Origin of the sequence: Pseudomonas sp. RL_105y_Pfl2_101 (assembly GCF_963970585.1) — a bacterium.
GTDB lineage: Bacteria > Pseudomonadota > Gammaproteobacteria > Pseudomonadales > Pseudomonadaceae > Aquipseudomonas.
The window spans coordinates 229,247-314,042 of record NZ_CAXAPG010000004.1 but is presented as its reverse complement, the minus strand read 5'-3'; the positions used below and the strand labels follow the sequence as shown (position 1 = coordinate 314,042).

Here is an 84,796-nt window from a genome sequence, read left to right as displayed (position 1 = left end):
GGAAGGCAATCGCTGGGTGGCCGATCCGCGCCATGGTCGCGGCTTGCGGGTCAATCCCAAGTTTCTGGCGGCGGTCAATCAACTGAGCGACCTGGCCGACGTGCTCTACACCGACGGCAACCTGGGCCTGAGTTTTGAGCTGAGCGGCAAAGGGGTGCGCGATGTGGTGCAGACCACCTTCATCCTCAACGGTGAAAAACACGAGTATTTCAACCAGAAGGAGCGCTGGCAGCGCTTCGGCTGGCCGGGGCGTAGCGACTACCCCGGCGTGAGCCTGACTTGGACCAGCGTTCACACCGGCGAGCGGCTGTTCGGCGATTACGCCGGCACCTGGGGGCTGATTCGCTTGCTCGAGCAAGCCACGTTCACGGCGCTGGACGATGGCGACAGCCGCTACCGCATGGTGCTCAAGGCCCCCGATGGGCTGGGTTTGACCTGGCACTTGCGCACCGAGCTGGACGCCGGGCCGATGGCGTTGCTCAGGCTACGAGGGTTTACGTTGCCGGGGCAGGTATTTCTCACCGAGGGTGGAGCAGCGGCGGGCTATGCGCGCAACGAGCGATTCGAATGAGCCTGCAGAGTTTGATCGCCCGTTGCCTGGGCGAGCGCGACCCACTGTCGATTGCCCGTGAACAAATGCCCCGTTGGCAACCCTGGCTACAGCCCATCAGCGATGCGTCTCCCGTGGGCGACGACCCTGGTTACGACGATGACTTCCAGCACATGCGCGAAGAAGTCGACAAGTTGTCCGGTGCCGATGCCGAACGGGTGATCCAACTGGCTGAAAAGCTACTGACCAAGGCCTGTAAGGATCTGCGCGTGGCCACTTATTACCTGTGGGCGCGTTTGCACAGGGACGGTGAGGCGGGGCTGGCCGATGGCCTGAGCCTGCTGGCGGCCTTGGTGGAGCGGTTCGCCGAGACGGTGCTGCCCGTACGGCCCAACAGTCGCAAGTTGGCGTTGCAGTGGCTGGCCGGTAGCAAGGTGCTGGATACCTTATCGCTGTATCCGGAGGTGGTGAAGGCCGAAGCCGAGCGCACCGTCGCGGCGTTGGTCTGGCTGGAGCAGGGCCTCGATTCATGGTCTCAAGATCAACGCCCGTGCCTGGGGCCTTTGTACGCCGCGCTCTCTGCCCGGCTGGCGCAGTCTGGAGGCATGGAGGCATTGGTCCCGCAGAACACGGCCAGCCAGGAATCGAATGGGACGTCGTCGGCCACAGTGATCAGGTCCGGTCGGGATCTGTTGGACACTGGCCGGGCCTTGGCCGGTTATTTACGCGATCAGCCTCAAGGGTGGTTGGCAGCCCATCGACTGATGAAGAGCCTGCGCTGGGACACGATACATCAAGCGCCACCCCAGGCTGCCGATGGCAACACCCGTTTGGCGCCGCCGCGCGCAGATCATCGGGCACAACTCAAGCGTTTGTATCTGCAACAAGGCTGGAGTGAGTTGCTCGATCAGGTGGAACGGATCTATGCCGAAGGCGTGAATCATTTCTGGTTGGACTTGCAGTGGTACGTGTACCAGGCGCTGAGCAAACAACCCGCGCCTCAGGATCGCTGGGCCGATATCACCCAGCGTGACCTGGGCATGCTCCTCGATCGGTTGCCGGGGCTGGAACTGTTGTGCTGGAGCGACGGGACGCCCTTGGCCGATGAGACCACCCGTGAATGGATCGCCCAGCACGTCATCGGCAATCGTCCTCAACAATGGTTGCCTGCTCCATCGCCCGCACCGAGCACCGTCGATGCCGACATTTTATCGCTGGAAGGCGAAGCCCTGGCGCAGGCCGACAGGGAAGGGGTAGAGCAAGCGTTGGCCTGGCTGGCGACGCGCCCGGACATACAGACCGGACGCCAACGCTGGCTGCTGCGCCTGTTGATGGCTCGGATGACCGAGCAGTTTGGCAAAACTGACTTGGCGATTCATCTGCTGGGGGAGCTGGATGCCACCGCGCAGCACCACGACCTGCACGCGTGGGAGCCCGAGTTGTATTTCGAGGTCAAGGCCCGGCTGCTCAAGTTGCTGCGCTTGAAAGCCCAGCGCAATGACGCCGATAAACCCGCCCTCGCTCGACGGATGGAGGGGTTGCTGGCGGCGCTGGTGGCCATTGATCCGGTACGTGCCGCAGTGCTTTGCGGTTGACACCTATTGATCAGGATTCTTTATGGACATGGACAATCTGACACTGCGCTATTTCGATGCCGAAATGCGTTACCTGCGTGAGGCCGGCAAGGAGTTCGCCGAGGCGTTTCCGGATCGGGCGGCGCAACTCAACCTGGATAAACCGGGAGCCCGGGACCCTTATGTCGAACGCCTGTTCGAGGGCTTTGCCTTCCTGATGGGGCGTCTGCGAGAAAAGCTCGACGATGATCTGCCGGAACTGACCGAAGGCTTGGTCAGCCTGCTGTGGCCACATTACTTGCGGACCATTCCGTCGTTGTCGATCGTCGAGTTGGTGCCCGATCTTGCGCAAATCAAGCGCAGCGAACGGATCGCCCAGGGGTTCGAGATATTGTCGCAACCCATAGGGCCGCAGCGTACCTGTTGCCGCTACACCACTACGCAAGACTTGACGCTGCAGCCGCTGGCGTTGACATCCGTGGAGCGGGACTATGAACCCGATGGTCGCTCGTTGCTGCGCCTGCGCTTTGCCCGTGCCGCGTCCATCGATTGGGCGCAGATCGACCTGAGCCGCTTGCCGCTGTACTTGAACGCCGATGCGCCGCTGGCCAGCGCGCTGCACCAAGCCCTGACCTTGAACCGGCAGGCGATGTATGTGCGCTTGGCCGGGCAGTCGGACCGCAAGCCAGTGGATGGGTATTTCGCGGCCAAGGGGTTTGCCGACGAGGATCGGCTGTGGCCCAAGGGCGACAGCGCCTTCAGCGGTTATCAGTTGCTGCTGGAGTACTTCACGTTCCGGGAAAAATTCATGTTCGTCACACTCTGTGGATTGGACCAGTTGTGCATTGACTCGGGCGTGCCCTGGTTTGAACTTGAAGTGGTGCTGCGTGAATCCTGGCCTCACACCTATGACCTGAGTGCCGAACATATCCGCCTGCACGCCGTGCCGGTGATCAATCTTTTCGTGCTGGAATCCGACCCGCTGGCGCTGGACATCTTGCAAACCGATTACCTGCTGCGACCCATGCGCTTGCAAGACGGCCATATGGAAATCTATTCGGTGGACCAGGTCACTGCATCGAAGGGCGTCGAGCGCCTGGATTACGTGCCTTTCACCAGCTTTCGCCACAAGGGCGGCATGTTGCGGGATGAGGCGCCAGAGCGCTATTTCCATACCCGCTTGAAACGGGCTGCCAACGGCTTGCATGACACTTGGCTGATCCTGGGGGGCGAGGGTTTCGACCAGGACCGCCTGGGCGTAAGTGAGTGCCTGTCATTACGTCTGACCGGCACTCACGGCCAGCTGCCACGCAAGGCATTGCAGAGCACTTTGCTCGATACGGCGGTGCAGTCCACCCAACTCGGTCTACGGGTGCGCAACCTCTGTGCACCGACGTTGCCGTGCTACCCGCCGAACCGTGACCGTTTTCACTGGCGCATCCTCAGCCACTTGGGCTCCAACTTCTTGCCGATGCTCGAAAGTGCCGAGGTATTGCGCGGAACGCTGGCGTTGTATGACTGGACGGGCAGCGAGTTGAATCGGCGTCGCCTGGCGGCGATCGTCGAGGTGAGCCATCACTTGGTCCAACGTTTCGAAAAAGGCTTCCTGCTGCGTGGCGTGGATATCGAAATCACCCTGGATGCCAATGGCTTTTCGGGGGAGGGCGACATCAATCTGTTCGGGGAGATGCTCAATCGCTTTTTTGCGCTCTACGCGGATATCCATTTGTTCACTCAGCTCACACTGATTCTTCAACCCACTGGAGCATGCCTGCGATGGAGCGAGAACCACAGTCAGCGTATTCCCGGTTAAACGCTGGCGGTTTGCTGGAAGCCCTTGAGGGGCGAGCGGCCGAGGCCAGCGTGTATCGATTTTGTCAGTTACTGGAACAGGCTTTACCCAGTTATCCGCTCTTGGGCAGCACTTCGCGCCCGACGGACGACCCGGTGCGCTTTCGACCCGACGCCGGCATGAGCTTTCCCGCCGGCGAACTGAAAGCGATCGAACTCGATAAGGAGAAACCACAGCGACCGGCGACGGTACGCACCCGCCTGCTGGGGTTGTACGGTGTCGACTCGCCCATGCCAACGGCTTTCCTGGATGACATTGCCCAGCGCCGGGAAGGGCATGAGGCGCTGGAAGCCTTCCTTGATATTTTCAATCATCGGATTTTTACCCAGTTCTACCGGATCTGGCGCAAGTATTCCTATCCGGCCACTTTCGAAACCGGTGGCAGCGATTCGACTTCGCAATGTCTGTTGGGGCTGATCGGACTGGGTATTCCCGGAACCGCCCGGCGCATAACGACGCCCATATCGCGTTTTCTTGCATTGCTCGGCGTCATGCGTCTGCCCACCCGCAACGCCGAGGGCATCGACGCGCTGGTCAAGTTGCTGGCGCCCAATACCCAAGCGCGGATTACCCCGCACTGGACACAGAGAATTGACTTGGCGCAACCGGCCAGTCTTTGCCCGAGTCGCCCGGTGAGTTTGTCCGAGGGGACGCCGCTAGGCGCTGTCGGTCAGGACGTTAACAGCCACCTGCACCTGACTCTGTTCACCAAACAGGAGCAGGAGGCCAATGATTGGTTGCCCGGCGGCGCACTGCACAGCGACTTGATTGTGCTGCTGGGGGTTTACCTGGGGTGGCGTTGCAACGTGATGCTGCAATTGACGCTTGCGGTGCGCAGCCTGCCGGCTCCGATATTGGGTCATGCCCCCATACGACTGGGCATGACCGGTGTCCTGGGCTTGGGTTCAGACGCCTGGCAGGCGGCAGAGCACGACACCCTCACGATCAATCTGGGCCGCTATCAAGGCCTTTCTACCAACCCACGGATCAGGGAAACACAGCATGTCACGTACCGTTTTTAACCTGTTGATACTGACGATGATCGCCGTACCGCTTGGCGGGTGTGGAGTGGCCCAGACCGTCAAGGAGGGCACCACGTCCACCGCCGAGGCGATTTTTTATAAACCGGTGAGAACCCTGTATCTGGATTTCAATGCTCGCACGACACTGAACACCGATGCGGCGGACATGAGCGCATTGTCGCTGCCGACCCTGGTGCGGGTGTACCAATTGCGCGATAGCAAAGCATTGGAGCGGGCAACCTACGACGGTCTGTTGAACGGTGACGATAGCCTGCTCGACAGCGCGTTGCTGGATAAACGAGCCGTGGTGGTGAAACCAGGGGCCGGGGCGCAGTTGACCGTGCCTATGGACAAGCAGGCCCGGGTTGTCGCTTTGGTGGCTCTGTTTCGCAGCCCTGATACCCGGTTGGACACTTGGCGCCTGATGCTGACACGCGATGACTTGGACCCGGACCGAGCACGAGTGATCGAGATGGGCGATAACCATCTGACCTTACGCCCCTTGCCAAAGGAATGAGCCATGACTGAACTCAACCCTTCGCTCTATGAAGTGCTGCTGCAAAATTTCGACGGTGAACTGGATTTGCATCGCGTCAGCGAGCAGGACCAACACACACTGTCGGTCCTGGACAATCTGCAACGCATCCTTAACTGCCGGGCGGGAACACTCAGTCATCTGCCAGATTACGGGTTGCCGGATATGGGGACGATCCTGCAAGGGTTGCCGGCGACCGCCCATACCTTGGTCGCAGCGATGACCGACACCTTGCTCAAATACGAACCACGGTTGATGGCACTTGCCATTGAGTTGTTGCCGCAGGCGCTGCCGGGGCATTTGGACTGTGCCCTGGACGTGCAATTAGAAGGGGGGCAACGGGTCACGTTCGGGACCACCCTGGGGCCGGAGGGCAAAGTCCTGGTCCGTCACCTCAAGCGACAGCACTGCCTGTCGAAGCCGGGAATGGACAATGGAAAGGAAGCGCGATGAGCGCGTTGTTTGAAATGCATGTTCGCATCGGCGCAGATCCGCGCGGCTACGCTGAATTCGCCGCGTTGCGCGACGAGTTGGCCAAGCTGGGCCATCCTGCCTGTCCCGATGTGGATTGGCAAAAAGTCGAGCAGTTGTGTCTTGTGCTATTGCAATTGAACGGAGTGGAACTGCAAACCGTGAGTTTCTATGCGTTGGCTCGTAGTCAGCGTCACGGTTTGGATGGCATGGTCCAAGGGGTGAGATTGCTCAAGACCCTCAGCGGCCAATGGTCGAGTTTATGGCCGTCGTCGGTGTCAGTGCGCTTGGATATCCTCGGGTGGTTGTTTGCCCAACTTCACACGCTGCTGCGTAGCCTGGCATTGACAGCTTGCAACCTGCGCACATTGCTGGAGTTGGATCATGCACTGACATGCCTGAATGAACGCTTGGTCAGCCACACATCCATGCCGTTGATGACACTCCAGGCTTTGCAGCAGCAGGTCAAAAGTCTGATCCAGCGCTTGGAACGGATCGATTTTGGCGCCGAAACGGCGTTGCTGCCCATCAGACTATCGGAGCCGGCATTTGCGATGCCGATCAGGATCCTGCCGCCGCCGAACATGAAAACCGGCAAGAGGCGATTGATGCTGTGCCTTTACTCGGCGGCGCTTGTGCTTGCCCTGGCGGCTGGGTTTGCCTGGCGCGCTGGGTTATTGGAGGCGGAGAAAAAAGTGGTCTTGCCCGATCCCGTGCGCCTGGACAGCCTGTCACTGTTCGACGCCGGCAGTTCGGCGCTCAAGCCTGGCTCGACCGACGTGTTGGTCAAGGCGCTGATCGATATCAAGGCTCAACCAGGCTGGTTGATCATTGTCGCCGGACACACCGATGCAACTGGTTCGGTCGAACAGAACCTCCAACTGTCACATTCCCGCGCCTCAGCCGTGCGCGACTGGATGCAGCGCGTGGGAAGCATCCCCGTCGATTGTTTCGCTGTACAGAGCTTCGCCGACAGCCAGCCGATTGCCGACAACGATACCGAGGCTGGGCGAATGGCCAATCGGCGTGTCGATATTCGTCTGGTGCCGCAGGTGGGGGCTTGTGAGCGTACCCCCGCGGGTGTTGAGGACGCGCGTGCTTTGTGAGTTGAGTCAAGCCACTTCAGTTATGGGATTGGTCCGTTGGCCTGGGCCTGCTCGGCAATCAATTGCACCAGTATCCCCGCGGGTTCGGTGAGGCTTTGTCGAGGTCGATGGACGAGCCCGACATCACGGTGGAAGGTGTGCTCTGCGAGGTCGAGGGCGCGTATACCCTCAGGCCATTGGCGATGGCTCGCGGTTTGCGGTACCAGGGCCACACCGACGCCGTTTCCAACCAGCTTGATGATGGCCTCCAGTTCATCCAGCTCGCTGACTTCATGCAAGGCGAAGTGCATCTTGCGCAGGAAACGGTCCACCTGCCGGCCACCGAACGACGCCCGGTCATAACGAATGAAGGGTTGGCTGCCAAGCAGTTCGGCCCAGTCTTCTCCGGGGAGCGTGCTCGGAACGATCAGCCGATACGGCTCCAGCGCCAGGGTCATCCAGCGCAGATCGCTTTGCAGCGAGAAAGGCGGGCGGATGATGGCGGCCATGTCGATTTCGCCGGCATCCACCTGGTTGATCAACTCCATCGACACGCCAGGCAGCACCCGCGTGCGGCACTGCGGACATTGTTGGTGAAACCTGGCGAGCGCGTCTGGCAGGAAGGAGCGCTGCACCGAAGCGATAGCGCCAATGTTCACCAGCACGCTGGGGGCAAGCCCGGCAGGGCTCGCGCCAAGATTGTCGTAAAGGCGCAACAACTCTTGCGCTTGCAAGAGTATTTGATGGCCCATCCGATTGAGGTGGGCCGTGCGTCCCTTGCGGTCGAAAATCTCGAAGCCAAGCTCGGCCTCCAGACGCTGGATCTGTGCGCTGACCGCCGCCTGGGTGAGGCCGATTTTATGGCCTGCGGCAGCGAAAGTACCTTCCCGTGCTACGGCGATAAGAGTCTTGAGTTCTTTTATCATTCACAAATATTAATTGTGTTACTGAGAGAAATATATTGTTTTTCTTGTTTGGAACCGAGCCTTACGATGGCCCGGTCCTTATAAAAAGCAACAGGAGCCGTGATGAGCCTTTCCCCATTCCACCTCGCAATCCCTGTTTATGACCTTCCAGGCGCCCGGGCCTTTTATGGCGAAGTGTTTGGGTTGCAAGAGGGGCGTTCCAGTGCCCACTGGGTCGATTTCAACTTCTATGGCCACCAGTTGGTTATCCATGAACAGCCAAAGACCGCTTCCCAAGAGAGCGTGCACGGCAACCTGGTCGATGGGCACGACGTGCCGGTGCCTCACTTCGGCATCATTCTGGGTTGGCAGGAGTGGGAAGCGCTGGCCGAGCGGCTGAAATCCTTTGGCACCGAGTTCGTGATCGAGCCTTACGTACGTTTCAAGGGGCAGGTGGGGGAGCAGGCCACGATGTTTCTGTTCGATCCTTGCGGTAATGCGCTGGAGTTCAAGGCGTTCAAGGAGAAGAGCCAGATTTTTGCCAAATAGAAGGAAGGGGCGTGCCGACAGCTTGATAGTGGCTGGCTTGTGACGCTATTGCTTAATGGTCACAAGTTGTCAACGATCTTCAGGATGCGTAAGCTGCCTCCATGAACCAGCCCTCAATACCTTCGCCCAGCACCCGCGGCCCCGCCGATCACGACATTCGAAACCAGATTGTCGCGGCGGCCAACGAGCATTTCAGTCAATACGGTTATGGCAAGACCACGGTGTCCGACCTGGCCAAGGCCATCGGGTTCTCCAAGGCCTACATCTACAAGTTCTTCGACTCCAAGCAGGCGATTGGCGAGGCCATCTGTAGCCAGTGCCTGGCAGAAATCGTCGCGGCGGTGGAGCAGGCCATTAGTGAAGACGGGCTTTCAGCGACGGAGCGTTTTCGCCGCCTGGTCAAGGCCCTGATCACCACAGGCGTTAACCTGTTTTTCAATGACCGCAAGCTCTATGACATTGCGGCGTTTTCCGCGTCGGAGCAATGGCCCAGTTCGCAAGTCTATAACGCACGGATCAAGAGCTTCGTGTTGCAAATCGTGCGCGAGGGACGGGAACTGGGCGAGTTCGAACGCAAGACGCCACTGGACGAAACCGTAGATGCGATCCATCTGGCGCTGCGGCCTTTCGTCAATCCGTTGCTGCTGCAGTACAGCCTGGATTACGTCGAGGTTGCCCCCACGCTCACCTGCAACCTGATCTTGCGCAGCCTCATGCCTTAAGCTGTGGCTGAAGATTGCACCCAGGCCATTGCAGGCGCTTTACCCATCCGATTTGCCTCCCGCTCCAGCGGCGGATAGTCGCCTTTATTTATCCAGTTTGTGACTATTGACACAAATGGTCACATGAATAAATATGGCGTATCTGCTCTTAGCCTGGGGCGTCGGTATGACGAGCTTTGCCAAACTGCTGCAGCAATTCGATCCAGACGCCCCCTTTGTTTCTCCGCCCAACTGGCAGCAAGGTCGTACCATCTTTGGCGGGCTTTCGGCAGCGTTGTCGGTGCAGGCGGTCTTGCGGGAACGTCCGGCGGACTTCCCTCCGTTCAAGTCCGCCCAGGATTGCTCCGGCTTGCGCCTATAACTTCGAGATGCGTCCTGCGGGTGGTTCGCTGCCGGTGTCCGGTGCCGAAAGTCCCGAATTATTGATGTGGGTACGCCATCTGGATGCCCAGGGCGTGGATCCGGCCGTTGCCCTGATTGCACTGGCTGACAGTTTGCCGCCGGCCGCCATGACCTGTTTCACCGAACCCGCCGCTATCAGCTCCGCGTCCTGGATGATTGACCTACCGCAGCCGGCCGCTGCCGGCGAATGGTTTCTTGTCAGCTCTTTCAGCCAGCAGGCGCTGGAAGGGTACTCGCTACAGGACATGGAAATATGGGACGAAAGCGGCCGCCGCGTGCTTTGGGCGCGCCAGACAGTGGCGATTTTTACCTAATACAAACAACCCAGGCTGCAACCCCCCATAGTTCCAATTCAAGAGTCCCAATAATGAAAAAAATAATACTCAAGGCCCCCGTAGGCCTCGTCGTTGCGTTCGCCACTTCTCATGTGCTTGCAAGCGGTTTTGCCCTCAATGAACAGAGCATCAGCGGGATGGGATCGGGGTTTGCCGGTCGCTCGTCCTCGGCCGAGGACGCGAGCACCGTCTTCGGTAACCCCGCGGGCATGTCTCGCCTCAAATCAGAGCAGGTCAGCCTGGGGGCGGCGACGCTCTTCGCGAAGAATGACATCAGCCAGACTCGCAGTACCTTTGGCGGCCAGGAAGACGGCGACGTCGTGCCCACGACCACTGTGCCCATGGGTTACTACGTCAAGCCCATCGATGAACATTGGGCGTTCGGCGTGGGTTTCTATGTGCCGTTCGGCCTGATTACCGATTACGGCAGCGACTTTGCCGGGCGCTACTACGGCAACAAAAGCGAAGTCACGACGCTCACGTTCCAGCCCACCATCAGCTATGCCTTCAATGACAGGGTTTCGATCGGATTCGGCCCGACGGTCAACCGTATCAGTGGCGAGATAACCGGCACAGTGCCCAACCCACTGAGCCCGGGTCGCAATGATGGAAAACTCAAAAGCAACGGCGACGATACGGCCCTTGGTTTCAATGCTGGTGTTCTGGTGCAGGCGACAGATCGGACCCGTGTGGGGTTGACCTACCATTCCAAGGTCAGCTACCACCTGGATGCCAAGACCAAGGTCAGCAACGGCATCTTCAGTGTGATAGGGCTTAGCGGGCGCAGCTATGATGCTTCACTGGATGTGGACACCCCGGAGTCCGTGGACATCTCGCTGACTCACCAGCTCGCCAATGACTGGACCTTGTACGCGGGCAGCACCTGGACACGCTGGAGTCGCTTCAAGGAACTGACCATTGAGAACACGGGCTTGCCACCTTTATTGAGCGGCGCGCTGCGCACCATCACCGAAGAGCAGAATTGGCACGATACGTGGGCACACGCCATTGGCACGTCGTATCAGTTGAACAACCAGTGGGTGCTGCGCGCAGGCTTCTCGGTCGACCAGTCGCCCGCCAACAACACCAACCGTGGGCCACGCATTCCTACCGGCGACCGAAAAATCGTCAGCTTCGGCGCTGGTTGGACGCCAGTGGATAACGTCACGATCGACGTCGCTTATTCCTATCTGTGGGAGGAGAGCGTACGGGTCAACGAAACCTCGCCGACCAGAGGTGCCTACAGCTCCAAGTACAGGAACAGCGCGAGCGGCCTGGGTACCTCCGTTAGCTATCGCTTCTGATCGATCACCGCTCTAAAGGTCGGGGGGCGCGCGTGCATTGTCCCCCGACCTTCAGAATGCCGTTTCCCAGGGTAAAAGCAGCCCTGCTCAAACGCCCATGATGCGTGCCATGAGGCCTTGATGAAACCAGCGTGGCGTGGCCCAGGTCAGGACAGTGATTGCCTTGTTGCCAAGCCCCGGAACGACACTCATGCGTCCGGCTTGCAGTGCTCGGATTCCTGCGCGCACCACAGGCTGGGGTTGCATCATCACCATTTTCAAAGCCGGTGTGAGCTTTTGTCTGGCGCTCTCTGCAAACCCGGTGTCCGACATGCCCGGGCAAAGGGCTGTCACGGCAATGCCTTCGTTTTTGAGTTCGCGATGAAGGGCTTCGGAGAAGCGAAGTACGTAGGCTTTTGCGGCAGAGTAAACGGCTAAGTTCTTTACGCCCTGGAAGGACAGCAGGCTTGCGACCATAAGGATCTGTCCACGTTGGCGGATTCGCATGTCAGTTGCGAAGAGATGGGTCAGGGCCGTCACACTGGCAATATCCAGGGCGATCATCGCCAGCGATTGGTCCAGGGACTGAGTCAGGAAAGGTCCCTGCAAGCCATGGCCGGCATTGTTGATGAGCACATCGATCAGGATATTGCGCTCGCTCAGTCGCGCGTGCAGATCGATGATCGCGGGGATTGAGGACAGGTCGACTTGCTCGACGAGCACATCAATGTGGAAGCGCTCGCGCAACTGCGCCGACAGCGCCTCGAGTCTATCCAGCCTGCGCGCTACCAGGACGAGCGATTTTCCCTGTGCAGCGTATTGCCGGGCAAACTCTTCGCCAAATCCGCTTGAGGCGCCAGTGATGAGCACCCAGGAGCGTTCGTTCGGTTTCATGTCGTTGTTCTCTGGTTGTGAGCTGAAGGAGAGGGGGCGCAAGTGTTGGGTTATCTGGTCAGCTCAGCGAATTGCCACTGTCTGGGCCTCAGGAGGCTGCCAGCCACCACCGAGCGCCCTGAATGCCGCCACCGCCGCCCGTGCCGATTCCGTGCGCGCTTGCGCCCGTGCATCGCAGACCTGCAGCAGCGTCGCGTCGGCATTCAGAACATCGATCAGGCTGGCCGTGCCTTTCTGATAGGCAATGAATGACGATTGGCGGGCCTGCGTCAGCGAGGTTTCGCCCTGGGTGAGGGTGCTCGCCTGGGATTCTCGATTCACCAGCGCGGAGAAGGCATTCTCGACGTCCTCGGTGGCCCGCAATACGGACTGACGGTAGGTCGCCAGCGCTTCGGCTTCCTGCCCCTTGGCCTGATCGATTTGCGCATTGATGCGGCCAAAGTCGAAGAGTCTCCAGCGCAGGCCCAGTGCGCCGGCCGCCTGGCTGGCATCGCCAGTGAAGAGGTTGCCGCCGGAAACCGCTGTGGCACTGCCCAGTAACGCACTGAGGGAAAATTTCGGGTAGTACTCAGCGACGGCCTCGCCGATACGCGCATTGGAGGCGGCAAGACGGCGCTCGGCCACGATCAGGTCTGGTCGGCGGTGCAGCAGATCGGCGGGGGTTCCCATAGTCGTTATCTGTGGCGCCAGAGGGATGCTTCGTCCGTTTGCCAGTTGCGTGCGATGGGTACCGGGCGGCGTGCCAAGCATGACATCCAGCGCATTCATGGCGGCATCCAGGCCGGTCTGCAGCACGGGCACCGTCGCCTGGACCTGCGACAGGGTGCCTTCGACCTGGTGAACCTGATAGCTGGCCGCAACGCCCTTGCTGTAGAGCAGTTGGGCTTTCTCCAACAGATCCTGCTGTGTCTTGACTTGTTGATTGGCGATGTCCAGCCGTGCCTGCAACCCGCGGGCGGTGATGTAGAGATCGGCGGTCTGCGCGGCGACGACCAGTCGTGTGGCCGCGACGCCAGCCTCAGACGCCTGGTATTGGGCCAATGCGGCCTCGCGTCCACGGCGCAGGCTGGCGAAGAGGTCGATTTCCCAGCTGGCCCCCACGTTAAGTTCGTAGGCGTTGCCGTACCGATCGTATCCAGGCGTCGAGTTCAGCACTTGGCCAAGGGGTGTTTCCACGGATTGGTATGAGCGCGCGGCCTGCCCGCTGATGTTTCCAGAGGGCAATAACGCGGCATTTGCAGCCCCCAGGCCTGCCCGTGCCTGGGTGACGCGGGCCGAAGCCTGGGCCAGGTCCAGGTTCTGCTCAAGTGCCTGGGCAATCAGGTCGCTGAGCACTGGATCAGCAAAGCCTTCCCACCACGCGACGAGGCTGGCCGATGTCGCTGCGGACCTCTGCTCGACAGACGCCTGGCCCAGGTAACGATGCGCCAGCGCAGCGTCCGGACGCTGGTAGTCCGGACCGACCGTGCAACCTGTCATCAAGCTGAAGCTCACCAGCAAAGCAGCGGGGTGGAGGGGCGACATTGAGATTCCTGGAGCCGTGGATGGGTTGTGACTATATTATGTTGTGGTCACAATCTGTCAATGAGCACTCATAGGATTTAGTCGCGTTGTTACCTATAAATCGGCAAGTATTGCTGTGATGAGTGCTCCGTGATGAGTTGTGACGATTGACAGTAATGGTCACTAGATTGAGAATGAGGCTCCTGTCCTACCTGCCCAAAAGGGAACCTATGCTCCGGCTTCGACCTGTCACCTTTGTCGTTTGCTTGTTGCCTCTCGTCCTGACGGCGTGTGGCGACTCATCCACCGCTAAAGATCCACGCACGCTTGCGCCCTTGGTGCGGGTCTCTGAAGTCCAGGGTTCGTCTGATCTCTCGCGATCTTTTACCGGCGTCGTGGCGGCTCGGGTCCAGAGTGATCTGGGCTTTCGGGTAGCGGGCAAGGTGCTTGAGCGCCTGGTCGATAGCGGACAGGTCGTCAAACGGGGGCAGCCGTTGATGCGCCTCGACCCCATCGACCTGGGGCTGCAGGCGCGAGCCCAACAGGAGGCGGTCGCTGCCGCTCGGGCCCGGGCCAAGCAGACCGCCGATGACGAGGCACGCTATCGCGACCTGGTCGCCGCAGGCGCTATTTCCGCATCGGGCTATGACCAGATAAAAGCTGCTGCCGATACTGCCAAGGCACAACTCAGTGCTGCGCAAGCGCAGGCTGACGTCGCCCAGAACGCGTCTGGTTATGCCGTGCTGCTCGCCGATGCTGACGGTGTTGTGATGGAAACGCTGGCCGAGCCCGGGCAAGTCGTCAGCCCCGGGCAAACCGTGGTTCGACTGGCGCGGGCAGGGCAGCGCGAAGCCGTTGTGCAATTGCCCGAGACTCTTCGACCTGCCGCAGGCGCTACCGCGCAGGCGACGCGTTATGGCGTCACCACCGGAGCGGTCACCGCGAAGCTGAGGCTGCTTTCGGATTCGGCTGACCGCGTGACGCGTACCTTCGAGGCGCGGTATGTGCTGGAGGGTGCGCTGGCCAATGCGCCGCTGGGTTCAACCGTCACGCTTCGCATCGCCGAAGACAGCGTGCAACGCCAGGCACTGCAAGTGCCGATCGCTGCCGTTTTTGACCCGGGCAACGGCACCGGCGTGTGGGTCATAAAGGGGGAACCGGCGAAAGTCACTTGGCGACCTGTGCAAATTCTGAGTTTGAGTGATGACACTGCGCGAGTCGCCGGCAATCTCAATGTGGGCGAGCGTATTGTCGGGCTCGGCGCCCACCTGCTGCGTGAGGGTGAGCAAGTGCGACTGGCTCAACCGGGTGATGTGAAGGTTGTCGGGAGCCGTCAATGAGCCTCAATTTATCGGCACTCGCCGTTCGCGAGCGCTCCATTACCGTGTTCCTGATCTTCCTGATTGCCGTCGCGGGCACCTTGGCGTTCTTCCAGTTGGGGCGTGCCGAGGATCCACCGTTCACGGTCAAGCAGTTGACCGTCATCACCGCATGGCCGGGCGCGACCGCCCAGGAGATGCAGGACCAGGTCGCCGAGCCGCTTGAAAAACGCCTGCAAGAGCTGAAATGGTACGACCGCACGGACACCTACACCCGTCCCGGCCTGGCGTTCACCATGGTGTCGCTGGTCGATCGCACGCCACCTGCGCAAGTGCAGGAGGCGTTCTATCAGGCGCGCAAAAAACTCCAGGACGAAGCACTCAAGTTGCCGGCGGGCGTGATTGGGCCGATGGTCAATGATGAATTTTCCGATGTGACGTTCGCGCTGTTCGCCCTGAAAGCCAAAGGCGAGCCGCAGCGCCTGCTGGTGCGTGATGCTGAGTCGTTGCGCCAGCGCCTGTTGCACGTGGCGGGCGTGAAGAAGGTCAACATCATCGGTGAGCAGCCCGAGCGGATCTTTGTGTCGTTCTCCCATGATCGACTGGCCACCTTGGGCGTCTCGCCCCAGGATATCTTCGCCGCGCTGAACAATCAGAACGTACTCACGCCCGCTGGCTCGATCGAAACCAACGGACCACAGGTCGTCCTGCGGGTGGACGGCGCCTTCGATAAATTGGCGAACATTCGTGACACGCCCCTTGTGATTCAAGGCCGCACGCTCAAGCTCTCGGACGTCGCGACAGTCGAGCGAGGATATGAAGACCCGGCCACTTTCCTGGTGCGCAACAATGGCGAAGAGGCCTTGTTGCTGGGGGTCATAATGCGTGAGGGCTGGAACGGCCTGGACCTGGGCAAGGCGCTGGACGCGGAGACCGCCAAGATCAATGAAGGCATGCCACTGGGCATGACGCTGACCAAGGTCACCGATCAAGCCGTGAACATTGACTCGGCCGTCGGTGAGTTCATGGTCAAATTTTTTGTCGCGCTGTTGGTTGTAATGCTCGTTTGCTTTCTCAGCATGGGCTGGCGTGTAGGCGTTGTGGTCGCAGCCGCCGTACCGTTGACACTGGCGATAGTGTTTGTGGTGATGGCGGCCACCGGAAAGAACTTCGACCGGATCACCCTGGGTTCGTTGATCCTGGCACTCGGGCTGCTGGTGGACGACGCGATTATCGCGATCGAAATGATGGTGGTGAAAATGGAGGAGGGCTACGACCGGATCAGAGCCTGCGCCTATGCCTGGAGCCACACCGCCGCACCGATGTTGTCCGGTACGCTGGTAACGGCGATTGGCTTCATGCCCAACGGTTTCGCGCAGTCGACCGCCGGCGAATACACCAGCAACATGTTCTGGATCGTCGGCATTGCCCTGATCGCTTCTTGGGTGGTGGCGGTGGCGTTCACCCCTTACCTGGGGGTGAAGCTATTGCCGGACATCAAGCAGGTCGAGGGCGGTCACGCGGCAATCTACAACACCCGTCATTACAATCGCTTTCGCCAGGTCCTGACCCGCGTCATCGCGCGCAAGTGGTGGGTAGCCGGCACCGTGATCGCGACATTTGTCGTGGCGATTCTCGGCATGAGCCTGGTCAAGAAACAGTTCTTTCCGACGTCAGACCGTCCCGAGGTGATGGTCGAGGTGCAGATGCCCTATGGAACCTCCATCGAGCAGACCAGCGCCGCCACTGCCAAGGTCGAGGCCTGGTTGCAGAAACAGGATGAGTCAAAAATCGTCACGACCTATATCGGCCAAGGCGCGCCACGCTTCTACCTGGCGATGGCGCCGGAACTGCCCGATCCTTCGTTCGCCAAGATCGTGGTGTTGACGCAGAGCCAGGAAGCGCGCGAGACCCTCAAGTTCCGTCTCCGCGAGGCGGCTGCCGAGGGGCTCGCGCCAGAGGCGCGTATCCGTGTAACGCAACTGGTGTTCGGTCCGTATTCGCCATTTCCAGTTGCCTACCGGGTGATGGGGCCTGAGCCGTCGAAATTGCGTGAAATCGCAGACCAGGTCCAGAGTGTCATGCAGGCAAGCCCGCTGATGCGGACCGTCAATACCGACTGGGGGGCGCTGACGCCGACGTTGCATTTCAGTCTGGACCAGGATCGTTTGCAGGCGGTGGGGCTGACGTCAAATGCCATTGCCCAGCAGTTGCAATTCCTGCTCTCGGGGGTACCGATCACGGCGGTTCGCGAGGACATCCGCTCAGTGCAGGTGGTCGGTCGTGCTGCCGGTGATATCCGGCTCGATCCGGCCAGGATCGAGGGCTTTACCCTGGTGGGTGCGGCAGGCCAGCGCATTCCGCTGTCCCAGGTCGCAGAGATTGATGTGCGCATGGAGGAGCCGATCCTGCGGCGACGTGATCGCACGCCAACCATCACCGTGCGCGGTGACATTGCCGAAGACTTGCAGCCGCCAGACGTATCGAGCGCGATCGTCAAGCAACTGCAGCCGATCATCGCCAGCCTCCCTGACGGCTACCGGATCGAGCAGGCCGGGGCCATCGAGGAATCGGGCAAGGCCGGCAAGGCGATCGTGCCGCTGGTGCCGATCATGGTGGCCCTGACGCTGTTGATCATCATCGTGCAGGTGCGTTCGATCTCGGCCATGATCATGGTGTTCCTCACCGCACCGCTGGGCCTGATTGGCGTGGTGCCGACCCTGCTGATCTTCCAGCAGCCGTTTGGGATCAACGCCTTGGTCGGCCTGATCGCACTCTCGGGCATCCTGATGCGCAATACGCTGATCCTGATCGGGCAGATCCATCACAACAAACAGGAAGGACTGGACCCGTTCCATGCGGTCATCGAAGCCACGGTACAACGGGCCCGTCCGGTACTGCTGACGGCGCTGGCGGCCATCCTGGCGTTCATCCCCCTGACACACTCCGTTTTCTGGGGGACGCTGGCCTACACACTGATCGGGGGCACGTTCGTTGGCACCATCATGACGCTGGTGTTCCTGCCAGCGATGTATTCCATCTGGTTCAGGATCCGTCCTGACCATTCAACGCATGCTCAAACCGCTCCGCAGGTTTAAACAAACGCACTTGTGCTTTTTAGTGAAATTGACTGAGATATGAAGAGGTTCCAATGATGACTTCCCAAGGTCAAAAACGCATCGTCGTCACCGGCGTGGGCATTGTCGGCCCGTTGGGCTGTGGCGTCGAAGAAGTCTGGCAGCGCCTGCTGGCCGGGCGCTCTGGCATTCGTATCCTGTCTGACGACATTACCGAGGGAACCGGCGTGGCCGTGGGCGGCCAGGTGCCTACGTTGGAAGAGGACGCCATCGCCGGTTACGACCCGGAGCGCATCATTGCGGCCAAGGATCGCAAGAAGATGGATCGCTTCATCGAGTTCGCGCTGGTGGCGGCCGAAGAAGCATTGCAACAGGCAGGTTGGCAACCGACCGATGCCAACGGCCAGGAACGGACGGCGACTCTCATCGCCTCGGGCGTGGGTGGCTTTGGCGCCATTGCCGGTGCCGTACGCACCACCGATGAGCGTGGCCCGCGCCGATTGTCGCCGTTCACGGCACCTGCTTTTCTCGCCAACATGGCCGCGGGGCACGTTTCCATTCGGCACGGTTTCAAAGGACCTCTGGGCGCGCCGGTAACCGCCTGTGCGGCCGGAGTTCAGGCCATTGGCGACGCGTCCAGGCTCATCCGAAGCGGCGAAGCGGATATCGCGATATGCGGCGGTACGGAAGCGGCGATCGACCGCGTGACCCTGGGTTGCTTTGCTGCCGCCCGCGCACTGTCCACCGGTTTTGCCGAGCGCCCGCAAGAGGCCTCACGGCCCTTTGATCGTGATCGCGACGGCTTTGTCATGGCCGAGGGCGCCGGGTTGCTGGTGATCGAGTCACTGGAGCACGCCCTCGCTCGTGGCGCCAAGCCCCTGGCGGAGCTGGCGGGTTATGGCACCAGCGCCGATGCCTATCACCTGACGGCGGGCCCGGAAGACGGCAGCGGCGCCCGACGTGCGATGGAACAGGCACTGCGCCAGGCCGCTGTCAGCCCCTCGGACGTGCAACATATCAATGCCCACGCGACGTCCACCCAGGTTGGTGACAACGGTGAGCTGACCGCGATTGGTTCGGTGTTCGGGCGCGATTCCAATGTGGCGATCACCTCCACCAAATCGGCCACCGGCCATCTTCTGGGGGCGGCTGGCGGTATCGAGGCTATTTTTACGGTGTTGGCGCTGCGTGACCAGGTCGTACCGCCCACGTTGAACCTGGTTCATCCTGACGAGGCCGCAGCGGGGCTCGATCTGGTCGGCTTGAACGCCAGGAAGATGCCGATTACCCATGCGCTTTCCAATGGATTTGGGTTCGGAGGGGTCAATGCCAGCGTGTTGTTTCGTCGTTGGGTACCGTAGGCTTGAACAGTTGATCTTCGATTTCGAGCATGGTTTTCATGAGTGGATTTTCGGCAGGGTATATATCCGTTGCCGCGGTAACGAATAGCTTAAGCACCTGTCGATAATACTTGCATCACGCTCATATTGTGCCCCGAGGCATTGGCACCTTGCGCCAATGCCTCGTCAAGTCAGCGTCACAGCATACGGCGCAAAACATCGCTTCGAGGGTCCCGGTCAAAGAACCGGTGCTTGAGGGCGCCGGCAATATGCACCAGGATCAGACCGAGCAGGGTGTAGGCGAGCACCTTATGCAGCCATTGGAAGACAACGAACCAGTCGTCATTTTTCCCAAGGAGTTCCGGAAGGTTTATCCCGAAAAAGAACACCCCGTCACTCATCGTGTAGGTGCTCGACATCGAATAGCCCATCAACGGCACGATCACCAGAAGTGCATACAAGGTGCGGTGCGCAAGCCTTGAGGAAACTCGCTCATACCGCGCCAGCGTCTGCGGCGGTTGCGGCAGCCTGGGGGTGCGCACGCGCAGGGTGATCTGAATCAGGGCCAGCAGAAACGCCAGTACCCCGAAGGATTTGTGCCACGGGTAATAGAGTTCATATTTGCTCGCCACTTCATCATCGAGCCCAGTCATGTGCCAGCCTGCCCAGAGGAGGCCGGCGATGAGCACGGCGCGCACCCAGTGCAACATCCGCAGGGACGTCGGATACCGATCAATTATTGTTTGATTTACCGGATTCATCGCGGTCTCTCCATCGATCATCAAGGCATCGCAAATGCACGTTTTAACGACCACCCTCCACGACACAGGGGCTTGGAGGGTGGTCCGGCCAGTGCGGTTTTTTGTTCTCAGCTAGGTAGTAGTACGGTGATGACTTTCTCCTCGGTATAGGCCAGTGCGCCGCTAAATCCGCCTTCACGGCCAACGCCGCTGGCCTTGACGCCGCCCCAGGGCAGGTTGGCGTCCAGCGGACTCCAGCAGTTGATGCCCACGGCACCGGCCTTGACCGCCGCCGCCACGCGGTGCGCCCGCACCAGGTCGCTGGTCCAGACCGTGGCCGCCAGGCCGTAGGTGGAATCGTTGGCCAGTGCGACCGCCTCATCTTCGCTGTCGAACGTGATCACCGTGCCGACGGGGCCGAAGATCTCGTCCTGGGCGATCGCCATGTCATTGCGGGCATTGGCGAAGATCGTCGGCTGGACGAACCAGCCCCGCTCAGGGTTCGACACACCGCCGGCCAACAGGGTGGCACCTTGGTCGATGCCCAATTGGATGTAGCGGTTGACGCGATCCAATTGCGCTTTCTTGGCCACCGGTCCCATCTGTACGTCGGGTTGGCGAGGATCGCCGACCTTGACGGCTCGCGCGGCGTCGGCAAGTGCCGCGGCGAAGCGATCTGCGATGTTGCGTTGGACCAGGATGCGCGAGCCCGCCGCGCAGACCTGCCCCTGGTTGGCGAACAGGCCCAGTGAGCAGCCGAACAACGCGTCCTCGAACGAAGCGTCGTCGAAGACAATCTGCGGGCTCTTGCCGCCCAGCTCCAAGGCCACGTGCTTGAAAAGTACGCCGGCGGTGCGCTGGATTTCGCGTCCGGCCTCGGGGCTGCCGGTGAAGCTGATCTTGGCGACGTGCGGGTGCTCGCACAGGGCGCGTCCCACCTCGTTGCCGTAGCCGGTGACCACGTTGATCACCCCGTCGGGGAAGCCCGCTTCCAGAGCCAGCGCCGCCAGGTGCAGGGCCGACTGCGGCGTTTCTTCCGAAGGCTTGATGACCACCGTACAGCCGGCGGCCAGCAAAGCCGCGAGCTTCCAGACTGTGATCATCAGTGGCGAGTTCCAGGGAACGATGGCGCCGACCACGCCCACCGGCTCCCGGACCGTGTACGAGAGGGCCTTGGTGCCGAAGTAGCCGCCGGTAGGAATGGTGCGACCTTCCAGTTGGTTGGCCCAGCCGGCAGCGGCGCGCAGGTTGGCGATGGCGTTGGGTACGTCCAGCCGACGCGGCTCGACCGGTGAGCGACCAATGGCATTAGCGTCCAGATCAGCCAGCACGTCGGTGTCGCGCTCCACCAGGTCCGAAAGCTTCGACAACAGCCGGCCACGCTGGGCGCCGTCGAGCTGGCTCCAGGCGCCACGCTCAAGTTGGGTGAGTGCCGCTGCTACGGCGCGGTCCACGTCCTCGGCCGTGCCGCGCGCGGAGCTGCCGTAGATCTGTTCTGTCACGGGGTCGACCAGTGTGATGCGACGGCCGTCGGAGGCCTCGAAGGACGCGCCTTCGATGAAGTGTTTCAGGTGTTGAGTCATTTTGCAGTCCCTGAGTGATATGGAGTCGTCGGGGGATACACACCTCATCCCTTGAGGGAGGCCAGGGCGTCGCCAAAGATGTCCAGGGCCTTGAAGAACAGCGCGCGCGAAATCGTCAGCGAGGGCATGACCCGCATCACGTTGCTGTAGCGACCGCAGGGAATCATCAGCACCCCGTGGTTCAACAGGTAGCCCATGAGTTGGCCGATCTTGTCCGGTGCCAGTGGCGCCTTGGTGACCGGGTCTTCGACCAGCTCGATCCCGATCATCAGGCCGCGACCGCGGACTTCACCGACCAATGGGCTGTCGAAGCCACGGATACGTTCCTGCGCTTGGAGCCCCAGCGTATGAGCGCGGTTGAGCAGATCGAGCTCCGGGTCCTGAAGGATGCTGATGTTGGTCAGCGCCACCGCCGCGGACAACGAGTTGGCGGCGAAGGTGTTGGGCATTGATCCGTCAGGAATCGCGGCTGCCAGGTCCGAACGCATGATCAGGCCCGCCATCGGCAAGTCGCTGCCGATGCCCTTGCCGAAGGTGAGCATGTCGGGCTTCACGCCCGAATGCTCGACCGCCCACATCTTGCCGGTACGTCCCGCGCCGGACTGCACTTCATCGACGATCAGCAGCGCGCCGCTACGATCACAGGCTTTGCGCAACAGTTGCAGAAACTCCGGCGAGGGGGGCACGTAACCGCCTTCGCCCTGCACGGGTTCCACGATCACGGCGGCCACGTCATCGGCGGCGGTGTAGGGGGTGTTCAGCAGGTAATCCACGTAGTCGCCGGCAATCTGCTCGGCGCTTTTGTGTGTGGTGTCGAAGGGGAAACGGTAGGCATACGGGTAGGGCGCATGAATGACCCCGCCCATCTGGGCGCCGTAGCCCTTGCGGTAGGCCGTGCCTGTGGTGAGCGCCCCGGAGGCGTTCCACACGCCGTGGTAGCCGCCGTGGAAGGCGATGATCTGATGCCGCCCGGTGACGCGCTTGGCGAACTTGATGGCCGCCTCCAGCGCATCGCTGCCGCTTTGCGTGAAGAAGGTGATGCAGTCGCCGCGCAAGCCGTCGGGTGCGATTTCGCAGAGCTTGGCGGCCAGTTCGGTGCGACGGGTGCTGTTGACTTCCAACGCATGCATCAGCACCTCGGATTGCTCGCGAATGGCCTGCACCACCTTCGGATGGCAGCGGCCTACGCTGCTGACGCCCACGCCAGCGGACAGGTCGATATAGGTGTTGCCATCGGCGTCTTTGAAGGTCGCGCCGAAGGCCCGGTCCATGGCCACGGGCATGCGTGCGCCGCCGCGAGCCATCGACTCGGTACGCGCCGACAATGCCAGGGCCTCGGTGGTCTTGGGGCCAGGAATGGCGGTGGTAATCCGCGGGGCATCGGCGAAATGGAGGGATTCTAGTTTGGCTTCACTCATGACGGTCTCTCAGGATGTCGGTTTCAGTGTCCCGATCATCCTCGCGGGCCGTTCCTGGCCGGTAGCCCGAATCGGCACATTGGGCGGGCCGCCTAGAGCGTGAGCACCCACGGACTGACATGACTCAAAGAGAATTTGCAGAATTCTCTTAATGTGAGAATATCGCGCAACAAGGCATTCTAAAAACAAGAATATTCGCCGAGGCTTTCGTCATCATGAAAAATCAGAACATCAGCCATTTTCGTGACATCCATGTCCACGCCGCCACCGTCCAGGAGTGGAGCCAGGACTACAACCAGTTAACCGCTGGTACGGCCGAGAGTTCGCTCATACAGTTGACGACGGGGCGTTGCCACGTATTCCGCGAGCAGATCAACCAACGCGTGGTGCAACATGGCGTCGCCCCCCGAGGCAAGATGTGCTTTGCCGTGCCCATCACCGTCCCGGGTTCGATCCGGATGCAGGGTCGGGAGGTGGACGAGAGCAGCCTGTTCTTTCTTCATGGTGGCGAGGAGTTCATGTTCCACATGCCGATGGGCATGGAGCTGCTGGCCATTACCTTCGAACGTGAATTGTTCGAACAGGCGTTGGCACAAACCGCGTCGGCCAAGGAAATCAGCCAGTTACTCCGCCAACCCGTAATCAGACTCCCCACGCAACGCTACGCTGACGCTCGACGTCGGATGCTGGTGGCATTCTCCCAGGCGCTCTCGAACGAAGAACTCGACAATGCGCAAGATCAGGAGCTGGAACAGGCCATGCTCGACGAGCTGCTGCAACTCATGACCGATCCGGCCTGCGACAAGCAGCAGCGTTCGCCAAGCTCCACACGCAGCTTCATTGTCGAGAAGTGCCATCGCCTGGCGACCGCGGAGCTGAACAACGTGCCCAGCGTGGACGAGTTGTGCCAGCGACTCCAGGTGAGTCGACGTGCCGTGCAGAACAGCTTCCGCTCGGTTGCCGAGACAACCCCACTCAATTACTTGCGCTCCGTGCGGCTTAACGGTGTACGCCGGACCTTGATGTCCACCCAGGCGTCGCATCTCTCGATCGGCGATGTCGCTGCCCAATGGGGTTTCTATCACCTCAGCCATTTTGCAGCGGAGTATCAGCAACTGTTCGCCGAGCTGCCTTCCCATACTGCCCGTGCGGCCATCAACGACCGCGCCTCTGCCTGAATACTGGCGGACGGATAACGGTCATCTGTTTTTTTTGAGAAGCGGTCTCTGGTTACCGATTTGGGATAGTGGGGTGTTCAGGGAGAGGCATAGGATCGAATCCAGCGTGCGACAAGAACAATAACGCTACTCGGTGACGGTGAGCGGTTGACTGCATCGATCCTACAGCGCCTGCCTCATACAATAAGGTCAAGAAAACATGAGTGTACTTCTCCCGGTCAACAGCTCCACGGAGCTCAAGCGTGGGGCCCTGGGTGTCGGCTTCATCATCTTCTTCGTGGTTTCGGCGGCCAGCCCCTTGAGTGTCATCGCCGGCGGCTTTCCCATTGGCATCATGCTGGGCAACGGTGCCGGCACACCGGCGTTGCTGATCCTGGCCTTGCTGGTGTTATTGGCGTTCTCGGTCGGCTACACGACCATGTCCCGGCACGTCACCAACGCGGGCGGTTTCTATGCGTTCACCTCGCGCGGCCTGGGTAGCCTGGCCGGTGGGGCGGCGGGGGTGCTGGCGATGTTTGCCTACAACATCCTCCAGGTCGGCCTGTATGGCATGTTCGGTGGGGTGGTCAGCGGCACGATGCAAAGCGTGTTCGGCCTGGTATTGCCCTGGTGGTCGTACTCACTGATGGCGATGGCCAGCGTTGCGATTCTCGGCTATCGCAAGATCGATCTGTCGGCCCGGGTGTTGTCGGTCATTGTGATCGCCGAATACCTGGCAATCCTGCTCCTGGATTTCGCCATTCTCAGCACCGGCGGCGACAGTGGCATCAATCTCGACGCGTTTGAGGGCCGCCACGTGTTCAGCGGCACGCCGTCGATTGGCTTGCTGTTCTGTTTCGCCGCGTTCATCGGCTTCGAGGCCACCACGATTTACGGCGAAGAGGCCAAGAACCCGCAACGTACGATCCCGATTGCCACCTACTGTTCGGTCTTGCTGATCGGTGGGTTCTACGCGCTGTCGGTCTGGTCGATGGTGATTGGCGTAGGGGCGGACAAAATCGTCTCCACGCTTCAAGCCTTGCAGGACCCGACGACCTTTATCTATGGCATGTCCGATCACTTTGTCGGCCCGCACCTGACCCAGGTCATCCGCGTGCTGTTTATGGTCAGCATCTACGCCGGGCTGTTGGCCTTCCACAATGCCGCGGCCCGTTATTTCTTCGCCATCGGGCGTGACGGCTTGCTGCCCAGCCGGTTGGGGACCACCCATCGCGTCCATCAGAGCCCGCACATGGGCTCGGCGTTGCAGAGCTTGATCTCCGCCGTGGTCGTGCTGATTTTCGCCGCGATGGATGCCGATCCGATCCTGCAGCTGTTCGCCTGGTTGTCCAACCTGGCGACGCTTTGTGTGATTTTGCTGATGGCGCTCACGTCCGCGGCGGTATGGGCCTTTGCCCAGCGCCACCCCGAGCTCAAGCTGGGGATCTGGCGTGGGCGGATTTTTCCGGGTTTTTCTTGTCTTGCGCTATTGGTGGTCCTGTTTATCGCGGTGGTGCATTTCGATGTGCTAACGGGCGCGAGCAAGGCTCTGTCATACGGGCTCTGCGCCATCATTCCCGCAGCCCTGCTGGCTGGCGTGTTCCTCGCGGCGCGACTGCGCAAGGTAGCGCCGCAACGGTATCAGGTGTTGGGCAGTCACAAGCTATAGGAACTTGCGCAGTATCGATGGCGCTTGAAAAGGATAAGGCTAAGCTCTTTGAGTTCCCGCGTTACAGTGCCTCGGCGGCCGGTGTGCCAGGCCGGACCTAATACCAGAGGAGTCTTGCGATGACGCTTCCACGAGCGTTGGCATTCGACGTGTTCGGCACCGTGGTTGATTGGCATTCAGGCATCGCACGTGAGGCGAGTCCATTGGTGTCGACCTACTTGCCCGCTGTCAGCCCCACAGAATTTGCAATGCAATGGCGCCGGTTGTATGCGCCAGCGCTGCGCGAGTGCATCAAGGGGCATGGAGGCTTCGTGGTCCTGGACACATTGCACTACGAGACACTGCTCCAGTTGTTGACGACTTACGGCCTGGAAGTCGAGCAGGTTGCCCCCGAGGTATTGCACGCGCTTGCTCATGCCTGGCGCCGCCTGGACCCTTGGCCTGACGTGGCCGAGGGGCTGGCCCTGTTGCGTCGACGCTTTGCGGTGGTGACCTTGTCCAATGCCAATGTGGCCTTGATGATTGCCATGAACCGCTACAACGGCTTGCAGTGGGACGCGCTGCTGGGGGCGGAATTGGCGCAAACCTATAAACCGGATCCTGCCGCGTACCTGTCCACGGCAAGGGCATTGGACCTGAAGCCCGATGAACTCTGCCTGGTGGCTTGCCACCACCGCGATCTTGCGGCGGCCAGGGATTGCGGCCTGTTGACCGCCTATATCGACCGGCCCATGGAATACGGTGGAGCACCGGCTCCCGATGCCGCCGACGCTCAGGATTGGGATTGGCAGGCCGACGATTTCATCGACCTTGATGACAAGCTCCAGGTGATGGCTGGCTGACGAAGGTCCTTGATATATATCAACGCCAAGGTTGCCCTGACAGAGGATGGTGAATCTGCAGCGCAGGTGTCCGTTGCAGCGCTACGACGGCGGCCCGCCGCAACGTACTAGCCATCAGTCGTGGCCAGGATCGTCGATAACATCATTGCCTCAGGAGGTTCCCCATGATTCAGAGCCCCTCATTGCAAACCACGTTGCCGAACCGCACGGAGGCCGGTCGGCGCTTGGTCGAGCCCTTGCTCAAATACGCCAACAGAACTGACGTCATCATCCTCGCCTTGCCCCGTGGCGGCGTCCCGGTGGCTTATGAAGTCGCGACGGCGCTGGACGTCCGCCTGGACCTGATGCTGGTGCGCAAGCTCGGCATCCCGTCGCACCCGGAGTTTGCCATGGGCGCCATTGCCAGCGGTGGCATACAAATCCTCAATGACGACGCGTTGCGGGTGCACCCGATCGACCGTGCCAGTTTCGAGGCCGTGGTTGCGCGGGAAACGCAGGAATTGTCCCGGCGCGAACAGGTCTATCGGGGAAATCGCCCGCCGTCGCAACTCAAGGACCAGGTCGTGATCCTGGTCGACGACGGCCTGGCAACCGGTTCCTCCATGATGGCAGCGGTCCATGCGGTACGCGTGCAGTCCCCGGCGCGCATCGTTGTCGCGGTGCCGGTTGGTCCGCTGGAAACGGTCGAGGCGTTGCGCAGCGAAGTGAATGAAGTGATTTGCCCGCTCGTTCCCGAGTGGATGATGTCGATCGGTTATTGGTATTTGAATTTTTCCCAGACGTCGGACGAAGAAGTTGTCGATCTCATGCACCAGGCCTGGCAGCGGGAAGCGGCGGGCGGTGGCAGGGCGGAGCGTCTTGATGCGTGAAGCTCAATCTCGATCCATCAACGTGGCGGGCATGGCGTTATCGGCCGGCTTCCTTATTTATTGTGATGAAAAACGGCGAAGGCGCTGACAGGCTCTCGTGCGGTAACCAACGTGTTTTCAATGGCCGTGGGGTCGGCGTAACCAAGGCTCATGCCACACGCCAGCATCTGATCGGCGGGGATGTTCAATATTTCTGAGATGACATTGTGGTCTTTCAGGAATGCGGCCTGCGGGCAAGTGTGCAAACCTCGCCCGCGTGCTGCCAGCATGACGCTTTGCAAAAACATGCCATCGTCCATCCAACACCTTGTCCACGGTGAACAGCAAGCCCACAAGTGCGTCGAAGAAACGGTCATTGCGCCCGTGCTGTTGGTGCATACGTTGCTTTTCCCCCTTGGCGATGCCAAGCAGCCCATAGAGGTCCCAACCCACCTTGCGCCTGCGCTCGATATAAGGCGTGACCCATTCGTTCGGGTAGTAGAAGTAGGCATCCTGCATGTCGCTGCTGAGCTGTGGGTCATTGTCTATAGCGCCGATAGCCATAGACAGACGCTCCCTGGCATCACCGGTTACAACGTGCACTCGCCAGGGTTGAAGCGTGGAGCGCGGATGGGCTCATCCCGGCCGATTCGCGGGTACATCTGCGCGGTGGCCAGCGAAGTTTTAAGCCGCAACCCATGGAAAATTGCTTGGCTCTGTCTGATGGCCATGGTTTATGGCGAAACCTAGATGTGGGTTGCGTGTATTCCTCAGCACTCGGACCACCTGCTGGTTGCCGTTGGGCGCGGAGGGGAGTGCTGAGGTAATAGAGGCGGGGTAGGGGCTGCGGGGTGTTGGCGGAAGACGTTCAACGGTCTGCTAGGATTCAGCCAGCTGATCGGGAGAAAGACCGATCCTTTTGGCTCGTATTGAATGACTACTCAGGGAAAAGATATGTCGGTTTACTCCGTTACCATCCCTTGTTTCGCGCAAATGCTGCGAGCGTTATCGTCTCTTTTATCTAAGGGCGAGGCCTCTGCTCTAGAGCGCGGTTACGACCCGCAAATTCTGCTTGGATCTCGACTAGCACCGGACATGCATGATCTAGCCCGACAAATTCAGTACGCTTGCACGCAAGCGCAGGAGGCGGTTCAGCGACTTACACAACAGCCGGTGCGATCACTCACTCCTCCCGAAAACTTGGCGGCAGCGAAGGTACAAATCGAACGTACTTTGGCAGTTCTTGATTCGTCGGACCGGGCTCAAATAGAGGAAGGGGCTGAGCGAAAAATCACTATAGAGTTACCTAATGGCATAGTCTTCGATATGACCGGCAGTGAATACGCTGTGAACTGGGCTGCTCCACAGTTCTACTTTCACCTGGTCACGGCATACAACATCTTGCGTCATAATGGTGTACCTCTCGGGAAAGCCGATTATGTACAGCACATGTTTGCCTACCTGCGACCGTAGCTTCTGCGCTTGAAGTTTGGCGAATGGCCCAGGCCCGCAACAGGCGACGGCCTGGGTTTGCAACATCAAGTTGTCTTCGTGCGCTGGGGGGGCTGCCGGAATTCCGGCCGATGCGCGGCTGCTGCAACGAGAACATCAACGGTTTGATCCGTCAGTCGCCCACGTAAGCGCTTCGACTTCAAATACCCAATCGAAGTGATGGCCAAGGTGATGCAGGAAGCCATGGCTATGCGGCATGATGCTCCCGCGTCAATTCAATAACCGTGTTGCACTCAGCTCCTGCAACCGCCCCTTTAAAGATTCATCGTCTGATGATTAATCGTTCCCAATGGAATTTGAATGCAAACTTCACAAAACTCACCGTTTGCTTCCCGCCCCGTGGCGATTTTGGGTTCTGGGCATGCGCTACCTGAGCGGATTGTCACCAGTGCCGAGCTTGACGCTGAGCTGGGGCTGATCGCGGGCAGCGTGGCGCGCATCAGCGGCGTCGTTCAACGACATGTTGCCAGTACCACCGAAACCGCTGCCAGCCTTGGTGCCGTTGCGGCGCGCCGCGCCCTGCGCGCCGCCGCTCTCACGCTGGAACAGATCGATTTGATTGTTTGCGCCAGCGGTACGATGGACCAGGGGTTGCCCTGCAATGCCGCCTTGCTACACCGTGAATTAGGATTGGGTCAGTCCGGCATTCCAGCCATGGATATAAACGCGAGCTGCCTGGGTTTCATCGCCGCCTTCGACACGCTATCGTGGCCGCTGATTGCCGGGCGCTACCAGCGCATCCTATTGGTCTGTTCGGATATCGCTTCGTGCGGGCTGGACTGGCAGCATGTGGAGGTTTGCGGGATTTTTGGCGACGGTGCTGCAGCCGTGGTGCTGGGCGTCAGCGATGGTGGGTCAAAGATCATGGCCTCCTGCCTCAGGACATTTTCCGAAGGCGCGCATTTATGCCAGATTCCTGCTGGAGGCTCACGCTTTCATCCTCGCCGGATCGATGTCCCATTCGAGCCGCTGACCAGCTTTTCAATGCACGGTAAAAGCGTGTTCCGGCTTGCGGCCAAGCACCTGCCCGCACTGGTAGATGAATTGCTGGGCCAGGCTGGGTTGACTCAAGCGCAGATCGACTGGGTTATCCCTCACCAGGCCAGCCAACAAGCGATGCAACATGCGGCCAAGCGACTGGGTTTCGGCCCGAAAAATATTATCGATATCTTTGCTCTGCACGGCAATCAGGTCGCCGCTTCGTTGCCCACTGCACTGGACATCGCCATCCGCGACCAGCGTATTCAGCGCGGGCAACGGCTGATGGTGATTGGCTCCGGCGCGGGCTTGTCGCTTGGCGGTGTGATCCTGGAGTACTGATGAAGATTTTAGTTACTGGCGGCACCGGATTCATTGGCCGACACATTGTCTGGAAACTGGCCGCCGAAGGCTGCGAGGTGCAGTTCAGCGGCCGCAACGCCGTGGCGGCAGCCGCAGTTATTCGTCACAGCCCGGCGCCCGTGCGCTGGCTTCCTTTAGAGCACGGAACACCTGCGGCCACCACTTCGCTGATCGACGCCTCGCGAGGTTGTGCCGCTATTGTCCATTGCGCGGCGCTATCCTCACCATGGGGTACGCCGCAGGCGTTTGCCCGTGCCAACCTGGACTCCACCGACGAAGTGCTCCAGGCTTGTCGCGTCAACACGGTGAATCGCTTGGTACACTTGTCGACCCCCAGCCTGTATTTCGCCTTCCGTGACCGCCTCCGCATCCGCGAAGACGAACCACTGCCAGCCCCCGTCAACGAGTACGCCCGCAGCAAGGCGTTGGCCGAAACTCGGGTGCACGCCGCCGGGCTCGCCGAAGCAGTGATCCTGCGCCCCCGAGCGGTGTTTGGTCCGTGGGATGGGACGCTGATGCCACGCCTACTGCGTGTCATGCGGCGTGGACCGATCCCGTTGATGCGCGGCGGCCGGTCGCAGCTGGACCTCACCTGCATCGACAATCTGGTGCACGCGGTGAAGTTGAGCCTGACGCGACCGCTGCCGCGAGCCGTTTGCACCTACAACGTCAGTAACGGCACGCCGGTGGCCTTCGAAGAGTTGCTGTGCTGCGTCGCCGAGCAATTTCGCTTGAACCTGCGCACCCGGCGGTTGCCGTGGCGGCTAGTGGATGCGGTTGCGCGAGTGATGGAACTCAACGCCCATCTGCGCAGCGATGGCGAGCCGCTGCTTACACGCTATGGCGTGGGTGTGCTCGCATTCAGCCAGACCCTGGACCTCAGCGCCATTCGTACGGAGTTGGGATATTGCCCTGTGATCACTCAGGACGAAGGCATTCGCCAGCACGCGCAGTGGTGGCTCGCCCAACAAGGCGCACAAGCATGAGCCGTACGGTCAGCCTCAACGTATTGCGGGCCGGTTGGTGCCGGCACTTGGAATGCATGGCCGATCGTGGCGGGCGGTGGGCACCGGTACGTTTTCCGGCGCTGTGCGGGCTGATTCGCCATCCCGATGCAGGGTGGATCCTGTACGACACGGGCTACGCCGAACACTTTTTCAAGGCAACACAAACGCTACCCGAACGCCTCTATCGCAGCGCGGTGCCGGTGCAACTGCCGGCGCAGGAGCAACTGCTCGCCCAATTGAAAACCTTCGGTATCGGCGCACATGACATCAGCACCGTGATCATTTCGCACTTTCACGGCGATCACATCGCTGGACTTCGCGACTTCCCCCAGGCTACGTTCATCGCCCTTGACGCCGGTCGCCAACATATCGAGCGCCTGCGCGGCCATCGATGGCGCGCCACATTCGGCGGTCATCTACCGGCGCTGTTGCCTGAAGATTTCAGCGCCCGCCTTACTCTTGCCGACCACTGCAAAAGTGCGGCGCTACCAGGGTGGATGGCGCCTTTCAGTCAAGGCTTCGACTTGCTCGGCGACGGCAGTTTGATCGCAGTGCCGCTGTCAGGGCACAGTGAAGGCCAACTCGGCCTGTTTATCCCAGATGCGCAGGGGCATCCGGTGTTTCTGGTGGCGGACGCTTGCTGGTCAGTGCCCGCCTGCCGCGCGGGGCGTCTGCCTGCCGCGCCCGCGCTTTGGTTTGCCAGCCACGACGCCAAACACTATCGCCAGACCTATAGCGACTTGGGCACGTTGATCCGTCGTGAGCCCGAGGTGATGGTGTTGCCATCTCATTGCTCCCAGGCCTGGAAGGCGTACACCGATGAGCAGTGACGGATTGATCGGTACATTGCGCAGAGCGTTGAGTTTTATCCATAGCCGCCATCGGCTGCAGTTCACCCGGCGAGACCAACTGGAAGCGTGGCAGGCCAGGCAGTTGAGGCACTTCCTGCAGCACGTTTTACCCAAGAGCCGGCGCTTTAAAGACCTGACCGTTACCGAACTAGCTGACCTGCCGTTGATGGACAAAGCCACCTTGATGGGCGACTTCGGCGGGTTCAACACCCGTGGCCTGAGCTTGGAGCAGGTGTTGCCGATCGCGCGTCAGGCGGAAGATTCTCGCGACTTCAACCCGACGCTGGGCGACATCACCGTAGGGTTGTCGAGCGGAACCTCGGGTAATCAAGGCGTCTTTCTGGTCAGTGCGCTGGAGCGCCAGTGCTGGGCCGGCATTCTGCTGGCACGAACGCTGCCTCGCCACCTGCTGCCACGCTTGCTGTGCCCTTGGCGCGCGCCGTTGCGGGTCGCATTTTTCCTGCGCGCCAACAGCCGCCTCTATACCACCTTGGCCAGTCGCCGGGTCGACTTCCGATTTCACGACCTGACTCTTGGGCTGGAAGCGTCGCTTGAGCATCTCAACACACAGAATCCCGATGTGCTGGTAGCGCCGGCCACCGTCCTGCGTGGCCTCGCCGAAGCCGCGCTGGCCGGGCGTCTGACAGTTCGCCCCACGCATATTCTGTCGGTGGCCGAAGTGCTTGAAAGCACCGACGCTGATGTAGTCCAAGCGGCGTTTGGCGTCGCACCACAGCAGATTTATCAGGCCAGCGAAGGCTTCCTTGGCTACACCTGTGAGCAAGGTACTTTGCACCTGAACGAAAGCCATCTGCATATCGAGGTGGATTGGCTGGACGCCGAGCGCACCAGGTTTCAACCGATCATCACCGACTTTTCCCGGCGCACACAGATGATCGTACGCTACCGTCTCAACGACATTTTGCGGGTTGCCGAGACGCCTTGCGCCTGTGGGCGAGCCGAACGGGCCATAGCCGCCGTCGAAGGCCGTGCTGATGAAATTCTTTGGCTGCCCGACCTGGCCGGACTTCAGCTGCTGGCGCTATATCCCGACGTGCTGAGGCGCACGTTACTGATGCTCGGCGCCACGTTGCAGGAATATGAAATCTGTCAGATAGGTTTGCACTGGCAGATAAACCTACTAACCGCCGACAACCATGCGGACCTGTGCCTAGCCGTTAGTGCCAGTATCCACGCACTGTGTGCCCAGCAGGGCCTGCAATCACCGATGCTGACTTTCGGTCATTGGCAAGCGCCGCCCATTCACGTTAAACGTCGACGCCTAAAACTCCTACAACTGCCCGAGGGTTTGCCATGCAGGTATTGATTCTCGGCGCCCGCGCGCCGGCCTGTCTGGAGTGGGCCCGAGCATTTGATGAGTCCGGATGGCGCGTCAGCGTAGGCGATTCGCTGAGCTATCCGCTCAGTCGTTTCAGTCGTTCGGTGCAGCACTTTGTGCGCTTGCCGGAACCACGGCAGGACCCAGAGGCCTGGATCGAAGCGCTTGCGACAGTGATCGAGACACAGCGCATCGACCTACTGCTACCGACCTGCGAGGAAGTGTTTTACTTGGCGCATGGCCTCGAACGACTCGCTCCTTTGTGCCGGATAATGACCGCCGACTTTGAGCTTCTGCACCGCTTGCATCACAAAGGCTATTTCGCGGCAATGACCCAGAACTGGGCATTGAACGCGCCCGAAACCCATTTGCTGATGGATCATCAGGCATTGCTCCCCTTTGAGAACGACGCCGCACAGTGGGTGCTAAAACCTGCGTACTCGCGCTTCGCCTCACAAGCCTTGATTCGCCCGTCCACAAAACTGTTGCGCAAGGTCCAGCCCACCCATGCCGCACCGTGGGTAGCGCAAAGGTTTATCGAGGGACGGGAGTTTTGCAGTTTCAGTGTGCTGATCGACGGCATCCTGCGCGCCCACAGCTGCTATCACCCTCGCTATCGGGCGGGCCGTGGCTCGGGGATCTACTTCCAGCCGAGCGCTCCGGAGCCCGTGCGCCAGTTCGTTGAGCAATTTGGCAGCGAAACAGGCTACACCGGCCAAGTGGGTTTCGACTTTATTGAGGACCGCGACGGACGTTTCCATGTGCTGGAGTGCAACCCTCGAACCACCAGCGGCATACACCTGTTCGACACCCAGCGGCAGTTCCTGGTGAGCTGCTTGAGCGATCCACCCGAGCGCGTGCTGGAAGCTACAGCAGAACCACGAATGATTGCACTGGCGATGCTGCTACTAGCGGCACCGCAGCGCGTCTTGAGCATGCCATTCTGGCGTGATTACGCTGCGGCACGGGAGGTGATCGTCCAGAAAGGTGACGCCTGGCCGTTGACCGCGCAGGTCTTGAGCCTCGCAGAAATCATCTCCAGGGCCGCGTCCCGACGCTGCGGCTTGCTGGCTGCGTCCACTGCGGACATCGAGTGGAACGGCGAACCGTTGGGAGAGCAAGCAGGATGAAAATGTTGTTTGAGGAACAGTTGCTCAGTGAGCCTCCCAACCTGGATGATAGCTTCGCCAAGCAGTACGTTCGGGCCTTCGTTAGCGGGGGATCAATCGGTAATGTGCGTGCCCGTATGGCGCTGCTCGACACGGGTACGCAGCAGTTTCCGGTTAGCATCACCGACGGCAATGAGCCGGACGACAATTGCTACGTGGTATCTCCCAAAACTACCTACAGCGGTTATGCTCGCGAAGAACTAAAGCGCCTTGGTCGGCCATGGTTGACTTGGCCACTGACGCTCCTGACTCGAATTGTTGATCGGTTGCTCAGCGCAGCCAAAGTCGACAAACTGGTCCAGGTGAACAACTGGCTGCTGTCTACCAATCTTTACCCGGCGCAATGGAGCGTTGCCGAACTGCCGGCGATCACGGCGTTGTTGCGGCGAACATTCCCCGACCATGGGATTGGTTTCCGATCCCTTAATGACTTCAGTAATCGAGAACTACGCGGGTGCTTGGAGGCCCTTGGTTACCTGAGTATCCCGAGCCGGCAAGTTTATGTATTTGATGGTCGCGCCGGGATAAGGGCGCCATTGCTCAAACACCACAACACCCGTCTGGACAGCACACTATTGAGGCGAAGCCCGTATGAAGTGGTTCCGGGCGCAGCGCTGAGCGACGACGATTATCAGCGCATTGAACACCTTTACAACCTTCTTTATCTGAACAAGTACTGCCGCTTGAACCCGCACTACAGCGCAAAATGGATTCAACGTGGTCAACGTGAAGGTTGGCTCGAACTGCGTGTCTTGCGTGGGCCTGACGGGCGTATTGACGGTGCGCTGGGCTGGTTTGCCAATGAGGCAGTCATTAGCGCTCCGATTGTTGGCTACGATACTGCGCTCCCTCAAGGCGTTGGGTTGTATCGTCAACTGACGCATCTGTGTCTTCTAGAAGCCGTCGAGCGCCGCCAAGTGCTTAATTTCAGCTCCGGCGCCGCAGAGTTCAAGCGGTTGCGCGGCGGCCAGCCGCACATTGAATACAGTCTGGTCTACGTCGCTCATCTGTCCTGGGGGCGTCGACTGGTATGGGGCGTGCTCGCCAGTCTATTGCACGGCATCGGTGTGCCTATGATGAGAAAGCTAAAACTGTGAATCCTAAGACCCAGTGGTGGCCGGTGGCACTCAGTCACGAACTGCGAAATGCCCCATTGGCATGCCAGGTGTATGACATGCCGCTGGTACTGTTCCGCGCCGAGAAAGGACGTCCCGCCGCATTGCCGGATCGCTGCCCGCATCGCTTCGCGCAATTGAGCTTAGGTAAAGTCCGTGATGGGAGTATCGAATGCCCTTACCATGGTTGGCGCTTCGCAGCTGATGGACGTTGCACTCGAGTACCCGGCGTGGATCTGACGAGGTGCAGCAAACCGCTGCTCGACAGTCTGCCTATTTGCGAAGCCCATGGCTTGGTGTGGGTCAGTCTCGGTGTCGAGGAACCGTCGCAGCCGCCCGTTGCTCCCGCAGTAAACCAGCAACTCGACACGTTCTGGATCACCGATCAGATACGGTGTTCACAGCAGGATGCTGCAGAGAATTTCCTTGACGGGTTTCATACTCACTTTGTTCATGCAGGGTGGATCCGACGTGACAAAAAACGACAAAGGATCAGTGTTCGGGTCCGTCCACTTACCGACGGCATTGAGGCGATATACAGCGAGGAAGGAAAGCAGTCTGGGTTGATCTCGCAATTGTTCGAACGTAAGCGTGGTAGCAGTATGGGGCGCTTCCGTTTGCCAGGCCTATTGGAAGTCGAGTACCGCGATCACCGCGATGGCCTCAATCTGCTAGTCAGTGTTTGGCTGACGCCTTGTGGTGATCAGGTACGCTTGTTTGCTCGGATTGCGACGGCACACGGCTGGCTTCCTGCTGCGCTTAAGCGCAGTGTATTGCGTCGGTTCTTTCGAGTGATTCTACGTCAGGACCGTCACATTCTGGAGCAAGTTAGTGCCAACATTCGACGCTTCGAGGCGTCTCCAGTCAGGCCGTTGGATAGTCCGCAGGACCTGCTTGGACCGGACATTCGTGTGTTGCTCAAACAGGGTAGGGCGCAAAGTTTTGAAGAGCGCCATTTCGATTTCTGGCTCTAAGGAAGGTCTGAAGTACCCACCGATCCTTGTTTCCCTCGCAGCTGGAGGTACAAGCCTTTCGGGGGCGCGTTTGCCGTCCTTGTCCTTTGACACGCGTTCACTGACACGTCGTTTATCTGGGCGAGGGCGGCAGGTAACTGCCGTCTCTACCGCGACCCATAAAAAAGGGTTCTTCACGGAATCCCGGGAAACACAGAAACAAGAACGCCGATTTGATTGATGATTGTTGGCGGTGATGCACAATTGCCCTCCCTGCTGGGGCAAGACTGCCCCAACATGGATAGGTAGATGCCCAGCACAGATGGCGGTAGCCTTGAAGGTTGCTTGGGTCAGCGTTTTTTCGGCAGATGGGTCAATTCTTCATCAGCGCCGACACTTACGACTCAAACCCGGTGTCTTGCCCGTAATGCGCTTGAATGCACGACTGAAAGCGGCCTGGGATGTATAGCCCAAACGCTGCGCTACCTCTTCAATCGGTAGCCTTTCGAGGGTCAGCCACTGGCTCGCAAGCCGCATTCGCAGTTCGGTGACATAGCGCAGTGGGGCCATGCCAATCGTCACCTGGAAGCGGTCCGCGAAGACCGAGCGTGAGGTATTGCAGTGCTCTGCCAACTGCGCAACGGTCCAGTCGCGGCCCGGTTGTTGATGGAGCGCAAGCAGTGCACCGGCCAAGCGTGGATCGCGCAAGGCGGCGACCAGGCCAGAAGCATTCCCACAGGCACACTCCACCCAGCCGCGAACGACCATGGCAGCTACCACGTCGGCCAAACGCGCGAGGATACCGGCGAAGCCGACACGTGCGGCGCTGACCTCGCGTTCCATGGTGGTCAGGATCGGTACCAGCCCGGGGTAACGCTGGCCGCCGGCATCAATCAGCATCAGGCCCGGCATCAGCCTGCCAAGGCCATGGATACTGCCCAGTTCAAACTCCATACAACCACTGAACAAAATAGTGCTCGGCGTGGGGCTGGCATCGGTTCCGGTATCCACCGCGCTGACGGTATCCACCGCGCTGACGGTGTCACCGAGCGGGGTGCCGTCTAGACGGTTGATGTCTAGAACAGGCGCGTCCGGATGTGAAAACAGTTGATGGGCGGCGCCATGGGAGATGAACACGGCGTTGCCGGCAGACAGCTCGTAGGTGGTGCCATCCTCCATTCGCAGCACCGCATTGCCGACGGCTATGAAGTGGAACCAGGCGTGCCCAGGTTTTTCCGTGAAGCCCAAACCGAAGGTAGGGCCTGCCTGGATACGCCGGTATTCGACACCACGCAGGCGCATACCGCGCAACAGTTCGTTGATGAGGTCCGAGGAGAGAGCAAACTGATCAGCAGGCATTGTTCAGGTGTTTTAGTCAAAAAATAGAGATTTTTGATCATAGATCATCCGGATCCCGGCGCCTAGACTTCGGTTCGCAATGAAGATAGGGAGATCCGTACGATGACCGACTGTGTATGTAATGCCGTACCCGACCGCCATTCCGGCGTCGGCTTGGATGTAGAGCCTGCGAACCCCGCGTGGATGGCCGTCTTCTCGTTGGCAATGGGGGTGTTCGGATTACTGACCGCTGAGTACCTTCCGGCCAGTTTGTTGACGCTGATGGCTGCCGACCTGGGAGTGTCCGAAGCGCTGGCTGGCCAGGCGGTAACGGTGACAGCCGTGGTGGCGCTGTTCGCCGGCTTGCTGGTGCCTGGCCTGACCCGCGGCATCGACCGACGTTGGGTGTTGCTGGGTTTTTCCACGTTGATGGTCGCCTCCAATCTGTTGGTCGCCGTTTCCTCCAGCTTCGCGGTGCTGTTGTTGATGCGCATCTTGCTGGGCATTGCCCTTGGCGGTTTCTGGAGCATGGCGGCGGCGGTAGCGATGCGCTTGGTGCCGAGTGCTTTTTTGCCCCGGGCGCTGTCGATCATTTTCAGCGGCATTGCTATCGGGACGGTCGTTGCCGTGCCGCTGGGCAGCTATCTGGGCGGGCTGTATGGCTGGCGCAGCGCGTTCTTTGCAGCAGCGGCGGTAGGCATGGTGACCTTGGCGTTCCAGTCGTTCACTTTGCCGCGCCTTGCGCCGCGCCGGCCGGCACGTCTGCGCACCGTACTCGAGGTGTTGCAGCGCCCGGGTATCGCCATGGGGATGTTCGGTTGCGTGCTGGTGCACAGCGGCCACTTTGCTATGTTCACCTACGTTCGGCCATTCCTTGAAGGGACTACCGGCATCGGCCCACAAGGGCTGTCCCTGATGCTGCTGGGGTTCGGTGTGGCGAACTTCGCCGGCACGCTGTTGGCCGGGAAGCTGCTGGAGCACCACCCGCTGGCCACTCTCGTATTGATGCCCGCGCTGGTCGGTGTTGCAGCACTGGCGTTGGTGCTGTTGCCGGCATCGGTGCCGGGGCAGGCGGTACTCCTGGCGATCTGGGGGTTGGCCTTTGGTGGTGTGCCGGTGGCGTGGTCGAACTGGGTTGCCAGTGCGGTACCTGATCAGGCGGAAAGCGCCGGGGGCATGGTGGTGGCATCTGTGCAGTCCGCCATTGCCACAGGCGCGGCCGCTGGCGGTGCAGTGTTCAGCCTCGGTGGCAGCGCAGGCGTATTCGTCGCAGCGGCCGTGCTGATGCTGCTGGCCGCACTGCTGATTGCGCTGCGGGTCCGCGTCCCTTCTGCCCATGGCGTTCACCAGTCCAAGCCCGCCTTGCATCTTTGATCCGGTTTGCCAAACCGCCTCGATCCCATCCGTAATCAGGAGTTAACCCATGAACAATACGACGTCTCACCAAGGACGCTTCAAATCGTTGCGCGCGGCAGTGGACCTGCGTAACGAGAAGAACGGCTACAAGATCCGCGAAGCCACTCTGCAGAAAGTGCCCTACCTTTTGGTGATCGGCGAGCAGGAAAAAGCCGGCGCCGCGTCACCCTGTTGGGGGGTTATGCGGCTCACACCCCCGGTGCGAGCGATCGCGAATGGCGATTTTTGGCACGGGCCTGGGTGGCCGCGGCTGGTATTTGGTGCGCCTCCTTATACTGGATGAACAACCCTAATGTGGCAAATCCCTGGTTGTTCGGAAGAGGATATGGGGTATGAGTCGATATCCTTAAGTGGAGTTGTCGGGTCTGTCTCTCTGCACCTATCCTGAAATTGACTCGCGAGATGCTCGTGCTCTGCGTGATGTTGCCAGGGCTCTGGTCGCTAGGGGCATCGATCCTCGTGTCCATCGACAGCTGGAGCGAATGCTAGGCGCTTGGTCACGGAAAACGCCTAAATCGGCTGACAACGAGGGCGCTCAGGTTGAGATATAGAGGGGCGCCTTACCTTCGCTATTCCTGGCCAGTTAAGCCGTTTGGCCAGGTCGCTGATCAGTCGTTAGGCAAGTGCAACTGCACTTCCATGGCGTCATGAAGGAGTCTGACGACCTCGATCACGTCGTCGTTTGCCACACGATAGAACACGATATGGCGTGGGCTTTTGACCGTTCCATGGGTTTGTTTGGCCTGCTGGCGTGAGTAGATGAGGTGATAGCTGCGAAGGCCCGGTGCAAGCTCATCGCGGTCGTGGCTGCCAAGGGGATAAGGCGTGTCGGCAAGCGCTTGCAGCGCCGCGAGGATCAGCGCCTGGTAGCGCTGGCGTGCTTGATCGCCGAACTGCGTCTGGGAGAGCCTAAGGATGTCGACAATGTCGGCGCGCGCCGGGTTGGAAATCCGATACTGCGGCATGCTCAGTGTTTCTCTCTCGCGGGGAGGGTTGCCTCCAGGCTCAAGCCCTCGAGGTAGTGCTCCAGATCCCCTTCGTTCACCTGAGTAAAGCGCCCGTGCTCAAGATCCATGATGCCGATCGAGGTCGCCTGGCGCAGTGCCTCAATTTTGGCGGTGTCTTCGGCGACGCGCTGCTCCAATAAACGTAAACCTTCTCGCATCACTTCGCTGGCATTCTGATAACGGCCGGACTGCACCAAGTCATGGATAACCTGTTCCTGGTGAGGGGTGAGCACAACGTTTCGCGTCGCCATAACTAGCTCCAGTTCTATGCAAACAGGTACTTTTGATTGTTGGCATATTATGCCATTTTCGCTCAGGACAATAGCTTGGGGCCGACATCCGGCGATCAGGTGATAGCTGACTCGGCGCCAATCAGCAAGGTTCAAAGTCATCCGCCCATAATAAAGCTGCAGATTGATTTGCAGATTGATATGCCTGGCTGTGCGTGGGAGGAGGCGCGCGATGTGTGCTTTTCGATCCGCCCTGAAATCGATCGGCATGTTCGATGCCCATCAATATTTGCGTTTAGAGGCATCAAGAGAGGTTCCAATGCCCTACGAGTTAGAAAATCGCCTGGTGATCGGCGTCGCTTCCAGCGCTGTGTTTGATTTGTTGGCATCGGACGCAGTGTTTCAGAGTCAGGGGGAGGAGGAATACCGCAAGTTTCAGCAAAAAAATCTTCACGTCCCGCTTCCGAAAGGGATAGCGTTCCCCTTCATCATGCCCTCAGATGTGCCCCCAATGTAGCAATCTACCGGAAGTGAATGGAGTTCCATGGTTTGTGGAAAGCCAGAAATGCTCAGCTAAACAGCCTGCCAGACGACTCTCAGGATCCCCAAACAACATTTTGACTGGGCTCTAGGACGGTGTTTTCAGGAAGAAGAAATTCAAATGTGCCCCCAATTTTGCCCCCAGTACATCAGGTTCGCGAGTGGCGATTTCCGGCAGAGTCCAGATGAATTCAGTTGGCTTTCAGTAGTTCATAAGTAGGGGGTAGGGGTTCACACACTGCTTACCTCTCAGTCGGGAATGACCAGCGGTGTCGAATGGAGCTGTCTACAGTGCTGCGTATCTTTCAGTCCGACGCTGATTGACCTACGAACAATTGGATATTTATACAGCCATTACGCAACCTCCGACGATTTGCACCAAAAATTGTCTCCGATCTTGTTTACCACTCCCCCCAATCACGCTAACTTGTGGTAACGCTGGCACAGTGCCGCTATCGGTCGTCCCCGACTAGATTTGACTCGCGCGCACAGCTGCTCAACTGGTGCCTACCAGAGGCGACCATTGTAATGGCTGTGTTGGATAAGATGAGCGGTGGGGAAGGGGAACGCTACTCGCGGCAAGCGTGTCGAGCAATCCTGATTGGGCGATGCGGCGTGAGATGATGAGCCGTCGTTATACGACGCGGCTGGATCAACTGTGGACGGTAGGCCGGATATAGGAAATCCGGTAAGAAAAGGCTCTTTGCTGGCGTGAGGAGGTACGCCTCAAGCTTGCAAAGAGCCTGTGCCATGCCGCAACCTATTTTGCCGTTGCGCCTGCACCATGATGAGAGGTCGCTAATGGTACCGATACATTCTAACGGTTACTCCGATTAAGGATTCACTCGGCCGCAGCCTGGATAGATTTAATCAGCACCGACGTAGCCTCATCTTTTGGTTCGATCGATGTAGCAATTTCAGCCGCGGATTGTTTCTGTTTCTCATCGGCAAGGGGAACTGTCTGACTAAGGACCACTAGCAGGTTACGTTGGCCGTCTTCGCTTGATTCTGGAAACTGTTGAATGACCAAAGGAATGGCACGCGGATCCTTTAAGTTGACTAGGACATTGGTTGCGTAGGATCGTACGGTACCGTCGTCACTTGCGGACGCTTTGGTCAGAGCCTTCAAATCGTCTTCTTCAACAACTGCTTTCAGTGCTCCGCTTTGGCCGGCATTTGATTGAGCAATTTCATTGAGGGAGACAAGCGCACCAAGCTTTGTTCGATAGGAACTGTCAGTGCTCTGTACTTTGGTTAACAGGGGTCTTGCAGCGGGCATTCCTTTTTTTCCGAGCTCAGAGCGGGCATCGCGCCTCACATAGGTACTGTCGGAGTTCAAATTATTGATTAATTCATCAACCGTTGGAATTTCCTCATCCGCATAAGCCGTTTGCAACAGCGACCAAGACGAACCATCAATAGCGGGCATTGCTTCGACGACAACGCCTGTACTGGTCCCACTGGGACATGGGCCAACCTTGGCAATTAATTTATTGGTCTCGTCGTTTAGGCTTGCATCCTGGGAGTTGTAACGCCATTGAAGAGTATCTCCTGATCCTAGATGTGGTCTTAATAAAGCAGCATCAATGCAGCTAAATATTTGTTCTCTATCACCAATGTTTATGATGAGAGCCAATTTTTTGCGAACAATGTTCTTGTCGAAAACTACAAAGTCATAACTGGTTTTTAATCGGGACCCAAAAAAATCATTGTCGCCCTCGAAAACCATCGTAGCCTCTCTAGTGTCCCCCTCTATTTTTATACGTAGGTAACGTCCGTCCATGCGGTCCAAAATTATAAAGAATATGACGACTGCGAGTGCCGCACACCCGATGATCGTTATTGATTGGCCCGGTAGGGTGACGCTGGCCTTAGAACCAAAAGCACCAAGAATTATTCCTAGTCCCGTACAGAACATGAAAATTTTTAATGTAAAGTTCCCAAGGTGCATTACTTCGAAAAAGGTGCCTATTCCAATCATAATCAACCCCATAACTAGGGCTGAGTAAAAAATAGGGCCTGTCTCAACTGACCGTTTATCGGGCTCTAACTTGTCGTTCATGGCTGCTCCGGATTGCTGATTATAAGTGAGTCACCACTAGACTCAACAACCCAATGAGTGCATATGCTTAAAGTGGTGGTTGGATCAACGCTAGTCGGCACCTAGACACTTGTCCAGCAATGGCGGAAGTGAGGGTGCTGTACAGGAGCTTTTCATTTGTCTAGCTAATTGGAAATGCTAGAAAAGCTGCATTGTCAATGCTTCTTCTTGAAAATGGTGCAGGTTTTCAATTTTAATTTTTTCTGCCATCGAGATGCTGTCCTTTACACAGGTGGGAGCACACAGCGTCTAGATGGGTACTTTTGGCTCGCGAAATTGTCATGGCTCAAAGTCCATCTAATATTCGACATGTTCTGTTACAAATGCTGAGGGTGGCGCTGGTAACGCGATGTCCAAATAATTGCATTTTGCTACTTCTGTGCTGTTCTAGGAGGACTGCACGCGCGGCTCAGCTTTGTCGCGCAAGGATCACCTTTGATCACAGAGCTGTTAGAGCCTCTGGTTGAGGTTTAGGAGCAAGGATGGCCCAGTCCAAAAAAATCAAGGTCATGCTTTCGAGTCGTTGCAACGACCGTTTCCCCATTGATAGCGATCACACCCTTAGCTCAATTCGAGAGCAGCTCAAGCGCGAGATTGAAGGTACAAAGCTGTTCGGCAGGCAGGTGTTTGAAGTCTGGATCAATGAAGACGCTCCCCCCGCCGATGCTATGGACGATAGCTGGGATACCTGTCTACAGGCTGTTCGTGATTGCGATGTGATGCTTGTGTTGTCCAATGGCAATGCAGGTTGGGCCAAGCGTGCTGGCGACATTGGCATTTGCCATGCTGAATACATGGAAGGCCTGACCACCACCCGCGGCAAGGTTCGCCTGATTGCTATGCCGAATATTCCGGTGGGTGAAGGGCATGACGCAGAGACTGCACGCAATAAACTGTTCCAAGATTTTGTCTCGCTGCAGACACCTTTTCGAGGCGGTACTGTTTCCACTGTCGAGCAATTGCGCACCCGCCCCCGGTGTCAGGATAGTTGTCGCCTCTCCGAATTTTTCTGAAAAAGCAGATCGGGGGCGGAAAGAGACTGTTCGTGCCGTACTATTCACCTGAACGCAAAGCCGCATTGCTCAAGATGCTGCTTCCCCCGCTCAACCTTTCGATGGCCGAGGTTTCCCGGCGCGAAGGGGTCAGCGAAATGTCATTGTCGAACTGGCGCAAGCAGGTCGGTTCTGAAGGAAACGCAGTGCCCGAGAACCCCCCATCCACCCAGAGTTGGACAGCCGAAACCCAGTTTGCTGTCGTCCTTGAAACGGCTGGTTTGTCCGAGATTGAACTGGCTGAATACTGCCGTCGCAAAGGCCTGTACCCCGAGCAAATCAAGGCATGGCGACAGGCCTGCATCAACGGCCAGAAGACAGACAAGACCCAGCAAAAAGACGACCCCCTCAGATGTGCCCCCAATGTAGCAATCTACCGGAAGTGAATGGAACTCCATGGTTTGTGGAAAGGCAGAAATGATCAGCTAAACAGCCTGCCCGACAACGCCTAAAGACTCTCAGGATCCCCAAAAAACATTTTGACTGGGCTCTAGGACAACATTTTCAGGCAGAAAAATTTCAAATATGCCCCCAATGTTGCCCCCAGGTCGCTCGTGATACACGAGCGAACGAAAAATGGCGCCTACCTCAGGAATGCTCTATCACCATCACCGCTGTGGTGTCCGCCTCAAGTGCTTCGAACACGTGAGGCACATTCGCCAGGTAGCTGATGTAGTCGCCGGCATTCAGCAATACAGGCCCAGTCGCCGGGCCAATATGGGCGCTGCCGCTGCACAGTACTACGTGCTCTACGGTTCCCGTTGGGTGAGGCTGAGACAGCCGAACTTCGCCGGGCTGCACCTTGAGCCGGTAGATGTCGCGCTGTACTCCCGCCTGGCAATCGGCAAGCAGTGTGGCTGCGTAATTGGCAGTCTCGGCATAGGCGGTCATGCCCTCGTTGGCGCGAATCACCCGCAACGGCTGTTGGGGTTGCTCGAAGAACCGGGTGACTTGCAAACCCATTGCCATCGCCAGCGACCATAAGGTTTCAATGCTGGGGTTACCGATTCCTGACTCCAATTGAGACAAGGTCGACTTAGCCACCCCGGCGCGCTTCGCCAACTCGGTCAAGGAAAGTCCTGCGGCCAAGCGTTCGCGTTTGATTGAAAGCGCCAGCAGATCGATTCGGCTCGGGTTATTTTTCGGCGAAATGTTCGTTATGTCGGTCATTTGTTTTATAAATCATCCTTAACTGGGTTGACGCTCTTTGGCGCAGTGTTCATTATAGTGGTCATTAATTCATTATAAAGTTCGTTTTGCCGAGACAGCGTCCACGAATAGCGGCTTAGGTTACGGCAATGTCGGCGGCAAGGAAGCAGTGAGTGATGAAGTCGCAAACCCGTGGGACACTCGAAATGATCTCGGCCATGGTCATCTCCGGCACGGTAGGCTGGTTCGTCATTATGTCGGGGCAGGCCCCGGAGGCTGTGGTGTTCTGGCGTTGTTTGTTCGGGGCCCTGGCGATGCTGGTCACGTGCCTGGTGCTTGGGGTGCTGCGCCGGTCCCTGATCACCGCCCGGCAGTTCATTCTGGTGTGCCTGGGCGGGGTGGCGCTGATCCTCAACTGGGTGCTGCTGTTCAGTGCTTACAAACATTCCTCTATCGCCATTGCCACGGTGGTCTACCACGTTCAACCGTTCATGCTGGTCGGTCTGGGTGTGCTGTTTTTCGCTGAACGCCTCAGCGCCGTAAAGGTTGGCTGGCTGCTGTTGGCCTTCGCCGGGCTCATGTTGATCGTGTCCGCCAAGGGCAGTGGACAGTCCACTGCCACCGACTACTTGCTCGGCGTCTGCCTCGCCCTGGCTTCGGCCTTCTTCTATGCCGTGGCGGCGGCGATCACCAAGCGCCTCAAGGACTTGCCCGCGCACCTGATCGTGCTGATCCAGATGGTGGTAGGTGTACTGGTCCTTGCCCCGTTCGTGGATTTCAGCAGGGTCGATACGGTCGAGGGCGCCTGGACATACTTGATCATTATCGGCGTGGTCCATACCGGGCTCATGTCGACCCTGCTATACAGCGCCATCCAGAAAATCCCCACGGCGCTGGTCGGCGCACTGTCGTTCATCTATCCGATCGTCGCCATCCTGGTCGACTGGGTTGCCTTCGCCCATCCGCTCAGCGCCCTGCAAGTGCTTGGCGCGAGCGCGATCCTGCTGGCGGCGGCGGGCATGAATTTTGGTTGGTCGCTGGGCCGTGCCCCGCGTCAGGAAGTGACTTAGGGCCTGGCGCGACACCGCCCGCCATCTGAACCATCGTTAAATCAAGGGAGTTGATCGTGACTGTGATCTTGTGTGGCCTGGGAGGCTGCCTTCCGCCTCAGATAATTGACAATCAGCAAATTTCCAGCGGCCTGGATACCACGCCCGAATGGATAGAGTCGCGTACGGGCATTCGTGAGCGTCGAATGGTCAGTGACGGACTGAGCATGCTCGACCTGGCAATCAAGGCCGGCGCCCGTGCACTCGCCTCGGCAGAGGGGCGGGCGGTGCAGGCGGTGGTGGTCGCGACCACCTCGCCGGAGCGCATCTGCCCGGCGGCGGCGCCGGAAGTGGCGTCGGTGCTGGGCCTGGGTGACGTCAGGGCGCACGACCCTGGCCGGGGAGGGGCTGCAGCATCAAGACGGTTCAAGCCATGTTGTCGCGGCGACCGTGCCCAACTGCCGAGCCTACGACCCGGCGTTTGCCGGTGAATTGGCAGTGATTGTGGACCATGGGCTCAAGTGCATGCTGACCGCTCAGGAGGACGTCTTTTACTACCTCACCGTGACCAATGAAAATTACCTGCAACGGTCGCTGCCGGACGGTGCCGAGGCGGATGTGATCAAGGGCATGTACCTACGCCGGGTCGGACGCGCCGTTGGTGCGCCTGCTTGGAAGCGGCGCGATCCTCAATGAAGTGCTGGCGGCGGCGAACCGGCTGCGCGAGCAATGGGGCGTGACGGTGCAGGTCTGGAGTGTCACCAGTTTCAGCGAGCTTGAACGCGATGCCAGGTCTGCCCAACACGAGCGTCTGGCGGGTGCGCAGACGACACTGGGACATGTCGAGCAATGCCTGGGCGGGTCCGCGCCGGTCGTGGCGGCGACGGACTATGTCAGGGCCTATGCGCAACTCATCGCTCCCTATGTCACTGCGCCGTTCAAGGTGCTGGGCACGGATGGCTTCGGCTGTTCAGACACCCGGCGCGCGCTGCGGCGTTACTTCGAGGTGGACAGCCAGGCGATCTGCCTGACGGCTCTGCAGGCACTGGTGGAGCAAGGACGCCTGGCCGCAGACACGGTCGCCAAAGCCCGTCGTGTCATGGACGGTACGGATAATCGCCATGCTTGACCGTCGTGGATAGCCAGGATTGACCTGGGTGGTGTTCCAACTCAGCTACGTATGGCTGTGGCTGGTGTGGCAGGTGCTGTCATATGACCTTGAGGGTTGGCGTACCTTGCTGGTCGCCACCCATCTGGCTCAGCAGCAGTGCCTGCAGCTCTTTTGCGGGCCGTTGTGAGTGCCCGGTCATCCAGCGTTTAAGTGTGCGACGGCTTGAATCAAAGACTCTCAGGATCCCCAAAAAACATCTGAATCCGCGAACGCAACCAGCGCTCCCCAGGGTCGTTGTCCTGGGAGCCGCGCCAGGCCATGTGCAGTTCGAAGCTGCGCACCGGTATGGGCGGGTCTTCGGCGCGTACGCCGCCGGCGGCGGTCAGCGCGTCGGCGGTGTAGTCGGGTACGGTGGCGATGATGTCGGTGCCCGCCAGCAGGGTGCTCAGGCCGTTGAATTGCGGTACGGCCAGCACCACGTGGCGCTTGCGGTCGAGTTTCGCCAGCTCCTCATCGATGAAGCCGCTCAAGTCACCCGCGAAGGACACCAAGGCATGGGGGCGTGCGCAGAACTCGTCCAGGGTCAGTCGGCCCGGCGCGGTGTCGGCCCGCAACACTTTGGGCAAGCTGCGGCGCAAGATCTTGCGTTTGGCGTTGGCCGGCAGGTCGTCGGTGTAGCTGACGCCGATGGAGATTTCACCGGACGCCAGCAAACCGGGCATCAGAATGTAGTTGACCCGGCGCACCACCAGCACAATGCCGGGCGCTTCGGCCCGCAGGCGCTTGAGCAGCATCGGCAGCAGGGCGAATTCGGCGTCGTCCGACAGGCCAATGCGAAACACCGAGGTGCTGGTGGCCGGGTCAAATTCCGCCGCGCGGCTGACCGCCGTGGAAATCGAATCCAGGGCCGGGGAGAGCAGGGCGAAGATCTCGACCGCCCGGGCTGAAGGCTCCATGCTGCGGCCGGTACGTACGAACAATGGGTCATCGAACAGGCTGCGCAGGCGCGACAGCGCGGCGCTGATGGCCGGTTGGCCCAGGAACAGCTTCTCGGCCGCGCGAGTCACACTGCGTTCATGCATCAATGTTTCGAACACGATCAACAGGTTCAGATCGACACGCCGCAGGTCATTACGATTCATCTGGAGTCCTGGCAGATTCGGCAAGCTTGACGTGAGCGGCCATATGGGAACAATGGCCGGCGTGAATCTTACGGGGAAAGGCTGGTACTCTGCACCGGCTAATTGAGTTTTCTTAGGTTAAGTCCTACAGGATTGGTTGGTTTTCTGACTGCGGAATCAATGACAGGCATGTCGACTATTAATAGCCACTGATGGTCTTGGGTACAAACCCCGGATAGAGTTCATGGCATTAGGGTTACTTTGACGAGGTTTGCGATGTCCCGCACGATCCGTTTTCACAAGTTTGGTGGTGCCGAGGTGCTCAAATGCGAAGAGCATGCGGCGGCTCTTCCTGCGCCAGGAGAAGTGCAGGTCCGCGTCGAAGCGATCGGCATCAGTTGGTACGACATCTTGTGGCGCCAGAACCTGGCGTCGTCCCAGGCGCGCCTGCCTTCGGGCCTGGGCCATGAAATGGCCGGCGTGGTGACGGCCGTCGGTGACGGCGTCGATGACTTGGCCGTGGGCGACAAGGTCGCCAGCTTCCCGGCCGAGAGCCCGAACGATTATCCGGTGTACGGTGAAGTCATCGTGCTGCCACGCACCGCACTGACCCGTTATCCCGACGCGCTCAGCCCGATTGAAGCCGCTGTGCATTACACGCCGCTGCTGATCGCGTATTTCGCCTACATGGACCTGGCGCGGGTCAAGCCGGGGCAATTCGCCCTGGTCACTGATGCCAGTCATTGCGCCGGTCCTTCCTTCGTACAGCTGGGCAAGGCCCTGGGTGTGCGGGTGATCGCGGCCACCAAGACGGCTGACGAGCGTGAGTATCTGTTGTCGTTGGGCGCCGAGAAGGTCATCGTCACCGAAGAGCAGGACTTGCTGATGCAAATCAATAAGTTCACCGACAACCGTGGCGTCGATGTAGTATTCGACGGCCTCGGCGGGCCGCAGATGTCGCTGCTGGGTGATGTGCTGGCGCCGCGGGGCAGCCTGGTGCTGTATGGCTTACAGGGCGGCAACCAGACGCCGTTTCCAGCCTGCGCGGCGTTCCAGAAGAACATTCAGTTCTTTGTGCACTGCATCGGCAATTTCACTGGCAAGCCGGAACTGGGCATTCTCCAGGATCAGGTGGCGTTGCTACGAGCACTGCGCGATATCAATCAACTGACCGCCGACCATGTGCTGTTGCCGCTCAAGACTCGGGTCTTCCCGTTCTCCGAGTTTGTTGAGGCTCACCGTTACATGGGCGAATGCCCTTGCCGTGAACGTGTTGCTCTTCAGGTCGTCGACCCGGCCTGAACCCTGTCTTGCGCAAGAGTCATCGTCCGGGCTCTTGCGCTGCCTTCGCCCTGACACCCCATCCTTTCTTACGGCTCCTCCTGCCTGGCGGTGCTGCGTTCGTACCTCACCTTTCGTGCCTTGAATGGCCTGTCCCGGTTCGCTCAAGACTGAAACGGTCTGTCAGCCAACATCTGAACTGGTTTTTGCCCTCAATCTGTATCTTCTAATCATTGTTTAAGTCTTGATAATTGAACGCTGATTTCCATATCAAGGAAGAAATCGTGGTGCGGTATAACTTTTTCGAAGGTCTTCATCCTTCAAGATGCATTCAAGGGGTAATCAACGTTAATGGGTGCGGGGCTATCTATCGACCTTGGGAGAAACAGGGCGGGGTAGAGAACCAATTAAAGTTCGGCAAGTTCTTTGTTTGTCGTACTCATTGTCTGTGGGACGTTGTCGGAATTCTCCTAGGACGTGCCGCTCGGTCGGTTAACCCCTCTGTTTTCGCGGCCTCTGGCCGGAGCGCGATGGGGCGCGAGCTGACTCTCAGTATATGTATCAAATAATTACGACAAGCACTGCTTGAGCGTATTGCTAATACTCTTTGAGTACTAGAAAAACCCTCTAGACCAATACGTCGCTCGGTCACGTTGGTGCGGGTGCGACGCCGATAGTTGAATTTCCAGGTAAATGGCTATGAGTGCAATTCATGAGCAGGCAATGACTCACGTGTATCAACAGATACTGCAACGACTGTTAGGTTTTTATTCCCGGGCAGAACGTACCGCGTTGCAGCTTTTGATCCAGCGTTTAATTGTCGCCGCCGGAGGCATCGAGCGGATTGGCGATTATCGCGTGTTGACGGTCCAGAACGGGAGCAGGGAAAGTTTTTATGTGTTGACCGCCTTGCGGGCCGCACAGCTGAGTATCGCGGGGCGACATCCGGTGACCTTCACCTTGCGCGTCGCCACGCCACGCTTGAGCGAAACCACCCAGGCGACGTTGGAAAACATCCACCGCTGCTACAGCGCGCTGTTTGTCTACGATGATCCCCGGGTCGAATTGCTGATGGCGGATAACCGCGAGGTGTTGCCGTTCAATCACCGGCAGCCCTTATCGGCGGCGGGGCACGAAGCCAATCGCATGGACCTGCTGGTCCTGGGACACCTTCGTGCGGTCGACAGCCCCTTGGAGATTGGGGACGACGGCTACCTGGCGATGGCCGAATTCTATCGGCACATGGCCCGCTGGGAATCGGGCGTGGATTCGTTGGTCAGCAGCGATACACCGCGCCAGCAAAAACAATTCATATCGGGCCTTCGCCGCGCGACTCGCAAGATCGGCCTGCTGACCGAGTACGCCTGCAGCTTCGACAACCTCTTTGCCCATCTCGATACCCTGGGCGGTGATGTCTACCGGCATTTCTATGGGCCGGAGCGCCTCGATGCCTGGAGACCCGAGGGTCACTTCGAGGCCTGTCGACGAGTGGGCCACGTCGGCATTGACGACCTGATCGTCGATCGCTCGGAGGGAACCAACTGGCCGCTCTTCAACGAGTTCCTGCGGGTGCAGACCGAGGGGCTTGTCCCATCGGCGCCTGAAAACGAATACCTCAGCCCGTTATTGTCGGCCCATTTGCATGGTCTGCAGGCCTGCTACGTGCACGGACGCAGTTATGAAACGGGATACGGGGACTACGCGCAGCGGGCGATCATGATCATGCATCGCAAGCAACTGCCGGAACACGCCTGCGAACAGGCTCGGGCGCTGTTCGGGTCACCGTTGTCGATTCTCGAACGTCGTGCCTATGCGGCCCTTGAAGCGCAAAAGATCCTGGGGCTCAGCGAAACGCAACTGGTGTGCATGCTGTTCGCTCCCTTCGTGGGCCAGGGCTCGGGCCTGGAGCATTTTCTGCGTTGCTGCCATCCCGGCATGCTGGTGGCGATGCCGGACCTGCACAACGCCATGCAGGGCGCGACCGTCGCCGATCAGGTTGCGCAGTGGATGGTCGATGTCAGCGGCCTGCCCATCGACATCCTCGGCAAGCTGTACCGGGCGTGCATCTCACTGCCGGAACAGCCGGAAATTGCCCCGGGCGCCGATCTGCGGCAGGCCATTGACGGCGTCGACACTGCAGAAGCCGGGTCGCCTGCCGATGGGCTGCATGAACGCTCGGCAAGGCATTGAGGAGCGAGGTTTGACGGACTCATCTACCTCGTCCCCAGTCCTTGTACCCGGCGTTGTGACTGGGCCGGTTGCGACCCGCTGCCCTGGCCTGAGCCGATGAAAGGTTGCCGGGAAACAGACTTCGCCTACCAGGCGGTTTATCGCTACCTGACCACGCTGATCAACGAGCTGGAAGTTGATGCACGGGTTCGTCTGCCGTCATTGCGGCAACTGGCTGAACGTCTGAACGTGTCGATATCGACTATTCAGTACGCGTATTCGTTGCTGGAAAAGGAAGGGCGGGTGTATTCGATCGCCAAGTCCGGTTACTACGCGCTGCCAGTGCCCAGCATGGCCACTCTGGACGGCAGTGACGATTTGCTCGAGACCCTGTACGTCAATGCTCGACGTCCAGGGATGCGGGTGCTCAGTGCGGACGAACCAGCGTCGATGCAGCCATTGGACAGCCCGCTGTTGCTGCTCGAACGCGAACTGCTGCGCCAGTATCCACGCTCCTCGCAGACGCCCTCGCAACCTTGGGGCGAGCTGGAGCTTCGCGCCGCGCTGGCGGCTCGCTACACGTCTTCGCCGGCCCGCTGCTGGAATGCCGATGACGTCTACATTGGCGCCGACCTGCGGGGCGTCCTGGAGATCCTGATCGCGGTACTGGCGCTCAGGGGGGCTGCAGTGCTGATCGAGTCGCCCTGCGACTGGGCGGTGTTGCGCCTGCTGCAGGCGGCGGAGGTGAACGTCATCGAGCTGCCACTGCTGGCAGGCGGCGAGCTCAATGTCGAGCAACTGGAACAACTGCTGGTGAACGAAACGGTACGCCTGGTGGTGGTGTCGTCGGTCTTGAACATGCCGAGGGGGACGCTCGTTCCTGAAGAGAACCGCCGTGCCATCGCGCAATTGCTGGAGCGGCAGGGGATTTGGGTGCTGGAGAACGACAGCCATACAGACTTGGCGTTCGAGGCAAGGGTGACGCCTTTTCGAGACTTGCTCGACCCGGACCGGCTGATCGTCTATTCGACGTTCGAAAAAACCATTGGTCCAGAGGCACCGTATGGCTACGTGTTGTCACGCCAGTTGACTCTGCACCTGCAACGACATTTCCTGTTGCGTGCGTTTCGCTTGTCGCCGATTCGCCAGAAAGCCATCGCCCGGTTGTACAGCAACGGTCGGATCGACCAGCACTTGCTGGTGTTGCGCCGCCTGCTGCGCGAAAGTGCGGTTTCGACCACACAATTGCTGCGCGAGCGGCTGGGGGACAGCCTGCAATGGGCAGAACCCCAGGGTGGCGCAACGATCTGGGTGCAGTCGACGCGACGGGTCGACTTGCGACGGGTCTTCCATCGACTGCTGGCCCAGCGAATCGTCATCGCGCCGGGGGAGTTGTTCAGCCTCCAGGGCCTGTATGCACAACATATGCGCCTGACCCATGCCCTGAACGGGCCACAGGACATGGACGCTGCGCTCTGCGCGCTGGCCGATGCCTTGAGGCTCGAACAATCGTAAGTGGCGGCAGTGGATCGAACCCATCGCGCCATGGTCGAACTGTCAGTAAACTGCACTCCATCTATCGAGCCACTCCACTCAGAGGTTTTGCATGACAGTCAGTCCATTTGCGGGCCAGCCAGCACCGGCAGAGTTGTTGATCGATATCCCGCGACTGGTGACGGCCTATTACACCGGCCGACCCGATGCCTCGGTTGCAACCCAGCGCGTGGCTTTTGGTACCTCCGGGCACCGTGGCAGCTCCTTCGACCTGGGCTTCAACGAGTGGCACGTGTTGGCCATCAGTCAGGCGATCTGCCTGTACCGCGAAGCCCAGGGCATCAACGGGCCACTGTTCGTTGGTATCGACACCCACGCGCTGTCGACCCCGGCCGGTGCCAGCGCTCTGGAAGTATTCGCGGCCAACGGTGTCACCGTAATGATCGCCGAGGGCGATGAATACACCCCGACACCGGCGGTTTCCCACGCCATTCTCTGCTACAACCGTGGCCGCACCTCGAGCCTGGCGGACGGTATCGTCATCACGCCGTCCCACAACCCACCGCAAAGTGGCGGCTACAAGTACAACCCTACCAACGGTGGCCCGGCCGATACCCACATCACCAAATGGATCGAAGCCAAGGCCAACGAACTGCTGGCCAACCAGCTCGCCGGCGTTAAGCGCATCAGCTACGAGCAAGCCCTGAAGGCCGACACCACCCACCGTCACGACTACATCAACACCTACGTGGCGGACCTGATCAATGTCATCGATTTCGATGCCATCCGCGCCGCCGGGCTGCATTTGGGCGTCGACCCATTGGGTGGCGCAGGCGTGCGCTACTGGCCGGCCATTGCCGAGCAGTACCGCCTGGACCTGGAAGTGGTGAACACTCATGTGGATTCCACTTTCCGCTTCATGACCGTCGACTGGGACGGGCAGATCCGCATGGACCCGTCCTCCAGCCATGCGATGCAAGGGTTGATTGGCCTCAAGGATCGTTTCGACGTGGCCTTTGCCTGCGACCCGGACCATGACCGCCATGGCATCGTGACGCCGTCTGGCGGCCTGTTGGCGCCGAACAACTACCTGGCGGTGTCCATTGACTACCTGTTCCAGAATCGCCCGCAATGGCGTGCCGATGCCGCCGTGGGCAAGACGGTGGTCAGCAGCGGGCTGATCGATCGCGTGGCCAAGCGCTTGGGTCGCCGCCTCTATGAAGTGCCGGTGGGCTTCAAATGGTTTGCCGACGGCCTGTTCGATGGCTCGCTCGGTTTTGGCGGCGAAGAAAGTGCCGGTGCTTCGTTCCTGCGCAAGGACGGCGGCGTTTGGAGTACCGACAAGGATGGCCTGATCCCGGCGCTGTTGGCCGCTGAAATGACGGCACGCACCGGTCGCGACCCGAGCCAGGCGTACCGCGCGTTGACTGATGAGCTGGGCGAACCGTTCTCGGTACGCGTCGATGCCAAGGCCAGTCCACAACAGAAGGCGCTGTTGAGCAAGCTGTCGCCCGATCAGGTGGCCTCCACCGAACTGGCCGGGGAGAAGATCCAGAATATCCTCAGTCATGCCCCGGGCAATGACCAGGCCATTGGCGGCCTGAAGGTCATGACCGAAAACGGCTGGTTTGCGGCACGCCCGTCCGGGACCGAGGATATCTACAAGATCTACGCCGAAAGCTTCATTGGTGATGCACACCTCAAGCAACTGGTGGCTGAGGCGCAAACGTTGGTGGATGGGGCTATCACCAGCCAGTGACACCGTTGGCAAGCCTTGTCCTAATGTAGCCAGAGGACTATGTGGGAATTAAGGCTTGCCCGCGATCCAGGCGATGCAGTCTCTAAATCGAAGCCCGTTTCGCGAGCAAGCTTTGCTCCCCCGCAAGTTCCCCTCACCACAAGACCCATCAAGCGAGGTCGACGAGCACGATTTCGCTGTCTTCAATGGCGGTTACCCGCAATATCCGTTCATCTTCAATCGCAACACCGTCTCGAGCTTGTACGCGCAACCCATTGATTTCTATAAGCCCTGTGGCAGGCACAAGGTAAGCTCGACGTGCGGCGTCCAGCCTATACTCCGCACTTTCACCCGCCTTGAGATTGGCCGCTACCAGCCGTGCGTCGGCGCGAATGCGCAGGCTTTGGTCATCGCCGGCCTTGCCACTGGCCAAGGTCACGAAGCCTTCGCGCGAGTGCTTGGGAAACGGCTTGGCGCCCCATGACGGTGCCAGGCCTTCTTCGTTGGGGATGATCCATATCTGGAAGATGCGGGTGGCCGTCGATTCCAAGTTGTATTCGCTATGGGCAATTCCGGTGCCCGCACTCATGACCTGTACATCACCGGCCTGCGTACGGCCCTTGTTACCCAGATTGTCCTGGTGGCTGATCGCGCCTTCGCGCACATAGGTGATGATTTCCATGTCCCGGTGCGGGTGCTGGGGAAAACCACTACCGGGGGCGATGACATCATCGTTCCAGACCCGCAAGTTGCCCCAGTTCATGCGCCGTGAGTCGTAATACTCGGCGAACGAAAAATGGTGGCGGGCATCCAACCAGCCGTGGTTGGCGGCGCCCAAGGTGGCGAAGGGCCTGAGTTCGAGCATGTTCGTGTCCTTTTCCGCTGAGCAGCGAAAGCGATGGTTGATGGGGTTATTTTCGCCAAGGAAAACATCGATAAAAAGCGTAAAAAACGCGTCAAAGCTATTGTCTATTTAGATATAAAACCGTGAGCCAACTTTCACTTCATCGCCTAAACCCATGACTTAAAAGCTTTTGGGTGGAACCCGGCGGCAAATACAGACACCATAGCCGTCATGGTTCATGAACACCGGAGTCCCCAGCGTGACGCAACACACTCCCGATCTTCCCCCCGAACTTCTATCCCTGGCCCAGATGCCACTGTTCAAACGCCTGGCCGCCCGGTTCTTCGGCCATGGCCTGACACGCCTGCGAGCTCAGCATCGCGCCTCCTGGTTGCATGGCCAGGCCGACGGTTTTCGCAGCGGTCATACCGCTGGTTTTGACTACGGCTACAAGGAAGGCCGGGCCGAAGGGCTTGAGGAGGGCCGTCAGGTCCTGTTGATCCGTGATTCGCGCAGCACAGAGCATCCGGCACCGCAGGTCGATGATCTGCTGTTCGATGACTGGCGCCTGCCGCTGACCGCCGAGTTGAAGAAACGCATCAAGGCAGATGTCGCCCGATTGCTGCCGGCGCATGCACAACCGAGTGCTGCGCAATGGAAGATGATTTTCAGCGATACGCCCTCGACCTCGGTGGTCGCCGGGGCCGGGGCGGGCAAATCCACCACCCTGGTGCTGCGCATTGTGCTGTTGTCCCATTACCTGGGTTTTGAACTGGGCTCGATGACCGTGGTGACGTTCACCCGGGAGTCGCGCAAGGACTTCATCCAGAAACTGATCGAAGTGTTTGCCCTGTGGGGGCGAACCGTCAGCCTCAAGGAAGCCCGTGATTTGGTGCGGACATTCCATTCACGCATCTTGCCCATGGTCCGCAGCCTGCCCGGGTTCGAACGGCTCCAAGCCTTCGAGACCCTGAGTCACCGCGCCGAGGCGGGTGACGATGATGCCCAGGGCAACCCTTTTGACTTGCGCATCAACGACGCCCAGCGCCAGCAACTCAATGCCTGTTATTACAACCTTTACCAGTGTGACACGCGTTTCCGTGAGTTGATCCTGCCGTTGTCCCGCCACGCGCTGCAGCTCAAGGCGCTGGAGCGCGATCACCCGGATGTGCAAAAGCGCGTCGCCGTGACCGAGCTGGCAGCCCAGCGCGACGAAGCATTGTGCGACGCGGTTGAAGACCTGTGGTTGCGCGCCGGTGCCTGGCCGATCAAGGGTATCGAACCGAAACGACAAACGTTCGAAATCAATGGTTCGACCTTCCACTGCCATGGTTACGCGCCTTCCCTGGATGCCTGGGTGATGCTGGGGTTCGATCCACGGGAAGACGCCCGGCTCAGTCGTCCCAGCGCCAAGCTGAGCATCCGCGCGGAATGGGCCGTAAAACGCACATTGTTTCAAGCTTTCTGCCGTAAACCACTGATATGGCTGGAAAGTTATGACGCATCAAAACGTGTATTAGCATCATTGGCGGGCGACGCCAGCGCCGGGCCTGGGTTCGACTACAAGGTCAAGGGCGAGCTGGGCTCAGCGCCTCTACTGGACTGTTTTGTCGCGGCGGCGGGCTTTATCGAGAACCTGGGCCTGGACGTCCCGGATGCCGTGGGTCGGATGTCCTTTGCCCAGGATGACCCCGATCGGTATTTCTTCGAGGCACTGAGTCGCTACTGGCGGGCATTCGAAGACCATTTGCTCGACCAATCGCCGCCGGTCATGACCTACAACCGCATGTTCGCGCTGTTCAGCGAGCACTCGCCAGAAAATTTCAAGTTGTTGGGGGATGCGTTGCTCAGGCCGCTTTCGCACCTGATGATCGACGAATTCCAGGACGTGTCGCCGCAGATCGTCTCCTGGCTGCGCGCCAGTCTTCGGGAAATACGCAGCCGTGGTCCCGCGATGCACGTTGGCCGCGGCGCCCAGCGCTCTTCATTGTTGTGTGTAGGGGACGATTGGCAATCGATCTATGGCTGGCGCGGCAGTTCACCGAGCTATTTCATGGCATTCAACAAGCAATTCCCGTCGCCGACAACGACCCGGGTCATGCTCACAGACAACTACCGCAGCCACCAGCACATCATCGATGCGGCCGAGCATATTGTTCGCGCCGCTGCGGCTATCCCTGGTAAGAAGGCCAAGGCCAGTGGCGTGTCTCGCGCACCGATCCCGGTCAATGTGTTGGATCGAGACGACGAAGGGCTGGCGCGGCGACTGGATGAGCATTACCGCAAGGGCGATTCGATCTTGATGCTGTATCGAAAAAGCAGCGATAAGATATTGATAGAAAAGTATATTCAGCCAACAGTTAATGTGGATTCTAGTTTGCCGTACGAGGCCCGGCGGCTCAGGCAAATGACTTACCACAGCGCCAAGGGGCTCCAGGCCGATGCAGTGTTCCTGCTCGGCGACTGCCAGCACCTGAGCAGTTCACCCTACAAGAACCAGGTCTATCGAATGGCGGGGTTGGGCCAGGACGGTGATGCCGCCCCTTACGACTCGGCGCAAAAGGACGAAATCCTGCGCCTGGCGTATGTGGGTATCACGCGTGCGGTGCAGCACTGTTACTGGTACGTCGATGGCCAGGACGGCCAGGCGACCAACGGGCCCAAGGCCTCGGATCGTATTGTCGGGGACAAGCCCTTTTTTGCTGATCATCGCCGGAGTGTGGCCAATGGCCGGCAAACAGCCTGAAACATGATGGCACCTTTGAATAAATGATCCACGCCTATGGCAAGGGATTGCATTACCAAGGTCGGCATGCGGTTGATCGGTCGATCACCGCGCGAAATTTTCGCCATACTCCCTTGATAACGTTCCCACCCGGCTGCCAGAGCCAGATCTGATCGCGCCCACTTGGCGGGCGCCAAGGAGTGCGTCACATTATGGCCCCAGTGGTATCCGCGGGCTCACCAAGGAGGCAAAGGCCTACGCCATCGGTGGCAAGCGCCGCTTGACGGGCGTCTTCTTGACGATGGCCGTATTGGTCTCGGCGTGGACATTGAGCTTATCCAGCAGGGTATCCAGCTGTTCCATCGAGCGCACGTGCAGGCGGGCGATGAAGCAGTCGTCGCCGGTCACCTTGTCGCATTCGGTGAATTGCGCGATGGCCTGGATCTGCCGTTCCACTTCCTGCAACTGCCCCGGCAGCGGGCGGATGCGCACGATGGCCTGGAGTTGATAGCCGAAGCACTTGGGGTCCACCTCGACGGTATAGCTCCTAAGCACGCCACGTTCTTCGAGTCGACGAAGGCGCTCGGCGACACTGGGGGAGGACAGGCCACTGAGGTTTGCCAGGGCCTTGAGGGAGCGTCGGGAGTCCTCCATCAGGGCGCTGATGAGGATCTGGTCAATGTCGTCTGTCATTTCAACTCCATTAGGCGAATGTGTGAAGTTGCCTTGATAAAAAAGGTGAAAGTCCAGTTTAGCCTTTTCCAAACCATGGAGAAGCCTCCCGTCGGCTCGGCATACTGTGCCTACTTGCTGATGGAGCCTGAAGATGGACAAGACCTTACGCCGCGGTTCGCTGGAAATGACTGCCGCCATGCTGATCTCCGGAACCATTGGTTGGTTCGTGCTGGTTTCCGGCCTGCCGGTGCTGGATGTGGTGTTCTGGCGCTGCGTGTTCGGCGCCGTGACCTTGCTGCTGATCTGCGCCGGTTTCGGCTTTTTGCGCCCCGGCATTCTCACCCGTACCACCTTCCTGCTGACGGTACTCAGCGGTGTGGCGATCGTCGGCAACTGGGTGTTGTTGTTTGCCTCTTATTCCCGCGCCTCGATTGCCATCGGCACGGCGGTGTACAACGTCCAGCCGTTCATGTTAGTGGGGCTGGCGGCGTTGTTCCTGGGGGAAAAAATCACCGCGCAGAAGCTGTTCTGGCTGGCGGTGTCGTTTCTCGGAATGCTGGCCATCGTCAGTGCCCATGGTGAGCAAGGGCAGGGCGGCGGCGACTATCTGCTGGGCATTGCCTTGGCGCTGGGGGCCGCATTGCTGTACGCCATCGCGGCGTTGATCATCAAGCGTCTGACCGGCACGCCGCCTCATCTGATCGCGCTGATCCAGGTCAGCACCGGCGTGTTGCTGTTGGCGCCCTGGGCGAACTTCTCGGCGTTGCCGCAGCAAACCGAAGCCTGGGCCAGCCTGCTGACCCTGGGCATGGTGCACACCGGCGTGATGTATGTGTTGCTGTACAGCGCCATACAACGCTTGCCGACTGCATTGACCGGTGCGTTGTCGTTCATCTATCCGATCGCGGCGATCTTCGTCGACTGGTTCGCCTTTGGCCATCGCCTGGAGCCGCTGCAATGGTTGGGCGTGGCGGCGATCCTGCTGGCGGCTGCCGGCATGCAACAGGGCTGGGCTCTGACGTTTCGGCGACCGGCTCCGCTGTAATCAGTCAGAACACTCGGTCAGTTTTTGTTTAATCGTGTCAATTTTTTCGACCCCTACACTATAAGTCGCATAGTAGTTTTGTGCTCCTTTGCTTTCGAATATCGCAGCTTTGGGGCTGCCGGTAACAAAGATGCCGCAGGACTCTAGCCATCCAGGGGCATGGCCGGTCTCTTCTGTTGTCATTGTCCATTTAGTGGAGCAGTTTTTTTTAAAAATCAGATAGATATCAACGCTTCTTTTTTCTGACATTCTGAATAGAGGTGTGGTGCTGATCTGTTCATCGCTTAAAAGCTCTTGGCAGTCCTGCTGTAAGGCGTTAATTTTATTTTGCCAATCGTTTTGATCCAGGTCCAGGCGCGCCGCTAATGTTGGTAAATACCAGTCAAGAAACTGAATCGGTGAATCATCGAAGCACTGGGGCAGCCTGGAGAATAAGGGCAGCGGCACGTGGTTCGGGATATATTGGAAATGCGCTGTATCTTGATCGCTGCTGCTTTCGAGTGGGTTTTGTACAATGAAGTCGCCCGGAATATTTTTTTGTGCCAAATATTCAATCATCTCGATAAAATACCTCGCCTTGTTTGATAGTTGTCCGGAGGCGCGCATGAGCTGTTCGTTTTTATAGACGATGTCGTTATATGATTTGAGCTGTTCAATTGGCGCTGGGTCGAACCCTATCGCACTGTCGTCGTGCGTGCGGCAGCGTATTAAGTTTATCTCTTGATTTTTTTCGTCGCGCCGATAGATTCTGAAGTCTGGGGTAATGATCCGTTGGTCCCTGAAGTATGGGCTTGTTGGCTCTTGCTCGATAAAGGGATCGCCATTAAGGGTGAGTGCTATGGGCGTAGAAGTGTAGAACTTTGAAATATTGATGTGGTCGGAAAATAGTCCGGCTTGGCGTTTTGGTTTCGCACTGTCGTCAATGCCAAGCGAGTCCAACATTCGTTTTCTTGACATCTGAAGTGTTCGCTCAGCGAAAGCCAAGGTCGTCGTGCGGCCTAGTAGATCTATCATGTAAGGAGAGTAGCCATCCTCGTCAGGCGTGGCAAGAGGCTGTGTCATTTTTTCAATGCTGCTAGGGCCACTTCCTCGCACGTCGTCAAGAATGACGATGCCTGTTTCTTTCTGTCGGTTCAACTGCGTTGAATGGGGCTGATCGGCTGGTTTGAGTGGAATAAAATCTACTATCGTCAGTCTGTAATTATTATTAAGTAGCATAAGAGTCTATTGCGGTGGAGTGACGATCAAGACGTCGGGCTTATATGAAGTTATATAGTTCTCTAATGCACTGCGCGGGTTGTTGTCAACCTTTTTGGCTATCGCCAATTGTGCGGTGAGCTACGAAGTGCTGCAGTATTCGTACTCTTTCTTCTCGGATTTGTTTCAGTTTTGGTGTGGTGGCTTCAGCATCGGTAATATTGTTAAGGTCTTCAATCATGTAATAAAGAAACAGGCAGAGCGTTTGGTGGGTTTCATCTGTTGTGGCCCTTGTAGGCAATTGCTCTGTATATTCTTTCGCTAGGGCGGCTCGGCTTTTATACAGCTCGATGGTGGCCTTTGACTGCATGGCTTCCGGTTGCTGTTCAATGTAATCGTTGTAGAAGATATGGATTTTTTGTGCTATATCGATGAGTCGGTCGGGTGTCAGGAGATCACGGGAAGGATTGATGTCGGATTTTATGCTTCCAAAGTCCCGTTCTAGTGGGGTAAGAAAGGCGCTCTTTGCTCTTTCTCTTAGTTCGGTGCGCGCGGGGAAAGCATCATTTTCCGAACAGTCTGGTTTGAGGGCTGCATTCTGGTCGTAGTTCATCATCGCCGGGACAATTCTAGATATTGTTTCTAGCGAGTAGTTGTCTCGTGTCAAAAGTGGGAGTTTGTCAGGAAGCTCTGGCAGATTCTCGTACGTATTGATCTGCTGATCGAACTGCGCACGATCTATGATAGTGGTGCCATCTATAGAAAATTTGGCAATTGTCAGGCTGTCGAGAGACTTGATTTTCGTTTCAGTGATCAGGCTCCGTACTTGGTCGTTAAGAATTTTTTTCTCGCTGGCTAGGTGCTCCATGAAAACGCCTGGCTCGACATTTTTGAAATCGCCTAGCACGAAGCGTTGCAATGGCGTAAGGTGTTCTTCTTGCGCTAATTCTTTCTTGCTGAGAAACGGTTTGCAGCGACCCACTGAATGGAATGTCATCAGCTCGGAACTTCTCGACTCATGTCCTTTTTCATCACTCGCTGAACGGTGATGTGGGATCATTTCGGTTCGAATACCGGTTTCCAGTGGAATGCCACCGGGGGTTTTTATGACCACATAACATGCACCGGGTACCCCACGGAATTCTCGCTCAAGGTTTTCCAGTGTTGGAAATTTCGTAGCGGCTTCGCTTTGGGTATATCGGATGGATTTTGTGGTGTCATAGGGAAAGGCGGCCAGGCACTGTTCGTCATTGGCTTCACAGGTGTTGCTTCTACGGGTGGTAATCAGTTTAAATTCTGCGTCATAGTTACTATTGTCGAAGTGGTACATCCACTCTCTATATTTGCCGTCACCTTTGCTGGGTGGGTTTTCCATGAATCGAAAGTTTGAGACGGCCGGTTCTTCACCAAGCTGGTAGGCAGCCCTGAAAATTTGAAGTGGCGTTAGCTTGGCGTCCAAGCAGCGATTATCTGCGATGCAGGGTTTTATATTTTGCGCGGCGAAGTCGAGCTTGCTGTAGTCGTCCTTTCGTATGGCATGCTCGGACATTTTTTCGTCATAGAACTTCTTGAATCTAGCATAGGTGGGGGTATCGACTTCAGTGACCGATATGCCAAAAACTGCCCACTCTTTCAATACTAATTCAAAGGGTGCTTTCAAGTCTTTATCGATGAGCGAGAGAAGGTTGGCTCGAATGCGCTCAATTGAGTTTGAATTGGATAGTTGTTTGTAGTTACCAACTTCTTGCGGAGCTAGATCATTGATGGCTTGAAATCTATTAGGCAAGGAGGAGGAATTGGTAAACCGCGCGAGAATGGTGTTTTTCAGGCTGGGGTTGGGATAGATTGTTTCTCTGATATCTGCGAAATTGCGTTCGTCAAGTGCTTTTTTAAAAAAGGGGGATAGCACTAATTTGGCGTTGCTCTGGTTGGTTGCCCTACGTAGTTCGCTCGATAATGTGTTGCAGGTGATTACAGCGGAAAGTTCTTCTTCAGAGGGAGGTGTTGGTACGCTTGATGCAAAAAAGATGCTGGGTATTTGTCATTCTTCATGGGTTGGGGCTTTTAATTGCGGTCACCATTTTAATAACATGGGTCGATTTGGCCAGCCTATTTTTATGTAGGAATATTCTTCGAAATCAAATATTTCATTCGTGGCGAAGGTTTGAATAGCCGAAATTTATCCGGCTATTGCACGATGGTGTTTGTCAAAATATATAATCAGTGGTCAGGAAGTTGGAATCCCGCTCTCGGATAATGTCGCTGATCAACGCCTTGTTGCTGTCCTGGAACTTGGTTGCCACCAGCGTGCGGATGGAAAAAGTACGTAGCGCATCGTGCACCGACAAGGTGCCCTCGGCCGAATTCTTCCGGCCATTGAACGGGAACGTGTCCGGGCCACGCTGGCATTGGGCGTTGATGTTGATGCGGCCGACCTGGTTGGCGAAGGTGTCCACCAGTTTGCCGACTTGTGCCGGGTTAGTGCCGAAGATGCTGAGTTGTTGGCCGAAGTCGGACTCCAGCACGTAATCGACCACGGTATTGAGGTCGCGGTACGGCACGATGGGCACGACTGGGCCGAACTGTTCTTCGTGGTAGACCCGCATCGCCGTGTTCACCGGGTACAGCACCGCCGGGTAGAAGAACGAGCTTCGTGATTCGCCCCCGTGGGCATTCTTCACTTCTGCACCCTTGGCGAGCGCATCGGCGACCAGCGCATGCAGGTAGCCGACTTTTCCCGTCTCGGGCAATGGCGTCAGTGCCACACCGTCTTCCCAAGGCATGCCAGGTTTGAGGCTGGCAAGCTTGGCGTTGAATTTCTCGATGAATGCCGGCGCCACATCTTCATGGACAAACAGGATTTTCAGCGCCGTGCAGCGTTGGCCGTTGAATGACAGCGAGCCGGTCAATGCCTCGCTGACCGCGTTGTCCAGGTCCACGTCCGGCAGCACCAGCCCGGGGTTTTTCGCATCCAGCCCCAGGGCGGCGCGCAAGCGGTGCGGGCGCGGGTGGAGTTTCTTCAGGTCACTGGCCGCCTTGTTGGTACCGATAAAGGCGAAGATGTCGATCTTGCCGCTGGCCATCAGCGCACTGACGGTTTCACGGCCGCTGCCGTAGATCACGTTGATCACGCCTGCCGGGAAGCTGTCGCGGAAGGCTTCGAGCAACGGCCGCACCAGCAGAACGCCGAGCTTGGCCGGCTTGAACACCACCGTGTTGCCCATGATCAAGGCCGGGATCAGTGTGGTGAAGGTTTCGTTCAGCGGATAGTTGTAAGGTCCCATGCACAAGGCCACGCCCAGGGGGACGCGGCGGATCTGCCCGAGGGTGTCCTGTTCCAGTTCGAAACGGCTGGAGCGGCGGTCCAGTTCCTTAAGGGCGTTGATGGTGTCGACGATGTAGTCGCAGGTGCGGTCGAATTCCTTCTGGGAATCCTTGAGGTTCTTGCCGATTTCCCACATCAGCAACTTGACCACGGCCTCGCGCTGCTCGCGCATGCGTGCCAGGAAGGTTTCCACATGGCGGATGCGCTCGACGACGCGCATCGTGGGCCACAGGCCCTGGCCGCGATCATAAGCCCGCACGGCAGCGTCCAGGGCGGTGAGGGCGGTCTCGGCGTCCAGCAACGGCGTGCTGCCGAGAATCACTTGCTCATCGCCCAGCTCACCCGCCAGGTAAACGGGGCTGCGGACGACGGCCAGTGGCCCTTGCCAGGTTTCCAGAACACCGTCGACCAGGTATTCGCGCTGTTCGATCCGGCCTTCGAGGCGGTAGGCGTCCGGGATGTCGGCGGCGCTGGGAAACAGATTGGCGAGGAAGGGGGCTTTGGTCATGTCGTTACTCCATCAATGAAATGAGCCAGGGGCAGACGGCTTGCAGGTATAAAACGCTTTTAGCGTTATACGCCTTAATGGAGGTGTTTTTTAAGTGGCGGCAGATTGCCTGCGCCAGGCTTATGTGGGCGCTGCCGAAGGCTGCGATCTTTTTGATCTTGATCTTGATCTTGATCTTTCGCTTGAGATTCAAGTGTCTGGGGAAAGATCGCAGCCTCGTTGCACTCGACAGCTCATGGCTCCTACATAGCTCCATGCGGGGGCATCGATTACAGCGTCGGCGTCACCAGCGCATCTTGACTCCCATGCTGGTAATGATGCCGTTGAGATCGTTGTCGTCGACGTCACTGCTGTAGTCGGCGCTGAAATACAGGCTTACCGCCGGCGTGACCCGGGCCACCAGGCCCAGGCCGACTTCGACGGTGGAGGATTTTCGGCTGCTGCTGATCTTGTCGACCTTATCCAGGGACACGGTATCGGTGTTCTGCACGGTGTGCCATAGGTTGGTACGCACATAGGGCTCCATGCCGAGGCTGTTGACTCGGTAATTGCCTTTGAGTCGTGCACCGACACGGCCGCTCCAGCTGCTCAGTTCGTTGCCAGTGCCGCTTTCGGTATTCGGTGTATCGAGGCTGATGCGTTGATTGATCAGTTGGGCCTGGGGTTCGACGACCCAGTGGGTCCCGATGCCAATCGGAAAGCCACCTTCGACCGACAGCGTCACCGCATTGCCTTCGGTGGCCTGGCGCTGGCCTTGTTCGGTGCGGCTGTAGCCATTGACCCGGCCGCCGCTGGCGCTCAGGTCCACGTGCCAGCCTGCGGGGCCGGTCAGGCTCCAATATGCGCCAAGGCTCGAGCCTTTCAGGTTCAGGGCATCTTTGCCCGGTTCGGCCATCGCAGGTGTCACCAGCAGGCCGCTGCCTGTTGAAATAATCTGGTTCTGTCCACTGATCAGGCCCATACGCTGGGTATGGCCGCTGTCGTTTCGCAATGTGAACAAGGCGGGACTCTTGCCGGAGGCGGGGTCGCTGCCGATGGCTGCGGCAGTGAGGTTGCTGGACTGCGCTCGCCCATACCAGGGCTGCACTGCCTCTTCGCCAGGCCAGGCCTGTACTTCTATGGATGAAAGCAGTAACAACGAAGAGGAGAGGGTGTGGAAGGTGGCGGTGGAGATACCTTGTAGACGGAGGGAGGTTTTCATGGGGGCCTGCCTTGCAATCGCATGCGTTTCTCGCTTTTTGGCGTCTCTCCTACCCCGAATGAGGGGCGACCGAATGGATTGAGGCAAGCCTCTGGCGGCCCGTCTTTGGCGGGTTCCAGAGGCCTGCCCCTGACTGTATTTCCGGGGGTAGTACGGTGTAGTCAAGAAGACCGATGGCGGCGCGTCAAGAAAATGAACGATGAATGGCAATATGAAATTAGCGTCAATAAAGCGCTGATTTAAATTGGTTAATTAGGAAAAAATTTGGGCGTCAAATCATCGTCGTAGAACCTGGCTACCAACTGATACGCACACCAAGATTACCCGCCACACTTCGTTGCTGATGGCTATCGAGGTTGTTGCTGTAGTCCGCGCCGGCGTACACGCTGACTGTGGGCGCTAGGCTCACGATGACGCCGACGCCCAGGTCACCGGTGGACGCACGCTGTTGCGTCACGACCCGGTCTGTATCATCGAACGTCACCGTATCGGTGCCGGAAAGCGTGTGCCAGAGGTTAGCGCGCAGATACGGTTCCACGGGCATGCCGCTGACCTGATAGCGGCCCTTTAGGCGAGCGCCGAGGCGACCGGTCCAGGCACTGTCGGAATCGAACTCGACCCTGGAGACCCCATCGTCCTGGGTATCGAGGGAGACCTTCTGGTGGATGATCTGAACTTGGGGTTCGAGGACCCAGTCGGCAGCCACCGCGAAGGGGTAACCGGCTTCCGCCGACAGGGTCAGGGCGTGTCCGCGATTGTCGATTTTCAGCCCGCGTTCGGAGCGGTTGTCGCCGTCCAGTCGCGTGCCCATCACCACGGCGTCGACGTAGCCGCCAGTGGGATCGGTGAACGTCCAGTAAAGCCCGTAGCTGTCACCATCGAGTTCTATCTTGCCGGCGCGTCGGCCTTCGAAACCCAAGTTGAAACCATCGACATTGCCGTTGAGTTCGGTATGGCCGACGAAGAAACCGATACGCTGGGTCAACCCATTGGACAGCAGCGAGCTGTACAGGTCATTGCCCACCTGGAAACCCTTGATCGACCCATCGAACCGTGGCGTTACCGTGCCGGCCCAGGTTTGATCCAGGTCCTTGCCATAGACCCGGCCCCAGCCTGCACCGAACGCGCCGTTTTCCGTGAGCAGGCGTTGGTCTCCCTGGCGGTCATGGAACGTGCCCAGGGCCACCAGGGTCAGTTGTGCCGCCGCCGGGGGCAAGACCGACCAGGTCGGCACTTCCGGCCGGTACAACGGGATGGGCGCCGCACCGGGTACCGCGGTTGGCAGGGGCGGCAGCGTTGGCACGGGTGGCGCACCCGGCGCGGGAGGCGCCGTCGGGATAGGCGCCGCTAGCGGTCCGGCGACCACGGTGGAGCGCAAGTACCAGTTGTTTTCATTGCCGCTCACGCCGCCTTTGAACAGTCGGTAATCGAACGCACCGGCCGAGACGGATTGTGCCTGCGAAAAGGCGCCGCTCTCACTGACCGCGCCGCCTTGGGCCTGGACCACTTCTATGCCGTCCTGGGTCGTCAGTGCGCCCGTGCCGCCCAGGTTCGTGATCGTGATGGCGGTACTGCCCGTGAGCGTCCCGCCATTGACCACCAGCTTGTCGCTGGGGGAGTCGTCGGCGCCGAGTACCGTTTGCAGGTGCAACTGGCCGTTGTCACCGACGTAGTTGCCCTGGACGGTGAGGGTATCGTTGGTGCGGGTGTTACCCTGTGCGAGGTCCACCACGCCGGCGTTGTTGAGCGTCGCCAACTGACCGGCAGTAAAAGGGGCAATGACGCCTTGGGGCGACGTTAACGTGCTGCCTGATTCTATGTTGAGCGTCCCGGTGGCGGTGGCGCTGTCCCCCAAGATCAGGGTGTCGTTCAGGTTCAGTTGCGAGCCTTGGGTGAGGTTGATCGTTTCCCAGTTGAGATAGCGGGCGCCGGTGCTGGAAGTGCTGCCGTCAAAGGTCAAGACGTCCTGGCCCAACCCTCCGTCCACGCTGGGCGTGGTGGCGAGCTCTGTTTCGTCGAGGGTACTCAACCTCGCCGTGTCGTTGCCCACCCCCATTAAAACGGCCGAGTGAATGAGGCCGCCGCTCCACTGGAACTGGTCATCGCCCGCGCTGGTCCGGACCTCGCCGATGATTTCGCCACCGCTGACGGTAATGCTGTCATTGCCGCCGCTGACACTGACATTGCCGCCGATGCGTCCTGCCGAGAGGATGATGGTGTCGTGGCCGAAACCGCTTACCAGGTTGCCGATGATATTGCCGCCGGACATGTCAAAAACGTTGTCATCGAGTTTCATGTTGACCCGGCCGATAGTGCCGCCGGTCATCTTCGCAACGTCACCGTCTTCGAACGCGTCGACGATGGTGCCGCCGGTCATCAAGAACGTATCGAGACCGTCACCTTGGGCAAGGGACAGGATCCTCCCGCCATTCATGATGAAGTCGTCCACGCCGGAGCCTTGCTGGACATCACCGTCAATCAAGCCGTTGGCATTGATCACGATGCGGTCGACACCTGTGCCGAATGTGACGTCGCCGCTAATGACGCCGCTGCCGTTGGCGGGCATGGTCAGGCTGTTGTTCCCCGCAAGGTCTGTCAGCCCGGGGCTGGTGCCGCTGTCGCAGACAAAGGCGTCATCGCCTGCGGTTGGGGTCAGCGTGCAGGCCGCGAGGGCGACGGGTGCAGGTAGCAGAAAGGGGGCCGATACCCACAAGGCGGTGAGCAGCCGATGGAGTCCTTTATCGTGCCGAGTCATGTGCTATCCCTCTGAGTCGGCATCCCCATGGACACCGATTTCAGCATCGGTTGCGCAACAGATGGCACGCTGGGCCTGGCAACGCTCGCTGTATGGAATGGCACCCTAGCAACGAATAAAGGGCGTCGCTACTGTCAGAACTTACAGGTCAATGCGCTGAAAGAGTGAGGGAAGGCCGCTCTACAAATGCACTTCCACCGACAGCGGCAGGTGGTCGCTCAGGTGGGGCCAGGGTTTGTTTCCCAGTATTTGCGGGCAATGACTGCTGGCGTTGCGCAGGTAGATGCGGTCCAGACGCAACAACGGGAAGCGGGCCGGATAGGTCCTGGCGGGGCGGCCCAGGTGGTGCTCGAAGGCTTCGTGCAGGTAGCCACGACGGGCGAGAGCGAGGTTGCCGCGCAGTTGCCAGTCGTTGAAGTCACCGGCAATGATCACCGGAGCGTCTTCGGGCAGCGAATCGAGCAGTTGGCAGAGCAATTGGAGTTGTAACTGGCGGTGGCTTTCCAACAAGCTCAAGTGAACGCAGATCCCATGGACCGCGGCGTGCCCCGGCACATCCAGCACACAGTGCAACAACCCGCGCCGCTCCGGGCCGGTGATGGACACGTCGAGATTGCGGAACTGGCGGATCGGGTATTTGGAGAGCAGGGCGTTGCCATGGTGGCCATCGGGGTAGACCGCATTGCGGCCGTAGGCGAAGTCGCTCCACATGCTGTCGGCGAGGAATTCGTACTGGGACGTCTGGGGCCAGTTGTCGTAGCGAGATGCGTGCCGGCCATGTTCACCCAGCACCTCTTGCAGGAACACCAGGTCGGCACCGGTACTGCGCACCGCTTCGCGCAATTCGGGCAGGATGAAGCGACGGTTGAGGGCGGTGAAACCCTTATGGGTATTGACCGTCAGGATCCGCAGCCGATGAACCGTCGCAGGCAGGTCCGATAGCATGGGATCGACGGTTCGCCAATCGGGATCTTGAGTCACGTTCCCTCCTGAATCAGACGTACCTGTTCATGCGACTGACCCAAGGCGCCGGCAGTTCCGGATTATTCGTGCCCTTGTCGAGTTCATCACATCTGACCCACAGCCTTCGCGGGCAGACTTGCTCCCACAGGGGATTCGGGGGTATGCAGCATTTTGTACACCATCGAACTCTGTGGGAGCTTGCCTGCTCGCGAAGGCGGTGTCCTGTCACCGAGACGCCGAAAACACCGCGATCTCCACAAAAACAACTCCGGCCCCCACAGTTGCATGTTCAGATGAAGACAATCTCATACGGCATGCCCATCCGATCAAGGATGACCCGGGGCACCAGCGGGGAGATGCCGCTCGCCGGTTCGCCGTTGAGTTGACTGACGTACGCGTACATGGCATGACGCTTGCGGGCGGTGGTCCAGACGTCGAGGCGCAGTTTGCGGGCCCGGTGCCAGGGGATTTTATTTTGCGCGCGGACCGGCCAGTGCCAGGCCCACACGGGTAGTTCGTTGAACGCCACCCCGATCCTGTCGGCGGCCACGGCCCCGGCGCGCCCGACGGTGTCGTGGTCGCTGTCGCCATCCTGGCGCCAGGTGCCGAACACCACATCACCGGGGCGCAGGTGACGTGCAATAAAGTCGACGAGCTCGGCTTCGTGTTCGGCCAGGGCCTTTTCCGGGAAGCCGCCACGCACCCATTGCAGGCCATGGGCTGCAATGCCCAGGCGATGGAGGGCGTCCACGCTTTCCTGCGGGTGAGGGCGGTGTGTACGCAGGCGCTCATCGGTCCACAACGGTGAACCGGGATGGATCAGGGCTCCATCGCTGACCGAGATCAGCAACATGGGTTGGTCCAGGTTGTTCAGCAACTGCAGCAATCCGCCACAAGCGCCGATCTCATCGCCCGGATGCGGGGAGAGGATGACGGCGCGGGCGCCGGCGGGAATGAGCGTCTGGGTACTGATGATCGGGATATCGGCCAGTTGCGCAGCACTGTTCCAGATTTGCGGATGCTGCCGGCCGGGCAAGCGAGAGGCGGGTTTCATGAGAGACGTCCTTGTTTGTTTTCAATCTTTCAGCCATGTACCGGGCCTACTGTCCGATGATGCCCGCGTGGGCATGGCTGCGATTCACAGCGCTCCGAATCCTGGAGACTATCGCAGGTGAAGTATTGACCATGTCGGCCGATTCGTCTCGCGAGATGTGTGTCTGAACTGCATTTTTTTCTTCAAACTGAGCTGGGCGCATCGAAAAACCGCGTCCTTGCGGTCCTCATGGCTGTTTACAGCCGATACCTCATTCCTCCTCTTCGCGTTGCAGCTCGAACAGCAGCAGCGAGCGCCCGGTGACGGAGTATTCGCAATCGAAATCGAAGCGCTCCTCGCCACGAATGGTCGGCTGGTTCGTGTCGACCATGCAGGTCCAGAAACTACCCTCAGGGACTTCAGGCAAGCGGAAGTTAACGATGTCATGGTGGGCGTTGACCACCAACAGCAGCGTCGCATTGCCGCCCTTGCGCCGAATACCGGTCTCCTGAGCCCGGCCATCCATGAGCATGCCGAGGCAGCGACCATGGCTGTCCTGCCATTGCTCAATGGTCATTTCGCTGCCATCCGGGGCCAGCCAGGTCACGTCCTTGACGCCGATGTCCTCGTTGTAGTTACCCACCAGGAACCGCCCGCGCCGCAGGATCGGATAGGTCAGGCGCAACTTGATCAGGCGTTTGACGAACTTGAGCAGCGTCGCGCCATCCTCGCTCAGGTTCCAATTGACCCAACCGATCTCGCTGTCCTGGCAATAGGCGTTGTTATTGCCGTGCTGGGTACGGGCAAATTCGTCGCCGGCGACGATCATCGGCGTGCCTTGGGCCAGCAGCAGGGTCGCGAAGAAGTTGCGCATTTGCCGATGACGCAGTGTGTTGATCTCTGGATCGTCCGTCGGTCCTTCGACGCCATGGTTCCAGGACAGGTTGTTATTGCTGCCGTCCTGGTTGTTCTCGTCGTTGTCCTCGTTGTGCTTGTCGTTGTAGGACACCAGGTCATGCAAGGTGAAACCGTCATGGGCGGTGACGAAGTTCACCGAGACGTACGGACGTCGGCCTCGCTGATTGAACATCTCGCCCGAGGCCGTCATTCGGCTGGCGAAATCGGCAAGCTGGCCGTCGTCGCCCTTCCAGAAGGCACGCACCGTGTCGCGGAACTTGTCGTTCCACTCGACCCAGCCCGGCGGGAAGCGCCCCACCTGGTAGCCCCCGGGGCCGCAGTCCCAAGGCTCGGCGATCATTTTCACCTGGCGCAGCACCGGGTCCTGGCGACAGGCCACGAGGAAGCTGTGGCGCTCGTCGAAGCCGTCATGGTAACGGCCCAGAATGGTCGCCAGATCGAAGCGGAAACCATCGATGTGCATCTCCGTGGCCCAATAGCGCAGGGAGTCGGTGACCATTTGCAGAACACAAGGATGGCTCAGGTCCAGGGTATTACCGGTGCCGGAATCGTTGATGTAGTAGCGCTTGTCGTCGGGCATCAGCCGGTAGTACGAGGCATTATCGATGCCGCGCATGGACAGGGTGGGGCCTTGTTCGTTGCCTTCGGCGGTGTGGTTGTAGACCACGTCGAGAATGACTTCCAGGTTGGCCTCGTGCAGGTGGGCGACCATCTCCTTGAACTCGGCGATCTTGCCACTGGCCAGGTAGCGTGGGTCCGGGGCAAAGAAGGCGATGCTGTTGTAACCCCAGTAGTTGGTCATGCCTTTGTGCAGCAGGTGCTGGTCATTGACGAAGGCATGGATGGGCAGCAGCTCCACCGAAGAGACACCCAGTTTGCGGATGTGCTCCAGCACATCGTCGACCATCAGCCCGGCGAACGTACCGCGCAGGTTCTCGGGCACCGAAGGGTGACGCATGGTGAGGCCACGCACGTGGGTCTCATACAAGATGGTCTTGTCCCAGGGGACGCTGACGCGATGGTCGTGGCCCCAGGTGTGCGCAGGGTCGATGACCTTGCACTTGGGGACGAACGGGGCGCTGTCGCGCTCATCGAAACTGAGATCGCCATCGGGATGGCCGATGGTGTAGCCGAAGAGGGCTTCGGACCACTTCAACTGACCGACCAGTTGCTTGGCATACGGATCGATCAGCAGCTTGTTCGGGTTGAAACGGTGGCCGTTCGCCGGGTCGTATGGGCCGTAGACCCGGTAGCCATAGATCAATCCCGGGTGGGCGTCCGGCAGATAGCCGTGGTAAATCTCGTCGGTGTACTCCGGCAGCTCGATGCGTTCGAGTTCGACTTCGCCGGCATCATCGAAAATGCACAGTTCGACCTTGGTGGCATTGGCTGAAAACAGCGCGAAATTGACCCCGAGGCCATCCCAGGTTGCACCCAGTGGAAAAGGCAGCCCTTCACGAATCCGCGAAGCCTCGATCACGGGCGGCGGTGTGGTTTTGTTTGGACGGGTCATAGTTGCTCCTGCAAAAGACAGACAGACTCAGCGATGCGGTTCACTTGCGGTGGATGGCTCCACCCTTCACCTGTGGCGAGGGGATGTGGGACAACGTTGCTTCTCTGTGGGAGCAAGGCTTGTCTGCAGGCATCGAGGTGCCTTTTTTGCGAACAAGCTTTGCTCCCACTTGGCGAGGAGACCGATAGGGGGATGAATCAAACCGCCGGCGGCTTGCGTGTGGCCCGCGGCTTCTTGTCTGCGCTGGTCGCAGCAGCTTTGGCCGCAGGCTTGGTCTTGGGCGTGGTGGTTTTTGCCGCGGTCTTGGGCGTGGAGCTCTTGGCGGTCGCAGGCTTGGCGCCATCGGTTTTACTGGCTGCTGATTTGCTCGCCGCCTTGGGTGGCTTGTTGGGCGCCAGCGCTTCGGCTTCGGCCAGTGTGCGCGCCATCTCCCAGTGGCGTTTCTCCTGCCCCGTGGGCTTACCCTCGGACTCCCATATCTGATAGGCGAATTCGCGAATGCGTTTATCGTCGGTACTCATCGCAGTGCTCCTGATTCAACTCGAGGTTGGATAAAGACATTGACCGGGAAATTCCCCAGCGCGGCGCTGATCAGCAGCTCCCTTTGGGGTGTGACTGTTGCGCTTGAAAAAAGTCCCTTCAGTTGTTCATCCTCGGCGGCGAACGGTAACGACACACGGGTATCGCCCCAATCCGACGCAGCCACCAGCGGCACGGCACTGTTTTCCAGCAATGACGCCGCATGGACAGGTACAACAATGATCGCGCGTTGTTGCGCGTCTTCACGCATGAAGGCCAACACCCGTTGAGCCTGCTCGCCGAGCACTTCCAGCGGCTGGTAGCGACCCTGGCGCCATAGCCGCGGATATTCGGCGCGCATGGCCAGTGTCCTGGCGATCAATGCCTGTTTGACTCGGCCGTCATGCCAATCGTGTATCAACGCGGCTGGCGTGCTGTCGGCCCGTAACGCCTCGCGGCGTGCCTGGAAATCCACTGGGCGACGGTTATCCGGGTCCACCAGGCTGAAATCCCAGAGCTCGTTGCCTTGGTACAGATCCGGTACGCCGGGCACGGTCATACGCAGCAAAGTTTGCGCCAGACTGTTGAGGGCACCTGCCGGGGCGATGGCCTGGACCGCTTCGGCGATGGCGCTGCGCAAGGGCAACCCCTCATCGCCCAGCAGTAAGCGTTCAAGGAACACCTGGGTGGCTTGCTCATAAGCGTCGTTGACCGCCGCCCAGCTACTTTGCAGCTTGGCTTCGCGCAGGGCCTTGCGTTGCCATTGCCACAGGCGCTCGTTGTATACGGCCAGGGCCTTGTGGTCCTGGAGGTCGAGGTCCAGTGGCCAGCTGCCGAGCAGGGCCTGGTACAGAATCAGTTCATCGCCGGCCGAGGGCGCCGCCGGGTCACTGTGCAGCGAAGGCGAAAGGATGCGCCATTGCTCCACGCAGGCGGTGTACCAATCGGCGCGCTCGCTGAGCACGGCCAGCCTGGCGCGGGTGTCTTCGCCGCGCTTGTGGTCATGGGTGGCGGTGGTGATCAGGTTGTCGGGAAAATATTCGAGTCGTTCAAGGCAGGCGTCGTGGAACACCTGCGCCGGGGCACTGAAGCGCTCGGTGTCATAGCCCACGTCGTTGCGTGACAACAACACCGCCGAGCGATAGAGCGCGGTGTCCTCCACCGCTTTGGCTGCGGTCGGCGAGGTCAGTTGCTGGAAACGCACGCAGGCATGGCGCAGGCGCTTACGCTGGTTGCCGCGTGGACATTGCCGCCAGGGCTTTCCTCCGAGCCAGCCGGCCAGGCAATCGAGCACCGGCCAGTCGGCTTCGCTGAGGGTTTGTCGGGCGCCTTCCAGGGCCTGGCGGAAGAACACCTCGTCTTCGGCGGAGCGGCCCATGGGGGTGATGTAGGTGCGATACACCGGGAAGTGCACGATCAGTTCCTGTAAGGCTCGCCGAATCGCGCCCAAGGTCAGGTCGCGGGTCATCACATCGTCCCGGGCCACTTGCAGCAGTGCCTGGGCCACGCTTTCGAAGTCTCCGGCCAGGGAACCATTGAGAATTTGCTGGCGAGCCAGACGGGCTTCTTCGATGAAGTGCGCTGGCCGTTCACTGTGCCGGCTCCAGAATTCGGCGAGGGGGGCGGCGCCGGCCGGATCATGCTGGAGCAGCGAGACCTGGTTCATGAATTCGTAACCGGTGCTGCCGTCGATGTTCCAGTCCCGCCGCAACGTCTCGCCATCGCCAAGGATCTTCTCGACGAAAATTGGCAGGTGTCGGGTCGGCGACAGTGAATCGACGCGTCTGCGCAATTTGCGGCAGTAACCGCGAGGGGCGGCAAGGCCATCGATGTGATCGATTCGGAGGCCGTCCACCAGTCCGTCGCCGATCAATTGGAAAATCTTGGCATGGGTCGCCTCGAATACCGCCGGACGTTCGACCCGCAGTCCCCCCAGTTCGTTGACATCGAAAAAGCGCCGCCAATTGATGTCGTCCGCCGCCGTGCGCCAGCTGGCGAGCCGGTAGCTCTGACGTTCGAGCAGTTGGTGCAGGCGCTCGAAGCCTTGGGGCTGGGTAGCGTCGTAGCTGGCCAGGTTGTCCTCGATGGCGGTGAGGATGCCCACTTGTGCCGCCAGGTCCCGCAACTCTTTTTGCAATGGGCGGGCGAGGGTGTGGGCGTCGGTCTGGTAATTGAGTGTGGTGAAGCGCTCGGCCAGGGCCTTGAGCAGTTCGATTTGCTCGGCAGGCAAGGTTTCGGTGGGTTTGAGCAGTTCGCCGTAGTGCATCGGGCAAATCGGGAAGCGGTGTTCGTAGTGCTCGACATAGAAGCTGCCTTGGCTGGCATCGAAGTGCAGTTGCAAGGTGCCTTCCTGTAACGCTACGCCGTAGTCGCTGCCGAGGAACGGCAGCAGCAGTTGGCCTTCCATCAGCGGGTCTGGGGAGTGCCACTGGATGTCGAAGAACTCGCCGTAGGGGCTGAGACGCCCCCATTCCAGCAAGTCCAACCACCAGGGGCTGTCATTGCCGCCGACGGCCATGTGATTGGACACGATGTCGAGGATCAAGCCCATCTGATGCTCGCGCAAGGTCGCGACCAGGCGCTTGAGCGCGGCTTCGCCACCCAGTTCGGGGTTGACCAGGGTGGGGTCGACGACATCGTAGCCGTGCATGGACCCGGCCCGGGCCTTGAGCAGCGGCGAGGCATACAAGTGGCTGATGCCTAGCGAGGCGAAGTACGGCACTTGGGGGATGGCATCGTCCAGGGTAAAGCCTTTATGAAACTGCAAACGCAATGTTGCCCGCAGGGGTTGGATCAACGTCTGTTTCATCGGTCACGCTCGTTCGCCTGAAGCCTCGCACAGGCAAGTATTTCCAGACGCCGGGCAGCGTCCGGGTGATCCAGCAACGCCTGGCTTTGCCCGGCCAGGCGGCGACGCCAATTGGGATGGGTGTCGATGGTGCCTGGCAGGTTGGCCTGTTCCTCGATGCCCAAGGCGTCTTCGAGCGGCAACAACACCAGCGGCGCACGGGTGTGGCCGAGAAAGCGCACGCTGGCATCGAGCACTTGGTCGGTCTCGCGGTGTTCTTCGCGAAAGTTCTGCGGGTCCTGGTTCAGCACCTGGCGCAGGCCTTCGCGTTCGCGCTCGCGGTGTTTGCGCCAGTCCATTTCGACGTGGGAATCGATCATGTCCAGCCGGGCGTTCCAGTCGATGTCGTGACCGTGCCACCAGCCATTGAGCGTCGGCAAGTCATGGGTGCTGGTGGTGGCCAGGGCATTGTCCGGCCAGTCGAGAGTTGGCTTGAAGAGGGTGTTGTCCTGTTCGAACAACAGCACGCGCATGCCCAGGATCGAGCGGGCGATGAGTTTTTCGCGCAGGCCATCGGGCACGGTACCGAGGTCTTCGCCGAGCACGATAGCCTGATGACGATGGGATTCGAGCGCCAATAGGCGCAGCAGGTCATCCACCGGGTAATACAGGTAGGCGCCATCGCAAGGCGGGGATTCGTTAGGGATCACCCAGAGCCGTTGCAAGCCCATGACATGATCGATGCGCAAGCCGCCGGCGTGGGCGAAGTTGGCCCGCAGCATTTCAATGAAAGCGCGAAAGCCGTTGCGCACCAGGCCTTCCGGGGAAAACGCCGAGATCCCCCAGCCTTGGCCGGAGCGGTTGAGAATGTCCGGCGGGGCGCCCACGGTCAGCGAGGCGAGCAGTTCGTCCTGCCGGCTCCAGGCCTGGCTGCCACCGCCATCGGCACCCACCGCCAGGTCGGCGATCAGGCCGATGCCCATGCCGCTGGATCTGGCTGCGCTCTGGGCGCGCTCCAGGCAGCGGACGATCAACCATTGGCAAAAGGCGTAGAAGCCGATCTCATCGGCATTTTCCTCGGCAAAATGGGCCAAGGCGGCGCTGCGCGGGTCGCGCCATTCTTCTGGCCAGTGCCGCCAGTCGAGGCTTTCACCCCGGGCGGCGCGTTCGGCCTGCAGGGCCTCGAAGCGGCAATGGTTTTCCAGGGCTTCGCCGCAGGTGTGGCGGAAACTGCTGAAGTCTTCATGCAACGGATGCTCACCCTGGCTGAAGCCGTCGTACAGGGCACGCAGGATTTTCTGCTTGGCCTGGGCGGCGACCGGCCAGTCGATCAGCGGCTGTTCTTCCAGGGTGCGCAGCTGATTGGTCAAGCCGGTGGCGTCGATGGCGGCACGCAGCGCGCGCTCACCGAGGATGGTGCCTGGCGCGGCGTACAGGCTGTTGAGGAACAGTCGGCTCGACGGTGAGTAGGGGCTGTAGCGCCCGGTGTCGCTGCTGAACATCGCGTGCATCGGGCTGATGGCGACGGCCTCGGCGCCGCGCTCGCCGGCCACCCGCGCCAGCTCCTCCAAGGCTTGGGTGTCGCCGAAGCCACCGTCACCGGGACGCCTGAGGGCATACAGTTGTGCGCTCAGGCCCCAAGCCCGTGGCGTCGGGTTGTCCACCGCATCGGCCACGCTGTAGCAGCGGGCTGGCGCGACGGCCAGGGTGAAATGCTGGTCCTGGAGGCTGACGTGCTGATAACCCACCGGGACCATCCCTGGCAGCTTGGCATCGGCATCGAGGTTCAGGTTCAGTGTCGCGCCATCTTCGAGTTTGATTTCGCAGGGGGTCCCCGCATCAAAGTAGCGGCTCAAGTCCAGGCCGACCCCGACATCGGCGGTGATTAGCGGTGGCAACTGATGGTTCTGTTGATCTTCCTGCAACTGCAGCAGACTGGCGTCGATTTCCTGGGCACTGCCGGCTGGATGGCCGAGGCCGGTGAGGATCGAACGCAAGACGGCCGGCGAGACTTTCTGGGCCCGGCCATTGGCATCGATCCAATCCACCGCCAGGCCCGCTCGGCTGGCGAGGATTTCCAATTGCGCATCGCTCATAGGCGCTCTCCAGTGATGTTGAGCAAGGTTGTCGGCTTCGTCAGGCTGACCCGCGCGCTGTAGGACGCAAGGACGTCCTGTTGCAACAGACCCGCGACCGGCTGCGGATGTTCGAAAAGAATACGTGCCTCGTCCGGGGCGTGGTGTTCGACGGGTTGATCGCCCAGGTTGAAGTCGATGCGCAACACACTGCCATCGCCCAACCGCCAGCGTGCGCTGATGGCGCCACGGCCCAGCACATCGGCGCCGAGGGCCTGGGCACCGGCCAGGCGCGGGACGATCTCTTCACGGCGGATTTTCAGCAATTGGCGATACAGCGCTTCGTTGGCCTGTTGCTCCGGGCCTTGCGACTCCAGGCTTGGACGTGACGCCTCGAAGGTGTAGGCCGCGTTGGGGTCGGGAATCCGCTCGCGCTGCTGCGGATCGGCAAAGGCACTGAAGGCCTTGAATTCGTTGCGTCGGCCTTCGCGCACCTGTTCTGCCAGCTCGCCGTGGTGGCTGGTAAAGAACAGGAACGGCTGTTCGGCTATCAGCTCATCGCCCATGAACAGCAGCGGGATCATGGGGGACAACAGCAACAAGACTGTCGCTGCTTGCAGGGCCTGGGGGGCGGCGAGCTGATGCAGGCGTTCGCCCAGGGCACGGTTGCCAATCTGGTCATGGTTCTGCAGGAACAGCACGAACGCGCTCGGCGGCAGGTGACCACTGGGTTCACCCCGGGATTCGCCGTGGCGATTGAGATGGCCCTGGAAGACGAAACCCTGGCACAGGCAACGGGCCAGTTGTTCGGTCGGCTGCTCGGCGTAGTCGGCGTAGTAGGCGTCGGTCTCACCGGTCAGCAGCACGTGCAGGGCATTGTGCCCGTCGTCGTTCCACTGGGCGTCGTAGCCGTGCTCCAGCAGGTGGGCCTGGTTGTGTTCGTTTTCCACGGTCAACCAGACATGCCGGATCGGGTCCACCTGCTCGCGCACCCGGGCCGCCAGTTCCTTGAGAAAGCCTGGGTCTTCAATGGCGTGTACCGCGTCCAGGCGCAGGCCGTCGAAACGGTATTCCAGCAGCCACATGAGCGCGTTGTCGATGAAGAAGTCCCGCACTTCGCGGCGTCGAAAATCAATCGCTGCACCCCAGGGCGTGTGCTTGTCTTCACGGAAGAAGCCCTTGGCATAGCGGTGCAGGTAGTTGCCGTCGGGGCCGAAGTGGTTGTAGACCACATCGAGGATGACGGACAGCCCATGGCCGTGGGCGCTGTCGATCAGATGCTTGAGCTGTTCGGGCGTCCCGTAGGAGGCCTGCGGCGCGTAGGGCAGGACGCCGTCGTAGCCCCAGTTGCGATCACCGGGAAACTGCGCCAATGGCATCAGCTCGATGGCGGTAACGCCCAACCCGGCCAGGCGTGCCAGATGCTGTTCCACGCCTTCGAAACCACCCAGGGCGCCCACATGCAACTCGTAGATCACCGCTTCGTGCCAGGGGCGACCGGACCATCGGGTGTGTCGCCATGAGTAGGCATGCGGGTCGACCACTACGCTGTGGCGGTTGATGTCGCCGGCCTGGGCACGAGAGGCCGGGTCCGGCACCTCCAACTCGCCATCGATGTTGTAGCGGTAGCGGGTGCCGGCGGGGCAACGGGTCTGGATCATGAACCAGCCGTCGGCCTGGGGCAGTAGCGGTATTGAATCTCCAGTGTCGAACTCGACACTGACAAAAAATGCATCCGGGGCCCAGAGGGCGAAGCGGGTGTGCTCGTCATCCAGCATGACCGCCCCGTGGGTCCATGTCTCCGGCGTCCTTGACGTCATTGTTACCTCATTGTCTGGCCGATTTTCCCAGTGACTTAGTCACCAGCTGTTCGTAGAGTTCGGCGTAGGGTTCCACGGCCTGGCACCAGTTGAATGGCGCCGACATGGCCCGGCAGCGCATGGCGTTGAGCAAGTCGGGGAACTCGAAGACCTTGAAGGCCCGGCTCAAGGCTTGTTTATAGCTCTCCACGGTGGACTCATCGAACAGGAAACCGGTGATGCCATCTTCGATGGTGTCCGCCAACCCTCCGGTATTGCGCGCCACCGGCAGCGAGCCGAAGCGCTGGGCGTACATCTGGCTCAAGCCACAGGGCTCGTAGCGCGACGGCATCAGCAGGAAGTCGCTGCCAGCGAACATCCGTCGCGCATCGGTTTCATTGAAGCCGATGCGTACGCCGATGCGTCCGGGGAAGCGCAGCGCCAGTTCACGCATGGCCTGTTCTTCCTCCGGTTCTCCGCGGCCGATGATGGCGATCTGGCCGCCGGACTCGACGATGAACTCGGCGACCGCTTCGGTCAGGTCCAGGCCTTTCTGGTAGACCAGGCGTGAAACCACGGCGAACAGCGGGCCAGTGGCGTCGTCGAGGCCAAAGAGCTCACGCACATGGGACGCGTTGACCGCCTTGCCTTCCCAGTCGCCCATGGCGAACTGCCGGAACAGGTGGGTGTCGGTGGCCGAGTCCCAGCTTTCATCGATACCGTTGGGGATGCCGCTGAGCAGGCCTTGCTGGGTCTTGGCGGCGAGAAACCCGTCGAGCCCGCAACCAAACGCCGGGGTGGTGATCTCCTGGGCGTAGGTAGCGCTGACGGTGGTGATATGGCTGGAGTAGGCCATCCCGGCCTTGAGGAACGACAGTTTGCCGTAGAACTCCATGCCTTCCTGTTGCAGGGCGTGTTCGGGGATGCCCAGTTCCGGGCACGACGCCAGGCTGACGACGCCCTGATAGGCCAGGTTATGGATAGTAAACAGCGTCGGGGTGCGTTGCCCGCGCCAGTGCATATAGGCCGGCGCCAACCCGGCGGGCCAGTCGTGGGCATGGACCAGGTCCGGGCACCAGTGGATCTGCGCGAGGTTGGCGGCGATGTCGGCCGCGGCCAGGCCCAGGCGGGCGAAGCGAATGTGGTTGTCGGGCCAGTCGCGACCGTTATTGGCACCGTAAGGGGAGCCTTCGCGGGCAAAGAGTTCCGGGCAGATCAGGACGTAGACCACCAGGCCGTCGGCCATGTCCATGCGCCCGATCTTGCAAGGCGGTAGCGCTGCGTGGCCGCCCAGTTCGCCGATGATGTGGATCGGATTGCCGCTGTTCATCACTTGCGGATAACCGGGGATCAGCACCCGGACATCATGCAGGCCGGCCATGGCCCGGGGCAATGCGGAGGAGACATCGCCCAGGCCGCCGGTCTTTACCAGATCGGCGATTTCCGAGGTGACGAATAATATTTTTTTGCGGTTGGGATTCTGTCGAACGACGGGGAGCAGTGCCTTGCCGCCGGTGGCCAGCACCGGTGCCGTTGGCGATTCGGCCGCGGGCGGTAGTTGAGAACGGACTTGTTGTGGTTCCAAGGCAGCACTGATCATAAATATCTCCCATTTTCTCGATCTGTTTCCGGCAAGCGCCAGAGCTGTTGTTTCATTGGCCACATCCTGCGGCCAGGCGCACAAGCGCTACGCAAGGAAAGCAAACGGCTACCCAATGCGGCGAAGCGAATCAGCTGAAAGAGCTGTTGCAGTGACCCGTGCAAGGACTGCACCAGTCGCGGTTGCCCTACCTCTAACCTGACCTGTCGCCGCTACGAAAAGTTTCGACTTTTTTTCGTCTGGGTGACCGGTTGGTTTCCCCCCCGGCTAGGCAGTCTAGGTCAGAACGTAGAGAGGTGCGGCTCGGTTCGTCGAATTGTCCGACAATCACGGCTTTTGTCGGCAATCTCTTACATGACAAAGGGGGATACGCACCGACGAAGTGCAGTTTTCTGAAAGAAAAAGAGTGTATAGGGGGCGACGTTGTTTCATCGGCGTGCACGATGGAGTGGCGCAATGCACCATTGGAGAGCGGGTAGAGTGGAGGCGTTTTGATGGCATTTATGGGCACTGGAAACAGTGGGAGGTGTCCTGGGTATTTGGGTAGAATTCAGCCGGCCGGCGTCAGCAACCGGATCGGCTGTCCCGCCGCCCAGGCCAGCAGGTCTTCGATCATCAGGGAATAGAACCGCTGGTAATTCTGCCGGCTTACGTAGCCCACATGCGGCGTGGCCAGTACGTTATCCAGGGTTCGGAACGGATGGGCAGCAGGCAAAGGCTCCTGGGCGAATACGTCCAGGGCGGCGCCGGCCAGGCGCTTGTGCTGGAGGGCGTCGATCAGGGCGCTTTCGTCGATGATCGGCCCGCGGGAGGTGTTGACCAGCAGCGCCTCGGGTTTCATCCAGGCCAGTGCCTGGGCATCCACCAGGCCGCGGGTGCGTTCACCGAGCACCAGGTGGATCGAAAGAATATCGGCCTGCTCGAACAATGCCTGCTTGCTCACGTAGGTCACGCCCGCTTCGGCGGCGCGCTCGGCGCTGAGGTTCTGGCTCCAGGCAATGACCCGCATACCGAACACCTGGCCAAACTGCGCCACCCGCGTACCGATGCTGCCCAGGCCGAGGATCGCCAACGTCTTGCCGTGCAGGTCGCCACCCAAGCCTTGTTGCCAGAGGCCGGCGCGCAGGGCGTTGGCTTCCTGCACCAGGTTGCGGGTCAGGGCCATGATCAGTGCCCAGGTCAGTTCGGGCGTGGCGTGCTTGTAGCTGTCGGTGCCGCACACCTGGATACCCAGTTCGGCGGCAGTCTTCAGGTCCAGGGCGGCATTGCGCATGCCGCCGGTGAGCAACAGCTTGAGATTGGGCAGGCGACGCAGCAGGCCTTCGTCGAACAACGTGCGTTCGCGCATCACGCAGATCACTTCGAAGTACTGCAAACGCTCGACGAGGGTGTCACGGTCAGCGGGATAGTCATGGAGAAACGTCACCTGGCCGACGCTGTCCAGCACCGACCAGTGCGCCACGTCACGTGCCACATCTTGCCAATCGTCGATGACTGCTATTTGCACCGCCATGGAACACCTCGTCAGGGAATGGGTTTGTCCAGCCAGTTCAAC

General features: G+C 59.5%; 69 protein-coding genes and 5 pseudogenes (1 of these 74 only partly in view). 44 read left to right on the top strand and 30 right to left on the bottom strand.

The window, feature by feature from the left end; translation table 11 throughout:
• From AACY31_RS07765 to AACY31_RS07735, 7 genes are all read left to right on the top strand, one after another.
• A partial coding sequence (locus tag AACY31_RS07765; protein ID WP_339504284.1) for a type VI secretion IcmF C-terminal domain-containing protein occupies window positions 1–571 on the top strand: 571 nt, incomplete at its 5' end.
• Window positions 568–2,145 carry a type VI secretion system protein TssA gene (tssA, locus tag AACY31_RS07760; protein ID WP_339481974.1) on the top strand — a complete coding sequence of 526 codons (1,578 nt, stop codon included), beginning with the start codon at window positions 568–570 and terminating at the stop codon, window positions 2,143–2,145. The genes AACY31_RS07765 and tssA, both read left to right, overlap by 4 nt.
• Before the next feature lie 22 nt (window positions 2,146–2,167).
• Entirely contained in the window at window positions 2,168–3,937 is a 1,770-nt protein-coding gene (gene tssF / locus AACY31_RS07755; protein WP_339481975.1) for a type VI secretion system baseplate subunit TssF, read from the top strand.
• Window positions 3,901–4,998 (top strand): type VI secretion system baseplate subunit TssG, encoded by a 1,098-nt coding sequence (tssG, locus tag AACY31_RS07750; protein ID WP_339481976.1) that lies wholly within the window; start codon window positions 3,901–3,903, stop codon window positions 4,996–4,998. Before tssF ends, tssG begins: the two co-directional genes overlap by 37 nt.
• Window positions 4,979–5,515, top strand: a complete 537-nt coding sequence (tssJ, locus tag AACY31_RS07745) for a type VI secretion system lipoprotein TssJ (RefSeq protein WP_339481977.1) — start codon at window positions 4,979–4,981, stop codon at window positions 5,513–5,515. Before tssG ends, tssJ begins: the two co-directional genes overlap by 20 nt.
• A 3-nt stretch (window positions 5,516–5,518) precedes the next feature.
• Window positions 5,519–5,986, top strand: coding sequence for a type VI secretion system baseplate subunit TssE (tssE, locus tag AACY31_RS07740; protein ID WP_339492973.1), 468 nt, complete (start codon window positions 5,519–5,521; stop codon window positions 5,984–5,986).
• Entirely contained in the window at window positions 5,983–7,110 is a 1,128-nt protein-coding gene (locus AACY31_RS07735; protein ID WP_339481980.1) for an OmpA family protein, read from the top strand. Before tssE ends, AACY31_RS07735 begins: the two co-directional genes overlap by 4 nt.
• Window positions 7,111–7,130: 20 nt before the next feature.
• Here the strand turns inward: AACY31_RS07735 and AACY31_RS07730 are convergent, their stop codons facing one another.
• Window positions 7,131–8,015, bottom strand: coding sequence for a LysR substrate-binding domain-containing protein (locus AACY31_RS07730; protein ID WP_339481982.1), 885 nt, complete (start codon window positions 8,013–8,015; stop codon window positions 7,131–7,133).
• A gap of 102 nt (window positions 8,016–8,117) precedes the next feature.
• On the opposite strand from AACY31_RS07730, the gene AACY31_RS07725 reads away from it, so the two are divergent.
• From AACY31_RS07725 to AACY31_RS07705, 5 genes are all read left to right on the top strand, one after another.
• Window positions 8,118–8,543, top strand: a complete 426-nt coding sequence (locus AACY31_RS07725; RefSeq protein ID WP_339481983.1) for a VOC family protein — start codon at window positions 8,118–8,120, stop codon at window positions 8,541–8,543.
• Window positions 8,544–8,644: 101 nt separating this feature from the next.
• Window positions 8,645–9,265: a TetR/AcrR family transcriptional regulator gene (locus AACY31_RS07720; protein WP_003202289.1), complete on the top strand. Its 621-nt coding sequence runs from the start codon at window positions 8,645–8,647 to the stop codon at window positions 9,263–9,265.
• Between the two features lie 166 nt (window positions 9,266–9,431).
• Window positions 9,432–9,626: a hypothetical protein gene (locus AACY31_RS07715; RefSeq protein ID WP_339481985.1), complete on the top strand. Its 195-nt coding sequence runs from the start codon at window positions 9,432–9,434 to the stop codon at window positions 9,624–9,626.
• A gap of 34 nt (window positions 9,627–9,660) precedes the next feature.
• Complete coding sequence (locus AACY31_RS07710; RefSeq protein ID WP_339481987.1) at window positions 9,661–9,981, top strand: hypothetical protein; 321 nt, start codon at window positions 9,661–9,663, stop codon at window positions 9,979–9,981.
• A gap of 53 nt (window positions 9,982–10,034) precedes the next feature.
• The gene (locus AACY31_RS07705; protein ID WP_339481988.1) at window positions 10,035–11,306 is read left to right on the top strand and encodes an OmpP1/FadL family transporter; all 1,272 of its coding nucleotides are present in this window, start codon (window positions 10,035–10,037) and stop codon (window positions 11,304–11,306) included.
• Between the two features lie 87 nt (window positions 11,307–11,393).
• Here the strand turns inward: AACY31_RS07705 and AACY31_RS07700 are convergent, their stop codons facing one another.
• Window positions 11,394–12,179, bottom strand: coding sequence for an SDR family NAD(P)-dependent oxidoreductase (locus AACY31_RS07700; protein WP_339481989.1), 786 nt, complete (start codon window positions 12,177–12,179; stop codon window positions 11,394–11,396).
• 63 nt (window positions 12,180–12,242) lie between these two features.
• On the bottom strand, window positions 12,243–13,703 hold the full coding sequence (locus AACY31_RS07695) for a TolC family protein (RefSeq protein WP_339504281.1): 1,461 nt from the start codon (window positions 13,701–13,703) through the stop codon (window positions 12,243–12,245).
• Window positions 13,704–13,912: 209 nt separating this feature from the next.
• Between AACY31_RS07695 and AACY31_RS07690 the strand changes: the two genes are divergently transcribed.
• The 3 genes from AACY31_RS07690 to fabF are packed head-to-tail and all read left to right on the top strand — an operon-like array spanning window position 13,913 to window position 19,439.
• Window positions 13,913–15,022 (top strand): efflux RND transporter periplasmic adaptor subunit, encoded by a 1,110-nt coding sequence (locus tag AACY31_RS07690; protein ID WP_339481991.1) that lies wholly within the window; start codon window positions 13,913–13,915, stop codon window positions 15,020–15,022.
• Entirely contained in the window at window positions 15,019–18,099 is a 3,081-nt protein-coding gene (locus tag AACY31_RS07685) for an efflux RND transporter permease subunit (RefSeq protein ID WP_339504279.1), read from the top strand. The genes AACY31_RS07690 and AACY31_RS07685 overlap by 4 nt, the downstream gene beginning before the upstream one ends.
• A 53-nt stretch (window positions 18,100–18,152) precedes the next feature.
• Window positions 18,153–19,439, top strand: coding sequence for a beta-ketoacyl-ACP synthase II (fabF, locus tag AACY31_RS07680; protein ID WP_339504277.1), 1,287 nt, complete (start codon window positions 18,153–18,155; stop codon window positions 19,437–19,439).
• A 176-nt stretch (window positions 19,440–19,615) separates the two neighbouring features.
• Here fabF and AACY31_RS07675 read toward each other — a convergent pair whose 3' ends face one another.
• The 3 genes from AACY31_RS07675 to AACY31_RS07665 form a co-directional block, all read right to left on the bottom strand.
• The gene (locus tag AACY31_RS07675) at window positions 19,616–20,179 is read right to left on the bottom strand and encodes a cytochrome b (protein ID WP_058545861.1); all 564 of its coding nucleotides are present in this window, start codon (window positions 20,177–20,179) and stop codon (window positions 19,616–19,618) included.
• Window positions 20,180–20,286: 107 nt separating this feature from the next.
• Window positions 20,287–21,741 (bottom strand): aldehyde dehydrogenase family protein, encoded by a 1,455-nt coding sequence (locus tag AACY31_RS07670; RefSeq protein ID WP_339504275.1) that lies wholly within the window; start codon window positions 21,739–21,741, stop codon window positions 20,287–20,289.
• Between the two features lie 44 nt (window positions 21,742–21,785).
• Window positions 21,786–23,159, bottom strand: coding sequence for an aspartate aminotransferase family protein (locus AACY31_RS07665; RefSeq protein WP_339481996.1), 1,374 nt, complete (start codon window positions 23,157–23,159; stop codon window positions 21,786–21,788).
• A 215-nt stretch (window positions 23,160–23,374) separates the two neighbouring features.
• Between AACY31_RS07665 and AACY31_RS07660 the strand changes: the two genes are divergently transcribed.
• From AACY31_RS07660 to AACY31_RS07645, 4 genes are all read left to right on the top strand, one after another.
• A complete protein-coding gene (locus tag AACY31_RS07660) occupies window positions 23,375–24,337 on the top strand; it encodes a helix-turn-helix domain-containing protein (protein ID WP_339504273.1) in 963 nt (320 codons plus the stop codon).
• A 199-nt stretch (window positions 24,338–24,536) separates the two neighbouring features.
• On the top strand, window positions 24,537–25,985 hold the full coding sequence (locus tag AACY31_RS07655; protein WP_339481998.1) for an APC family permease: 1,449 nt from the start codon (window positions 24,537–24,539) through the stop codon (window positions 25,983–25,985).
• Window positions 25,986–26,104: 119 nt separating this feature from the next.
• Entirely contained in the window at window positions 26,105–26,827 is a 723-nt protein-coding gene (locus AACY31_RS07650; RefSeq protein WP_339492977.1) for a haloacid dehalogenase type II, read from the top strand.
• A 164-nt stretch (window positions 26,828–26,991) separates the two neighbouring features.
• Window positions 26,992–27,696: a phosphoribosyltransferase gene (locus tag AACY31_RS07645; RefSeq protein WP_339482000.1), complete on the top strand. Its 705-nt coding sequence runs from the start codon at window positions 26,992–26,994 to the stop codon at window positions 27,694–27,696.
• Between the two features lie 53 nt (window positions 27,697–27,749).
• On the opposite strand, the gene AACY31_RS07640 is transcribed toward AACY31_RS07645, so the two are convergent.
• Complete coding sequence (locus AACY31_RS07640) at window positions 27,750–27,965, bottom strand: nitroreductase family protein (RefSeq protein ID WP_339504288.1); 216 nt, start codon at window positions 27,963–27,965, stop codon at window positions 27,750–27,752.
• 664 nt (window positions 27,966–28,629) lie between these two features.
• Between AACY31_RS07640 and AACY31_RS07635 the strand changes: the two genes are divergently transcribed.
• The 8 genes from AACY31_RS07635 to AACY31_RS07600 all read left to right on the top strand — a co-directional run bounded on the left by AACY31_RS07635 (window position 28,630) and on the right by AACY31_RS07600 (window position 36,983).
• A complete protein-coding gene (locus AACY31_RS07635) occupies window positions 28,630–29,148 on the top strand; it encodes a DUF1993 domain-containing protein (protein ID WP_339482003.1) in 519 nt (172 codons plus the stop codon).
• Window positions 29,149–29,616: 468 nt separating this feature from the next.
• On the top strand, window positions 29,617–30,507 hold the full coding sequence (locus tag AACY31_RS07630; RefSeq protein WP_339482004.1) for a 3-oxoacyl-[acyl-carrier-protein] synthase III C-terminal domain-containing protein: 891 nt from the start codon (window positions 29,617–29,619) through the stop codon (window positions 30,505–30,507).
• A complete protein-coding gene (locus AACY31_RS07625; RefSeq protein WP_339482006.1) occupies window positions 30,507–31,514 on the top strand; it encodes an NAD-dependent epimerase/dehydratase family protein in 1,008 nt (335 codons plus the stop codon). Before AACY31_RS07630 ends, AACY31_RS07625 begins: the two co-directional genes overlap by 1 nt.
• A complete protein-coding gene (locus AACY31_RS07620; protein ID WP_339482007.1) occupies window positions 31,511–32,365 on the top strand; it encodes an MBL fold metallo-hydrolase in 855 nt (284 codons plus the stop codon). Before AACY31_RS07625 ends, AACY31_RS07620 begins: the two co-directional genes overlap by 4 nt.
• The gene (locus tag AACY31_RS07615) at window positions 32,355–33,713 is read left to right on the top strand and encodes a F390 synthetase-related protein (RefSeq protein ID WP_339504271.1); all 1,359 of its coding nucleotides are present in this window, start codon (window positions 32,355–32,357) and stop codon (window positions 33,711–33,713) included. The genes AACY31_RS07620 and AACY31_RS07615 overlap by 11 nt, the downstream gene beginning before the upstream one ends.
• Window positions 33,701–34,855 carry an ATP-grasp domain-containing protein gene (locus AACY31_RS07610; RefSeq protein ID WP_339504269.1) on the top strand — a complete coding sequence of 385 codons (1,155 nt, stop codon included), beginning with the start codon at window positions 33,701–33,703 and terminating at the stop codon, window positions 34,853–34,855. Before AACY31_RS07615 ends, AACY31_RS07610 begins: the two co-directional genes overlap by 13 nt.
• Window positions 34,852–35,991 (top strand): hypothetical protein, encoded by a 1,140-nt coding sequence (locus AACY31_RS07605; protein WP_339482010.1) that lies wholly within the window; start codon window positions 34,852–34,854, stop codon window positions 35,989–35,991. The genes AACY31_RS07610 and AACY31_RS07605 overlap by 4 nt, the downstream gene beginning before the upstream one ends.
• Window positions 35,925–36,983: an aromatic ring-hydroxylating dioxygenase subunit alpha gene (locus AACY31_RS07600; protein ID WP_339504267.1), complete on the top strand. Its 1,059-nt coding sequence runs from the start codon at window positions 35,925–35,927 to the stop codon at window positions 36,981–36,983. Before AACY31_RS07605 ends, AACY31_RS07600 begins: the two co-directional genes overlap by 67 nt.
• Before the next feature lie 363 nt (window positions 36,984–37,346).
• Here AACY31_RS07600 and AACY31_RS07595 read toward each other — a convergent pair whose 3' ends face one another.
• Window positions 37,347–38,321 (bottom strand): AraC family transcriptional regulator, encoded by a 975-nt coding sequence (locus AACY31_RS07595; RefSeq protein WP_339504265.1) that lies wholly within the window; start codon window positions 38,319–38,321, stop codon window positions 37,347–37,349.
• 102 nt (window positions 38,322–38,423) lie between these two features.
• Here AACY31_RS07595 and AACY31_RS07590 point away from each other — a divergent pair, with 102 nt between their 5' ends.
• From AACY31_RS07590 to AACY31_RS28870, 3 genes and pseudogenes are all read left to right on the top strand, one after another.
• Complete coding sequence (locus AACY31_RS07590) at window positions 38,424–39,674, top strand: MFS transporter (RefSeq protein ID WP_339492982.1); 1,251 nt, start codon at window positions 38,424–38,426, stop codon at window positions 39,672–39,674.
• Window positions 39,675–39,765: 91 nt separating this feature from the next.
• A pseudogene (locus AACY31_RS07585) lies at window positions 39,766–39,864 on the top strand (His/Gly/Thr/Pro-type tRNA ligase C-terminal domain-containing protein); the annotation flags it as partial.
• 202 nt (window positions 39,865–40,066) lie between these two features.
• Complete coding sequence (locus tag AACY31_RS28870) at window positions 40,067–40,267, top strand: integrase arm-type DNA-binding domain-containing protein (protein ID WP_445261527.1); 201 nt, start codon at window positions 40,067–40,069, stop codon at window positions 40,265–40,267.
• A gap of 57 nt (window positions 40,268–40,324) precedes the next feature.
• Here AACY31_RS28870 and AACY31_RS07575 read toward each other — a convergent pair whose 3' ends face one another.
• Together AACY31_RS07575 and AACY31_RS07570 are read right to left on the bottom strand one after the other, a co-directional pair.
• On the bottom strand, window positions 40,325–40,681 hold the full coding sequence (locus AACY31_RS07575) for a type II toxin-antitoxin system RelE/ParE family toxin (RefSeq protein ID WP_339482016.1): 357 nt from the start codon (window positions 40,679–40,681) through the stop codon (window positions 40,325–40,327).
• Between the two features lie 2 nt (window positions 40,682–40,683).
• Window positions 40,684–40,974, bottom strand: coding sequence for a type II toxin-antitoxin system ParD family antitoxin (locus tag AACY31_RS07570; RefSeq protein WP_032698686.1), 291 nt, complete (start codon window positions 40,972–40,974; stop codon window positions 40,684–40,686).
• Window positions 40,975–41,272: 298 nt separating this feature from the next.
• Between AACY31_RS07570 and AACY31_RS07565 the strand changes: the two are divergent.
• Window positions 41,273–41,443 (top strand): annotated as a pseudogene (locus AACY31_RS07565) (5'-nucleotidase); the annotation flags it as partial.
• Between the two features lie 601 nt (window positions 41,444–42,044).
• Window positions 42,045–42,173 (top strand): annotated as a pseudogene (locus AACY31_RS07560) (DUF4113 domain-containing protein); the annotation flags it as partial.
• Window positions 42,174–42,334: 161 nt separating this feature from the next.
• Here the strand turns inward: AACY31_RS07560 and AACY31_RS07555 are convergent.
• Complete coding sequence (locus AACY31_RS07555) at window positions 42,335–43,555, bottom strand: HEAT repeat domain-containing protein (protein ID WP_339493237.1); 1,221 nt, start codon at window positions 43,553–43,555, stop codon at window positions 42,335–42,337.
• Between the two features lie 521 nt (window positions 43,556–44,076).
• Here AACY31_RS07555 and AACY31_RS07550 point away from each other — a divergent pair.
• Together AACY31_RS07550 and AACY31_RS07545 are read left to right on the top strand one after the other, a co-directional pair.
• Window positions 44,077–44,607: a DUF4062 domain-containing protein gene (locus AACY31_RS07550; protein ID WP_339504263.1), complete on the top strand. Its 531-nt coding sequence runs from the start codon at window positions 44,077–44,079 to the stop codon at window positions 44,605–44,607.
• A 32-nt stretch (window positions 44,608–44,639) separates the two neighbouring features.
• Window positions 44,640–44,990, top strand: a pseudogene (locus AACY31_RS07545) (transposase); the annotation flags it as partial.
• Window positions 44,991–45,234: 244 nt separating this feature from the next.
• Here AACY31_RS07545 and AACY31_RS07540 read toward each other — a convergent pair.
• Window positions 45,235–45,816 carry a helix-turn-helix domain-containing protein gene (locus AACY31_RS07540; RefSeq protein ID WP_339504261.1) on the bottom strand — a complete coding sequence of 194 codons (582 nt, stop codon included), beginning with the start codon at window positions 45,814–45,816 and terminating at the stop codon, window positions 45,235–45,237.
• A 155-nt stretch (window positions 45,817–45,971) separates the two neighbouring features.
• On the opposite strand from AACY31_RS07540, the gene AACY31_RS07535 reads away from it, so the two are divergent.
• From AACY31_RS07535 to AACY31_RS07525, 3 genes and pseudogenes are all read left to right on the top strand, one after another.
• Complete coding sequence (locus AACY31_RS07535; RefSeq protein ID WP_150054667.1) at window positions 45,972–46,865, top strand: DMT family transporter; 894 nt, start codon at window positions 45,972–45,974, stop codon at window positions 46,863–46,865.
• A 56-nt stretch (window positions 46,866–46,921) separates the two neighbouring features.
• Entirely contained in the window at window positions 46,922–47,335 is a 414-nt protein-coding gene (locus AACY31_RS07530) for a hypothetical protein (RefSeq protein ID WP_339504259.1), read from the top strand.
• Window positions 47,220–47,973, top strand: a pseudogene (locus AACY31_RS07525) (transketolase-like TK C-terminal-containing protein); the annotation flags it as partial. The gene AACY31_RS07530 and the pseudogene AACY31_RS07525, both read left to right, overlap by 116 nt.
• 209 nt (window positions 47,974–48,182) lie before the next feature.
• Here the strand turns inward: AACY31_RS07525 and AACY31_RS07520 are convergent.
• Complete coding sequence (locus AACY31_RS07520) at window positions 48,183–49,097, bottom strand: LysR family transcriptional regulator (protein WP_339491896.1); 915 nt, start codon at window positions 49,095–49,097, stop codon at window positions 48,183–48,185.
• Between the two features lie 255 nt (window positions 49,098–49,352).
• Here AACY31_RS07520 and AACY31_RS07515 point away from each other — a divergent pair, with 255 nt between their 5' ends.
• The 4 genes from AACY31_RS07515 to pgm all read left to right on the top strand — a co-directional run bounded on the left by AACY31_RS07515 (window position 49,353) and on the right by pgm (window position 55,779).
• On the top strand, window positions 49,353–50,378 hold the full coding sequence (locus AACY31_RS07515; protein WP_339482923.1) for a zinc-dependent alcohol dehydrogenase family protein: 1,026 nt from the start codon (window positions 49,353–49,355) through the stop codon (window positions 50,376–50,378).
• A gap of 678 nt (window positions 50,379–51,056) precedes the next feature.
• Window positions 51,057–52,547, top strand: coding sequence for a hypothetical protein (locus tag AACY31_RS07510; RefSeq protein WP_339491895.1), 1,491 nt, complete (start codon window positions 51,057–51,059; stop codon window positions 52,545–52,547).
• A 96-nt stretch (window positions 52,548–52,643) separates the two neighbouring features.
• Complete coding sequence (locus tag AACY31_RS07505; RefSeq protein ID WP_339482925.1) at window positions 52,644–54,041, top strand: PLP-dependent aminotransferase family protein; 1,398 nt, start codon at window positions 52,644–52,646, stop codon at window positions 54,039–54,041.
• Window positions 54,042–54,132: 91 nt separating this feature from the next.
• Window positions 54,133–55,779, top strand: a complete 1,647-nt coding sequence (gene pgm, locus AACY31_RS07500; protein ID WP_339482926.1) for a phosphoglucomutase (alpha-D-glucose-1,6-bisphosphate-dependent) — start codon at window positions 54,133–54,135, stop codon at window positions 55,777–55,779.
• Between the two features lie 148 nt (window positions 55,780–55,927).
• On the opposite strand, the gene AACY31_RS07495 is transcribed toward pgm, so the two are convergent.
• The gene (locus tag AACY31_RS07495) at window positions 55,928–56,623 is read right to left on the bottom strand and encodes a pirin family protein (RefSeq protein WP_339482927.1); all 696 of its coding nucleotides are present in this window, start codon (window positions 56,621–56,623) and stop codon (window positions 55,928–55,930) included.
• 238 nt (window positions 56,624–56,861) lie between these two features.
• Here AACY31_RS07495 and AACY31_RS07490 point away from each other — a divergent pair, with 238 nt between their 5' ends.
• The gene (locus tag AACY31_RS07490; protein ID WP_339491891.1) at window positions 56,862–59,348 is read left to right on the top strand and encodes a UvrD-helicase domain-containing protein; all 2,487 of its coding nucleotides are present in this window, start codon (window positions 56,862–56,864) and stop codon (window positions 59,346–59,348) included.
• Window positions 59,349–59,582: 234 nt separating this feature from the next.
• Here AACY31_RS07490 and AACY31_RS07485 read toward each other — a convergent pair whose 3' ends face one another.
• Window positions 59,583–60,020, bottom strand: coding sequence for an Lrp/AsnC family transcriptional regulator (locus tag AACY31_RS07485; RefSeq protein WP_339482931.1), 438 nt, complete (start codon window positions 60,018–60,020; stop codon window positions 59,583–59,585).
• Between the two features lie 133 nt (window positions 60,021–60,153).
• On the opposite strand from AACY31_RS07485, the gene AACY31_RS07480 reads away from it, so the two are divergent.
• The gene (locus AACY31_RS07480; protein WP_339482933.1) at window positions 60,154–61,047 is read left to right on the top strand and encodes a DMT family transporter; all 894 of its coding nucleotides are present in this window, start codon (window positions 60,154–60,156) and stop codon (window positions 61,045–61,047) included.
• On the opposite strand, the gene AACY31_RS07475 is transcribed toward AACY31_RS07480, so the two are convergent.
• From AACY31_RS07475 to AACY31_RS07455, 5 genes are all read right to left on the bottom strand, one after another.
• Window positions 61,048–62,265, bottom strand: a complete 1,218-nt coding sequence (locus AACY31_RS07475) for a hypothetical protein (RefSeq protein WP_339491889.1) — start codon at window positions 62,263–62,265, stop codon at window positions 61,048–61,050.
• 85 nt (window positions 62,266–62,350) lie between these two features.
• The gene (locus AACY31_RS07470; RefSeq protein ID WP_339504257.1) at window positions 62,351–64,153 is read right to left on the bottom strand and encodes a hypothetical protein; all 1,803 of its coding nucleotides are present in this window, start codon (window positions 64,151–64,153) and stop codon (window positions 62,351–62,353) included.
• 298 nt (window positions 64,154–64,451) lie between these two features.
• Window positions 64,452–66,077 (bottom strand): NADP-dependent glyceraldehyde-3-phosphate dehydrogenase, encoded by a 1,626-nt coding sequence (locus AACY31_RS07465; RefSeq protein WP_339482938.1) that lies wholly within the window; start codon window positions 66,075–66,077, stop codon window positions 64,452–64,454.
• A 283-nt stretch (window positions 66,078–66,360) separates the two neighbouring features.
• Complete coding sequence (locus AACY31_RS07460) at window positions 66,361–67,278, bottom strand: autotransporter outer membrane beta-barrel domain-containing protein (protein ID WP_339504254.1); 918 nt, start codon at window positions 67,276–67,278, stop codon at window positions 66,361–66,363.
• A gap of 295 nt (window positions 67,279–67,573) precedes the next feature.
• Entirely contained in the window at window positions 67,574–70,033 is a 2,460-nt protein-coding gene (locus AACY31_RS07455; protein ID WP_339482940.1) for an autotransporter family protein, read from the bottom strand.
• 27 nt (window positions 70,034–70,060) lie between these two features.
• On the opposite strand from AACY31_RS07455, the gene AACY31_RS07450 reads away from it, so the two are divergent.
• Window positions 70,061–70,201, top strand: a complete 141-nt coding sequence (locus AACY31_RS07450; RefSeq protein ID WP_339482941.1) for a hypothetical protein — start codon at window positions 70,061–70,063, stop codon at window positions 70,199–70,201.
• Between the two features lie 12 nt (window positions 70,202–70,213).
• Here AACY31_RS07450 and AACY31_RS07445 read toward each other — a convergent pair whose 3' ends face one another.
• The 10 genes from AACY31_RS07445 to AACY31_RS07400 form a co-directional block, all read right to left on the bottom strand.
• Entirely contained in the window at window positions 70,214–70,978 is a 765-nt protein-coding gene (locus AACY31_RS07445; RefSeq protein ID WP_339482969.1) for an endonuclease/exonuclease/phosphatase family protein, read from the bottom strand.
• Window positions 70,979–71,285: 307 nt separating this feature from the next.
• On the bottom strand, window positions 71,286–72,050 hold the full coding sequence (locus AACY31_RS07440) for a PIG-L deacetylase family protein (RefSeq protein ID WP_339482943.1): 765 nt from the start codon (window positions 72,048–72,050) through the stop codon (window positions 71,286–71,288).
• A gap of 250 nt (window positions 72,051–72,300) precedes the next feature.
• On the bottom strand, window positions 72,301–74,460 hold the full coding sequence (gene glgX / locus AACY31_RS07435; protein ID WP_339482945.1) for a glycogen debranching protein GlgX: 2,160 nt from the start codon (window positions 74,458–74,460) through the stop codon (window positions 72,301–72,303).
• A 197-nt stretch (window positions 74,461–74,657) separates the two neighbouring features.
• Window positions 74,658–74,981, bottom strand: coding sequence for a DUF2934 domain-containing protein (locus AACY31_RS07430; protein ID WP_339482946.1), 324 nt, complete (start codon window positions 74,979–74,981; stop codon window positions 74,658–74,660).
• The gene (locus tag AACY31_RS07425; RefSeq protein WP_339504252.1) at window positions 74,978–77,788 is read right to left on the bottom strand and encodes a malto-oligosyltrehalose synthase; all 2,811 of its coding nucleotides are present in this window, start codon (window positions 77,786–77,788) and stop codon (window positions 74,978–74,980) included. The genes AACY31_RS07430 and AACY31_RS07425 overlap by 4 nt, the downstream gene beginning before the upstream one ends.
• Window positions 77,785–79,863, bottom strand: a complete 2,079-nt coding sequence (malQ, locus tag AACY31_RS07420) for a 4-alpha-glucanotransferase (RefSeq protein ID WP_339504250.1) — start codon at window positions 79,861–79,863, stop codon at window positions 77,785–77,787. Before malQ ends, AACY31_RS07425 begins: the two co-directional genes overlap by 4 nt.
• Entirely contained in the window at window positions 79,860–81,662 is a 1,803-nt protein-coding gene (treZ, locus tag AACY31_RS07415) for a malto-oligosyltrehalose trehalohydrolase (RefSeq protein ID WP_339504248.1), read from the bottom strand. Before treZ ends, malQ begins: the two co-directional genes overlap by 4 nt.
• 7 nt (window positions 81,663–81,669) lie before the next feature.
• Window positions 81,670–83,241: a glycogen synthase GlgA gene (gene glgA / locus AACY31_RS07410; protein ID WP_339482951.1), complete on the bottom strand. Its 1,572-nt coding sequence runs from the start codon at window positions 83,239–83,241 to the stop codon at window positions 81,670–81,672.
• Between the two features lie 550 nt (window positions 83,242–83,791).
• Window positions 83,792–84,754, bottom strand: coding sequence for a D-2-hydroxyacid dehydrogenase family protein (locus tag AACY31_RS07405; RefSeq protein ID WP_339482952.1), 963 nt, complete (start codon window positions 84,752–84,754; stop codon window positions 83,792–83,794).
• 11 nt (window positions 84,755–84,765) lie between these two features.
• Window positions 84,766–84,796: the 3' end of an alpha/beta fold hydrolase gene (locus AACY31_RS07400; protein WP_339491873.1), read on the bottom strand. It continues 1,001 nt past the right edge of the window; 31 of the gene's 1,032 nt are visible here — the last part of the coding sequence; its start codon lies off the right edge, out of view — the gene reads right to left on this strand; it ends in the stop codon at window positions 84,766–84,768.

Coding starts and splice junctions, on each gene's coding strand:
- AACY31_RS07440 (WP_339482943.1), bottom strand. CDS start 72,050: ATGAAACCCGCCTCTCGCTTGCCCGGCCGGCAGCATCCGCAAATCTGG.
- AACY31_RS07590 (WP_339492982.1), top strand. CDS start 38,424: ATGACCGACTGTGTATGTAATGCCGTACCCGACCGCCATTCCGGCGTC.
- AACY31_RS07465 (WP_339482938.1), bottom strand. CDS start 66,077: ATGACCAAAGCCCCCTTCCTCGCCAATCTGTTTCCCAGCGCCGCCGAC.
- AACY31_RS07720 (WP_003202289.1), top strand. CDS start 8,645: ATGAACCAGCCCTCAATACCTTCGCCCAGCACCCGCGGCCCCGCCGAT.
- fabF (WP_339504277.1), top strand. CDS start 18,153: ATGATGACTTCCCAAGGTCAAAAACGCATCGTCGTCACCGGCGTGGGC.
- AACY31_RS07430 (WP_339482946.1), bottom strand. CDS start 74,981: ATGAGTACCGACGATAAACGCATTCGCGAATTCGCCTATCAGATATGG.
- AACY31_RS07535 (WP_150054667.1), top strand. CDS start 45,972: ATGAAGTCGCAAACCCGTGGGACACTCGAAATGATCTCGGCCATGGTC.
- AACY31_RS07725 (WP_339481983.1), top strand. CDS start 8,118: ATGAGCCTTTCCCCATTCCACCTCGCAATCCCTGTTTATGACCTTCCA.
- AACY31_RS07515 (WP_339482923.1), top strand. CDS start 49,353: ATGTCCCGCACGATCCGTTTTCACAAGTTTGGTGGTGCCGAGGTGCTC.
- AACY31_RS07735 (WP_339481980.1), top strand. CDS start 5,983: ATGAGCGCGTTGTTTGAAATGCATGTTCGCATCGGCGCAGATCCGCGC.
- AACY31_RS07675 (WP_058545861.1), bottom strand. CDS start 20,179: ATGAATCCGGTAAATCAAACAATAATTGATCGGTATCCGACGTCCCTG.
- AACY31_RS07620 (WP_339482007.1), top strand. CDS start 31,511: ATGAGCCGTACGGTCAGCCTCAACGTATTGCGGGCCGGTTGGTGCCGG.
- pgm (WP_339482926.1), top strand. CDS start 54,133: ATGACAGTCAGTCCATTTGCGGGCCAGCCAGCACCGGCAGAGTTGTTG.
- AACY31_RS07425 (WP_339504252.1), bottom strand. CDS start 77,788: ATGAAACAGACGTTGATCCAACCCCTGCGGGCAACATTGCGTTTGCAG.
- AACY31_RS07595 (WP_339504265.1), bottom strand. CDS start 38,321: ATGCCTGCTGATCAGTTTGCTCTCTCCTCGGACCTCATCAACGAACTG.
- AACY31_RS07505 (WP_339482925.1), top strand. CDS start 52,644: ATGAAAGGTTGCCGGGAAACAGACTTCGCCTACCAGGCGGTTTATCGC.
- AACY31_RS07650 (WP_339492977.1), top strand. CDS start 26,105: ATGACGCTTCCACGAGCGTTGGCATTCGACGTGTTCGGCACCGTGGTT.
- AACY31_RS07460 (WP_339504254.1), bottom strand. CDS start 67,278: ATGAAAACCTCCCTCCGTCTACAAGGTATCTCCACCGCCACCTTCCAC.
- AACY31_RS07615 (WP_339504271.1), top strand. CDS start 32,355: ATGAGCAGTGACGGATTGATCGGTACATTGCGCAGAGCGTTGAGTTTT.
- AACY31_RS07510 (WP_339491895.1), top strand. CDS start 51,057: ATGAGTGCAATTCATGAGCAGGCAATGACTCACGTGTATCAACAGATA.
- AACY31_RS07570 (WP_032698686.1), bottom strand. CDS start 40,974: ATGGCGACGCGAAACGTTGTGCTCACCCCTCACCAGGAACAGGTTATC.
- AACY31_RS07715 (WP_339481985.1), top strand. CDS start 9,432: ATGACGAGCTTTGCCAAACTGCTGCAGCAATTCGATCCAGACGCCCCC.
- AACY31_RS07520 (WP_339491896.1), bottom strand. CDS start 49,097: ATGAATCGTAATGACCTGCGGCGTGTCGATCTGAACCTGTTGATCGTG.
- AACY31_RS07705 (WP_339481988.1), top strand. CDS start 10,035: ATGAAAAAAATAATACTCAAGGCCCCCGTAGGCCTCGTCGTTGCGTTC.
- AACY31_RS07445 (WP_339482969.1), bottom strand. CDS start 70,978: ATGCTATCGGACCTGCCTGCGACGGTTCATCGGCTGCGGATCCTGACG.
- malQ (WP_339504250.1), bottom strand. CDS start 79,863: ATGAGCGATGCGCAATTGGAAATCCTCGCCAGCCGAGCGGGCCTGGCG.
- AACY31_RS07690 (WP_339481991.1), top strand. CDS start 13,913: ATGCTCCGGCTTCGACCTGTCACCTTTGTCGTTTGCTTGTTGCCTCTC.
- glgX (WP_339482945.1), bottom strand. CDS start 74,460: ATGACCCGTCCAAACAAAACCACACCGCCGCCCGTGATCGAGGCTTCG.
- AACY31_RS07685 (WP_339504279.1), top strand. CDS start 15,019: ATGAGCCTCAATTTATCGGCACTCGCCGTTCGCGAGCGCTCCATTACC.
- AACY31_RS07555 (WP_339493237.1), bottom strand. CDS start 43,555: ATGAACGACAAGTTAGAGCCCGATAAACGGTCAGTTGAGACAGGCCCT.
- AACY31_RS07665 (WP_339481996.1), bottom strand. CDS start 23,159: ATGAGTGAAGCCAAACTAGAATCCCTCCATTTCGCCGATGCCCCGCGG.
- AACY31_RS07670 (WP_339504275.1), bottom strand. CDS start 21,741: ATGACTCAACACCTGAAACACTTCATCGAAGGCGCGTCCTTCGAGGCC.
- AACY31_RS07695 (WP_339504281.1), bottom strand. CDS start 13,703: ATGTCGCCCCTCCACCCCGCTGCTTTGCTGGTGAGCTTCAGCTTGATG.
- AACY31_RS07730 (WP_339481982.1), bottom strand. CDS start 8,015: ATGATAAAAGAACTCAAGACTCTTATCGCCGTAGCACGGGAAGGTACT.
- tssF (WP_339481975.1), top strand. CDS start 2,168: ATGGACATGGACAATCTGACACTGCGCTATTTCGATGCCGAAATGCGT.
- AACY31_RS07480 (WP_339482933.1), top strand. CDS start 60,154: ATGGACAAGACCTTACGCCGCGGTTCGCTGGAAATGACTGCCGCCATG.
- AACY31_RS07625 (WP_339482006.1), top strand. CDS start 30,507: ATGAAGATTTTAGTTACTGGCGGCACCGGATTCATTGGCCGACACATT.
- AACY31_RS07655 (WP_339481998.1), top strand. CDS start 24,537: ATGAGTGTACTTCTCCCGGTCAACAGCTCCACGGAGCTCAAGCGTGGG.
- AACY31_RS07600 (WP_339504267.1), top strand. CDS start 35,925: ATGGGGCGTGCTCGCCAGTCTATTGCACGGCATCGGTGTGCCTATGAT.
- tssE (WP_339492973.1), top strand. CDS start 5,519: ATGACTGAACTCAACCCTTCGCTCTATGAAGTGCTGCTGCAAAATTTC.
- AACY31_RS07635 (WP_339482003.1), top strand. CDS start 28,630: ATGTCGGTTTACTCCGTTACCATCCCTTGTTTCGCGCAAATGCTGCGA.
- AACY31_RS07405 (WP_339482952.1), bottom strand. CDS start 84,754: ATGGCGGTGCAAATAGCAGTCATCGACGATTGGCAAGATGTGGCACGT.
- AACY31_RS07640 (WP_339504288.1), bottom strand. CDS start 27,965: ATGCTGGCAGCACGCGGGCGAGGTTTGCACACTTGCCCGCAGGCCGCA.
- tssJ (WP_339481977.1), top strand. CDS start 4,979: ATGTCACGTACCGTTTTTAACCTGTTGATACTGACGATGATCGCCGTA.
- AACY31_RS07475 (WP_339491889.1), bottom strand. CDS start 62,265: ATGCTACTTAATAATAATTACAGACTGACGATAGTAGATTTTATTCCA.
- tssA (WP_339481974.1), top strand. CDS start 568: ATGAGCCTGCAGAGTTTGATCGCCCGTTGCCTGGGCGAGCGCGACCCA.
- AACY31_RS07575 (WP_339482016.1), bottom strand. CDS start 40,681: ATGCCGCAGTATCGGATTTCCAACCCGGCGCGCGCCGACATTGTCGAC.
- AACY31_RS07540 (WP_339504261.1), bottom strand. CDS start 45,816: ATGACCGACATAACGAACATTTCGCCGAAAAATAACCCGAGCCGAATC.
- AACY31_RS07450 (WP_339482941.1), top strand. CDS start 70,061: ATGGACACCGATTTCAGCATCGGTTGCGCAACAGATGGCACGCTGGGC.
- AACY31_RS07610 (WP_339504269.1), top strand. CDS start 33,701: ATGCAGGTATTGATTCTCGGCGCCCGCGCGCCGGCCTGTCTGGAGTGG.
- tssG (WP_339481976.1), top strand. CDS start 3,901: ATGGAGCGAGAACCACAGTCAGCGTATTCCCGGTTAAACGCTGGCGGT.
- AACY31_RS07660 (WP_339504273.1), top strand. CDS start 23,375: ATGAAAAATCAGAACATCAGCCATTTTCGTGACATCCATGTCCACGCC.
- treZ (WP_339504248.1), bottom strand. CDS start 81,662: ATGACGTCAAGGACGCCGGAGACATGGACCCACGGGGCGGTCATGCTG.
- AACY31_RS07550 (WP_339504263.1), top strand. CDS start 44,077: ATGGCCCAGTCCAAAAAAATCAAGGTCATGCTTTCGAGTCGTTGCAAC.
- AACY31_RS07485 (WP_339482931.1), bottom strand. CDS start 60,020: ATGACAGACGACATTGACCAGATCCTCATCAGCGCCCTGATGGAGGAC.
- AACY31_RS07455 (WP_339482940.1), bottom strand. CDS start 70,033: ATGACTCGGCACGATAAAGGACTCCATCGGCTGCTCACCGCCTTGTGG.
- AACY31_RS07645 (WP_339482000.1), top strand. CDS start 26,992: ATGATTCAGAGCCCCTCATTGCAAACCACGTTGCCGAACCGCACGGAG.
- AACY31_RS07605 (WP_339482010.1), top strand. CDS start 34,852: ATGAAAATGTTGTTTGAGGAACAGTTGCTCAGTGAGCCTCCCAACCTG.
- AACY31_RS07495 (WP_339482927.1), bottom strand. CDS start 56,623: ATGCTCGAACTCAGGCCCTTCGCCACCTTGGGCGCCGCCAACCACGGC.
- AACY31_RS07700 (WP_339481989.1), bottom strand. CDS start 12,179: ATGAAACCGAACGAACGCTCCTGGGTGCTCATCACTGGCGCCTCAAGC.
- glgA (WP_339482951.1), bottom strand. CDS start 83,241: ATGATCAGTGCTGCCTTGGAACCACAACAAGTCCGTTCTCAACTACCG.